The sequence below is a fragment of the Mesorhizobium huakuii genome, assembly GCF_014189455.1.
Classification (GTDB): Bacteria; Pseudomonadota; Alphaproteobacteria; order Rhizobiales; family Rhizobiaceae; genus Mesorhizobium; species Mesorhizobium huakuii_A.
The window spans coordinates 6,072,492-6,185,138 of sequence record NZ_CP050296.1; the positions used below are offsets into that span (position 1 = coordinate 6,072,492).

The following is a 112,647-nucleotide window of genomic DNA, read 5'->3' on the forward strand; positions in this document are numbered from 1 at the left end:
TGGCGCTGCCGACCGAGGCGGCTGCAGCGCTGGTTGCCGACGAATTCGCCTCGCAGGGCGAGACGATCAATCCGGTGACGATGCCGGTGATGCGCCTGGTCAACACCGCCATCGACGGCGTTGCCAGCGATCCGCAGGCGGTGCTGGAGGACATACTGCGTTTTGCCTCGTCCGATCTGCTCTGCTACCGCACTGATGCGCCAGAAGGGCTGGTCGACCGGCAAAACGAGCAGTGGGATCCGGTCATCGATTGGGCGCGTGCCACACTCGGAGCCCGCTTCAACCTTGCCGAGGGGATTATCCATGTCGAGCAGCCGCGCGAGACGATCGCCATTCTTGGCAGTCATCTTGCTCAGCGCGCCGAGCCGCTGCGGCTGGCCGCCATCCACCTCATGACCTCGCTGACCGGTTCGGCGCTGCTGGCGCTGGCCGTCGATTTCGGCGAGCTCGACGTAGAGGCCGCCTGGGCGGCCGGCCATGTCGACGAGGACTGGCAGATCGAGCATTGGGGACAGGACGCCGAAGCGCTCGCGCGCCGCGCCGCCCGCAAACGCGACATGATGGCTGCCGTCGGCCTTCTCAAAGCGCTCAAGGCCTGATCTCAGGTCCTTACCGCAGCGCACCTAATACCAAAGTCATAATCCCATCGTCGCTCTGCCGTTGGCGGGCGCTTTCTGTCATTTTTTCCGCGATGGCTGTCGTGAGTCCGTGTTCGGAGGAGAACGCTGACACCGCCACGCGGCATCGAGGACAAGGGTCTCACGGGAGGACAACTCAATGGCAATGGCATCGACCGCCGGCGGAACGAGCCGCGGCATGACGCGGGAAGAGAAGAAGGTCATCTTCGCTTCCTCGCTCGGCACCGTTTTCGAATGGTATGATTTCTATCTCTACGGCTCACTGGCGGCCTTCATCGGTTCGACCTTTTTCAGCCCGGCCATTCCCGAGGCGACGCGCAACATCTTCGCGCTGCTGGCCTTCGCTGCCGGCTTCCTTGTCCGCCCGTTCGGGGCGCTGTTGTTCGGTCGCATTGGCGATCTTGTCGGCCGCAAATACACATTCCTCGTCACCATGACGATCATGGGCCTGTCGACCTTCCTGGTCGGTCTGCTGCCCGGCTATGCGACCTTGGGCATCGCCGCTCCGGTGATCTTGATCGGCCTGCGCATGCTGCAGGGCCTGGCGCTCGGCGGCGAATACGGTGGTGCGGCGACCTATGTTGCCGAGCACGCACCCGATGATCGCCGCGGCTTCTACACGTCCTGGATCCAGACGACGGCGACACTCGGCCTGTTCCTGTCGCTGATCGTCATCCTGATTGTCCAAGGGTCGTTGAGCAAGGAAACCTACGCCAATTGGGGCTGGCGCATTCCTTTCATCGTCTCTTTCCTGCTGCTCGCCGTTTCGATCTGGATCCGGTTGTCTCTCTCGGAGTCCCCGACCTTCCAGAAGATGAAGGACGAAGGGAAGGGCTCCAAGGCGCCGCTCTCGGAAGCCTTTGGCCAGTGGAAGAACGCCAAGATCGCCCTGCTGGCATTGCTCGGCCTCACCGCCGGTCAGGCCGTCGTCTGGTACAATGGCCAATTCTACGCACTGTTCTTCCTGCAGAACGTGCTGAAGGTCGACGCGCAGTCCGTCAACATCATGATCGCCGCCGCGCTGGCGCTTGGCTCGATCTTCTTCGTCGTGTTCGGCTGGCTGTCCGACAAGATCGGCCGCAAGCCGATCATCATGGCTGGCCTTGCGCTGGCCATCGTCTGCACCTTCCCGCTGTTCAAGGCATTGACCTGGGCCGCTAACCCGGCGCTCGCCAAGGCACAGCAGAGCACACGGGCAACGGTGACGGCAGCTCCTGGCGACTGCAAGTTCCAGTTCAATCCGGTCGGTACGGCGAAGTTCACGACGTCCTGCGACATCGCGACGTCATTCCTGACCAAGAACTCGGTCCCCTATGACGTGGTGTCGACCGCTGCGGCCGGAACGGCTGCGTCGGTCAAGATCGGTACGGAGACGGTGGCATCCTACGATGCGGTCGCCGCAGGCGATCAGGCCAAGGCCAAGGACGCCGCCTTCGTCAAGGCCGTCAACATGTCGCTGCAGGACGGCGGTTATCCGCTGAAGCGCGCGGCGATCAAGGTTGCGGACCAGAAGCTCGAGGCCTTCATCGCGGCCAATCCGGAACTGAAGCTCGATGCCGCCGCCATCCGCGGCGGCGAAAAGGCAGCCGTGCCAACCGACCAGGCGGTGAAGGACAAGCTTCTGACCGCCGATGAGGCAGCGGGCGCGCCTGAGGTCACCGTCTACAACATACCGGGCGGCGGCGCCTTTGCCATGTTCGCTGATCCAGCGGCGGTGAACTGGCCGATGACGATCGGTATCCTGTTCATCCTGGTTCTGTTCGTGACCATGGTTTATGGGCCGATCGCGGCGATCCTGGTCGAGATGTTCCCGACCCGCATCCGCTACACCGGCATGTCGTTGCCCTATCACATCGGCAATGGCTGGTTCGGCGGCCTGCTGCCGGCGACCGTGTTCGCGCTCAGTGCCTACAAGGGCGATATCTATTATGGCCTTTGGTATCCGGTGGTGATCGCGGCGATCACGCTGGTCATTGGCATGATCTTCGTCAAAGACACGCTCGGAACCGATCTGCACGCCAAGCAGTAGCCGATCGGATCAGCGTGGAAATGAAAAAGCCCGGCGTGAGCAATCACGCCGGGCTTTTTCGTGTGGAAACGATGCAGAAGGTTCAGCTCTTGCGCTGATTTTCTTCCTCGACGGCTGCTTCGTGATACCAGCCGTCAAAATCGGCGTGCGTGTAACGCAGCGAGGCGACCTCTGCCGCGAATTTCGCCTTCGCGCCTAAATTTGAGGCAGATTTGCGCGGTGCCAGAGGGAACATCAGAATTTTTGCCGACGGACGGGAGGGGACGACTTCCATGGGCGGTCTCCTTTCTTTTTCAGGAGCTTGTCGATTCAGCTTTCCTACAAGATAGGTCCTGCGATTCATTTAGGCAATATGCCTACGAAAAGATCAGTAATTGCCTAATATTTATGCATAATCCTGGTTTGACTGATATGGGCCCAGTGATGAGGCGGCTCAGCAAATTCGACGCGATATCGCGGCCATTTTGCCGCACCCACCGGAGCCGGAGTGGCACACGAATTGCATTTTAGGGATCGGCAGCGCCGGCTGCCGACGGCAGACGCATGTCGACGCCGTTTGGTGTTCGGTGAACAAGCAACGAGAGGCTAGAATGACGAAATATAAGCTCGAGTACATTTGGCTCGATGGATACACCCCAGTCCCCAACCTTCGCGGCAAGACGCAGGTCAAGGAATTCGCCGAATTCCCGACGCTCGAAGAGCTGCCGCTGTGGGGCTTCGACGGTTCCTCCACGATGCAGGCCGAGGGCCACAGCTCCGATTGCGTGCTTAAGCCGGTCGCGGTTTATCCGGACCCGACCCGCACGAACGGCGTGCTGGTCATGTGCGAAGTCATGATGCCTGATGGTGTCACGCCGCACGCATCCAACAAGCGCGCCACTATCCTCGATGACGAGGGTGCGTGGTTCGGCTTCGAGCAGGAATATTTCTTCTACAAGGACGGCCGCCCGCTCGGCTTCCCGGAGAGCGGCTATCCCGCGCCGCAGGGCCCTTACTACACCGGCGTCGGCTACAAGAACGTTGGCGATGTCGCGCGCCAGATCGTCGAGGACCATCTCGACCTTTGCCTCGCCGCCGGCATCAACCATGAAGGCATCAACGCCGAAGTGGCCAAGGGCCAGTGGGAATTCCAGATTTTCGGCAAGGGCTCCAAGAAGGCCGCCGACCAGATGTGGATCGCCCGCTATCTGCTTCTGCGCCTCACGGAAAAGTACCGCATCGACATCGAGTTCCACTGCAAGCCGCTCGGCGATACCGACTGGAACGGCTCGGGCATGCATGCCAACTTCTCGACCGCCTATATGCGCGAAGTCGGCGGCAAGGCGTATTTCGAATCGCTGATGGCGCAGTTCGACAAGAACCTGATGGACCACATCGCCGTCTACGGCCCGGACAACGACAAGCGTCTGACCGGCAAGCATGAGACCGCACCGTGGAACAAGTTCAGCTACGGCATCGCCGACCGTGGTGCGTCGATCCGTGTGCCGCACTCCTTCATCAAGAATGACTACAAGGGTTATCTGGAAGACCGCCGCCCGAACTCGCAAGGCGACCCCTACCAGATCGCTTCGCAGATCCTGAAGACCATCTCGGAGGTTGCGACCGACGCGAAGGTCTCGGCCGCTGCCTGATTGTTTTCACGGCGGGCCACGAGACGGCTCGCTATTGAAGAAAGCAAAAAGCCCCGGCGGGAAAAACGCCGGGGCTTTTTGCATATGCTCGCGGGATCCGAAATGCGCTGGCCGCTCTCAGCCGGAGACAACTCCACGAGCCTTCAGCGTTGCTAAAACCTTGGCATGCGGCAAAGCAGGGCTGCGGTTGCCGTCACGGCCGATCATGTCGCTGTTGGCGAGGAGCGCGTTGAGCACAGCCTCCTCGGTCGCCTGCACGACGGCCGTGTAGAAATCGTCCGTCCGTCCCCATGGGATGAAGTCCATGCGGCTGTAGCTCTCTTCGCTGGCCGGGCCTTTGGGAAAGCGGCCGTTGAGCGCATCGCGGTTTGCGGTCGAAAAGGCGAGAAAAATATCGCCGGAAAAATGCGAGCCGGTGGTGCCCGTCCGCGCCAGGCCGAGCGGCACACGCCGGGCCAGCGCCTTGCACTGGCCGGGCAGAAGTGGCGCGTCGGTGGCGACGATGCCGATGCAGGAGCCGGCGCCCGTCGGGCCGCCGCGGAAATACGACTCCATCGGGTTGTCGTCCGCCAGCTGATCGCCGAGCGGTACGCCGGCGATGGTGAGTTCATGGCGCGAGCCGAAATTGGCCTGCAGAAAGACGCCGACCGTGTAGGAGCGATGGCCGTAGTCAGATCCGCGAGGCGGTGCCGGAACCGCCCTTGAAGGCGTAGCAGTTCATGCCCGTGCCGCCGCCGACCGAGCCTTCCTCGATGTGCCCGCTTGCCGCATTGTCGATCGCGGCGATGGCGTGATCGACCGTGACATGCGAGCCATTGATGTCGTTGAGATAGCCATCCCAGGTTTCGGCCACCACCGGCAGCAGCCACTGGTTGGCGACATCGGGCTTGTGGCGCGCCACCCAGTCGATGATGCCGCGATGGCAAGGGCCGATCGCATGGGTGTTGGTGATCAGGATCGGCAGGCTGATACTGCCGGCCTCCTCGATCCACGATGCGCCGGTCATCTCGCCATTGCCGTTGAAGGAGTGGTAGCCGGCCGCACAGGCGACACCGACGCCGTCATGGCCGAACGGCAGGATGGCCGTCACGCCGGTGCGCGCCGGCCCCTGTCCGAGGTTGAGCTTGCCTTCGCCTTGGATGATTGTGGAATATCCGACCAGGACGCCGTCGACATCGGTGATGGCATTGGCGCGGCCGGGCGTGCCTTGCAGGGGAATGGCGAGCGCCCGGGCTCGTGCTTTGCCGGCTGGCGTGGTGGTCTGCGTCGGCAGTTGGTCCATGCTTGGGGTTCGCTCCGTTGATGTAAGCCGGCTCAGCGAAGGCTGCAGCCGGTGGCAAGCTCGGCATAGCTGGTCAGGATTGCCATCGCCGAAGCTTGATCGACCGCTGGCACGACGTTGACGAGATGCAGCCCCAGCCCGTCCTCGAGCACCACCAGGCTGCGTGCGATCGTCTCGCTGGCAGCCCGCAGTTTGAAGACGCCGGTGGCCGCACCCGCTTCCAGAATGCCGACATAGATCGATACCTGCCGCTCGAACAGCGTGATGTGGCGGGCGGCGTAGCTCGCATCCGAGCGCGAATAGGCGCCGAGCTCGAGCAGCAGCCGGCAGAGCTGGTCGTCCGCGTCGGTCGGCAGCCCGCTTTCGATCATCGTCTTCAGCCGCAGCCGCGGATCGGCGGTCTCGGCGACCGACGCCGCGCGCAGTGTGCAGAACCGCTCGACGGCCTTGCGCTGCACATCGTCCAGCAGGTCCTTCAGGCCGGGATAGTAGTAGAGCAGGGCGCTCGAACTCATCCCTGCCTCATTGGCGACGTCGCGCAGCGTGACGCCGGCAAGGCCGCGCCTGGCGATCATCGTTTCTGCCGCCGCGACCAGGGTGAGGCGGCGATCGGTCTGGGTTTTGGGTCGTCCCATTTCTGTTTCCTGAATTTGATTCAGTTTAAAACTGGCGTGCGAAATTTTGCAAGCACCAATGCGCCATATTTGTTGACGATATCTGACTCGATCGATAGGTTCCGCAGCGGAGGATAATTTTTATCTGATTAAAAAAGGGGAGGACGATGTCTACAAACGAAGCAACAACAGGGGCGGTCGACAAGGCCGCGCCAACCGCCAAGGGACTGGACCGGGCACTCAATGCGCTGGGCACGCTGATGATCGTGCTCTCGGCGGTGACGCCGGCATCCTCGGTGTTCATCATCGTGCCGGGTGTCATCGCGCTGGCCGGCACGGGCTCATTCCTGAGTTTCGTTATCGCTGCGGTCATCGGCCTGTTCATGGCCTTCGTCTATGCCGAACTGTCGTCGGCCTATCCGATGGCCGGCGGCGAATACACCATGATCGGTCGCACGCTTGGCCGCTTCTGGGGCTTTGTCACGCTGGTGCTGGTGTTCGTCTCGATCGTGCTGATCGTCGCTGTCATCGCGCTCGGCGTCGGCACCTATCTCGGCGTGCTCATTCCCAACCTCAGCCCGCAATGGGTCGGCGTGGTGACGATCGCGCTGGCCGGTACGGTCGCGGCCATGCGCATCAAGCTCAACGCCTTTGTCACCGGCATCTTTCTCGGCATCGAGATGCTGGCGCTGCTGATCCTGACCGGTCTCGGCTTTGCTCATGTCGAGCGGCCGCTCTCCAGCCTGTTCACATCGCCGCAATTGCTCGATGGTACCAACACGCTGGTCCCGGCCTCGGCCGGCATCATCCTTGCGGCCACCGCCGTTTCGCTCTTTGCCTATAATGGCTATGGCGCCGCCGCCTATTTCGGCGAGGAGACGCAGGACGCCAAACGCAACATCGGCAAGGTCGTGGTCTGGGCGCTGTTGATCACGGTCGCCGCCGAGCTCATTCCGCTGACCGCAGTGCTGCTCGGCTCCCCGGATCTGGTGGGCCTGCTCGCAGCGCCGCAGAAGATCGAGTACTTCCTCGAGGCACGCGGCGGCCATGCGCTGACGGTGCTGATCAGCCTTGCCATCGCCGTCGCCATCTTCAACGCGGTCATCGCCATCATCCTGCAGGCGGCGCGGCTGCTGTTCAGCTCCGGCCGCGACAAGACCTGGTTCGGTCCGATCAACGCCGCGGTCGCCTCCGTCCATGGCAGCTACGCGTCACCCTGGATCGCCACCATCGTCGTATCGGTGCTGGCGGCGGTCGCCTGCTTCATCGACATCAACCTGTTGCTGGTGGTCAGCGGCACGTCGCTGGTGGTGATCTACGCGCTTCTGTGCGTGGCGGTGTTTGCCGGGCGCCGCAACGGCAGCACGGCTGGCGGGCACTACCGCATGCCACTGTTTCCTGTGCCGGCCATTCTGGCCTTCGTGGCGCTGGTCTATGTCGCCTATCAGAACCTGCTCGACGCCGCCTTCGGCCGCCCGAGCCTGATCGCCACGCTGCTGATCATGGTCGTCGCGGCGATCTATTATGTGCTGGTGCTCGCCAGGCGAACGGACTGGAATCTGCACGGCCCCGACGAGCTTGCCGGATAGGCGTCACCCTCCGACTCTTGTCCCTGCAAGAACCCCGGCTTCGGTCGGGGTTCTCTTTTTGCAGTGATGGCCTGGCGGGGCGAATACCCCCAAAAAAAGTCAGGTTGAAAAGGATTGAACAAATTCACCGGAAGGGGAGGCTTTTGGTTGGCGCCCGTCGGCACCACCGGCGCCGTGCGTTTCCGAGTTCGTTGAAAAAGCCCGGAAAACGGCCTGTTCCGGCTCATCCGTACACCAACGATCCTCTCTATAAGCCTCTGTTCATACATCGAAATCGGCGATTTATGCCTCCGGCCGGCGGCGTTGACAGATCACGCTGCGGCATGCGTATTCACGGGCCATGGGGTTACGCCAAAGCGATGCTGTTCGAACGGGGCGGGGTTTCTTGAACGACGGCATTGGCGGGGGCGCCGGACGAGCGGGCATTGCAGCCTGAGGCAGTGTGCCGCTCGCTCCTGGCGTTTTGTTGCGCTGGAAATGGCTGCGCGTTAGCCTTCCTTTGAAGCTTCTGCCGGGGCACTGGCCCGGGCAAGTCCGACCATCAAACAATCCTTAAGAACCAAAAGAGCTCGCCACGCTGTTGGGTGGCCACGCGATTCATCGCGAAGCGTCGAGACAGCAAAAAGCCCTTGAAGGCGGAAATCCTTCAAGGGCTTTCGACATTATCCGTACGGGGTTCTTACACCGAGTAGTACATGTCGTATTCGACCGGATGCGGGGTCATTTCGAAGCGCATCACTTCGGCCATCTTCAGCTCGATGTAGCTGTCGATCTGGTCGTCGTCGAAGACGCCGCCGGCCTTCAGGAAGCCGCGGTCCTTGTCGAGGCTCTGCAGCGCTTCACGCAGCGAACCGCAGACGGTCGGGATCTTCTTCAGCTCCTTCGGCGGCAGGTCGTAGAGATCCTTGTCCATCGGCTGGCCGGGATGGATCTTGTTCTTGATGCCGTCGAGGCCGGCCATCAGCATGGCGGCGAAGGCGAGGTAGGGGTTCGCGCCCGGATCGGGGAAGCGGACCTCGACGCGCTTGGCCTTCGGCGACGAGCCGAACGGGATGCGGCAGGAGGCCGAGCGGTTGCGTGCCGAATAGGCGAGCAGCACCGGCGCCTCATAGCCCGGCACCAGACGCTTGTAGGAGTTGGTCAGCGGGTTGGTGAACGCGTTGATCGCCTTGGCGTGCTTGATGATGCCGCCGATGTAGAACAGGCAGCTTTCCGACAGGCCGGCATATTCATTGCCGGCGAAGGTCGGCTTGCCACCCTTCCAGATCGACTGGTGGACGTGCATGCCCGAGCCATTGTCGCCGAAGATCGGCTTCGGCATGAAGGTGGCCGTCTTGCCGTAGGCGTTGGCGACCTGGTGCACGACATACTTGTAGATCAGCATCTTGTCGGCGTTGCGGACCAGCGTGTCGAACTTGATACCGAGCTCGTGCTGAGCGGCGGCGACCTCATGGTGATGCTTTTCGACGCGCACGCCCATTTCGGCGAGCACGGTCAGCATCTCGGAGCGCATGTCCTGCGCGCTGTCGATCGGCGGCACCGGGAAATAGCCGCCCTTGACGCGCGGGCGGTGGCCAAGGTTGCCGGTCTCGTAGTCGGTGTCGTCATTGGACGGCAGTTCGGTGGAATCGAGCTTGAAGCCGGTGTTGTAGGGGTCGGCCTTGTACTTGACGTCATCGAACACGAAGAACTCGGCCTCTGGGCCGACGAAGATCTGGTCGCCGATGCCTTCGGCCTTCATGTAGGCCTCGGCCTTCTTGGCGGTGCCGCGCGGGTCGCGGTTGTAGGATTCGCCCGAAACCGGATCGAGGATGTCGCATAGGATGACCATGGTCGACTGGGCGAAGAACGGGTCCATATGGACCGTGTCCGGATCGGGCATCAGCACCATATCGGACTCGTTGATGGCCTTCCAGCCGGCAATCGACGAGCCATCGAACATGACGCCATCGGCAAACATGTCTTCCTCGACCTCGACGACATCCATCGTTACGTGCTGCAGCTTGCCCTTCGGGTCGGTGAAGCGCAGGTCGACGAATTTCACGTCGTTGTCCTTGATCTGCTTCATGATGTCTTTGGCTGTCGTCATGTCATGTATCCCTGTTTGATGACGTTTTTTGATGGATGACGTTTCTTAGAGGATGGTCGCGTCAGACGGCGTCCATTCCGGTCTCGCCGGTGCGGATGCGCACGACTTCCTCGATATTGGAGACGAAGATCTTGCCGTCACCGATACGGCCGGTCTGGGCCGCCTTGCGGATGGCTTCGATCGCGCCTTCGACCGCATCGTCGCCGAGCACGACCTCGATCTTCACCTTGGGCAGGAAATCGACGACATATTCGGCGCCACGGTAGAGTTCGGTATGGCCCTTCTGGCGTCCGAAGCCCTTGGCCTCGGTCACGGTGATGCCTTGCAGTCCGGCCTCCTGAAGCGCTTCCTTCACTTCGTCCAGCTTGAATGGCTTGATGATCGCTTCGATCTTTTTCATGTAAAAAGTGGCCTCCACTGCCAAAAAAACGGGTTGTGAGCCCCCGCTTGCGCCTCCATCAAGCACGAACTGTGCCAGATAGCTGGATTCGAAGCGGTTTCATACGATTTCCAAGTCACGTCGCGCCGAGGTGCAAATTCGCGTCATCCGATGCATCGGATGCGGCATGAACTGCTGAAGCCTACACAGTGCCAGCACTTGCATCCGCATAATAATTAGGCAGATCGCCCATTGAATGTGCATCTTCTCGCCTTGATACCCTCCTGGCGACTGATGATGAACTCCTCTTCGTTTGCTTCGGCCCGAAAACTGGACAATGCTTGATCGAATGCGGATCGGCAATCCATGAGCGATGAAGTTCTTTCTCCGGCCGAGATGGGCGAGGCGGACCGGCTAGCAATCGCTGCCGGTCCGCTCGACGGCTATGGCCTGATGCGGCGAGCCGGCGAGGCGGTCGCTGCCGTCGTCCTGGCACGCTATCCCGCCGCTAGCCGTGTGCATGTGCTGTGCGGCCCTGGCAACAATGGCGGCGACGGTTATGTCGTGGCGCGCCTGCTGGCCGAGGCTGGCGTCAATGTCGCCGTCTGGGCGGAGGGCAAACAGAAGCCTGGAAGCGACGCGGCGCTGGCTTCCGAGGCCTGCAATCTGCCGGTCAACCATCTGAATGATTTTCATCCTACGGCAGGCGAGGTTGTCGTCGACGCGCTTTATGGCGCCGGACTTTCGAAGAACCTTTCTCCTTACGCTCAGGCGGCTTCGGGGATCAGCGGAGCGGAGAAAGTGCCAGTCGTGTCGATCGATCTGCCGTCGGGCGTGTCCGGTGACACCGGATTGACCAAGGCCTATTTCGAAGCCGCCGTGACGGTGACTTTTGTGCGGAAAAAGCATGGCCATCTGTTGATGCCCGGGCGCAGCCTGTGCGGCGAGATTATCGTTGCCGACATTGGCATACCGGATACGATCGTTGACCAGCTCAAGATCACGACGTTTGAGAACACGCCGGACCTCTGGCTGCGATGGCATTTCCCGAGAACGGCACTCGACACGCATAAATATAAACGTGGCCATGTCGGCGTCTTTTCCGGCGGACCATCGGCGACCGGTGCGGCGCGGCTGTCAGCGATGGCTGCGGCCAGAACAGGGGCAGGGGCAGTGACCGTGCTATCGCCCGCCAATGCCATGCAGGTCAACGCTACGCACCTGACCTCAATCATGCTGCGCGCGGTAGATACGGTGGCTGACGCAGGCGAATTCATCGACGACAAGCGGCATACGGCGTTCGTTCTTGGCCCCGGATTCGGAGTCGGCGAGAAAGCCCGCAATTTTGCCTTGCGATTGCTCAAACAGGATAAAGCCTATGATTTCGAACGCATGGGCTTGTTTGGAGGCATTGTGCTCGACGCCGACGGTCTGACTTCGTTCCGCGACGCTCCAGATGCTCTCTTCGACGCGGCGCGCCGTGTCGGGGCGCCGTCATTGGTGCTGACACCCCATGAGGGCGAATTCGCTAGGCTTTTTCCCGACATTGCCGATGAGAAGAAGCAGTCAAAACTTGCCAAGGCGCGTGCGGCGGCGGCGCGCGCCAATGCCGTTGTTGTCTACAAGGGCGCCGACACAGTGATCGCGGCGCCGGACGGCCGAGCAGCGATTAACGCCAATGGAGCACCCTGGCTTGCTACAGCCGGCTCCGGCGACGTGCTGGCAGGCGTTCTTGCCGGATTGCTGGCACAAGGCATGCCGCCTTTCCAAGCCGCCAGCGCCGCGGTCTGGATCCACGCTGAAGCTGGCCGCCGGTTCGGACCAGGCTTGATTGCCGAAGATCTGCCGATGGCTCTGATGCCTGTGCTGCGCGAATTGATCGAAAGCCAGCCGGACCTTCGATGAGACGCCTTGCTGTCCTTTTCACCGCGCTTGTCATAGCCGCATTGGTGGCAAGGTCGGCGAATGCCGCCGAGCAGCCGGTGACCGTCGTCGACGATCCGGCGGTGCTCGCCGCGCTCGATGCCAGGGGCTTCGGCTTCGCCGGCATTTTCGGCGTCGATGGCGCGGACGATTTGAAAACGCTTTATGACAAGGCGCCGGCCTATCATGCGATCGTCGATACGGTGGCATCAGACATCGCCACGCTGCGGGCCGAGATAAAGGCTGGCGGGCGCACGCTTTACGAGGTGACCGACGGCAATGTCGGCCGCATCATGGATATGCGCTGGCTGAAGAGCGAGGCGGCGCGCTTCCGGCTGGTCGGCGTCGTCAACCGGCTCGACCGGCGTGATTTCGCTGCCTTGGAAGGCGACAAGAGCTGCGGCGAGGTGCGTTTCATCTATCGCCTGGCCTACAGTTTCAAGAAGGACGGCAAGGTTCTGGCCTCGCGGCTGCCGTTCAACTTCAACGCCGTCTACAGTGCGACAGCTGATGCCGATGGCGGCTGTGTCGGCGTTGCCGGGCGCTGGACGCCGCAACTCGATGAGAGCGTCGATGCCGGCTGGCTGAGCGGCGGGCCGCTGGAGCGGGCCGGGCTGACCTTCAAGCAGCTCGAACTCAATGCGCAGGTGGTGCGCTTTCCCTCGGGCCAGGAGACCGAATTCGGAGGGCAGGCCGCGTATCTGATGCGGATCTTCGGCATCGAAGGTGCTGCGGTCAGCGAGAAGCCGCTGGAAAACACACCTGATACCGCGCGGCTCTCGGACGATGCGGCGCTGAAGAAAAAGCTTGCCGACTATGTCAGCACCAATGTCGCGGCGGTCGATCTCGGCGTCTACGAAATCCCGGACGAATTCCTGGCGAAGAAGGTCATCTCGTGGTCGACCTTCGGCAGCGCAAGACAGGCCAATCATCCGTTTACGCAAATATTCCAACCCAAGGAATTCGTATCGCTCGATTATTCCTCGATGAAGCTGGTTCGCACGCCGGAGGCGCTGGTCGAGCGGCTGGACAATGGCGCCTGCCAGGGCTGTCACCAGGCGGGGTCCACCGCCGGCTTCCACTTCATCGGCCTCGACGACAAGACGACGTCGCCGCTCAACCGCATCGAGGTCGGCATCTCGGCGCATCTCCATGCCGAGATTCCCCGGCGCCAGGCCTGGTTGCGCGCAACGCAAGACGGCAAGCAGCCGAACCGCTACCGGCCGCTGTCCTTCGCACCGCCCGCCACCTGGACCGAGACCGGCGATGTCAACTACGCGCCGGCGGAAATGGCGATGCCGTGCCTGATGCCGGACGATGCCAAGCGCTTCGGCGCGAGTTGGGCATGTGGCGGTGGCACGGTTTGCACGCCACTGGCGACCGCGTCTGGCGTGCGCACCACCCTGGCGCAGTGTCTGCTGCCCAAGGACAGCCAAGACAGCCCAAAAATGTTCTCCGGCCATCCTTGCCTGACCGGGTCGATCGCCAGCAACCAGTCGCAGCCTTTCAACGACCGCTACACGATATCAGGCCAGTTCGCCGCCTTCGCGCCGGGGATTTCGCGGACCGCCTATACCTGCCGGCCGCCGAAGATCGGCGTGCCGGCCGGCATCGCCTACCGCGCCTGCGACGACAAGGATCGCAACTTCGCCGCCTTCAAGAAGGGTAGGCCAATGCCGAACGAAATCTGCGGGCTGGTTGGCGGCAAGAAATTCGACACTTGCGTGGCGACCAACAATTTCGACCAGTGCCTCGGCGGCGCGGTCAATCGCGGCAACCGGCCGGCCTGCGATGCCGAGCATTTCTGCCGCGAGGATTATATGTGCCAGTCAATGCCGCCCGACATGCCGGGCATTTCAAAAGTGAAAGGCGTCGGCTTCTGCTCGCCGACCTATTTCATCTTCCAGATGCGCATCGACAACCACGCAACACCTTGGGCGAGCCCAACCAGCGCCACCATGGACGCGGGGTTCGGTGCGGCCGACGAAGAGTGAGGGCCCCCATCGGCCACCTCACAGCGGTATGTTGTCGTGCTTCTTCCAGGGGTTCTGCATGTCCTTGTTGCGCAGCATGCGCAGCGCGCGCGCAATACGGCGGCGGGTCGAGTGCGGCATGATCACCTCGTCGACATAGCCGCGTTCAGCGGCGACGAAGGGCGACAGGAAGCGATCCTCGTAAGTCTTTGTATGGGCTGCGATCTTTTCGGCGTCGCCAATGTCCTTGCGGTAGATGATCTCGACCGCGCCTCTCGCCCCCATCACCGCGATCTGCGCCGTCGGCCAGGCATAGTTCATGTCGCCGCGCAGATGTTTTGAGGCCATGACATCATAGGCGCCACCATAGGCTTTTCGGGTGATGACGGTGATCTTCGGCACGGTCGCTTCGGCATAGGCGAACAAGAGCTTGGCGCCGTGCTTGATCAGCCCGCCATATTCCTGTGCGGTGCCCGGCAGGAAGCCCGGCACATCGACGAAGGTGACGATCGGGATCGAAAAACAGTCGCAGAAGCGCACGAAGCGCGCTGCCTTGCGGCTGGCGTCGGAATCGAGCACGCCGGCCAGCACCATCGGCTGGTTGGCGACGAAGCCGACCGTGCGGCCTTCGACACGGCCAAAGCCGGTGACGATGTTCTTGGCAAAGCTCTGCTGGATTTCGAAGAAGTCGCCTTCATCGGCGACCTTCAGGATCAACTCCTTGATGTCGTAGGGCTTGTTGGCGTTGTCGGGGATCAGCCGGTCGAGCGACAAATCATGGTCGGTCACCGACTGGTAGCATTCGATCTCGGGGAGCTCCGACGTGTTTGACGCGGGCAAAAGGTCGACCAGCCGGCGCATCTGTAAGAGCGCCTCGACATCATTGTCATAGGCGCCGTCGGCGATCGAGGATTTCGTCGTGTGCACCGAGGCGCCGCCGAGGCTTTCGGCCGTCACCGTCTCATTGGTGACGGTCTTCACCACGTCCGGCCCGGTGACGAACATGTAGGAGGTGTCGCGCACCATGAAGATGAAGTCGGTCATGGCGGGCGAATAGACGTCGCCGCCGGCGCACGGGCCCATGATCACGGAAATCTGCGGAATGACGCCGGAGGCCAGCACATTGCGCTGGAAAATCTCGGCATAGCCGCCAAGGGCTGCCACGCCTTCCTGAATGCGCGCGCCGCCGGCATCGTAGAGCCCGATAATCGGCGCGCGGTTGCGCAGCGCCATCTCCTGCACCTTGATGACCTTTTCGGCATGGGCCTCCGACAGCGAGCCGCCGAACACGGTGAAATCCTTGGCGAAGAGATAAACCGGGCGGCCATTGACCGTGCCCCAGCCGGTGACGACGCCATCGCCGGCGATCTTGGTCTTCTCCATGCCGAAATCGGTCGAGCGATGCTCGACATACATGTCGAATTCTTCGAACGAGCCTTCGTCGAGAAACACCTCGATGCGCTCTCGCGCGGTCAGCTTGCCCTTCTTGTGCTGGGCATCGATGCGCGCCTGGCCGCCGCCCATGCGGGCGATCTCGCGCCGGCGCTCGAGTTCCTTCAGCACGTCCTTCATCGCTCGGTCCCCAAAATAGAAGCTGCATTTGTGGTAATGATGCCCGCCGGGGAGCGCAAGCGTCGGCTTTTGGCTGGTTTTTGTTGCGCTGCAACATGCCGCCCCTTGCATTCCGGGGCGAAGTCAGCCATATGCAGCCCATAGGCGCTTGGGCCGGGAGATTCCGGCCTTCTCGACAAATGAGACTGGTTGCGTCTGTTTTCCCTCTTCCCGACAAATCGGTAAGGCGGCGAAAAAGCCCCGTGGCATGATGCCTGCGGGCACGACAGCGCAGCCGAGTGGGCGATACCGTCCGCCCGCCTTGTCGTTTCATATCAAATTTTTCGACGGCAGGTTGCGCCCTGCCGCCATTGATGTTTGCGGCCAAGAGGCCGCTTGAAAGAAGATTATTTTGACCAACGAAAACACTTTGCCCGGCAACAACACCGCGGAACTCACCGGTTTCGCAGCGCTGGGAATTACGGGTGCGCTGCTCAAGGCCACCCACAATGCCGGCTTCACAGAACCGAAGCCGATCCAGATGCAGGCCATCCCGCCGCAGCTGGAAGGCCGTGACATTTTCGGCATCGCGCAGACGGGCTCCGGCAAGACCGCGGCCTTTGCGCTGCCGATCCTTTCGAAGATCATCGCGCTCGGCACAAAGCGGCGCGCCAAGACGGCCCGTGCGCTGATCCTGGCGCCGACGCGTGAACTTGCCGTGCAGATCGAGGACACCATCAAGATCCTCGCAAAAGGCCAGCATGTCTCCACCGCACTCGTGCTGGGCGGCGTCTCGCGCTTCAGCCAGGTGAAGAAGGTTGCGCCCGGCGTCGACATCCTCATTGCCACACCGGGCCGCTTGACCGACCTGGTGCGCGAGGGCGACCTCATCCTGTCCGACACCAAATGGCTGGTGCTGGACGAGGGCGACCGTATGCTCGACATGGGCTTCATCAACGACGTCAAGCGTATCGCCAAGGCGACCGCGTCTGACCGCCAGACGGCGCTGTTTTCGGCCACCATGCCGGACGAGATCGCCGAACTGGCCAAGGGTCTCTTGAAGAACCCCGTCCGCATCGAAGTCTCGCCGCAAAGCACCGCGGCGGTCGAAATCTCCCAGGGCGTCGTCTTCGCCCGCACCAAGCAGAAGCGCCAGGTTCTGTCGACGATGCTCGCCGACGAGGCGATGAAGTCCGTCATCATCTTCTCGCGCACCAAGCATGGCGCCGACCGGGTGACCAAGGACCTCGAGCGCGACGGCTTCAAGGCCGCCGTCATTCACGGCAACAAGTCGCAGAACGCCCGTCAGAAGGCGCTCAACGATTTCCGTGAGGGCTCGGTGCGCATTCTCGTCGCGACCGATATCGCGGCGCGCGGCATCGACGTTCCCGGCATCAGCCATGTCGTGAATTTCGACCTGCCGGACGAAGCCGAGAGCTACGTCCACCGCATCGGCCGCACCGGCCGCAACGGCATGGACGGCATCGCGATCACGCTTTGCGATCCTTCGGAAAACAGCAAGCTGCGCCAGGTCGAGCGCATCATCCGCACCAAGCTGCCAATCGTTGCCGACCATCTCGGCAGCCCCGATCCGCAGCGCAATCCGGCTGAAAAGAACGAGCGCTTCGAGCCCGCCAATGATCGCAACGACCGCAATGGCCGTCGCGACGGCAGGCGGCCGGGCGGCGAGAACAAGGGCAACGGCTTCGGCAAGAAGCGGTTCGGCGACAAGCCGGCCTTTGCCGGTGAACGCAAGCCGGAAGGCGGCAAGCCAGCCTTCAAGGGCAACAACAAGCGCCGCTTCGGCGGCAAGCGTCCGGCGGCGCGCGCTGCGTAACGAAGCCTCGTGACGGTCGGCCAAGCCTTGGCGCTTGGCTGATTGCATGACTGAATGAGAAAGGGCGGCTGAAGCGATGCTTCAGCCGCCCTTTTTTTGTCTCCGAAACCTTACTTCGCAACCGCCTCGACCCAGACAGCAATCCGTTGCGCCAGGAAAGCCGTGGTCGACGGCGACAGCGCGTCGCCGGCGATGACGTGATTGTCGGGATCGCCAGTGCTTTCGATGGGGACCAGTTCATGCGCACCACCCCAGCGCCCGGCGATCTCACGCGTGCGGTCCGGTCGCACAACTTTGTCCATATCCGAGAAGATGAACAGGGCAGGGATATCAGCCTTCTCCACCGGCGCGCCATAGGCGAGTTCTGTCAGCGCCTGCATCGGCAGCGTCGCGGCAACCGGATATTTGGTGGTCCAGAATTTTTGGTGCAGCGCGTTGCGCGGCGCGAAGCTGCGCTCCTTGCCGATGACCAGTTCGGCGATCTGCTTGCCCCATGGCATGGTCAGGAGCTCGGCACCGGACGCCCTCACGCCAAAATTGGGGGAGATGAACGCAATGGCCGCCACCCCGTCCGATGCGCCTGGCTGCGTTGCCGCCCATGCCGCCAGCGAGCCACCGGTCGAGGTCGAGATGACGATCACCTTGTCGCCGATCGCCCGCCCGATGGCGAGCGCCTCCTCATAATCGTTGATCCAGGCGTTGATGCTGCCTTGCGCCATCGCCGCGCCGTCCTGCCCGTGACCGGTGAGGCGGGTGTAGAAGAGGTTGGCGTCGAGCTGGTCGGCGACCTCGTCGGGCAGGGGGCGGACCTCGCCCTTTGAAGCCGAGAAGCCATGGATGTAGACGATCGACAGCGGCGTCTTGGCATGCACCATCGGGTTGGCCCAGACGATCTCCTTATCCAGCCCGTCGCGGATACCGGGCACGGCGGCTTCCACCTTTGCCACATAGGCCTGCGGATCGTCACCGATGACGGAAGGATCGAAGCGGATCGTGGTGTCGACGGGAACGCGTGGGCCAAGGACGAAGACTAGAGCAAGGACGGCGATCAGGCCCAGCACAGCAAGCACGATCCGTCGCCCCATCGCAGACTCCACGCAACAACAACAAACCTATGGTGGTGGCCATGAACAGGCAACGGCCGTCCAGGCAACCACACCACCAATCCTGTGGGCATCCTATTTGTTGGGCGGCTTGCGCTCGTAATGCAGCGGCCTTGCCTTCCAGCTGGTCATCAAGATGATCACCCACCGGGTGATCGGCCTGGGCAACAAAGCGAGAAATTTCAGAGGCCAGCTCGTACGGTAGGGAAAGGTGACCTCGAAGCCACCGGATTTGATTGCCTTCACCATGCGGCGCGTCGCCCGGCTGACCGGCATCAGGCCCGGCATTGGCAGCATGTTCTTTTCGGTCAGCGGCGTGTCGACAAAACCGGGGTTTATCACCTGGACGCGGATGTTCATCTTGTCGAAGTCATATTTCAGCGACTCGGCCAGGATGTTGATCGCCGCCTTGGTGCCGCCATAGGCGGCCGTCGTCGGCCAGCCGAAATAGGCGGTGACCGATCCGACGAGCACGACATGGCCGCGCGATCGCACGCGCATATGCTCCACGACCGGCACCAGCCCGTTGATGATGCCGAAATAGTTGACCTCGAAGGACTTGCGAAAGTCGCTGACGACGAGAGCCTCTCCAGGCGTCGAGATGTAGTTCCCGGCATTGAAGACGGCGAGCACGATCGGGCCGAGCTCTTTCTCGATCGCGGCGACCGTTCTTGCCATGCGCGGCTCGTCAGTGACATCGCAGGGAAAGGCGGTGACGCTGCCCGGCATCTGCGCAGTCTCGACGATAAGCGTGTCGATCGGATCGTCGTCCAGTGCGGTTACCGCCACCGCGTAACCCCGGGATGCCAAATCCCTGGCCAGCGAGCGGCCAATGCCGCTGCTGCCGCCCGTGACCCAGGCGACGCCGTGTTTCGGATCGGCCCGATAGAGTGTCATGCTGCGCCCTGCCGAGTTTGTTGGTGCCTTGCTCTAGCGGTCAGGAAATCGAATGAAAAGAGTGCTTTTCGACGTCGGGTGCAAATGAACTGTGCGACATCGAGTCCGGCCTGGAGGGTGCATATACACCGCAGAGCCGGAAATGCGACTGGACCAGGCAAATTCTTGCCTTGAAACCGAAGCTTCGGGTTTCTAGGGTTTCGGCGCACGCACACAAGGAATCCTGAATGCCCCGTTCTGTGATCGACGCGATCGGCAACACGCCTCTGATCCGCCTCAACAAAGCTTCCGAAGAAACCGGCTGCGAGATCCTGGGCAAGGCCGAATTCATGAATCCGGGGCAATCGGTCAAGGATCGCGCCGGCCTGTTCATCATCCGTGACGCCGAACAGCGCGGCCTGTTGAAGCCGGGCGGTGTCATCGTCGAGGGAACAGCCGGCAACACCGGCATCGGGCTGACGCTGGTCGCCAAGGCGCTGGGCTATCGCACTGTCATCGTCATTCCCGATACGCAGAGCCAGGAAAAGAAGGACACCATCCGGTTGCTCGGCGCCGAGCTGATCGAGGTGCCGGCCGTGCCCTACAAGAACCCCAACAATTACGTGAAACTGTCGGGACGGCTGGCCGAGCAGATGGCCAGGAGCGAGCCGAACGGTGCCATCTGGGCCAACCAGTTCGACAATGTCGCCAACCGCGATGGACATATCCGCACCACCGCGGAGGAAATCTGGGACCAGACCGGCGGCAAGGTCGACGGTTTCGTCTCGGCGGTCGGTTCCGGCGGCACGCTGGCTGGCGTTGCCTTCGGGCTGAAGGCCAAGAGCAAGGATGTGAAGATCGCGCTCGCCGATCCGCTCGGGGCCGCGCTCTACAGTTTCTACACCAGCGGCGAATTGAAGTCCGAGGGCAGTTCGATCACCGAAGGCATCGGGCAGGGGCGCATCACTGCCAATCTCGAAGGATTCACACCGGACTTCTCGTTCCAGATCAAGGACGAGGACGCACTGCCGATCGTCTTCGACCTGATCCAGGAAGAAGGCCTGTGCGTCGGCGGCTCGACCGGCATAAACATTGCCGGCGCCATCCGTCTGGCCAGGGAATTGGGTCCCGGCCACACCATCGTGACCATTCTTTGCGACTACGGCACGCGCTATCAGTCGAAGCTGTTCAACCCGGAATTCCTGCGCGAGAAGAACCTGCCTGTACCGGGCTGGATGGAACTGCAGAGCAAGATTTCGGTGCCTTTCGAAAAGGTCGCGTGATGGCGCACAAGACGGAAGCGCTGTTTCGCGACGATGCCTATCTCAGCACGGCGGACGCGACGGTCGTTGCCGTCAACGAGCGCGGCGGCATCATTCTCGACCGGACCATATTCTACGCCACCTCGGGCGGCCAGCCGGGCGATACCGGCTATCTCGAACGCGCCGATGGCAGCCGCATCGCCATTGCCGCCACCATCACGGGTGAGACCAAGGACGAGATCATCCATGTGCCGGCGCCGGAGCAGGCGGCCTTAGCGGTTGGCGAGAAGGTCAAACTCGCCATTGACTGGGAGCGCCGGCACCTGTTGATGCGCATGCACGCGGCTTGCCACCTGCTTACAGTCGTTTGCCCATTTCCGATCACCGGTGCGGCGGTTTCCGAGGACGACAGCCGTGTCGATTTCGACATTCCGGACGCCAGCTTCTCGAAGGAAGAGGTGACCGCGCGCCTGATGGATCTGGTGCGGGCCAATCATCCGATTTTCACCAGGATGATCAGCGACGAGGAACTCGCCGCGAATCCCAGCCTGGTAAAGTCGAAGAACGTCCGGCCGCCGGTTGGCACCGGCAGGATCCGCCTTGTCTGCATCGGTGACAACGCCTCGGTGGACAGCCAGCCCTGCGGTGGCACGCATGTCAAAAGCACCGGTGAAATCGGCGAAATCCACATCGGCAAGATCGAGAAGAAGGGCCGTGAGAACAGGCGCTTCCGCATCCGCTTCGGCCCGATGCCGGCGAACTGAGGTCGGACAGCACTTGGCTTTCTATAACTGGTCAGGCGATCCTGAGATACCTTACGCTAGGTGACGGAAACTGGAAGGTGGTCGCTCCACCCACGCCTCGATCTGCTCGGTGACGAACTTGGCTGCCTGATGGTGGATGAAGTGACCGGCGCCGGGCAAGGCCACCAGTGCGGTCACGTTGTCGACCTCGCGGAACGTGCCGTCAAAAGCGCTGGCCGGGACATAAGGATCGTCGGTGCCGAACAGCACCAGGGTCGGTGCCTTGACGAGAGGCAACGGCCCTAAGTCAGGCACTCTGCCAAGCGGTATGTTGGCCCTGTAGTAGCCCAGCATCGCCTCCGGATCGGATCGCCTGAGGGAGTCCACCAGGGCTTGCCTGTCCGCCGGATCAGTGACCCATGCGCAGAGTTCGTTGATGTCCAGCATCTGGGCTGCGCCCGGTACCTGGAAGCGGCGTATATAGCCGGTGATCTCGGCATTGGCCGGATCGGCAATCGCACGCAGATGATTGCGCGGGTGCGGAGTCGACAACAGGACGAGATGGCGCACGACCTGCGGCACTCGTGTGGCCAGCCACCATGCGATGATACCGCCCCAATCGTGGCCGACAATCGCGGCCTGGGTCAGCTTTTCAGCGGCGAGAACGGCCAGCACGTCGTTGACCAGGTTTGCCAGCAGATAGTTGCCGTAACCCTGCGGCGCATCGCTTTGTCCGAAGCCACGCAGGTCCGGCGCGATCACGCGATAGCGGCCGCAAAGCGCCTGCATCTGCCGGCGCCAGCCCATTCCATGATCCGGAAAGCCGTGCAGAAAGACGATCGGCGGGCCAGAGCCCGCCGCCGTGTAGTGCAATTTGACGTTGCCGTTGACCGCGATCCTGGATTCGAACATCGCGCCCAAGCTCACCGCGCGCCGGTTACTGCGGTCACATTTTGACTTCGAGACGAAGGAACGGTCCGTGGAAGGTCTGGGTGGTACTGTCCGCATTGATAAGCAGATTGTGCCACTGCTCGATCTTGTAGCCCGCCGTAAAGGTGGCGCCGGCAAGAGGGGTCCAACTCAGGCCGGCCGAGGCGTCGAGATTGGTCACGGTCTGATTGGCGGACTGGCTTGCCACCGTGATTGAGCCCTTTTGACCCGTTGTGAAGTCGTAGTTGAATCCGGCGCGGTTTTCACGGCGGCCCCACATGACGGAGCCGGAAACCGCGCCTGTCAGTCCCCAGGTTTCACTCAGCGGATAGTATGCCTCGGCGCCAACACGCGGGCCAATGCCCCAATATTCCGACGATCCTACCTTGTCGACGGTACCGCCCTTGTCGGCAGCATTGTCCGGGGAGAATCTTTCAAAGACATCGGCTCTTTCATCCGAATGCACCAGACGCAGACCGCCAAAGAACCGAATATCGGCGGCCTGAACCTTGACGTGCTTGCCGACATCGAAATCGAACGCCTGGAAGTTGTAGTCGTCGCCGTAGCCTATGGTCAAAAAGCCTGGGTCGCTGCCCGTTATCTGGCCACTCTCTTGCCAAGAACGGTTCTTGCCTAAATGAAACGCGCCTGCAAGGCGCCAGTCCATGTCTGAAGAAATCTGCTTGGTCAGCGCGACCGAACCTGAGAAGTCACCATTGCTGTTTCCAAGCTTGTCGGTGACTCCGGTCTTGTCGTCCTGGTGGACGTTGTTTTGATAAAACGCGCCCTCGAAAGCGATCTTGACGCGGGAATCGATCACCGACTGGTCTGTGACCTTCGCATCCTCCGCATGCGCGGCAACCACGCCTGCGGAAGTCACCGAAGCAGCGGACGCCGCTACAGTCGCCAACAATTTACCAGGTGCCCGAGCCCGCATACTAACCCCCGTTTAGAATCTTGCCCCAAAACCAACATTACACACATAACCTAACGGCACATTGCAGCAAGTCCGGCCAGCAACTTTGCGGGGTAGTGTTGCTGCTTTGCCACGATGCCTCGGTAGCGCCGTTGGACAGATGTGGTAAGCGTCGCGCTGGGGCTGACCGAGCCGCGACCGACAGGGGGTTTGGTGGACAATCCAGCGCAAATCGAAAGCGTGCTCAACAACCTGGTCTATGTGCTTTTCGCCCAGAGCGGGCAGGTGGGGCCGAACGGGAAAGCCCGAGATCTCGGCAATCTCCCGGTCTTCGACAATCCCGAGGCCGTCGACGTCATCGTCAAGGCGCCAGAGCTCTTCCGAAAAAACTTCTCCCTGATCTCGGCCCTAGGTTTCAGCCGCTTCAACACCAATGATGAGGACTGGTCTGGCCGGCGCGCCATCACCCAGGATATTTATCTGTCGGCCGCCAGGCCGGCGCAGCAGCATCCCGTGGCGGAAATCTTCGCCGCCTGTCTGTCCAGTAGCGAGGCTACGCTGCCCGCAATTCAGCAAGCTTTGTTCGCCGCATCGATGACGATATTTTACCGGGCTTTCGGCCTTGTTCCCGACAGGGCGGCGACGCTATTGCTGCTCGACAGGGTCCGCGATGTGCTGAGGCGTCTCCAATATTATTCCTGGGTGACGCCGACGACCGCCGAACGTGCGAACGCCATCCAGGATGCTCGCGCGGTGGTTGCCGATTTCGCATCGCTGCTGATGGCGGATCCCAGGGCCGCTGCGGAGATGGACCGCTTTAAAAGCGAAGCCACTGATGTCGAAGGCTTTTCGCCGGTGGAAGAGTTCGTCATGAATTTCTTCGCCGGCGTCGAGACAACGGTCACGACTGCACTTTGGGTCATCGATCGGCTGGGGGCCAACCAGCAGGTGCAGGAGCGCATCCATGCCGAGGTTCTCTCGGGCGAGGCGCAGACGCCGTACACCGATTGCATGATCAATGAGACGATGCGCTATTTCCCTCCGATACCGTTCCTGACCCGGGAAGTCGGCGCCGATACGGTTCTCGACGGACGGAACCTCTCCGCCGGGCAACTGATCATGGTATCGATCGTCGGTGTGCACCAGAATCCGGCCTTCTGGTCAAACCCGCACGTCTTCGATGCCAGCCGCAAGGAATTCATGGAGAACAGCTTCGACCGACGGGCCTTTATTCCCTTCCTTACCGGACCACGCATGTGCGGTGGCGCTCGTCTCGGTCGGCTGGAAGTTAAGGAGGCGATTCTGGCCGTTGTGCGGCAGTTCGCATTCAGTCGTGCCGACGATATAATCCGGTTCGACTATGCGCTGGCGTTGCGGCCCGCGCAGGGGTCTTCGGTTAGTGTTTCGCGTCGATGACAGGTTAGATCAGGCATGGTCCCGCCAAAACCGTCGGATCAAGGCGCCGAATTGCCTTCCGATCATGTCCTTGAAGTCGACACCTTGCGCATAGCGTCTGCTTGTCGACGTGGCATTTGACTTCAGCTCGAAGCCCGGGAGCCAGTTGCTTATTGTGGCGGATACGTTCTCCTGTTGGTTCGCGATAAAGTCCTCATAGAAGACGTGTGCCACCCTGTTCCGATCAACGGTGTTCAGATAATTCTTCCACCTGATCTCGCCATTCAAAATGTGTTGCGCGGCATCTCGGACCACCCTCTCGTTCAAAACTGCGACCGTTGGAATTCCAGGCAATGTCTCCTGGCTGTCGAATGGCTGGCCCGTCTGAAGCACCGAGAGCAAGCTTATGGTCTGATCGATCTTGTTTCTCCTGGAGAGGAAAACGTAGAACGAGTTGTCGTCGTCGACGCCGATTGAACTGCGTGCGAATGGCAGGTTCTCATAAAATATCTTTGCGCTGAACACGCCGTTCTCGGTTCTTTTCTCCATGAGATGGCGACCGTATGCCGGCCCCTGCTCATTGAGTGTCTCGAGGTCCATCGTGTTGTCAGCCGACCAGCGTCTCATCAACGGCAAGGCGTACAGCCACTGAAAATACTCGGTCGGTAGTCCCAGACCAAACTGTTGCAACACCTGACAATAGGAATGCCCCGCCGTTCGCGGGGTCGTACAGATCAGGATCTTGGCGGGATTTTCGATTGAGCTTTGGCGATCATAGGTCGCGGCGACATATTCGCTGTACAAATCGTCGAAATGCATTTTTGGAACCAACTCCGCCACGACCAGAATCCAAATTTCAGACTGCGGACAGGAACCCCAGGATGAGCAGAGCCTGGTCCAGTGTCATCAGCGACGGCGGATCGCCGGCATCGATGTTGTCGACAAGCCACAGATCAGGCCGTGCCAGCCGCGTGCGCTCGATAGCCTGCCGGTCAATGACCTGGCTGCCGCGACCGTACATCAGCAGGATGCGAGCGTCGATCTTGGCGGCGATCGGGAAAAGATCGTATTCGCGGCCGGTCAGGGCGCCGAAATTTCCCGTCGTGGCCGGGTCATAGGCGAGCCGGAAGCCATCGGGACCGGCGGCGATCCGGTTCTCGACATAGCGGTTGAACACTGTATCCTCGACCGGGCTCATGACGGCTCTGGTGGCGCTTAGATAGTTCCTGGCCGCCGCGCGGGTTTCGAACGCAAGTGTACTTTCCCTGAGGACTTCGTTTCTCATCGCGTCAACCTTCGGCCCGCCGACCATGGGGACGTCGTTGAGAATGATTCTCGCGGCCTTGGAGCGGGTCATCTGCAGAAACAGCAGCAAAATCGTACCGCCCCACGACGTGCCGATGAAGTGGTTCTCCGTACCGGCGAACTCGCCGAGCGCGCGCAGGCATTTGGAGTAGACGTTGATGTCGTATCCCGACCCCAGATAGGCGCTGCGCCCGCGCCCCAGCAAGTCGGGACAGATAACCAGGAAGCCATTGCGGCACAGGAAGGTGGCGAGATAGTCGAAGTCGGCACCATTGCCGGCAAAGCCGTGCAGGCAGAACACCGTTGCGCGCGGCGTGCCGACCGGCCGCCAGATGCGCACGAACATTGCGGCATAGCGGTCATCCAGCCGGATGAGGATTTCTTGCGTCAGCGCCTCGGCGGAACCGGCCGGATCCATCAGAGGTCGCGCTTGCGGACGGCCCGCTTGACCGAGCCGCGGCTGTCGATGAAGTCACGCTTCCAGAATACCGATTTGTCCAGGTTGATGCGCTTGGCTTCCTTGATCATCGGCAGGATGTGGGACGACGATCGCGTCGCCAGCACCGTCACTGCGGTGGCGTCGCCGCCGGGAAACGGATTGAGCGGCCCGCCATTCGTCGCCCACGCCTCGGCTATCTCGCGGCTGGTCTGGATCCAGCCGACATAAGCGACGATGGCGTCGTCGATCGAGCCGATCATATGTGTCTGCTGATCCAGCTGGTAGCGCAGCGTCTTCACCATCAGGCCGAATTCGTAGCCATCAAAAGGCGGATAATGCGCGATGAAGTTGCAAACAAGTCCGAGCGAAAGCGGATTGCTGGGAATACGGGTAAATAGAAGATTGCGCATGCCTAGATTGTTGACCCCGCCCACCCCAGATCATAACGATCAATCCGTACTCGCCACGAAACACGAAGACAATCGGAATCAGCGAACCGCTCGGCTTGGCTATGTTGCATATCCAAAGCGAATGTCGCGCGCTCGGAACGCCTCCGAACTGCCAAGCTAAACAACGTTTTGCCGAGGACGAAGCAGGAGAACAAGAATGGCCCAGGACAGTCCTTTCACAGTTGACGCGGACTGGCTGCAGACGCGCCTGGGCGAGCCGGGCCTGACGATCATTGACGCGTCCTGGTATCTGCCGGCGCAAAAGCGCGACGCCCGTGCGGAATATCAGGCCGCGCACATTCCAGGCGCCCGCTTCCTGGACCAGGATGCGGTTTCGGATCCTGACGCTGCTTTGCCGCACACGCTGCCGTCGCCGCAGCACTTCGCGCAATATGTCGGCGCGATGGGCGTCTCGGCCGACGACACCATCGTCATCTATGACGGTCCGGGATTCTTCTCGGCACCCCGGGCCTGGTGGATGTTCCGCATCATGGGCGTTTTCCAGACCTATATTCTGGATGGTGGGTTCGACGCCTGGAAAGCGGCCGGCCGGCCGGTGACGGCCGAGCTGACGAAGATCGCGCCAAGTGTGTTCCATGCCGATTTCGACGCCGGTCGTGTCGCCAGCCTCGCCGACATGCGCCGGATCGTCGAGACCAGCGCCAGCCAGATCGCCGATGCCCGTGGACCCGGCCGCTTCACCGGTGCCGAGCCCGAGCCGCGCCCGGGTGTCCGCTCCGGCCATATGCCGGGCGCGCGCAATGTGCCGTACTCCGCACTGTCGGAAAACGGCGAACTGCTGTCGAAGGACCGTTTGCGCAAGGTGATCGAGGAGGCCGGCATTGATCTGTCGAAGCCCGTCGTCACATCTTGCGGCTCCGGTGTCACCGCCGCGGTCATCACTCTGGCGCTGGAGACGCTTGGCCACACCGACAACAGGCTTTATGACGGCTCGTGGACCGAGTGGGGCGGGCTCTCCGACACGCCTGTCGCGATCGGCCCGGCTACCGGCAAGGAATGAAGACGATGGAAAACGGTGTGCTGCAGGACATTGAAGTCACGGTGACTTTTCTTGAAATGCATGCCCCTCCTGCCGTCTCGCCGCCGGTGCCCTACAACCGCCAGGTCGCGCTGCTGAAGACCAAGGACATTCCCCTGCATTTCTACCGCTATTTGATGGATAGGGTGGGCCGCAAATGGCATTGGGTGAATGTTCTGAGGCTGGATGACGACGAGCTTTCGGCGGGCATCCACCGTGAGGATCGCGACATCAGGGTGCTTTATCTCGACGGTGCGCCGGCCGGCTTCTTTGACCTCAAGCCGCATCTGCCTGAAGAAGTCGAGCTCGCCTATTTCGGCATGATGGAACATGCCACCGGGCAAGGCATTGGTCGCTGGTTCCTGGGCTCGGCGATTTCAGCCGCCTGGTCGCATGGGCCGAAACGGGTGACGGTGCAGACCTGCACGCTTGACCATCCGGCGGCTCTGCCGCTCTACCAGAAGCTCGGTTTCAAGCCGGTCGCGCAGAAGAAAGAGGTCGTGCATCCGCTGCCTTTCGCCGAGCGCTCGGCCAGCGTCATGCGGCCCTGATTTCAGCCGGAATCCGACACCAACCGGAACCTGAACCGATCGTTCATCGCCGCTTCAGCCTGCCTTTGGCATCTTGCCCACATCATCAATGCGGCAGAGGCTGAAGGAGAAAAGACATGCTGACACGCCGTACCCTTGCCGCCGCGCTGATCGCCGCGATTGCCATGCCGAGCCTTGCCGCCGCCTAGGCGACGACGCCTTCGGCCGCGACGATCGAGCGGAAGCTCGAAGCGGCGCCCCGAGTGAAGCTGCGGCCGAACGAGCGCGTTACCATCCGCGAATTCAAGCGCAGGCCGGATTTGCGCCGCATGGCGCGCTCGATCGACATCCAGTCGATCAATTTCGCCTTCGGCTCGGCCGCCATCTCCAATTCGCAATACGACAAGATCGAGACCATCGAGCTATGCTGCAATTTGGGTGACGAGGCTGATCAAGCGGCGCTCTGCGGCTTCAGTTCAATGACCTCGATTCCATCCTGGAACGTTGCACCTGCGATGAGTTTAGGCAACTGATTTTGTCCTTTCAGTCGTCGCCACGTCCTGGCCGCGGCCATGACCAGCTTGAAGACCATCAGCCTGGCGGTTTTCGAGGAGAGTGAGCCCTTGGTACGCACCGTGCGATGGCGAACGGTCGCAAAGACGCTCTCGATGGGATTGGACGTTCGCAGATGATCCCAATGTTCGGCGGGGAAATCGTAGAACGCCAGCAAGGCATTCTGATCTTTGGTCAGGCAGTCGACCGCCTTGCCGTATTTCGCATCATATTTCTCGACAAAGACGGCAATCGCCGTCTCGGCTGAGGCTCGGTTCGGGGCGGAAAAGATTTCGCGCAAGTCCGTCTTCATGGCGGCCTGCACCGATTTCGGCACCTTGTTGAGCACGTTGGCTGTCTTGTGCACCCAGCATCGCTGGTGCTTGGTGCCGGGAAGGAGCTCATCGAGCGCTTTCCAGAAGCCAAGCGCGCCGTCGCCGACGGCAAGATCGGGCGCGATCTGCAGGCCACGACGCTTGACGTCGACCAGCAGCTCGCGCCAGCTCTGTGCGCTCTCACGAATGCCGGTCTGGAAGCCGAGCAGCTCTTTCTTGCCCTCGGGCGTGGCGCCGATCAGGACCAGCATGCATTCGGCATGATCTTCCATCCGGGCCTGCAGGTAGACCCCGTCCGCCCACACATACACATAGCGGCGCGCCGAAAGATCGCGCTTTTGCCAACGATCGTATTCGATGCCCCACTCCGCCGTCAGTCGCGTGATCACCGAGGGTGAGAGGTTCGGCGCCTCCTTGCCCAACAGAGCTGCCAGAGCTTCCTGAAAGTCGCCCGTCGAAATGCCGCGCAGATAGAGAACGGGAAGAAGCGCATCCAGACTTCGTGTCCGACGCGCCCATTTCGGCAGGATCGATGAGGAAAAACGGATGCGCTCCGCTTCACCGTTCGCGCCGCGATCCCGGACCTTCACCCGGCTGACGGGCACCGCCCCGATCCCCGTCTGGATGCTCCGCTCCGGCCCGTGACCGTGCCGGACCAGCCGGTCACGTCCGTCCGGAAGCTTGAGATCCCGCATCTCGGCAAGAAACGCTTCGGCCTCCATCTCGATCGCCTGCGCCAGCAATTTGCGCGCGCCGGTGCGAAGCACATCCGTCAGGGGATCATCGATTTCGTCGGGCTGACGAAGGCGAACAATGTTGATAGTCTCGTTCATGGCGTATCGCTCTCCTTGAGAGGTTCTGGCAGGCTTCATCACCCGCCTCGATACGCCGCCCTTCTCAAACCGTCATCACCCAGTTTCAGCCATAGCTCGAGACCATCGCCGACGCACTGCAACGCATCCTGCGCCGCGATCCCGGTGCGCGCGTGCTGATCGAAGGGCACACCGATGCGGTGGGCTCCTTCCAGTCGAACCAGATCCTGTCCGAACAGCGCGCGGCTTCGCTGAAACGCACGCTGGTGCGCGAATTCGGCGTGCCCGGCTATGCCCTGGAAACCGTGGGTTACGGCGAGGAGTTCCTGCTCGTGCCGACGCAGAACGAAAACTGGCAGAATCGCAGGGTGACATTGCGGCGCTTCGACGACTTCATTCGGTGATCCGGAGCCCTGCCAATTTTAGTTAGCCGGTGTAGATTATCGGCATGGCGCTATCACTGGGGCTTTTGATCTATGCGAGGGACTGATCACCAACATCGGATCTGTCCCTCGATCCCTTGGCAAGAATCGGGTGGGAAGCATCGGCCCGAGCGCATAATTTCCGGTCGACAACACCGGAGATTTCACCATGACCATTCAGTTCAAGGCGCTACCCACCGACCATGTCAGGGCACTGCAGCGAGGTGGTCCCGATGCATACGGCCAGACGCCCGAGCGCAGGATTTCAGACGGTGACGGCATGCCTTGCCGGCATTGCCTGAAGAACATCGCCGCCGGCGATGCCTATCTCATCCTTGCCTATCGCCCTTTTCCGGAGCTTCAGCCCTATGCTGAAACCGGCCCGATCTTCCTGCACGCCGAAGAATGCGAACGTGCCGACGGAAGCGAAGAACTTCCCGAGATTCTCGAAAGCCCGGACTATATCGTGCGCGGCTATGGCAGGGATGATCGCATCGTCTATGGCAGCGGCGGGGTCATCCCGACAGGGGCAGTCGTTGCGCGGGCCAAGGCCTTGTTCGAACGAGCCGACATTGCCTATGTGCATGTCCGCTCGGCGCGCAACAACTGCTATCAGTGCCGGATTGAACGGGCCTGAACCACAAGGATTGCGGTCAAGAAGCCTGTCGTACTCCCGTCGCATAGATGCGATAGAAGGCGAGTGTCAATCGATTGGCCGACCGCGGATGAACCGGCGGCAATCTCGATATCGAGGAAGCGGGGCTTTGGCTCCGCTTTTTTGTTGCCTGCACTTGGCAGGCAGAAAAAACCCGCCGGCACGGGCCGGCGGGCTGACAGGAGGAAACTCTTGTAATTCAGGTTACGCGGCCAGGACAGCTTTTGGCTCGACCAGTTCGTAGCCGAGCGCTTCGGCCACCGCACGATTCGTGATCTTGCCCTTGTGGACATTGAGGCCGTTGCGCAAATGATGGTCGTCGACCAGCGCCTTCAGGCCCTTGTCGGCGAGTTGCAGGCCGTAATGCAGCGTCGCATTGTTCAGCGCATGGGCCGAGGTGACCGGCACGGCGCCCGGCATGTTGGCGACGCAATAGTGGATGACGCCGTCGACCTCGTAGGTGGGCTCGGCGTGGGTCGTCGCATGCGAGGTCTCGAAGCAGCCGCCCTGGTCGATGGCGACGTCGACCAGCACCGAGCCCTTCTTCATGCCCGACAGCATTTCGCGGGTGACGAGCTTGGGTGCAGCAGCGCCCGGGATCAGCACGGCGCCGACGACGATGTCGGCCGAGAAGCATTCTTCCTCGAGCGCCTCGACGGTCGAGTAGCGGGTGTGCACACGGCCGGCGAAGAGGTCGTCGAGCTGCCGCAGGCGCGGGATCGAACGGTCGATGATGGTGACGTCGGCGCCAAGGCCGGCGGCCATGCGGGCCGCGTGCAGGCCGACGACGCCGCCGCCGAGCACGGTGACTTTGCCGGGCAGCACGCCGGGCACGCCGCCGAGCAGAACGCCGCGGCCGCCATTGGCCTTCTGCAGCGCCGTGGCGCCGGCCTGGATCGACAGGCGGCCGGCGACTTCCGACATCGGCGCGAGCAGCGGCAGGCCGCCACGGTCGTCGGTCACGGTCTCGTAAGCGATCGCGGTGACGCCCGAAGCGAGCAGGCCCTTGGTCTGCTCCGGATCCGGAGCCAGGTGCAGATAGGTGTACAGGATCTGGCCGTCGCGCAACTGCACCCACTCATTGGGCTGCGGCTCCTTGACCTTGACGATCATGTCCGACTTGGCGAACACGTCGGCGGCGGTCTTGGCGATGGTGGCGCCGGCGGCGCGATAGGCATTGTCATCGGCGCCGATGCCGGCACCGGCACCGGCCTCGACCAGCACTTCGTGGCCGTGCGCCACATATTCGCGGACCGAGCCTGGCGTGAGGCCGACGCGATATTCGTGGTTCTTGATTTCCTTCGGGCAACCGACGCGCATTGTCTTCTCCTGATCCGGGCCCTTTTGGGCTCACTCCCTGTATTGTCGGAGTGAACCACGAATTGGCGCACAAGTGTTTGCGAATGCGCTTGCGCGGACAGGCAGGTTTCGATAATCCTTGCGCGAAATAGCAGGATATTCGCAGGATTCACGAAAAATGCCGCTCGACAGGATCGATATCGCCATTCTCGAGACGTTGCAGAAGGATGGCCGGATACCCAATGCGGCACTCGCCGAGAAGGTTGGCCTGTCGCAGTCGGCCTGTTCGCGTCGGCTCGATAATCTGGAAAAATCCGGAACCATTCGCGGCTATCACGCCCGACTGTCCAACGCAGCGCTCGGTCATCAGATGACGGCGATCGTGCATATATCGCTGTCGGGCCAGTTCGAGAAAACGCTGTCGGATTTCGAGGCGGCGATCAAGCGTTGCCCCAACGTACTGTCCTGCCATCTGATGTCGGGCGAGTACGACTACATCCTGCGCATCGCGGCAAAAGACCTGGTCGACTATGAGCGCATCCACAAGGAATGGCTGTCGGCCATGCCGCACGTGACCAAGATCAACTCGTCCTTTGCCTTGCGCGAAATCGTCGACCGCACGGCGATGGGCATGAAGCCGGAGATGGCTTAGCTGGCCTCCGTCACCACCCGATCCATCGCAATGTCATGCGGCTGCGGATAGATGGTGGCGATGCGTTGCAGTTCGTAGCCGACGCCGATGACCAGCGGCTTGAACGGCATGGCGGCCAGCGTGCGGTCGAAGAAGCCGCCGCCATAGCCCAGGCGATAGTTTACCGGATCGATGCCGACGATCGGCGAGATGACGATATCAGGCAGCACCGGATCGCCCTCGGCCGGGATCGGGATGTTCCAGACGCCTTTTTCCAGCCGGTCACCGGATTTGTAGGCACGGAAGATCAGCGGGCGCCCTTTCTCGACGACGATGGGCAGCGCGGTGCGGCCGCCGCGCGCATTGACGGATGCCATCCAAGGCCGCAGGTCCGGCTCGCCGCGAAACGGCCAGTAAAGACTGACCATGCGGCCACTGATCGCGCCGATGATCGCGTCGAGCCCCTCGGCAATGCGCTGGGACATTGCTGCCCTCGCATCGGCCGAAACAGCAAGGCGGGCGGCGATCAGCCGTTCGCGCTCGGCCTTGCGCCAACGCCTCACATCGGTCCAGTCGGATAGCGGTGCCTGAAATTCCCGATCGAGTTCATGCATGAAACAGGGCGGCGAGGCATACTGTGCCGGACCCTGGTCGTCATGATCGTTGGCCATGCGGACACCTCATAGCGTGTTCTATGAGGCTATACCTCGCGACACGATATAACTTGTGCATTCACGACATGGAACGGCGAGTCCCGGGCACCGTCCCTCTGTTGCTGCAATGCACAAAAATACCTACATCTGGGACAGGCAATCTTGCCGTCAGGATGAATGAGATGAACGAAGCCAGCCATCATGTCGTCGTTGTCGGCGCGGGGTTCGGCGGCCTCGAACTCACCCACGCGCTGGCTGGACAGCCGGTGCGCATCACCATGATCGACAAGCGCAACCATCATCTTTTCCAGCCGCTGCTCTACCAGGTGGCGACGACCGCACTGGCGACCTCCGAGGTTGCCTGGCCGATCCGCCACCTGCTGCGCAAGCGCAAGGACGTGACGCCGCTGCTGGCCAACGTCATCGGTGTCGACCGCGCCGGCAAACGCGTGCTGCTCGATGACGGCAGTGCCGTCGCCTACGACACGCTGGTGCTCGCCACCGGCGCCCGTCATGCCTATTTCGGGCACGACGAATGGGAACCTTTTGCGCCGGGGCTGAAGACACTGGAGGATGCCACCACCATCCGGCGCCGCATTCTGCTCGCCTTCGAGCAGGCCGAGCGGGAAACCGATCCCGCCAAACGCCAGGCGCTGCTGACCATTGCGATCGTCGGCGGCGGGCCGACCGGGGTGGAACTGGCCGGCACCATTGTCGAGCTGGCGCACGACACGCTGCGCGGCGAATTCCGCAACATCGATACGCGACAGACGCGCGTGGTGCTGATCGAGGCCGGCGAGCGCATCCTGGCCAATTTCGCGCCAAAACTCTCCGATTACGCCAGCAAGGCGCTCGAGCGGCTCGGCGTGACGGTCGAGCTCGGACGTGCCGTGACACGCTGCGATGCCGACGGTGTTGTGTTTGGCGACAAGCAATTGGCGGCGAAGACGATCCTGTGGGCAGCTGGCGTTGCCGCTTCACCCGCTGCCGAATGGCTGGGTGCGAAGGCCGACCGCGCGGGCAGGGTGCTCGTCGAGCCCGACCTCAGCGTGCCCGGCAGCCCGGAGATTTTTGTCATCGGCGACGCTGCCCTTGTGCTGCGGCCCGATGGACGGCCGGTACCCGGCGTGGCGCCTTCCGCCAAGCAGGAGGGCCGCCATGTCGCCGCGACGATCAAGGCCAGGCTCGGCGGTGACACCACCGCACGTCCCTTCCACTACAAGCACGCCGGCGATCTGGCGACGATCGGCAAACGCGCCGCTGCGATCGACTTCGGCTGGATCAAGATCACGGGCTGGCTCGCCTGGTGGCTGTGGGGCATTGCGCACATCTATTTTCTGATCGGTTTCCGCAACCGGCTTGCGGTTTCCCTGAGCTGGCTATGGATCTACGTCACCGGCCAGCGCAGGGCGCGCCTGATCACCCAGGGCGACGACGACAGGACCTGACTTTTCTCCACGGTCCAATTCATCCGCGCGTCATCTGGTGCTGATCGACTGATGTCTGGATGCGCGCGACTTGTTGAGTGGACTTGAGCCGATTTCAGCGCCAAGTTCGCTTCGGGGCAGGGCGTGTCACGTTGTCAACGAGGAGAAAACATGTCGCAACTGCTCCATCCCGTCTCCCGCCGCGGTTTCCTCGCCGGCGCCGCAGCCACAGGGGCGCTGATCGTGCTTCATCCCTTCTCCGCCCGCGCTCAAGCCAACCAGGCGCATCTTCGGATCATGGAAACCACCGACATCCATGTGAATGTCCTGCCTTATGATTACTACGCCGACAAAGCCAACGACACGATGGGCCTGTCGCGCACGGCATCCCTGATCGACGCGGTGCGCAAGGAAGCCGTCAATTCGATGCTCATCGACAATGGCGACCTTTTGCAGGGCAACCCGATGGGCGACTACATCGCCTACGAGAAAGGCCTCAAGGACGGCGATCTGCACCCGATCATGAAAGGCATGAACCTGCTCGGTTACGAGTGCTCGACGCTCGGCAACCACGAGTTCAACTACGGCCTGTCCTTTCTGGACAAGGCGCTGGCCGGCGCCAATTTCCCGTTCGTCTGCGCCAATCTGATCCGCGGCACCGAGCTCGCCGCCAATCCGCGCGACGACAAGCTCTATCTCAAGCCCTATGTGATCCTCGACAAGAAGATCAAGAACGGTTCGGGCGCCGAGCAGCCGATCCGGATCGGCATCATCGGCTTCGTGCCGCCGCAGATCATGGTCTGGGACCTCAAGAATCTCGAAGGCAACGTCAAGACGCGCGACATTGTCGAGGCGGCCAAGGCCTGGGTGCCGCAGATGAAGGAAGAGGGCGCCGACATCGTCATCGCGCTCTCGCATTCCGGCATCGATGTGAAGCAGGGCGACATGATGGAGAACGCCTCGTTCTTCGTCGCCGGCGTCGATGGCATCGATGCCGTGTTCACCGGCCACCAGCATCTGGTGTTCCCCGGCAAGAAGGATTTCCAGTCGCTCGAAGGCGTCGACACGCAAAAGGGCACGCTGCAGGGCAAGCCCGCCGTGATGGGTGGTTTCTGGGGCTCGCATATGGGCCTGATCGACCTGATGCTGGAGCGCGACGGATCGAAATGGAAGGTCGTGTCCGCCACCTCCGAGGCGCGGCCGATCTTCGAGCGCGTCGACAACAAGAACAAGCCGACGGTTCTCGACGACAAGCGCATCATCGCTGCCCTCGAACAGGACCACCAGGCGACCCTGGCCTATGTGCGCCGTCCGGTCGGCAAGACCTCCGCGCCGCTCTATTCCTATTTCTCGCTGGTCGCCGATGATCCGTCGGTCCAGGTCGTCAGCCAGGCGCAGACCTGGTACTTGAAGGACATTCTCAAGAACACGCAGTGGAAGGACGTGCCGCTGCTGTCGGCCGCCGCTCCCTTCAAGGCCGGCGGGCGCAACGGCGCCGACTACTATACCGACGTGCCGGCCGGTGACATCGCCATCAAAAACGTCGCCGACCTCTATCTCTACCCGAACACCGTGCGCGCCGTCGAAATCACCGGTGCGCAGGTCAAGGAATGGCTGGAAATGTCGGCCGGCATCTTCAACAGGATCGAGGCGGGGAAGGCTGACCAGGCGCTCATCAACACCGATTTCCCATCCTACAATTTCGACGTCATCGACGGCGTCACCTACAAGATAGACCTGTCGCAGCCGCCGAAATACGATGCCAAGGGCGGCGTGGCGAATGCCGGCGCCAATCGCATCGTCGACCTGATGTTCGACGGCAAGCCGATTGATCCCAAACAGAAATTCGTCGTTGCGACCAACAATTACCGGGCCGGCGGCGGCGGCAATTTCCCTGATATCAATGCCTCGAAGATCATCTACGAGGCGCCGGACACCAACCGCGACGTCATCGTTCGCTACATCGTAAGCCAGGGCACGATCAACCCGTCGGCGGACGGCAACTGGTCGTTCGCGCCGCTGCCGGGAACCAGCGTCGTGTTCGAGACAGGCGTCAAGGCAAAGGATTTCATCGCCGATGTGAAGTCGCTGAAGATCGAACCGGCAGGCGAGGGCGAAGCCGGTTTTGCGAAATATCGCATCACTCTTTGAAGATTGGTGCGCAATCCGCGGGAGGCGAGTTCACGCCAGCCAGGCGTGAGTTCATCCTTGCGTTACGCAGCTTCAATTGGTTGCAGGCACCGGCGTCAATGGCAAGGCTGTCGCGGGCGCTTGCGGGCTGACTGGCTGTGTCGGCTCAAGGGACGTGCCAGTCGGGTCGCTGGGTACGGTCAACGGCGACATCCCGGCCGGGGCATGGACTTCGTGGATGGTCGAGGTTGGTGTGTTGTCGATGAGATCGCTCGCACCAGGCGTCAAGGTTGGGCTGATGCTGAGACCCAGCGGATCGTTCATGACGGTCGGTGGAACGACGCGCCGTGCGTCGGCTGCGGATATGGCGGCAAGCAGGATGGCAATGGCGGCAACAGTTCGCTTCATGGAAGCCTCCTATGGTCAGAGGCGCTCGGCGTAAGGGTATTGGGCGCGGGCGTCGGATGCGGCAGAACGCTCGCCACGCGATCGCGGTTTCATCACGTCGCATCAAGACACCGCGATCCGCGCTGGCGTAACCCCGCAATCTCAACGCTGCGGGGACATGCTCCCCGAAAGGCGGCCACTGGCGATGATATCGATCGGTGCGCCGGCTTACGCCTTGTAGACCACCTGGCGCACATCGATGTAGCTGGCGCGGAAGCCGGCTTCGCAATAGTGCAGGTAGAACTCCCAGAGCTTCTTGAAGCGATCGTCGAAGCCGAGCGGCACGATCTTCTCCCACGACGCCCAGAAGCGACGCCGCCATTCGGCGAGCGTGCGCGCATAGTCGTCGGGGAACACGCGCTCACGCAGATGCGCAAGGCCATGGTCCGCGCCGAGCGTCTTCAGGATCGACGGTGTCGGCAGCATGCCGCCCGGAAAGACATAGCGCTGGATGAAATCCGGCCTGGCGCGGTAGGTGTCGTAGGCGGCCTCGTTGATGGTGATGATCTGCAGGCCCGCGGTGCCGCCGGGTTTCAGGCAGGCCTTCATCTTCGAGAAGAACACCGGCCAGTATTTCTCGCCGACCGCTTCGAACATCTCGATCGAGGCGATGCGATCGTAAGTCCCCGTTTCGTCGCGGTAGTCCTGCAGCTTGATGTCGACCTTGTCGGCAAGGCCAGCCTTGGCGATGCGTGCCTTGGCGAAGTCGTGCTGTTCGCGGCTGATCGTCAGTCCGGTAACGCGGCAGCCGATTTCGCGTGCCGCGAATTCGGCAAAGCCGCCCCAGCCGCAGCCGATTTCCAGCACATGATCCTTTCTGCCGATACCCGTATCCCTGGCCAGCGCCCGGTATTTGGCGGCCTGGGCGCTTTCGAGGTCATTGGCGCCATTGGCGTAAAGCGCCGAGGAATAGGTCATGCTCGGGTCGAGCCACTCTTTGTAGAAGGCGTTGCCGAGATCGTAGTGCGCCGAGATATTGCGCTTCGAACCGGTGCGTGTGTTCTCGTTGAACCAGTGGCGGATGCGCTGGACGGTGTTGATGAGCCAGCTGGCGCCGCCGGCGACGCGTTCGCCGATCGCCGAATTGACGACGAACAGTTCCAGGAAGCTGGTGACGTCAGGGCTTTCCCAATCGCCGTCCATGTAGGATTCGGCAACACCGATCGTGCCGCCGGAAAAGGCGCGGCCTGGCAGGCGCCAGTTCTTCAGCACCAGTTCGGCGTCGGGGCCAGGTCCCTTGCCGCCAACCAGAACGGCGCGACCATCCGGCATCCTGACCTTGAGCGAGCCGCGCGGCAGGTTCATTGCCGCCGACAGCACCATGCGTGCCTTGGCCGGCAGGCCCTTGACGATCTCGGCGAAATTAAACTCATCGAGCCTGACCGCTTCGCCCGGCGCTACGTTATAATGTTCCCCGTGTGCCATTTCATGCCCCTGGACTTCCGTGGTGCCGGCGCAAATTGCCGAGCCACGGTTCTCTTGGATCATTCGCCAGGTTCGAACGCCTCGCCTGGTCCCGGCAGCTCACGGGTTCAGCGACAGGCGGGCTCGAACGAAAGCGCGCGCCCGTTTGTCAGAGCTTCAGCGCTTCCCAGTGAATGCCTGCCACAATCTTCCACGTCATGAGGGGAAACTTCAAGAGGCAGGTCGTTGGCTGGGCTGTGCCACGTGGCGCCTGGCATCTGCCCCCTTTTTGCGTCGGATGGCTGCTGCCCAAAATCAAAAAACGTCTATGGCCGCCGCTGCGCTTGTGCGATAGCTTTAGCCATGCGTTATGTAATCGTCATTGCGGCAATCGCGTTCTTCCTGATCTGGGACGGTCTCTACAATCAGGGCCGGTATCTCGACATCTCGGTCAGGGAACTCTCCCATGTCGTGCGTTACGTCACCGGCAAGGCCTAAATATCCCATCCTAAAGGAGCAGCCCGGCGCGCCATTCGAGGTGTTCGTCGCCGCGAAATGAGGCCTAGCGCCGTTGGGGCGCGTCGCAAGGACGCGTGGCGCCATGGACGGTTGACGCGAGGCGACCGCCGTCACTAAACACCCCGTCATTCAGATCGAGGAGGCGGGATTGATCCGGCATATCGTTTTCTTCAGCGCGCGGCGCAAGGAGGATGTCGAGTCCGTGCGCACCGGGCTTTTGGCGCTCGGCAGCATTCCTCATTCCAGTCTCTTCGAGGTCACCTTGAACACCAAGGTCGACCCGCTGTCGGACGAAGTCGATGTCGTCGTCTACGCCGAGTTCGCCGACGACGCAGCGCTGGCCGCCTACAAGGCACATCCGCTCTATGCGCAGACCACAGCCAAGGTCAAACCATTGCGCGAACTGCGCTATTCCGCCGACGTCGTGGCCGGCAGCTGATCCCGAGCGCGGTTCTGGATCTCGACAAGTCCCCGGCGGTCGCCGACCGGAAACGGCCTTGAACCGCGCTTCGGAATGATGCAAACCGCGCCCGATGACCGACAGACCAACCACCGGCACGCATCCGCTTGACCATCTCGTTCTGCCGACCGGTAGCCTCGAGGTCGCGCGAGCCCGGCTCACTTCGCTGGGCTTCGTCGTTGCGCCGACCGGTATCCATCCCTTTGGTACGGAAAACTGCTGCGTGTTCCTCGCCGACGGCACCTATCTGGAGCCGCTCGCGATCGGCAGCGAGCAGGCGGCGATCGAGGCCGCCGCCGCAGGCAACGTCTTTGTCGCGCGCGACCGTGCCTATCGCGAAAGCCGCGGCGATGAGGGATTTTCCGCGGTGGTTCTAGGGACCGGCAATGCCGATGCCGATCATGTGCGCTACGTCGAAGCCGGCCTGTCGGGGGGAGACACGCTGAGCTTTTCACGCGCTTTCACCGATACATCGGGCAAAAGCGACGTGGCGTCATTCAAACTGGCCTTTGCCGCGGCCAGTGGCACAACCGATGCGTTCCTGTTTGCCTGCCAGCGGATCAATGCGCCCAAGGTGGACCGCGCGGCCCTGCAGGCCCACGCCAACGGCGCCAGCGGGATCCTCGAGGTGGTGGCGGTCAGCGACCAGCCTGCCGAACAGATCAGCCTCATCTCCGTTGCGGTGAACGATCCTGCCGCCGACGGCGATGGCGGTGCGTTTCTCCTGCCCAATGCAACCTTGAGCGTGCTTGACCCCAAATTCTTCACCGCCCGCTTTGGCATTCCGGCCGGGTCATCGACGAAACTTCGCTTCGCGGCGATCGTCTTTGCCGTCCGAAGCACTGATGTTACGTCGCGGCTGCTTGCAGCCAATTCCATCCAGCACGATATAGCCGGCAGTGGTATTGTCGTGCGGCCGGCAACCGGACAGGGCGCGGCTTTCATCTTCCGGGAGATCCAATGAGCAAGCCCCAAGCGTCCAATTCGATGACGCCCAATTCGTCGGTGACCGTCGGCAATGTCGTCTTCGACAACAACGCGGCTTTGGCGCTGATCGCCGGCCCGTGCCAGTTCGAATCGCGCCAGCATGCCTTCGACATGGCCGGCGCGCTGAAGGAACTGACAGCCAAGCTCGGCATCGGCCTCGTCTACAAGACCAGCTACGACAAGGCCAACCGCACCTCGCTGTCGGCAACGCGCGGCGCCGGCATGGACGCCGCACTTCCGGTCTTCGACGAACTGCGCAAGGAATTTTCGCTTCCCGTGCTGACCGATGTCCACACCGAGGAGCAGTGCGCGATCGTCGCGCCGCATGTCGATGTCCTGCAGATTCCAGCCTTCCTGTCGCGTCAGACCGACATGCTGGTTGCCGCCGCGAAAACGGGCAAAGTGATCAACGTGAAGAAAGGGCAGTTCCTCGCCCCTTGGGATATGAAGAACGTGGTCGCCAAGATCACCGGTTCCGGCAACGCCAACGTCTTGACCACCGAGCGCGGCGCGTCCTTCGGCTACAACACGCTGGTGTCGGATATGCGCGCACTGCCTGTCATGGCCGAGATCGGCGCTCCAGTGATCTTCGACGCCACGCATTCGGTCCAGCAGCCCGGCGGGCAGGGCGGCTCGTCTGGCGGCGAGCGCCGCTTTGTCGAAACGCTGGCTCGCGCGGCCGTCGCCGTCGGCGTCGCCGGCGTCTTCATCGAGACCCACCAGGATCCCGACAATTCGACCTCCTCCGACGGCCCGAACATGCTGCCGCTGAAGGACATGCCGGCGCTTCTCGAAAGGCTAATGGCCTTCGACCGGATAGCGAAGGGCCGCTGAGCCGACGCGTCCTGCCGGTGCTTGTGGTCAGGAGGGGCCGGTTGTACGCTTGGCCGGCAAATGAGCGTCCTGGCAGGAGGAAAGCCATGTCCGTCGCCCGCGTCACCGAAATCACCTCATCGTCGAAGAAGAGTTTTCAAGACGCCATCGAGAAGGGAATCGCCCGCGCATCGGAAACCCTGAAGAACGTCGAAGGCGCCTGGATCCAGGATCAGAAGATCGTCGTCGAGGACGGCAAGATCGCTGCCTATCGCGTCAACATGAAGGTGACTTTCATCCTCGCGGAGTGATCGGCCGCCGCCGAAAAAGTCGGGAACTTTCGCCCGCGCCCCTCATTGTCAAAGCAGAGTTCAACGACAACGAGGAGCAGATCATGACAACCCAGACAGGTCACACCGAAGCCATTGCCGCTTCGCGCGTCATCGGCACGTCGGTCTACAACACCGAAGGCAAGAGCATCGGCAGCATCGAGGACATCATGCTCGACAAGACGTCGAATGGCATCATGTTCGCGGTGATCGGCTTTGGCGGCTTTCTCGGCATCGGCGAGAAGTACCACGCCGTTCCCTGGGCCAGCCTCGACTATGATGAGGACAAGGGCGGCTATGTCGTGCCGTTCTCCAAGGATCAGTTGAAGGCGGCGCCTGCTTATTCGATCAACGAACTGGCCGGAGCGGATGGCGAGACGGCGCGCGACGCGTCCTATGAGTATTACAAGGTCACGCCCTACTGGCATTGACGCAACCGCAGTTAAAAGGGCCTCGTTTCGACGAGGCCCTTTTGATTCAACGCCAACGCTTACTCGCTGGTGCTCAACGCCGGCAAAGGCGCGAAAGCCCTCGGTGGCGATTGCTTGGTGTCGCACGACGTCAGAAATGCCGCCGCGATCAGGAACAAACTCACGATACCGCTCCACTCGGACATGGCGAAACTCCTCCTGTTTCGCCCCGCGCGACAACAGCCATAACCCGGAATTGATGTCCGGGCGCATGACTTATGATGACAGAAATTTGCGCTTCGTGAATCGGGCGGGCGGCACTATTCGGCCATGGCCGGATTGCCTTTGCGTCGCTTTGGCTAAGACGGGCGCGACCTTTCGTCAGATCAATCGGGGACATCGCAATGACCGCCATCATCGACATTGTCGGACGTGAAATCCTGGACAGCCGTGGAAACCCGACCGTCGAGGTCGATGTCGTACTCGAAGACGGCTCGATGGGCCGCGCCGCGGTGCCCTCGGGCGCCTCGACCGGCGCCCACGAAGCCGTCGAGCTTCGCGATGGCGGCGCCCGCTATCTCGGCAAGGGTGTGCTGAAGGCCGTCGAGGCGGTCAATGGCGAGCTGTTCGAGGCGATCGGCGGCATGGAAGCCGAAAATCAGATCCATATCGACCAGACCATGATCGAGCTCGACGCCACGCCCAACAAGAGCCGGCTCGGCGCCAATGCCATTCTCGGCGTTTCGCTGGCGGTGGCCAAGGCCGCTGCCGACGCTGCCGGCCTGCCGCTCTATCGCTATGTCGGCGGCACCAAGGCGCACATCCTGCCGGTGCCGATGATGAACATCATCAATGGCGGCGCCCATGCCGACAATCCGATCGACTTCCAGGAATTCATGATCCTGCCGGTCGGCGCGCCGACGCTGCGCGAAGCCGTGCGCTGGGGTTCGGAAATCTTCCACACGCTGCGCAAGAAGCTGAAGGATGCCGGCCACAACACCAATGTCGGCGACGAAGGCGGCTTCGCCCCGAACTTGAAGAGCGCGCCGGTGGCGCTCGATTTCATCATGGAATCGATCGAGAAGGCCGGCTTCAAGCCGGGCGAGGAGATCGCGCTCGGCCTCGATTGCGCCGCGACCGAGTTCTTCAAGGACGGGAATTACGTTTATGAGGGCGAGAAGAAGACGCGCGATCCCAAGGCCCAGGCCAAGTATCTCGCCAAGCTCGCCGCCGATTATCCGATCATCTCGATCGAGGACGGCCTAGCCGAGGACGACTGGGAAGGCTGGAAATACCTGACCGACCTGATCGGCAAGAAGACGCAGCTGGTCGGCGACGATCTGTTCGTCACCAACACAGCGCGCCTGCGCGACGGCATCCGCATGGGTGTCGCCAACTCTATCCTGGTCAAGGTCAACCAGATCGGCTCGCTGACGGAAACGCTCGACGCCGTCGAGACCGCGCACAAAGCCGGCTACACTGCCGTCATGTCGCACCGCTCGGGAGAGACCGAGGATTCGACCATCGCCGATCTCGCCGTCGCCACCAATTGCGGACAGATCAAGACCGGTTCGCTGTCGCGCTCCGACCGCATGGCCAAGTACAATCAGCTGATCCGCATCGAGGAAGAGCTCGGCAAGCAGGCGCGTTACGCCGGCAAGTCGGTGATCAAGGGCTGATCGGGAAACACTGAACTTAGATACTGTGGAGGGCGGGATCATTCCCGCCCTTTTTCATTTCGCTGATCGCCGGGCGGATCTCCGTAACCGTCCGTTAAGCACAATCAGGCGAAAAAGGTTCCGGGTCGTTTGAGTTTGCGGCCATGGGGAATCGGTTATGTGGACGCGTCAGCACAAGCAGAGAAACACCGGTCGGCTGATCATCCCTTCGCTTTGCGTGGTGTTCCTGGCCTATTTCGGCTTCCATGCCTATCACGGCGAATTCGGCATCAATTCCAAATATCAGCTGGAAGCTCAGACGGTTGCGCTGCAGGCCCAGCTCGATGCCATCAAGGCGCGCCGGATGGAGCTCGAACGCCGCGTTCGGCTCATGCATGACGGCACGCTGGAGAAGGACATGCTCGACGAGCAGGCGCGCCGGGCGCTCAATCTCTCCCAGGCTGACGAAATCACCATCATGTTGCCGGCCTCGTCGAAATAACTGAATCCCAGTTAATCGACAATATTTTCAATGATTTTAATCGCTTAGGCGCATGCCAGCTATGCAAATTCGTCATGGCGCAACGCCCTGACGCGTGTTAGCCTTGCATAAATCGGTGGGGAGAGCTGATCTTCCCAGGGCAGGTTTCATCCTGCCCTAATGTCCGCAAAGAGACGCCAACAGGGAGTGATGCATGGCCACCGCAGCCAGAAAAGCGCCTGCCAAATCGAAATCCGACGGCAAATCAGGGCTTTCGACCCCCAAGCCCACTGAATTCACCAAGGATGAAGAGCTTGCCGCCTACCGGCACATGCTGCTCATCCGCCGCTTCGAGGAAAAGGCCGGCCAGCTCTACGGCATGGGTTTCATCGGCGGCTTCTGCCATCTCTATATAGGCCAGGAAGCTGTCGTCACCGGCATGAAGATGGCGCTGATCGACGGCGACCAGATGATCACCGCCTATCGAGACCACGGCCACATGCTGGCGATGGAGCTTTCGCCGCGCGGCGTCATGGCCGAGCTGACCGGGCGCCGTGGCGGCCTGTCCAGGGGCAAGGGCGGCTCCATGCACATGTTCTCCAAGGAGAAACATTTTTACGGCGGCCACGGCATTGTCGGCGCGCAGGTGTCGCTCGGCACCGGTCTCGCCTTCGCCAACCGCTACCGCGACAACAACAATGTCTCGCTGACCTATTTCGGCGACGGCGCCGCCAACCAGGGCCAGGTCTATGAAAGCTTCAACATGGCCTCGCTGTGGAAGCTGCCGGTGATCTACATCATCGAGAACAACCGCTACGCCATGGGCACCTCGGTCTCGCGCTCTTCCGCCGAGACCGACTTCTCGCACCGTGGCGCCTCCTTCAAGATCCCCGGCATCCAGGTCGACGGCATGGACGTGCGCGCCGTCAAGGCGGCCGGCGATCTTGCGACCGAATGGTGCCGCGCCGGCAACGGGCCGCTGATCCTCGAAATGCAGACCTATCGCTATCGCGGTCACTCCATGTCCGACCCGGCGAAATACCGCTCGAAGGAAGAAGTACAGAAGATGCGCTCGGAGCATGATCCGATCGAGCAGGTCAAGGCGCGGTTGATCGAGAAGAAGTGGGCGACCGAGGACGAGCTGAAGACCGTCGACAAGGAGGTTCGCGACATTGTCGCCGACGCCGCCGAATTCGCCCAGAACGATGCAGAGCCGGATCCGTCCGAGCTCTGGACCGATATCGTATTGTAAGGGGAGGGCCAGGACATGCCGATCGAAATTCTCATGCCCGCTCTCTCGCCGACCATGGAAGAAGGCAATCTTTCCAAGTGGTTGAAGAACGAGGGCGACAAGGTCGTCGCCGGTGACGTCATCGCCGAGATCGAAACCGACAAGGCGACGATGGAAGTCGAAGCCGTCGACGAAGGCACGCTTGCCAAGATCGTGGTTCCCGCCGGCACCGAAGGCGTCAAGGTCAACGCGGTGATCGCCGTGCTCGCGGTTGAAGGCGAAGACACCGACAAGGCCGGCGAAGGTATCGGCGAAGAGCCTGCCAGGCCTGAAACGGCTGCACCGGCACCAGTTGCGGCCAAGAGCGAGGCCGCGGCACCGGTCGCGGCGGCACCGAAGACCGAGATCGCCGCTGATCCGGATATCCCTGCCGGTACGGAAATGGTCTCGACCACGGTGCGCGAAGCGTTGCGCGATGCCATGGCCGAGGAAATGCGCCGCGACGGCGATGTCTTCGTCATGGGCGAGGAGGTCGCCGAATATCAGGGCGCCTACAAGATCACCCAAGGCCTGCTGCAGGAATTCGGACCGCGGCGCGTCGTCGACACGCCGATCACCGAGCATGGCTTTGCCGGCGTCGGCGTCGGTGCGGCCATGGCCGGACTGAAGCCGATCGTCGAATTCATGACCTTCAACTTCGCCATGCAGGCTATCGACCAGATCATCAACTCGGCCGCCAAGACGCTTTATATGTCCGGCGGCCAGATGGGCGCGCCGATCGTGTTCCGCGGGCCGAACGGTGCCGCGGCCCGTGTCGCCGCCCAGCATTCGCAATGCTATGCCGCCTGGTACAGCCACATTCCGGGCCTGAAGGTGGTGATGCCGTATACGGCCGCCGACGCCAAGGGCTTGCTGAAGGCCGCCATCCGTGATCCGAACCCGATCATCTTCCTCGAGAACGAAATCCTCTACGGCCAGTCCTTCGACGTGCCGAAGCTGGATGATTTCGTGCTGCCGATCGGCAAGGCGCGCATCCACAAGCAAGGCAAGGACGTCACCATCGTTTCGTTCGGCATCGGCATGACCTATGCGGTCAAGGCGGAAGCGGAACTGCGCGGCCTGGGCATCGATGCCGAGATCATCGATTTGCGCACCATCCGCCCGCTCGATCTCGACACCATCATTGCCTCGGTCAAGAAGACCAACCGGCTGGTCGTGGTCGAAGAAGGCTTCCCGCAGAGTTCGGTCGGCGACCATATCGCCAACCAGGTCTCGCAGCGCGCTTTCGATTTCCTCGACGCGCCGGTCATCACCATTGCCGGCAAGGACGTGCCGATGCCTTATGCGGCAAACCTCGAAAAGCTGGCATTGCCGAATGTCGGCGAGGTCATCGAGGCGGTTAAGGCAGTCACATATCGCTAACAGGCTTTTTGTGGGGGAGCAGAAATGGCCACGATGGCAGATGTCAGAGGAATCGCTTGGTCGCTGTATTGGCGGAGCTTTCTGTCCAGCATCGCGTGTGGGTTTTTGGCTGGGGCGGTTTTTGGGTTCGCCGTTGGATTGACTGGCGCGATTTTCGGAGTTCGCCTCGAAGTGATTCGATCAATGAGCACCGTTGGTGGAGCGTGCCTCGGTCTCGCGGCCTCATTCCTCTGTCTGAATTTTTCTTGGCAAGGTCGATTGGCAAGGAATTCGGAGGCAAACGTCTGGAACTTGCCGTGGTTAGGCCGGCTGGCCTGTAGGGAGAGTAACTATGCCAATCAACATCACCATGCCGGCGCTCTCGCCCACGATGGAAGAGGGCAATCTGTCAAAGTGGCTGGTCAAGGAAGGCGATAAGGTTTCGCCGGGCGATGTCATCGCCGAGATCGAGACCGATAAGGCGACGATGGAAGTCGAAGCCGTCGACGAGGGCACGGTCGCCAAGCTCGTCGTTCCGGCCGGCACCGAAGGCGTCAAGGTCAATGCGCTGATTGCCGTGCTTGCTGCTGAAGGCGAGGACGCAGGCGCCGCCGCGAAAAGCGGTGGCGGTGCTGCACCAGCGAAGGCCGAAGCGCCGAAGGCGGATGCCAAGGCCGAAGCACCAAAGGCCGAGGCGCCAAAGGTCGAACCTGCCGCCCCCGCGCCCAAGGCTGAGGCGGTGCCGGCTGCCAATGGCCACGCTGCTGGCGAGCGCACCTTCGCATCGCCGCTCGCACGCCGCATCGCCAAGGAGGCCGGCGTCGATGTGTCGGCCGTGACCGGCACCGGCCCGCATGGCCGCGTGGTGAAGGCCGACGTCGATGCGGCGATTGCCGGTGGCGGTGCCAAGGCGGCGCCCGCGCCAAGGCTCCGGCCGGCGCGCCGGCTGCTGCTTCCGCCTCTGCGGTGAAAGCGATGTCGGACGATCAGGTGCTGAAGCTGTTCGAGCAAGGTTCCTACGACCTCGTTCCGCACGACAATATGCGCAAGACCATTGCGCGGCGCTTGGTCGAAGCAAAATCCACCATCCCGCATTTCTACCTAACGCTCGACTGCGAACTCGATGCGCTTTTGGCACTGCGCACGCAGATCAATGCCGCCGCCCCGATGAAGAAGACCGACAAGGGCGAGGCTCCCGCCTACAAGCTGTCGGTCAACGATATGGTCATCAAGGCGATGGCCATGGCGCTGAAGGCGGTGCCGGATGCCAATGCTTCGTGGACCGAAAGCGCCATGGTCAAGCACAAGCATGCCGATGTCGGCGTTGCCGTGTCGATCCCCGGCGGTCTCATCACGCCGATCATTCGGCATGCGGATGAAAAGACGCTGTCCACCATCTCCAACGAGATGAAGGATCTGGCCAGCCGCGCCCGCAGCCGCAAGCTGAAGCCGGAAGAGTATCAAGGCGGCACGACAGCCGTCTCCAATCTCGGCATGTTCGGCATCAAAGACTTCGCCGCGGTCATCAACCCGCCGCATGCGACGATCCTGGCGGTCGGCGCGGGCGAGGAGCGGGCGGTGGTCAAGAATGGCGAGATCAAGATCGCCACCGTGATGTCGGTGACGCTGTCGACCGACCATCGCGCTGTCGACGGCGCGCTCGGCGCCGAGCTGCTGGTCGCCTTCAAGCGGCTGATCGAAAACCCGATGGGCATGCTGGTCTAGGAAAGGAAAAGGCGGTGCGGAAATTCTTCACCAGCCTTTTTGCCTTCATCCTTTCCGGTTTTGTCGGCGGCCTGGTCGCGCAGCAACTGGCCGTCGCTACCGGTGCCGAGGAAGAATACATCATCGTCTTCATGTTCTCGGTGCTGGTGACGTGTGTCGTCACCTTCGTCTTCTTCGTGGCGCAGTTGATGAATGATCCGGTCGCGGCCGTGGCCAGGACGGGCAAGTGGACGCTGATTGTGTTTGTGGTGTTGCTCGTCCTGTTGATCGCGCTGATCCTCTACAGCGATAGCAGCGCCGCGGTGGTGAAGAACGACATTCCAATGGTAACCGGCCTTGGTCTGCCGGGCCTGGTGACCATCATTTTGCAATGGTTGTTCGTGCGCTGGCGCGTGAGACGCGGTTTGATCAAGGCACAAATGGGTGTGGGTGCATGAAGACAGTTCTTTGCTACGGCGACTCGCTGACCTGGGGCCACAACCCGGAGACTTTGGGTCGACATGACTATGAAGACCAGTGGCCAACCGCGCTGGCGACAGCGCTCGGACCGGGCTTCCGCGTCATTGCCGAGGGACTGGGTGGTCGCACCACGGCCTATGACGACTTCCTGTCGGCCGCGGACCGAAACGGCGCGCGGGTATTGCCGACGATCCTGAGCACGCATTCGCCGATCGATCTGATCGTCATCATGCTTGGCTCGAACGACATGAAGCCGTCGATTCACGGCAGCGCGGTGATTGCGTCCTATGGCATGCGGCGCCTCGTCGAGATCGTGCGGGGGCACGCCTATCCGTTCGGCGGCACCACCCCCGGGATTATTCTGGTTGCGCCGCCGCATATCGTGGAGACCCGCAAGGCGGACTACGCAGAAATGTTGGGGACCGGCGCAATCGAGTCGCCCAAGCTCGCCGGCTTCTATCAAACCGCCGCCGACGAGATGGGCTGCGGCTTTTGATGCCGCGAGCGCCGCCAAATGTACACCGCTCGACGGCGTTCATCTCGACGCCGAAAACACGCGCAGCATCGGCACCGCATTGGCGCCTGTCGTGCGCGGCATGCTGGAACAGTGAATAAGGAGAAAATCCGTGGCTGAGAACTACGACGTCATCATCATCGGCTCCGGCCCCGGCGGCTACGTCACGGCGGTGCGTTCCGCCCAGCTCGGCTTCAAGACGGCGATCGTCGAGCGCGAGCATCTCGGCGGCATCTGCCTCAACTGGGGCTGCATCCCGACCAAGGCGCTGCTGCGTTCGGCCGAGATCATGCACTATTCCGATCACTTGAAGGATTACGGGCTGAAGCTCGAAGGTGGCAAGATCAGTGCCGACACAGCGGCCGTGGTCGACCGTTCGCGCAAAGTTTCGCTGCGGCTCAATGGCGGCGTTGCCTTCCTGATGAAGAAGAACAAGGTAGACGTCATCTGGGGCGAAGCCAAGCTCTCCAAGCCCGGTGAAATCGTCGTGTCCAAGACGGCCAAGAAGCCGATGGAGCCGCAGCCGCCGGTGCCGAAGGGCGTCAAAGGCGAGGGCACCTACACCGCCAAGCACATCATCCTGGCGACCGGCGCCCGCCCGCGCGCGCTGCTCGGCATCGAGCCGGACGGCAAGCTGATCTGGACCTATTTCGAGGCCATGGTGCCTAAGGAGATGCCGAAGTCGCTGCTGGTGATGGGCTCAGGCGCCATCGGCATCGAATTCGCCTCCTTCTACCGCACCATGGGCGCCGACGTGACGGTTGTCGAACTGCTGCCGGCGGTGATGCCGGTCGAGGATGCCGAGGTCTCGAAATTCGCGCAAAAGCAGTTCGAGAAGCAAGGCATGAAGATCATTCTCGAAGCCAAGGTGACCAAGGTCGAGAAGGGTGTCAACTCGGTCACCGCGCATGTCGAGATGAAGGACGGCAAGGTCGAGAAGATCACCGCCGACCGCATGATCTCGGCTGTCGGCGTGCAGGGCAATATCGAGGGCCTCGGGCTTGAAGCGCTCGGCGTGAAGACCGACCGTGGCTGCGTCGTCGTCGACGGTTACGGCAAGACCAATGTGCCGGGCATCTACGCCATCGGCGATGTCGCCGGCCCGCCCATGCTTGCCCACAAGGCCGAGCATGAGGGCGTCGTATGCGTGGAGAAGATCGCGAATTTCCCCGGCGTGCACGCCATCGACAAGCTCAAGATACCCGGCTGCACCTACTGCAATCCGCAGGTCGCTTCCGTCGGCCTGACGGAAGCCAAGGCCAAGGCCGAAGGCAAGGATATCCGTGTCGGCCGCTTCCAGTTCGCCGCCAACGGCAAGGCGATCGCGCTTGGCGAGGACCAGGGTTTCATCAAGACCATCTTCGACAAGAAGACCGGTCAGCTGTTGGGCGCCCATATGGTTGGTGCCGAGGTGACCGAACTGATCCAGGGCTTTGTCGTGGCGATGAACCTCGAGACGACCGAGGAAGAGCTGATGCACACCATCTTCCCGCATCCGACGCTGTCGGAGATGATGAAGGAAAGCGTGCTCGACGCCTATGGCCGCGCCTTGAACGCATGATAGATTCGCCGCGAGAGACTCAGCCGCGAAAGCCGCAGGAGTTCGACGGCAAGGCAGTTCGTTTCCGGATGCATTTTTACGCGCGCAAGGAGAAGGCATATGCACTTGAACGGCGTGGGCTGGATCGCAGCCATCATCATCGGCGGCCTGGCAGGCTGGTTCGCCGAAATGGTCATGAAGAGCAACACCGGCATTTTCATGAACATTATCATGGGCATCGTTGGTGCGGTCGTGTTGAACGCCATCCTGCAGGCGCTCAATTTCGGCCCATTCGGCGTCGGCTGGACCGCCTATCTGATCACCGGTTTCATCGGTGCCTGCCTGCTTATCTGGGTCGGTCGTCTGGTGCGCCGCTAGTCGATATCGTTGCCGGCTATGCGAAAACGGTTGTAGCGGCATGCGCCGCTGCAGCCTTTTTCTTTGTGATGAAAAGTCCTAGATGACGTAAACGTGACGATCGCCGACGGGCGGTCGCAGGAAAAGCCAGGGTTCAGATGGTCACCGTCCTCGACACGATCGCCAACGCACCGCGGCTGCGGCACCCCGAGAAGGCGCACAAGCCCGACCAGGAGGTGCTGCGCAAACCGGATTGGATCCGCGTCAAGGCGCCTGTCTCCAAGGGCTATGCCGAGACACGCGAGATCGTGAAATCGCACAAGCTGGTGACCGTCTGCGAAGAGGCCGGCTGCCCTAACATCGGCGAATGCTGGGAAAAGAAGCACGCCACCTTCATGATCATGGGCGAGATCTGCACGCGCGCCTGCGCCTTCTGCAATGTCGCCACCGGCATTCCGACCGCGCTCGATGCCGATGAGCCGGCGCGCGTCGCCCATGCCGTCAAGCAGATGGGACTCAGCCACGTCGTCATCACCTCGGTCGACCGCGACGATCTCGCCGATGGCGGCGCGCAGCACTTCGCCGATGTCATCCGCGCCATCAGGGCGGCGACGCCTTCAACGACGATCGAGATCCTGACGCCCGATTTCTTGCGCAAGGACGGCGCACTCGAGATCGTCGTGGCGGCCAAGCCCGACGTCTTCAACCACAATCTCGAAACCGTGCCGTCGAACTATCTGACGGTTCGGCCTGGCGCCCGCTACTTCCACTCGATCCGGCTGTTGCAGCGGGTCAAGGAACTCGATCCGTCGATCTTCACCAAGTCCGGCATCATGGTCGGCCTGGGCGAGGAGCGGAATGAAATCCTGCAGCTGATGGACGATTTGCGTTCGGCCAATGTCGACTTCATGACCATCGGCCAATATCTGCAGCCGTCGAAGAAGCACCATCCGGTGATCCGCTTCGTCACTCCCGAAGAGTTCAAGTCCTTCGAGACGATCGGCCGGACCAAGGGTTTCCTGCTGGTGGCATCGAGCCCGCTGACGCGCTCATCGCACCATGCCGGCGACGATTTCGCCCGGCTGCGCGCGGCGCGGGAAGCGCAGCTTAGAAAAACCATCTGACAACCCGTCTTCATGCCGAAATTCGAAGCCACCCGTCGCGTCGCCCATACGCCGGAAGAAATGTTCAGGCTGGTCGCCGATGTCGAGGCTTACCCGCAATTCCTGCCGCTGTGCGAGGCGCTGGCCGTGCGCTCTCGCAAAGAGCGCGACGGCCGCACCATTCTCCTCGCCGACATGAGCATCGGCTACAAAGCGATCCGCGAGACCTTCACTACGCAGGTGCTGCTGAAGCCCGATGAGAAGACCATCGACGTCAAATATATCGACGGCCCGTTCAAATACCTCAGCAACATCTGGCGCTTCGACCCGGCCGACAGCGGTTGCGAGGTCCACTTCTTCATCGACTACGAGTTCAAGAGCCGTATTCTCGGCGTGCTGATGGGAACAATGTTCGACCGCGGCTTCCGCATGTTTTCCGAGGCCTTCGAGAAGCGTGCCGACATCATCTACGGCGTTTAGAGCAATTCCAGGAAAAGTGTGAGCGGTTTTCCGCCTGGAATTGCGTCAAAACAAAGAGTTAGAGCGTTTCGCCGTTTCCATGAAACGGTGAAACACTCTAGCCGGCATGACGCTATCGCGGTGAATCCATGCTTTATCCAAGCGCGCGCAGGCCGAGCTGCAGCGCGTGTCTCACCGTCTCGTGGCGGATGAATTCGCGGCCCTTATGGCCAAACAGCTGGCGCTCGGCGACAACCGGCTGGCCGGCCAGGGCAAGGCCGAACCAGACGAGGCCGACCGGCTTGTCAGCCGAACCGCCGCTTGGACCGGCAATGCCGGTAACGGCAAGAGAAAGGCTCGCGCGCGAATGCGTCAGCGCGCCGGCCGCCATCTCCAGCACTGTTTCGCGCGACACAGCTCCATGCGCGTCGAGCGTTTCGGCGGAAACGCCGAGCATCTCCATCTTGGCTTCGTTGGAATAGGTGATGAAGCCGCGGTCGACCACGGCGGAGGAGCCGGCAATGTCGGTGAGCGCGGCGATGATCAGGCCGCCGGTGCAGCTTTCGGCTGTCGCCAGCATGATGCCACGTTGCTGGCAGGCCAGCAGCAGGGCGTTTGCGAGTTCGGCGTTGCTCATTCCGGCACCTCGCCGGGGAACACCACGCTGGCGGTGGCGATCGCCGCGATGCCTTCCTCGCGGCCGACGAAGCCGAGCTTCTCATTGGTTGTCGCCTTGATCGAGATGCGATCGGCGGAAATCCCCAGCATCTGCGACAGGGCTGCCGTCATCGCCTCGCGGTGCGGCCCGACGCGCGGCGCCTCGCAGATCAGTGTGATGTCGGCATTGGCGATGCGTCCGCCGCGTTCGCGCACCACTTTGGCCGCATGCTGGACGAAGATCCGCGACGCAGCACCCTTCCACTGCGGATCCGACGGCGGAAAATGCGTGCCGATGTCGCCGGCGCCGCAGGTCGCCAACAGCGCGTCGGTCAAAGCGTGCAGGCCGACATCGGCATCGGAATGGCCGGACAGTTTCTTGCCGTGCGGAATAGCGACGCCGCACAGGGTGACATGGTCGCCGGGCTCGAAGGCGTGGACGTCGTAGCCGTTGCCGGTACGGATGTCGGGGAAGTGTGTGCGTTCGCTGGAAAGCCGCTGGTGCGCCATGGCGATGTCCCGTGCCCAGGTGAGTTTGACATTGTCCGGCGAGCCGGGAACGAGCTTGACCGGAATATGTGCCCATTCTGCGATGGCCGCGTCGTCGGTGAAGTCCAGCCTGCCCAGCTGATGGGCCTTGTCGTGTGCGGCAAGGATTGGGCCGTAGGGAAAACCTTGCGGCGTTTGCGCCGCATGCAGCCCGCTGCGGGAAACGGTTTCCGCGACGACGCCGGCAGCCGACTCGCGCTTCAGCGTGTCGGCGACGGGCAGGGCGGGCAACGCCCCCTCGTTCTCGCCGATGGCGGCGATGGTGCGGTCGATCAACTCCGCGTCGACGAACGGTCGGACGGCATCGTGAATCAGAACCTGATCCGGCGCGTGGTCTTTGAGCGCAAGCAGCCCCAGCCGGACGGACTCCTGCCTGGTCGGTCCGCCAATGACGGCGGTGACACGCTCAGCCTGGGTGCCCGCCGCTTGCCGGAACAGTTCGTGGTCGTCGGCGTGGATGGCGACGACAATCCGGCCGGTTCGCGGATGGGCCAGAAACATCTCCAGCGTATGTGCAATGACGGCGCGGCCACCGATGTTCTGGTACTGCTTGGGCCCGTTGGCCTGTCCGGCACGAGCGCCGCGGCCGGCGGCGACGATCACCACCGCAACCCCACCTGTCGCGCTCGCGTTTTCACTTCCGTCAGTCATGGCGATTGGCTTAGCGCACGATCCCCAAAAGTGTAATTGGTTTTCCAAAAAGATCGTGCGTCAAATTTGAACTCCAAAGCGTCTTGAAGGACGCGCGGCGCCCTGGTTGCGGCAAAAATCGAAGGCCGGGATTTTCCCAATTGCGCCTTAATGTGGCGTCATTCCGCGTTGCACATTGCGGCCGATATGGCTAGAGAATGTGCAACGAATGGACATGCTTGGTTTTTGTGCATGGTTAACCTGACCAAATTGGCCGCGCCTCTCGGCGTCGGCGGCGTGGAAATCCGCAATCGCGTATTCCTCGCACCGATGTCGGGCATCACCGACGAGCCTTTCCGGCGACGCGCCCATGCGCATGGCGCGGGCCTGGTCGTGTCCGAAATGGTGGCAAGCGGCGAACTCGCCAAGGGCAGGGCCGGCTTCGACCTGCGCATACGTCATTCCGGCCTGCCCGTCCATATGGTGCAGCTGGCTGGCCGCGAAGCGGTACACATGGCCGAAGGCGCGCGCATCGCCGCCGGCGAGGGCGCCGACATCATCGACATCAATATGGGCTGTCCGGCCAAGAAGGTCACCGGCGGTTATGCCGGTTCGGCGTTGATGCTGGATCTCGACCATGCGCTGTCGCTGATCGAGGCCGTGGTTGGCGCGGTCAAAGTGCCGGTGACGGTCAAGATGCGGCTCGGCTGGGACGAGGGCGCGCTCAATGCGCCCGTCCTGGCGCGCCGTGCCGAGCAGGCGGGCGTCAAGATGGTGACGGTGCACGGCCGCACGCGCTGCCAGTTCTATCAGGGCAAGGCCGACTGGCGTGCCATCGCCCGCGTCAAGGAAGCGGTGTCGATTCCCGTCGTTGCCAATGGCGATGTCTGCTCCCCGGCCGAAGCAGCCGCCATTCTCGACCAATCCGGCGCCGATGCCGTGATGGTCGGCCGTGCCCACTATGGCGCGCCTTGGATCGCCGGTGGCATCGCAGCCGTAGCCGCAGGCAAAACGGTGACCGACCTGCCTCAGACTCCGCGGCTCTGGCCGACTATATCGTCGCCCACTACGAGGACATGCTGGCGCTTTATGGCGTCGAGAGCGGCCTGCGCCAGGCGCGCAAGCATCTGGGCTGGTATCTCGATCGCCATGCCGTCGGCGTCGCCGATGACGACCGAAAAGCGATCATGACCGCGTTCGAGCCGGCCCGTGTCATTGCCTTGCTGCGAAATGTGTTCTCGCGTGATCCGCAATCCTTGAACCTGCGGAGCGCCGCATGAACGCCACCGCTGGCCAAGGCATCGAGACGCCGAATGCCGCCCAGATCGTCCTCAACACGATCCGGCGCCCGGTGATCATGATCAGCGAGGAAGGGTTCATCACCTTCGCCAATGCCGATGCCGAGGATTTCTTTCGCTCCAGCGCAACCATGCTGGCGCGCAACACCCTGTCCAAGCTGATCCCCTTCGGCAGCCCGCTGCTGACGCTGGTCGATCAGGTGCGCGAGCGCCGGGCTCCGGTCAACGAGTACCGCGTCGACGTGTCGTCGCCACGCCTTGGCATCGAAAAGGTCGTCGATCTCTATGTCGCGCCGGTGCCTGAATTCCCGGGCTCCGTCGTGGTCATGTTCCAGGAACGGTCGATGGCCGACAAGATCGACCGCCAGATGACGCATCGCGGTGCGGCGCGCTCGGTGACCGGCCTGGCGGCGATGCTCGCCCATGAGATCAAGAACCCGCTCTCCGGCATCCGTGGTGCCGCGCAACTGCTCGAACTATCCGCCTCCGACGAAGACCGTGCGCTGACCCGGCTGATCACCGACGAGACGGACCGAATCGTCTCGCTGGTCGATCGCATGGAGGTGTTTTCCGACGAGCGGCCGATCGATCGCTATCCCGTCAACATCCATGTCGTGCTCGACCATGTGAAGGCGATCGCAAAGAACGGCTTTGCCAAGAGAATCAAGATATTGGAGGACTATGATCCATCATTGCCTCCGGTATTCGCCAATCGCGACCAGCTGATCCAGGTGTTCCTGAATCTGGTCAAGAACGCCGCCGAAGCGATCGGCAGCGACCCGCAGGGCGAGATTGTGCTGTCGACCGCCTTCCGGCCGGGCATTCGCGTTTCGGTTCCAGGCACACAGGACCGCGTCTCGTTGCCGCTGGAGTTCTGCGTGCGCGACAATGGCTCCGGCGTCTCGGAGGATATTCTGCCGATCCTGTTCGATCCCTTCATCACCACCAAGCCGAACGGCTCGGGGCTGGGGTTGGCGCTGGTCGCCAAGATCGTCGGCGAGCATGGCGGCATCATCGAATGCGATTCGACCCCACGCGGAACCACTTTCCGCATCCTGATGCCGGCCTGGAAGGAAACGCAGTTCGGTGCCGATGAAGATGGCGAAGGAGACCGCAAATGACGGTTCGCGGCAATATTCTCGTCGCCGATGACGATGCGGCGATCCGCACCGTGCTCAACCAGGCGCTGTCGCGCGTCGGCCACGAGGTGCGCGTCACCTCCAACGCCTCGACCTTGTGGCGCTGGGTAGCAGCGGGCGAGGGCGACCTTGTTATTACCGACGTGGTCATGCCGGACGAGAACGCCTTCGACATGCTGCCGCGCATCAAGAAGGCGCGGCCGGAACTGCCGGTCATCGTCATGAGCGCCCAGAATACGTTCATGACGGCGATCCGGGCATCCGAGACCGGCGCCTATGAATACCTGCCAAAACCGTTCGACCTGACCGAGCTGCTCAACATCGTCAACCGGGCGCTGTCGGAGCCAAGGCGGCCGAAGATCGATGCGCGGCCGGACGAGCAGCCCGAAACGATGCCGCTGGTCGGCCGTTCGGCGGCCATGCAGGACATCTACCGCATGCTGGCGCGCATGATGCAGACCGACCTGACGGTGATGATCTCGGGCGAATCCGGCACCGGCAAGGAACTGGTGGCGCGCGCGCTGCACGAATATGGCCGCCGTCGCGGCGGGCCGTTCGTCGCCATCAACATGGCGGCAATCCCACGCGATCTCATCGAATCGGAACTGTTCGGCCACGAGAAGGGCGCTTTCACCGGTGCCCAGAACCGCTCCACCGGCCGTTTCGAGCAGGCCGAGGGCGGCACGCTGTTCCTCGACGAGATCGGCGACATGCCGATGGAAGCTCAGACGCGCCTGCTGCGTGTCCTGCAGCAGGGCGAATACACCACGGTCGGCGGCCGCACGCCGATCAAGACCGATGTGCGCATCGTCGCCGCCACCAACAAGGATCTGCGCACGCTGATCAACCAGGGACTGTTCCGCGAGGATCTGTTCTATCGTCTCAATGTCGTGCCGCTCAGGCTGCCGGCGTTGCGCGAGCGCTCCGAGGACGTGCCCGATCTCGTGCGCCACTTCTTCAAGCTTGGCGAGATGGAAGGGCTGCAGACCAAGCGTATCTCATCCGGCGGCATCGAACTGATGAAGCGCTACCCCTGGCCGGGCAACGTGCGCGAACTGGAAAACCTCGTTCGCCGGCTGGCCGCGCTCTATTCGCAGGACGAAATATCAGCCGAGATCATCGAGGCGGAACTCAAGACCGGCGAGCGCCCCGTGGTGCCCGGCGGCGGCAACCTCATTCCCGACGACCTCTCCATCGGCCAGGCGGTCGAGCATTTCCTGCAGCGTTATTTCGCCTCGTTTGCCGGCGAATTGCCGCCCGCCGGGCTCTACCAGCGCATCCTGTCCGAAGTCGAATATCCGCTGGTCCTGGCCTCGATGACGGCAACCCGCGGCAACCAGATCAAGGCTGCGGAACTGCTGGGGCTGAACCGCAACACGCTGCGCAAGAAGATCCGCGAACTGGGCGTCAACGTCTATAAATCGTCGCGGCCCGGCTGAGCGCTGATCTGACGCACTCTTTTCAGGGGACTGAGCGGCGAAACATTTCCGCCATTGTCACACTTGTTGCATAATCGCCACAATGCGTTGCATAGATCGGACGCAATCATTGGCTCCCAGACGGCGACATGGCTCCGCAGGCACCTGTACTCAACCAACCGCTTTTCAGCGAACCCGGCGCACGCGACGGACGCCGGCTGCTGGCGCTGCCCGGCGTCGTGGCGGTCGTCGGCGCGCTGGTCATGGCGGCCATTTCGTTCACCATCCTGGTCGGCGCGACGCCGATCGCGCCTGACGCCAGGACGACCTGGGCGCTGATCGCGCTCAACGCCGCCTTCGTGCTTTTCCTCAGCGCGCTGGTCGGACGCGAGGTGCATCGCATCGTCATGGCGCGCCGGCATGGCAAGGCGGCCTCGCGGCTGCATGTGCGCATCGTCGCCATGTTCGCGCTGGTTGCCGCCATTCCCGCCATCATGGTGGCGATCATCGCCTCGATCACGCTCGACATCGGCCTCGACCGCTGGTTCGAGATCCGCACCAAGACGATCGTCAATTCCTCGCTGTCGATCGCCGATGCCTATGTCCAGGAAAATGCCCGCAATTTGCAGGGCACGACGCTGTCGATGGCCTATGACCTCGATGCGTCGCGCACGCTCTACGGCCTTGATCGCACAGGCTTTCTCGACCTCCTGAACAAGGAGGCGGTGGGCCGGTCGCTGGCCCATGCGGCGCTGATCAAGCCCGACGGCTCGTTCGTCATGAGCGCCAAGACGGATGCCGACTTCGCCATGCCGGAACCGCCGGAAGGCTCAGTCAGCAGCGCCACCGAAGGAAAACCGGTGTTGATCGAGCCGCGCACCCGCAACATCATGGGCGCCATCGTCAAGCTGCGTGAGATCGAGGGCCTCTACCTCTACACCATCCGCCTTGTCGATCCCGAGGTCATCAAGGCGCGGCAGATCGTCAGGTCCAACACCGACGAATACCGCAATCTCGAAGACAACAGGCGCACCTCGCAAGTGGCCTTCGCGCTGCCCTACCTATCGCTGACCCTGATCATCATCCTGTCGGCAATCTGGACCGGCATTGCCGTCGCCGACCGTCTCGTGCGGCCGATTCGCCAGCTTATCGGTGCCGCCGATGAGGTGGCGACCGGCAATCTCGACGTCGCGGTTCCCGTCAGGCCTTCGGACGGCGATGTCGCCTCGCTCGGCGATACCTTCAACAAGATGTTGCTGGAGCTCAAATCGCAACGCAACGAGATCCTGTCGGCAAAAGACCTGATCGACGAGCGACGGCGCTTTTCGGAGGCCGTGCTCGCGGGCGTCACCGCCGGCGTCATCGGCGTCGATCCCTACGGCATCGTCACCATCGTCAACCGCTCGGCCGAATCGATGCTGGCGATCTCCGCCAGCGCCGCGCTCGGGCAGAACCTTTCCGCCATTCTGCCGCATGTCGGCCGCGTCTTCGAGATTGGCCGCCAGTCGGGCAAACCCGTCTACCGCGAGCAGGTGACATTCTTCCGCGCCGGCACCGAGCGCACTTTCAACGTGCAGATCACCATCGAGGCGGGCGACGACGGTTCGGAGGAAAAATCCTACGTCGTGACGGTCGACGACATCACCGATCTGGTTCAGGCGCAGCGTTCTTCTGCCTGGGCGGATGTGGCGCGCCGCATCGCCCACGAGATCAAGAACCCGCTGACGCCGATCCAGCTTTCGGCCGAGCGCATCAAGCGCCGCTATGGCAAGGTCATCACCGAGGACCGCGAGGTTTTCGACCAGTGCACCGACACCATCATCCGGCAGGTGGAGGACATCGGCCGCATGGTCGACGAATTCTCCGCCTTCGCGCGCATGCCCAAGCCCGAGATGAAGGCCATCGATCTGCGCGAAATCGCTGCGCGAGGCGTCGTTCCTGGTCGAAGTCAGCCGCGCCGACATCACCTTCGAGCGGGTCTTCGGCAACGAGCCGCTGAAGGGCACCTTCGACAGCCGCCTTTTGGCGCAGGGCCTTCGGCAATGTGATCAAGAATGCCGCCGAGGCGATCGACGGGCTGGAACAGAAGGACGGTTCGCACGGCATAATCCGGATTCAAGCCGGCCGTCACAATGGCGCGATTCTGAATCGACGTCATCGACAATGGCAAAGGCCTGCCGCGCGAGAATCGCCAACGGCTGCTCGAGCCCTATATGACCACACGCGAGAAGGGCACCGGACTTGGTCTCGCTATCGTCAAGAAGATCGTGGAGGACCATGGTGGCAGGCTGGAACTTCATGATGCACCTGCGGATTTCCATGGTGGGCGCGGTGCGATGATCAGCATCATTCTGCCGCTCGCGGCTGCCATGCCGTTGCGCGGTGAAGCCAAGACGGAACACGAAAGAGAAACTGAAAAGGTCGGTAATGGCGTCTGATATTCTCATCGTCGATGACGAGGAAGACATCCGCGAGCTCGTCGCAGGCATCCTGAGCGACGAAGGTCACGAAACCCGTACGGCATTCGATGCCGACAGCGCGCTAGCTGCTATAGCTGATCGCGCGCCGAGGTTGATTTTCCTCGACATCTGGCTGCAGGGTTCGCGTCTGGACGGCCTGGCGCTGCTCGACGAGATCAAGACCATGCATCCCACGCTGCCGGTGGTGATGATCTCCGGCCACGGCAACATCGAGACGGCGGTCTCGGCCATCCGCCGCGGTGCCTATGATTTCATCGAGAAGCCGTTCAAGGCTGACAGGCTGATCCTCATTGCCGAGCGCGCGCTGGAAACCTCGAAGTTGCGGCGCGAGGTTTCCGACCTCAAGCAGCGCAGCGGCGAGACCTTCGACCTGATCGGCATGTCGTCGGCGATGAGCCAGTTGCGCCAGACCATCGAGCGCGTCGCGCCGACCAACAGCCGCGTGATGATCATTGGCCCTTCGGGCTCGGGCAAGGAACTGGCGGCGCGCGCCATCCACACGCTGTCGGCGCGCAAGGGCGCGCCATTCGTGACGCTGAGCGCCGCCAACATCACGCCCGAACGCATGGAGATCGAGCTGTTCGGCACCGAATCGAATGGCGTCGAGCGCAAGGTCGGCGCGCTGGAAGAGGCCCACCGCGGCATTCTCTACATCGACGAAGTGGCCGACATGCCGCGCGAGACGCAGAATAAGATCCTGCGTGTGCTGGTCGAGCAGCAGTTCGAGCGGGTAGGGGGCACAAAGCGGGTCAAGGTCGATGTCCGCATCATCTCCTCGACCTCGCAGAACCTGGAAGCCATGATCGCCGACGGACGTTTCCGTGAGGATCTCTACCATCGCCTGGCGGTGGTTCCGGTCATGGTGCCGGGGCTGGCCGAGCGGCGCGAGGATATTCCCTATCTCGTCGACAATTTCATGAAACAGATCGCCCGCCAGGCCGGCATCAAGCCGCGCCGCATCGGCGACGACGCGCTGGCCGTGCTGCAGGCACACAACTGGCCGGGCAACGTCCGCCAGCTGCGCAACAATGTCGAGCGGCTGATGATCCTGGCGCGCGGCGACGACGTCGATGCGCCGATCACCGCGGACCTTCTGCCGTCCGAGATCGGCGATGTCATGCCGCGCACGCCGAATCAATCCGACCAGCACATCATGGCGCTGCCGTTGCGCGAAGCGCGTGAACAGTTCGAGAAGGACTATCTGATCGCCCAGATCAACCGCTTTGGCGGCAACATCTCGAAGACAGCCGAGTTCATCGGCATGGAACGTTCCGCCCTGCACCGCAAACTGAAGTCGCTGGGCGTCTGACGCGCGCGATGTCCATTCAGTCGCGTGTGGGCCAACCATTTGCCGGTTACGGCAGCGACGGAATCGCATAAGACAGCCCGAGAATTTCCCAGGGGTCGCCAATGCCGCGCATTACCTATGTCAACGGGCGCTACGTCGCTCACGCCGACGCTTCCGTGCATATCGAGGACCGCGGCTATCAGTTCGCCGACGGCGTCTATGAGGTCTGCGAGGTCGCGAGGGGCTTCATCGTCGACATGCCGCGCCATCTGGCCCGGCTGAACCGCTCGCTGACCGAACTGTCGATCGCCTGGCCGGTCGCGCGCAACGTGCTGCCGCTCATCCTGCGCGAAGTGGTCAACCGCAACCACGTCGTCAATGGCCTTGTCTATGTCCAGGTGACGCGCGGTGTCGCCAGCCGCGACTTTGTCTTCCCCTCGACGGACACCAAGCCAGCTTTGGTGGTGACCGCCAGGAAGGCCGACCCCGCCGCCGCTACAAAGCGAGCCGAAACCGGCATCGCCGTCATCACCGTATCCGAGAACCGATGGGACCGGGTCGACATCAAGACTGTTGGACTGCTTCCCAATGTATTGGCCAAGCAGAAAGCCAAGGAAGCCGGCGCTCAGGAGGCGTGGTTCGTAGATACCGATGGCAACGTCAAGGAAGGCGGTTCGTCGAACGCATGGATCGTCACGCGGGACGGCGTCCTGGTCACCAGGCCGGCCGATCATGGCATCCTGCGCGGCATCACCCGCACGACCATGTTCGAAGTGGCGGCAAAGCTCGGCCTGAAGATCGAAGAGCGCGGTTTTTCCGTCGCCGAGGCCAAGGCGGCGCGCGAGGCTTTCATCAGTTCGGCGACGACAATTGCCATGCCTGTCGTGGCCATCGACGGCGATCCGGTGGCCAACGGGCACCCCGGCTCTGTGACACTTTCGTTGCGGCAGGCCTTTTTTGACATTGCGGAAAAAAGTCCAGCCTGATAACCGCACAGGTGGAATGAACATCAATATATCTCGTTCTGCTTGTCGTTACTGACGACAAGACGGTGTTTGCGCGCTTGACATGTGCCCGACAATTTGGCGCATTGGCTTGCAAACCGAAGGGGATCGGCGAAAGACAAGAACAATGGCGGAACGATCGCAAAACCTTCAGGACCTGTTCCTGAATTCAGTTCGCAAGAGCAAGAACCCGCTCACCATCTTCCTCATCAACGGCGTGAAGTTGACCGGCGTGGTCACTTCGTTCGACAATTTCTGTGTGCTGCTGCGCCGCGACGGTCACTCCCAGCTCGTCTACAAGCACGCCATTTCCACGATCATGCCGAGCCAGCCGGTTCAGATGTTCGATGGCGAGGAAAGCCAGGGCGCCTGATTGGCACGTGAGAAGGACGCGGACGCGACCGTTCGCGGAAAACCAGCGCATCATCCCGGGACGCAAGCCAAGGGGCCGACCCGGGCTGTCGTCATCGTGCCTGTGCTTACCCGCCAGCCGCGTGGCGACGACGAGACGAACCGCCCAAGACTGACGCGTTCGGCCGAGGCTCGCCATGACGAGGCGGTCGGCCTTGCCCGCGCCATCGATCTTGACCCGGTCCATACGGCCGTCGTGACCGTCAACGATCCGCGCCCGGCGACCTTGCTCGGCAGCGGCAAGGTCGAAGAGTTCGCCGAGATCGTCAAGGAGAAGGACGCGGAACTGGTCATTGTCGACCATCCGCTGACCCCGGTGCAGCAGCGCAATCTCGAGAAGGAATTGCATGCCAAGGTTCTGGACCGCACCGGGCTGATCCTCGAGATCTTCGGCGAACGCGCCCGCACCAAGGAAGGCACGCTGCAGGTCGAGCTTGCCCATCTCAACTACCAGAAGGGCCGCCTGGTCCGCAGCTGGACCCACCTCGAGCGCCAGCGCGGCGGTGCCGGCTTCCTCGGCGGTCCCGGCGAAACCCAGATCGAATCCGACCGGCGGCAGTTGCAGGAAAAGATCATCAAGCTGAAGCACGAGCTGGAAACGGTTCGCCGCACCCGCGACCTGCATCGCGCCAAGCGCAAGAAGGTGCCGTTCCCGGTGGTGGCAATCGTCGGCTACACCAATGCCGGCAAGTCGACGCTGTTCAACCGGCTGACCGGAGCGGACGTGCTGGCGCAGGACATGCTGTTTGCCACGCTCGACCCGACGCTGCGCCGCGTGCGCCTGCCGCATGGCACGCCGATCATCCTGTCGGACACGGTCGGCTTCATCTCCGACCTGCCGACGCATCTGATCGCAGCTTTTCGCGCGACGCTGGAAGAGGTGGTGGAAGCCGATCTCGTCATCCATCTGCGCGACATTTCCGATCCCGACACGGCGGCCCAAGCCGAGGATGTCGAGCGTATCCTGGCGGATCTGGGTGTCGACGCCGGCGATACCAAGCGGGTGATCGAAGTCTGGAACAAGATCGATCTGCTCGACGAAGGCAACAGGAACCGCCTGCTTGCCGACGCCGCCGACGGCAACAAGGGGCCGCCGATCGCCATATCGGCGGTGACCGGCGAGGGCATCGATGCGCTGAAGGCAATCATCGAGACACGCATGGCAGGCGAGCTGGAAGACCTGACGGTGACGATCGAGCCGGCGCAGTTCGGTCTTGTCGACTGGCTTTATCGCAATGGCGATATTGTTTCGCGCACCGACAATGAAAACGGCAGCGCCACCATCTCGCTCAAGGCCACGCAAAGCGCCCGTGAAGAGATCGAAAGCCGATTGCGCCGTAAAAACAACGGCTAACTCGAGGCAATTCCAGCAAAAGTGTACAGCGGTTTTCCATCCGGAATTGCCGGTCTATAGGCCTATTTCGCGCTCTTTGCTTCCTGCCAGAGCGTTTCCATCTCGTCCAGGGTGGCCTTGTCCAGCGTGTTGCCGGACTTTTCCAGGGCCTGCTCGACATAGTGGAAGCGCGACCGGAATTTCTCGTTGGTGCCGCTCAACGCCGCTTCAGAGTCGAGCTTGAGGTGACGGCCAAGGTTGACGACGGCGAACAGCATGTCGCCGAACTCGTCCTTGATCGACGCCGTATCGCCCTTGGCCAGTGCTTCGCGCAATTCGCCGATCTCTTCCTCGATCTTGTCGAGGATCGGGGCAGCCTCGCTCCAGTCGAAGCCGACACGGGCAGCCTTCTCCTGAAGTTTGAGCGCCCGTGTCAGCGCGGGCAGGGCGACTGGAACACTGTCCAGAAACCCCTTGCCATTGTCCTCGGGGTCGAGGCCGCGGGCGAGGCGGGCTTGCCGCTTCTCCCTCTTCTCCTCAGCCTTGATCTTTTCCCACATGCCCTTGGCCATGCCGGCACTGCGGGCTTCTTCGTCGCCGAAGACATGCGGATGACGGCGGATCATTTTGGTGGTGATGGCCTGGACCACATCCGGGAAGGCAAATTCACCCGCTTCCTCGGCCATCTGTGCGTGGTAGACGACCTGCAGCAGCAGGTCGCCGAGTTCGTCGCGCAGATCGTCGAGGTCGCCGCGCGCGATGGCGTCCGCCACCTCGTAGGCCTCTTCGATCGTGTAGGGCGCGATGGTCGAGAAATCCTGCTCGATATCCCACGGACAACCGGTCTTCGGCGCACGCAGCGCCGCCATGATCTCGATCAGGCGCGAAATGTCTTTGGATGGCGTCATGTGGCGGATGCTATCCCGCTGCCCGACGCGCGGCCAATGCTGTCAGCCGGCGAGGGCGCCTTGTCCACAGGTGAGCCGCTTTAGTCGAGTACGGAGACGATCGCCTTGGCGAGGTCGTCCATGCCGTCCTCGGGCAGTCCGGCGACGTTGATGCGGCTGTCGCCGACCATGTAGACGCCGTGCTCGTCACGCAGCCTCTCGACCTGCGCTTCCGTCAGGCCAAGCCGCGAGAACATGCCGCGATGGCTGGCGACGAAGTCGAAGCGGTCGGAGTTGGACTGCCGGCGCAGCGCCTCGGCGAAAGCCACACGAAGCCGCAGCATGCGCAGGCGCATCTCTTCCAGCTCGGCTTCCCAGTCGGCACGCAGGCTGGCGTCTTCCAGCACGATGCGCACCGCCGCGGCACCATGGTCCGGCGGCATCGAATACATGGCGCGCGCCGCCGACAGCATCTGGCTCATCGCCACATCGGCCTGCGCGCCGTCCTTGGCCAGGACCATCGCCGCACCGACACGATCGCGGTAGACGGCGAAATTCTTCGAGCAGCTCGACGCAACGACCATTTCCGGAACTTTTGCCGCCAGCAGGCGCAGGCCGAGGGCGTCGGCTTCAAGGCCGTCGCCAAAGCCCTGATAGGCGATGTCGACGAATGGCAGCAGGCCGCGCTCGACGATGAGATCGGTTACCGCCTGCCATTGGGCCGCATCGAGGTTGGCGCCGGTCGGGTTGTGGCAGCAGCCATGCAGCAGCACCACATCGCCGCTCTTGGCCGTGCGCAGTGCCGCCAGCATGTCGTCGAAGCGAACGGCACCGGAGGCCGCATCGAAATAGGGGTATTCGCGGATCTGCAAGCCGGCGGAACGCATCACCGGCATATGGTTTGGCCAGGTCGGATCCGACAGCCAGACGGTTGCGTCCGAACGTGTCCGCTTGAGCAATTCCGCCACCAGGCGCAGCGCACCGGAGCCGCCAGGCGCTTGTGCTGCGCGGATGCGCGTCATGTCCGCGCCCGGGCCGAAGGCGAGCTTGGCCATCACCGCGTTGAAGCCGGTATCGCCGGCGAGCCCAAGATAGGTCTTGGTGTCCTGGCTGTTCAGCAGCCGCTTTTCCGCCTCGCGCACGGCGCGCATGACCGGCGTCTTGCCGTCGCGATCCTTGTAGACGCCGACGCCGAGGTCGACCTTGTTGGGGCGCGGATCGGCGCGATAGAGGCCGATCAAGGCCAGGATCTTGTCGGCGGGGGCTGGCTGCAGGTCTTCGAACATCGTTATGGTTCCGTTGGCGCGGCGGAGTGATACGCAAATCGAACGCGCTTCGCCAGCGGTTTTGGTTGCCTGAACGCGAAAGGCGGCAGCCACGGGCGCCGCCTTTCGATCGAAACGATAGCCGTTATTCTAATCCCGGCGTATGCGTCGCTAGGAAAGCAGTTCAAGGAATGACAGCTTCATGCTCGTACGGCTGACGATGATCTGCAATGGCGCCACGGCCGCGACCCGGAAGGGGGCGTTCCCGTCGGACGAGCCGTTGGAGCCGCGATCGCTGACGCTGGCGAAGGCGATGCGCGGGACGTTGCGCCGTGCCGACCGCGTGTGGACGGCGCCTTCGCTTCGCGCCAGGCAGACCGCCGAGGCGCTGGCGCTGGACGCATCGGTCGAGCCGCTTCTGGTGGACCAGGATCATGGAAGCTGGGCCGGCATGCGTTTTGAGGACGTGCAGACGAAACAGCCCGAGGACATCGCTGTCTGGCTGACAGACCCCAATGCAGCGCCGCATGGCGGCGAGTCGTTGGCCGATGTTGCCCACCGGGCTTCCGAATTGATGGATCGGTTGATGGCCGAGCGTGGCCACACGATCGCGATAACCCATGCCAGCGTCATTCGCACCGCGATCTTGCATGTTCTGGGTGCCCCGCTTGCTGCTAGTGGGAAGATCGACATCGAGCCGCTGAGCATCACCGATTTTCGCAGCGACGGCCACAGGTGGGTGCTGCGCGCCTGCGGTGTACCCGCTCCGAAACCGGTAAAGCCACTTCGCACCTGAGAGTGAGGCAGGGCGAGGGGACTGCGAACGCGATCGTCCGGCGGAGCCCGGCAAGAAAAATGGCACAGTCGGGATTAAAATCTCCACATGCTCCGTAAACAGGGCATGAAACGGTCGATGCCACGCTTTGACATCATAGGACAGCTCGGGTCTCTGCGGCGCTACGCACAGTCGCTGACGCGCGACAGTGCGGATGCCGAGGATCTCGTGCATGACGCGCTGGTGCGCGCCTATGAGCGGCGCGGCACCTTCCGCTCGGGTGGAAACCTGCGGGCCTGGCTGCTGTCGATCGTCCATAACGCGTTTGTCGACCGCGTCCGCTCGCGCCGCTCGGAAGCGGCGCGCATCGAACAGGCCGGATACCTCGCCGATGCCGCCACGCCGGCGCCGCAGGAACATTCGGTGCGCCTGGCGCAGGTGCGGGAGGCCTTTTTCAACCTGCCGGAAGAGCAGCGTTCGGCACTGCATCTGGTCGCCATCGAAGGGCTTTCCTATCAGCAGGCGGCCAATGCGACAGGCGTGCCGCTGGGTACGCTGATGTCGCGCATCGGCAGGGCGCGCGCCGCCTTGCGCCAGATGGAAGAAGCCGCCCCGGCGCGCGGCAAAAACCATCTCAGGATCGTGGGAGGTGAGCAATGACCGCTCTTGTCGACCCCGTTACGGACACCGACCTCGACGCCTATGTCGACGACCAGCTGGATGTCACTCGCCGCATCGAGGTCGAGGCGTTCCTGTCGATCCGGCCGGAGGCCGCGGCACGCGTGATGTCGGATCTGCGGACCCGCGACGAACTGCGCGTGGCGCTTGCCGGTTCCAAGGGCATGGCACGGCCGGCGACTGCTGACGCGGCGCGGCGGCTGGAGAGGGGGCTTGTCCGTGGCCGTGTCTTCGGTGTTTTGCAGCGCGCCGCGGCCGTTGCCGCCTTCATCGCCGCCGGCTGGCTGGCGAACGGCATCATCGGGCCGATGTCCGTGACCAAGGTCGTCGCGTCGCCGCAGCCGCCCGCCTATGTCGACGAGGCCGTGCGCGCGCACCGGACGACGCTGGTGCGCGAAACCATGCCCTCGCAGCCGGAGGCGCCCAATTACAACGCCGGCGAGATCCGCGCCGCGACCGCGATCATCATGCCGACGCTGCCCAAGGACTGGAAGGTGCGCGACGTGCAGATCTATCCGTCGCGCTTCGGCCCAAGCGTCGAGATGGCGGTCGACACCAAGGATATGGGCCTGGTGTCGCTGTTTGCGATCCGGCCGGGAACCTTCGACGTGGTCAAGCCGACCGTCGCGCCCTCGGGCGACATTTCCTCGGCCTATTTCCAGATCGGCGAGGTCGCCTATGCGGTGGTCGCCAAGAGCGGGGTTCATGACCTCGACCGCGCCGCCGAGGCGCTCGCCAAAACGCTTTACTGACCGATCCACAAAGGAGACTGCAAATGAATACGCCCAATCTGGGATATCGCGTCGGCACCGGCGCCCACGCCGGAGCCGTCTTCGACGAGGGCCTGCGCCAGCACATGCTGCGCGTCTACAACTATATGGGCCTTGGCCTCGTGGTCACCGGCCTGGTTGCCTTCCTGGTGTCGTCGACGCCTGCGCTCTATGTCCCGATCTTCTCCAGCCCGCTGAAGTATGTGGTGATGCTGGCGCCGCTCGCCTTCGTCCTGCTGTTTTCGTTCAAGATGCAGACCATGTCGGCGGCCGGCGCCCAGGCGATGTTCTGGGCCTTCTGCGCGGTGATGGGCCTGTCGCTCGCCTCCGTGTTCCTGGTCTTTACCGGAACCAGCATCGCGCGCACCTTCTTCATCGCCGCCACCATGTTCGGCGCCACCAGCCTCTACGGCTACACGACCAGGCGCGACCTGACGCAGTTCTCGTCCTTCCTGATCATGGGCCTGATCGGCGTGGTGATCGCCAGCATCGTCAACATCTTCCTCGGCTCGACCGCGCTGCAGTTCGCCATCTCGGTGATCGGCATCGCCGTCTTCATCGGCCTGACCGCCTGGGACACGCAGACGATCAAGGAACAGTACGCCGAGAATTTCGACGCGGAATCGCGCCAGAAGCTGGCCGTCTTCGGCGCCTTCTCGCTCTATCTGAACTTCATCAACATCTTCCAGCTGCTGCTGAACTTCACCGGCGAGCGGGAGTAACGACTGTCCGCTGTGGGCAAGGGCGGGGTTCTCGCCCTTGATGCGGAGAGGTGGCCGGAGGAGAGATCCTCCGGCCACAATTCGTTCCGGCAAGATCCGACTACGTCTTGAGTCCCCAAGAGCTTTTGCTAGTCTGCCGCGCGGCAGCCTTTAATACCGCGCGAGGACATGTGGCACAGGACAGCCAAACGCTTCAGGGCGACGGCATTTCGGCTGTTATAGTCGGGCAGGGCGCCGAACTGGTTTCGCTGCAGGATGCGAACGGATTTGAGTTCCTGTGGCAGGCCGGACCACAGTGGCGGCGCCATTCTCCGGTGCTGTTTCCGATCGTCGGCCGGCTGAAGGGCGACCAACTGCGCCATCGCGGCCAGACCTATCCGATGACACAGCACGGCTTCGCCCGCGACAAGCCGTTCACCTGGGTGGAGAGGGGGCCTCGGTCCTGCACGCTTGTCCTCACCGACGATGCTGACACGCGTGCGTACTACCCATTCGCCTTTCGCCTTGCCGTCACCTACACGCTCGACCGCCAGCGGCTTGGCGTGACCTTGGAGGTCACCAATACAGGCGATGAGCTGTTGCCGGCCTCGATCGGTGCGCATCCGGCATTCAACTGGCCGTTGCTGCCGGAATTGCCCAAGGAAGCCTATCGGTTGACCTTTGCCGAGGCCGAGCGGGCACCGATCCGCCGCCTGAAGGACGGGCTTTTACTCCCCGACCTGCGGCCAACGCTGATCGACGGCAGGACGCTTGCACTGTCCGAACGATTGTTCGACGACGACGCCGTCATCCTGGACCGGCCCGCCAGCACCAGCGTGCGTTACGCCGCCGACCACGGTCCGGCGATCGAAATGTCATGGCAGGGAGCAAAGGAACTCGGCATCTGGTCCAAACCGGGCGGCGCGCCGTTTCTGTGCATCGAACCTTGGCATGGTGTTGCAAGTCCGGTCGATTTTGACGGTGAGGTCAGCGACAAGCCTGGCGTGATGCTGATCGAACCGGGGGCGAAGCGTTCGCTGAGCTACCGGATCAGCCTGGACGAGGGGCGGCAGTGATCGGCGGACGGCCAGCCGGAATCCGACGCCATGGGACCATGCATCCTTCATAACGGATGCTCGGAGACCTGACTGTTCGAAAGAGAAGCCGGATTTCAAACCTGTCGGGAGATGGTGCCGATCACATTGACGAGAAGGCGCGCGGCGGTCAGCGCCGACAGGCCGTCAATATCGGCGGGCGGGTAGAGTTCGACAAGGTCGAATCCCACGATCCTGGCCCGCTTGCCGAGGCCCGCGATCAGGTCGATCGCCTGCGTATAGGTGAGGCCGCCCGGCGTACGCGCCGCCACGCCCGGCATGATGCCGGGGTCGAGGCTGTCGCAGTCGAAGGTGACGACGACGCGTGCGCCTTCCGGAATATGCCTGAGCGCCGCTTCCACGCCTTGGGCATGAACTTCGCGCGCGGTCACGAAACGGCTGCCATAGTGCTGCGCTGCCTCGATTTCAGCGAGGCGGGCGCTGCCGACGCTGCGCAGGCCAACCTGCACCATGCCGGCGACATGCGGCATCTCGCTCGCCCGCCGCATCGGGCTCGAATAGCCATAGCGTTCGCCATGCACCTCGTCGCGCCAGTCGATATGGGCATCGATCTGCAGGATCCAGATCGGTCCGTGATCCGCAAAGCCGACAAGGAACGGAATGACGACGGAATCGTCACCGCCAAGCAGGATCGGCACGGCCGGCAGGGCCAGGACCTCACGCGTCTTCGCCTCGATCCGGACCCGGTTTTCGGCATTGTCGTGCAGGATGGTCGAGATGTCACCGGCGTCGACGCAGCAGGCCGGCTTGCCGTCGAACAACGGGCCGCCGAGATCGAAGTCCCAGTGCTCGACGAGCGGGGCATCACCCTGGCTGGCTGCACGGATGGCGTCGGCGGCCAACGCATAGCCGCTGCTGTCCTTGCCGGGATAGGTGCTGCCGTGACCGGCTCCGAAGATCACCGCGCGGAGCGGGCGGCCATCGGCGAGGCGATCGGGAAGGCCGAGAAAGGAAGGTGAGGCGGTCATTTTTGACGGTCCTGACTATGAGTCCAGCGCGACGGCAGGCTAGTTGTTCGTCGGTTCGATGCCATCACCGAAATCGCGGCGGGCCGGTACGAGTTGCCGAGTTCGAATGGGGCAGGGAGCGATCGCATCGCGGACCTTGTTGCAAAGGCCGCATTCTGCAAATCTGAAAGCAAAGTAGGGATCTGCGCGATGAAAAGCCTTCTGCTGCTGGCGGCTTGTGGCTTGCTGCTTGCCGCCTTGGCGCCAGCCATGGCCAAGGATCAAGCACGTGCCTCGGACAAGGCGGCACTTGCCGAATGCCTAAAATATGTCAGCGATTTTCCTGGCGACGTTCCCGGTGTGAATGAAGCGCCAAAGCCGGCATCCCATATCGACAACGCAATCAAGCTCGCCGGCCACGAACCTGCCTCGTGCATAAACTATGTAACCGATCTGTGCTCTTTCGAGATCGACGATGGCCAGTCACAGTTGGGCTTGATCGATTGCGCCGACCGCGAGGTCAGTGTGTGGGAGGATCGTCTCAACACGACCTACGATGCGCTCATGGCCAAGGCCGGCACACCCAAATTGCGGGAAGGCTATCGCAAGATGCAGCGCGCATGGATCGCTTATCTAAATGCGCGCTGTGCGGCAGAAGGGTCCGCCGAAACCGTCAACACCGATCGCCAGAGCAATATTATTGTCAGCTGCATGCTTGATGCGACGGCCCGGCAGGCACTGATCCTTGATGATGAGCTGTCGGATCTGAAGTGATCCAGCGACGAGAGATGGCGAAGGCAAATCACAGAAAGACCTGGCAATGAAGCAGAGGATTATCGTCTGTCCGCTGATCGAGAACGATGGCGCATATCTGCTTTGCAAAATGCCAAGCGACCGAGGCGTGTTTCCAGGCCAATGGGCTTTGTCCGGTGGCGGGATGGAAGCCGGAGAGAACATCGAAGAGGCACTTCGCCGGGAGATCCGGGAAGAGCTTGGTGACAAGTTGGAGATCGTGCAAGCGACCCCTTGGACATTTCGCGATGATGTTCGGGTCAAGACGTATGCGGACGGGTCGACCGAGGAAATCTACATGATTTACCTCATCTTCGATTGCCGCGCCGCCAACCGGACGGTGGAACTCAACGATGAGTTTGAGGATCACGCATGGGTTCGTGCGGGCGCGTTCGATTCCTATGACCTGAATGCAGCCACACTGATAACTTTGGCTGCGAAGGGCCTGATTCAGGGCTGACCTCTGGGGGCTGTGAAAGGACTGCAACGTCCGGCATCCACGACATCATAAAGTCGCATAAGATAGATTATGGAACTGAAGCATTGACCAGCAGCTGGAAATTGCTGCTGATTTTCATAGGCTTGGCACGATCGATGCGTATTGCCCTGAGCTGATGGCCAACGCTACGCTGCGTGAATGACGACAGCAAAGCCTGAGATCGAAGTGGCGATTGAAGTGTTCGTGCATGGCTACAGCATGGGCAGAAGCCGCACCTTTCCGGTGCCACCTGGTGCGAGGCCATGTTTGTCGAGCCTTCTCATCGGCGCCGCGGCATCGGCCAGGCGCTGATGGCTAAAATGCTGCACGACGACCAGGCCCATGGATCGCGCTGCTCGGTGCTGATGGCGACACATGCCGGAGCGCTGCTTTATCCCCGCATGGGCTATGAGCGGATTGGAACGCTGCTGATATTCGGCCCAAAGAGCCGAACGCTCTCATAAGAGGTCGTTCATATCACGCTGATTCATAAGGAATTTCGATCACCATGCCGTCATAGGCCGGCACCACGTGATCAGGCGTCTCGGCCATCACTGTGGCATAGTCGAGCGGCACGTGCATGTGGGTCAGCACGGCATTCCTCGGCGCCAGCCTCTCGATCCATTCCAGCGCCTGGCCGAGCGAGAGATGGCTTGGATGGGTGTTGTACTGCAGCGCGTCGATGACCAGCATTTCCAGGCCTCGCAGCCGCTCGGCGGTGGCGTCGGGAAAGCCGCTAATATCAGGGCAATAGGCCAGGCCGCCAATGCGGAAGCCGAGCGAGATGATGTCGCCATGGAATTGCGGCAGCGGCTCGAGGGTGAGGGCACCCCCCTCGCCTTCGATCACCACGGGCTTTGCGTGGTCGATGATATGGGCCCGCACGATCGGCGGATAGGAGCTGCCCGCCGGTGTCTCGAAGCAATAGCCGAACGCCTGTCGCAGACGCAGCATCGTCGGCTGGTCGGCATGGATGTCAATCAGGTGGCGCTGCTCCTGCACATAGCCGCGCAGATCGTCGATGCCGTGGATATGGTCGGCGTGCGGGTGCGTGTAGACGACCGCATCGATGCGTTTGACCGAAGCGAGCAGCATCTGCTCGCGGAAATCCGGCCCGGTGTCGATGACCACGGTGGTGCGGCCGCCATTGGCCGCAATCCGCTCGACCAGTGCCGCCGTGCGCATGCGCCGGTTCCTCGGATTGGTCGGGTCGCAATTGCCCCAGTCGCCGGTGATGCGCGGCGTACCTGGCGACGAGCCGCAGCCGAGAATGGTGAGGCGCAGCCGGTCAGTCATCGTTCAGGCACTCTGCTCGGCAGGTCGCGGCATCTTGCCGAAAAGCCGGAAGAAATTGTTCGTCGTCAGATCAGCGACTTCAGCCTCGCTGACGCCAATCGTTTCCGCCAGCACTTTGGCAGTGTGCGCGACATAGGCCGGCTCGTTGCGCTTGCCGCGAAACGGTATCGGCGCCAGATAGGGTGCGTCTGTTTCGACCAGCAGCCGGTCACGCGGCACGTCGGCTGCGATGGCGCGCAATTCAACTGAGTTCTTGAAGGTCAGGATGCCCGAGAACGACACATAGCCGCCGAGCGCGACGCCCACCTCGGCCAGCCGGCGCCCTGAGGAGAAACAGTGCAGGATGAAGGGGAAGGCGCCCTTCCCTGTTTCATCCTCGAGAATGGCTGCCATGTCGTCATCGGCGTCGCGCGAATGGATGACGAGAGGCAGGCCGGTCTCGCGAGCGGCGGCGATGTGATTGCGAAAGCCCTGCGCCTGCGCATCGCGCGGCGCCTTGTCGTAGAAATAATCGAGCCCCGCCTCGCCGATCGCCACCACCTTCGGATGAGCCGACAGACGGACGAGCTCGGCAGTCGTGACGTCGAGTTCCTCGGCGGCATTGTGCGGGTGGGTGCCAACGGAACAAAAGACCTCGTCGAAACTCTCCGCGATTTCAAGTATTTGCTGAAACCGCTTCACACGGGTCGAGATCGTCACCATGCGGCCGATGCCGGCCGCTTTGGCGCGGGCGACAATGGCCGCCCGCTCCTCGGTGAAATCCGGAAAGTCCAGATGGCAGTGGCTGTCGACGAGCATCAGGCGTTCGCACCCTGCTGTTCGACATAACGCGGAAACACGCCTTCCGGCACCGGCAATGCCGTGCCGGAAACCAGTGCATAGTCGGCGTGGACATACTCGAAGTTACGCTTGTCCGCCGGCACCGCCAGCAGGTCGAGCAGCTTGGCGGCCGACCCCGGAATGTAAGGCTGGCTCAGAAGTGCGACGCGACGGACGATTTCGGCGGTCGTCCACAGCACCGTTTCCATTCGCGCCGGGTCGGTCTTCTTCAGCGCCCAGGGCTCCTGAGACGTGAAATAGCGATCGGCCTCGGCGGCGACGCCGAAGATTGCCGCCAGCGCCAGATGGATACCCTGCTCCGTCATCGCCTTGCGCGCTGTGCCAAGCGCTTCCACTGCCTGGTCGAGGATCGCACTGTCGGCTTCGGTCAGCTCGCCACGCTGCGGCACCACGCCGCCACAATTCGCGGCGATCATCTTCAGCGAGCGTTGCGTCAGATTGCCGAGGCCGTTGGCGAGGTCGGCATTGGTGCGGTTGACGATCGCTTCATGGCTGTAGCTCCCGTCCTGGCCGAACGGCACCTCGCGCAGGAAGAAATAGCGCACCTGGTCGACGCCGTAGTGGTCGACCATGGTGAACGGGTCGATGACGTTGCCGACCGATTTCGACATCTTCTCGCCGCGGTTGAACAGGAAGCCGTGACCGAAGACGCGCTTCGGCAGCGGGATGCCTGCCGACATCAGGAAGGCCGGCCAATAGACTGCGTGGAAGCGCACAATGTCCTTGCCGATAATATGCGCATCGGCCGGCCAGAAGCGCCATTTCTCATCATTTTCATCGGGATAGCCGACGCCAGTAATGTAATTGGTCAACGCGTCGACCCAGACATACATGACGTGCTTCTCGTCGCCCGGCACCGGCACGCCCCAGTCAAAGGTGGTGCGCGAGATCGACAAATCCCTGAGCCCGGATTTGACGAAGCTCATCACTTCGTTGCGGCGCTCGGCCGGGCCGATGAAGTCGGGCTGGTTTTCGTAGAGCGCAATGAGCTTGTCCTGGTAGGCCGAGAGCCGGAAGAAATAGCTCTCTTCCTCGACCCATTCGACCGGCGTTCCCTGTGGCCCGTAGCGGACATTGTCCGGGCGGACCTCCGTCTCCTCCTCGCCGTAATAGGCTTCGTCGCGCACCGAGTACCAGCCGGCATAGCCGCCCTTGTAGATGTCGCCATTGGCGTCCATCGCCTTCCAGATCGCCTGCGAGGACGCGTAGTGCCGCTCTTCGGTGGTGCGGATGAAATCGTCATTGGAGGCGTTGAGCGCGGTCGCCATGCGCTTGAAATCGGCCGAATTGCGGTCGGCCAGTTCGCGCGCCGAAATGCCGTCGCGCTTCGCCGTCTGCAGCATCTTGATGCCGTGCTCATCCGTACCGGTAAGGAAGAACACGTCCTTGCCGTCGAGCCGCTGGAAGCGCGCAAGCGCGTCGGTGGCGATCAACTCGTAGGCATGGCCGATATGCGGCTTGCCGTTCGGATAGGAAATCGCGGTCGTGATGTAGAATGTGTCGCGTGACATGAATGAACCATCATGAATGTCTGAATGGAAGCCGTGGCGGTGGATATCGCATCGGAATGGCGATTGCCATCCCGGTGGGGGCCGTCACATTCGCATCGCAGAATTCAGGCGGTCGATCATGGTCAAGGCGTGCTGCTTCTTGTCGAGATTGTAGGTGTCGGTCTCAGATATCGCGTCCAGCGCCTCATGCCAAGTGTCCGACAGGATTTTGGCCCGCGCGAGATCGCCCGACAGCGCTGCCTGGCTCGCGGCGTCCGACAACAAGTCGAGCGCCCGGCGGTTGAAGATATCGAACTGGATCGCCTGGTCGCGGCCGGCGACGGCTTCCGCTAGCCGATAGGCTCCGCCGATGTCGTTCTTTCCCTTCGCCACCAGCGCATCGAGCGTCTCGGCGATCTCAAGCCCACCATATTGCGTCAACAGGATCGCGTTGCGGGCGCTGCCCCCTGCCCGTTCGACCAGTGCCGCCCGCGCAGCCGGATCGTCCGGTGGCGGCGGTTCGGCGGTCTGCAGCACCGCCAGCAAATCGTCGGCGTCGAGCGGCGTCAGGCGTATCACCTGGCAGCGCGAGCGGATCGTCGGCAGCAGGCTGCCCGGCGCATGGACGATAAGAATGAACAGCGTTCGCGCCGGCGGCTCCTCAAGATTCTTCAGCAAGGCATTGGCGGCATTGGCATTCATGTCGTCGGCCGGATCGACGATGACGACCCGGTAGCTGCCATCATGCGAGGTCATCGACAGGAAGCGGCTGACCCTGCGGATCTCGTCGACGGTGACGACTGTCTTGAAGCTCTTGGTCTTGTCGTTCATCGGCCGGGTCAGATGCAGCACGCCCGGATGCGCCCCGGTGGCGATCTGGCGAAACAGCGGCGAGGCAGGATCGGGACTGGCCAGGCTTTCCGGCGCCTGCGCGAAGGCTGGGTGCTTCAAGAGGTGATGGGCCAGATGGAAGGCCAGCGTCGCCTTGCCGATGCCGACCGGTCCGGCAAAGATCAGCGCATGCGGCAGCTTTCCCGATCGATAGGCGGCGGCGAGCATCTCGGCGGCCTGCCTGTGCCCGACCAGACGGGGCGTTTCGGACGGTTCGGGCACGCCGTCCAGCGTATCATGCTGTTCCGGTGCGATGCGTTCGAAGATCATACCGGTGCGGCCTGCCTGTTGCGTGCGGGCGCCCTCGCCTCCAGAGCCGCGAATACGGCCGCTGTGACGACGTGCTCCACCGTATCGGGATCGGCGGACGCGTCGACGACGATGCAGCGTTCCGGCTCAGCCGCGGCGATCGCCAGAAAGGCATCGCGCCGGGCCTGATGGATATCAAGCGTCTCCTTTTCGAAGCGGTCGGCGCCGGCATCGCTGCCGCGCCGCAGCGTCGCGCGCTTGAGGCCTTCGGTCGGATCGATATCGAAGATCAGCGTCATGTCGGGCATCATGCCGTTGATGGCGACCTGTTCGAGCGCAGCCATGAACGCCGGGTCGATCCCGCCGGTAACGCCCTGGTAGACGCGCGAGGAATCCAGGAAACGGTCGCAAAGCACGATCGAACCGCGCTCGACCGCCGGCCGGATGACCTGCTCGACATGGTCGGAACGCGCGGCGGCGAAGAGCAGCGCTTCCATCTTCGGTCCGAACGGCTCCGCGGCACCCGAAAGCAGCACATGCCTGATCGCTTCGGCGCCCGGCGAGCCGCCCGGTTCGCGCGTCAGCAGGACATCATATTTCTTGGCGCGCATCTTCCTCGCCAGCCGTTCGATCTGCGTCGACTTGCCTGCGCCCTCGCCGCCTTCGAAGGTGATGAAAAATCCGCGCGCCAATCGAAAGGGCCTTTGTCCAGGTGGATTGTTGCGCTCTAGATAGTCCGCGTTCGGGAAAACGTCCATGCCGTCGGTGCTATCGCAGCCAGCCGATGGCCAGTTCCTTGACGGCATCGAGCGCGCGCTGCGGCAACGTGCCGACGCCGATCGATTCTGCGGCGAAAAGCGGCGTCTCCTGGCTCAGCGTGTCGCCGATCCAGACGCGCAGCGCACCCACCGGCTGGCCTTCCTCAACGGGCGCCGCAACCGGGCCGGTATAGACGATCCTGGCCGTCAGCTTGTCGCGGTTGGTGATCGGCAGGAAGATGTCGATCGGCCCTTTTGCCTTCAGCGTCACGCCGGATTTCGCCCCGCCAAAAACCTGGGCCTCGCCGACCACCTCGTCCTTGGCGAAGATCTCGGTCTTCTCGAACGAGCGCGCGCCCCAGTCGAGCAGCTTGCGCGCCTCCTCGGCACGCTCCTTGTCGTTGGCCAACCCGCTCATCGCCATGATCACCCGCGTGCCGTTGTGGGTGACCGAAGCGACGATGCCGAAGCCCGACACCTCGCTCGCACCGACAGCCAGGCCATCGGCGCCGATGTCCATGACCAGCAACGGGTTGCGGTTTTTCTGCGAGATCTTGTTCCAGGTGAAATCCTTCAGGCCGTAGTAGCGATAGAAATCCGGGTAATCGCGCCATAGATGCAGGGCCAATAGCGCCAGTTCGCGCACCGTCGTCTGCTGACCGTCGGCCGGCAGGCCGGTCGAATTGACGAAGGTCGATGTTTTCAGGCCGATCTGGCGGGCGCGCTCGGTCATTTGCGCGGCAAAATTGTCCTCGGATCCGGCCATGCCTTCGGCGATGACGATGCAGCCGTCATTGGCCGCCTGCACGGTCACACCCTGGATCAGGTCCTCGAGCCGGATCGCCGATTTCAGCTTGGCAAACATCGTTGATGTTCCCGACGGCGCGCCGCCCTTGCGCCAGGCGTTTTCGCTGACCACGAACGTGTCGTCGAGTTTGAGGCGCCCGGATTTTATGGCGTTGAAAACCACTTCCATGGTCATCAGCTTGGCCATCGAGGCCGGCGGGATCGGCTTGTCGGCATCTTTCGCGAACAGCACCGTGCCGGTGTCGGCATCGATCATGAAGGCCTGGGTGGCTTTGGTCTCAAAAAGCTGCGCGTGGGCTGGAGCGAGGCAAAGCAGCAGTAAAGCCAGTCCCAGAAAGCCGGCAAATGGCGGAAAGGCGCGCAACTGCATGAAATCTTGACCCGTTTGCCGGTTTTGGCACAGCCAAGCTATCAGGGTTTTTTCCGCCGGATCAACCGCGCGGGCAAAATAGATCAGTTGCGCACAGCCAGAGCGTCCGGCGCGCCGTGCGACCATGCCGCCTGCAGCAGCTCGTCCAGGCCGCCATGGCCATTCGGATAGAGATTGACCGCATACCAGTCATTGCCGTCGAGATCGGAACGCTGGATCTCCGTTCTGCCGAAGGGCTGAAGTGCCGTGGCCACGCGCCTGGCTTCGGCGGCGTCATCGAACGTGCCGGCCGCGACATAGTCGGCATTGGACGGCGACGCTTGCGGATTGGACTTTTCCAGGACCGCAGGATGTCGGCGGGCGACATGCCGCTGTCGTCCAGCGCGGCAAAGACATCGGCGCGCTGCACGCGTTCATCCGCATAGGACAGCGAGGCCACCGCGAACGGCGACTGCGGCGGCAGGCCGAGCTCCGGGCGCTCCGGCACGATCGGTCCGAAATCGGGCAGCACCAGGTCGCCGAAAGCCGGTGCCTGCGCCGACAAGGACGGTTGCGAGGCCTGGCCGGAATCCGTCAACTGTCTGGGGAACGGCACAGCGGCTGCGCCTACCGGCAGGCTGGGCGACGGCCCGTTCATCGCCACCATGACACCGGTCGGCAAGCCATCCGACGGATCCGGAATCCGGTTGCCCGGATGGTAGGATGCCATGAGATACTGGTCGTCGTTGCCGTCGAGCGGTGCGCGACCGACATATTCGACCTTGACCTTCGCGGTGCCGACCTTGTCGTAGTCGAGCATCTGCGCCGCGCGCTCCGAGACGTCGATAATGCGGCCCTCATGATACGGACCCCGGTCGTTGACGCGCACGATGACCGAACTGCCGGTTTCGAGGTTGGTGACACGGGCGTAACTCGGCAGCGGCATGGTCGGATGCGCGGCGGTCAGTTGCGCCGTGTCATACACTTCGCCATTGGCGGTCAGCCGGCCATGGAAGGCGTCGCCATACCAGGAGGCCAGGCCAACCTTGGCGTAGTGCCGATCTTCCTTGGGATAGTACCACTTGCCGCGAACCTGGTAGGGTTTGCCAAGCTGGTCGCGACCGCCTCCGCGCCGCATGAAGTTGACGCGCGGGCTCGCCTTCACGCCATATTCGGTCTCGGCGAAATATTCCTTGGAGCGATGCTTGGGATTCACCATCGCCTTCGGCTCAGGCTGCGACGCGCAAGCCGCCAGCAATGCAGCCGACGCAGCCAGCAGCGTAAGCGTGGAAGCGCGACGAAGACGCGGGCGCGTCGTAGCCTGCATTATCCTGAAATCCCCTACAGTCTCAATCAAGACGCCGTCGTTTGAACAGCAGAGGAGCCAAAGCACTCACTCGACGATATCAACGACGCCCTGAACCCCGATCCTTTGTGCGCAGGAATTGTTTATCACGGTATTAATCGACTATGTTCGGAACCCGGCAACATTGTGGCGCGAATGTGCATGCAGGATCGAGGTGACGGGACAGATAGCGCCCCTAGCGTCCCTTTTAGACTCGCCGAGATAACCCCAACGAAATCTCAGCGAGCCAGCCGCCCCGGTACAAGGGACAATAGAGCGACCAACTCCTCTACGAGTCCGTTACCCACAAAGTTGCCGGAAATCGTCAAACACGCCATTGCGGGGGTGAAGCTTGCGCGCAAAGCTGCATCATGAGGGCAGCGGTCTATCTCGTAGTTGTCGCGGCAATATCTATCCGCACTGCAACAGCCGAAACGCGTGATCTCCTCGACCCGCACCTTGTCGCCGACCCCCTTGGCCGCGCCTTCTGCTTGTCCTTGGTAGTCGGCACGGTCCGCCAGTGCGTCTGTCGAAGACGCTGACGATGTAGGTTGTGGCCGGCTCGTCGTTCATCGCCAGGGCCTTTGCTTTTTCCTTCATTCACACGCTGCGATCATATTAGCATTAGTACATATATTCGCCAGCCGGCGCGCTGTTGCTCACAAAACTGCCTGTCGGCTAGGCCCGGCGTCCTATTCACATCCCAATCTATAGGTGCCGGGCCGCATTGCTTGTGAAAGCATTAGCTAAAACCGCACGGCCATTGCGGTGGAACCTCGGGCGCCTGCTTCGCTGAAGGTCAGGGTCCGGCTATGGCTCGATGGCGTGACCCGAATCTTAAGCGAAATGACGCGGCCTTATCTCTGCCGAACAGCTTCCGATCTTAACCATAAGACAGGCAAGACTAAGGTCTTGCGCCCTGCCAGCGAAGGTCTGACGTTACCGCTTTAGTTCCGCGAATGTCCGTTGGACGTTCCATTACTTTAGCTAAACGTGATATTGGTCATTTGGTACCGTTCACACCTTGGCGCTATCCGGCGGTAGGGGAATGGCTAGGGGACTTGTATCGCCCCCGTTCGCGTTATGAGTAACCTGATTGGGATTGGGGCTTATGTCGCGAGATACTGTAATCTCACTATTCCCGACAGTAGCAATGGGCGTTGCTACTGTCGTGTGCATATTCTTGCAAAAGTGGTACGCGATCTCGCGGGGGCGTCTCGTCCGCATATTTTTGTTGGTGACGCTGGCGACGGCTTTTCTTGAGATGCAGATAGTGACGGCTGTTACGGGGAGAGAGGATCACCACCCTATCTCGACCCACCCCCAAACCAGCGGATGAACTCCACTTCTTTCCCGGTGGCATCGGCGGTCGCCAGGCAGCTTTCCCTGTGGCGAACCAGCTTTTGCACAAAAAAGTCCCATCCTATGAAACCATCGGCTCCTCCGTTCGTTTTGAGCACCGGTTTGCGAGTGGAAGAGAAGCAGTGCCATGCCCTTGTCCGACGAGTTGCGCGATGTACCGGTCGAGTTTCATTGTCCTGTCTGTTCCTATCCGACGGTGAGAAAGGGCTCCTGGCTGAAGACGATCGGCAGCTTCAAATGCGATGGCTGCGAGACGAAGGTGCGGATTGGCTACGAAGAGAAGCTCACGATTTTCGAACATCACCTGAGAAAACGTTAGCCGAACAGCCCGGCCATCCTGATGCATCGAACCCGTGATTATGCCCGAGCCGGTCGATCGACGCCTGAATATCGAGCTTGGTCGACGGTCAGCGCGCGCTAATGCCTTGCATTTTAGCCTAATTGAATGTGAGGTGGTCATGAAATTCCGAGCGGGGGCTCATGACCACAGACCTATTTCTGACCGCTGTCGCGGCATTCTCGATTCTCGTCCCGCTGTACTTCATCCTTAAGTGAGGCATTAGGCCCGTTCCTCGGCCTCGCCAGCGCGTGTTTCCCGCGGGCCGCGACCTACACCGCGCCGACGCTTCCCGCGCGTCCTGGCGCCCGCCTGTGGCCAGTCGCAGTGTCTGGTTGCCCTGCAATCTGCCTGAACGCAGAAACCTCGCCGCTCCATTTGCGAAGCGGCGAGGTCCGCCCCACGGCCCCAACAGCCGGCATTGCTGACAGTGCAATTGTTGGGCCAGCGGCAATTGATCCATTATGGGACAGAAGGACCGGTCGCCGCATGTTTACGCGGCCGCATCGTCCGGACCTCAGTTGCCGCCGCAGTGGTTGACGCGGCCCTCAATGCCGCATTACAGGAATGAACAGCGAACCGGTCGGGAACGCCTTCGGTGCCAATCCGGTGCCAACCGCTCAAAAACGGCCGATAGCGAAAGTCCTAAGTGATTGAATAATCACAACGGAGGGATGGCCGAGCGGTTTAAGGCACCGGTCTTGAAAACCGGCGTGGGCGCAAGTTCACCGTGGGTTCGAATCCCACTCCCTCCGCCATAGGTGTCTGATTTACTTGATTTTATTCACTTTTCTAACTCTTACGCACAAATCTACGCATAATCTTTTCTTGGCGCTGATTCCACCGGCGGAGCAAGGCGCTGAATGGTGAGTCGTTCTGGACGATCGGGATGCAAATATCTTCCATCTCCCGTATCGCGGCGTGTAACAGCGGTCCAATTTTGTCCTGCGCTGACGGAAGACCCCAAACGGCGGCGTCAATCTCTTTGCGAAAGGCTGGGTCATCACCCAGTTCAACCCGCTCGCCCCTAATGCTTTCGTAGCGTGTGTAAGCCAAGGCGGTGAACGACCGGAGCGCTTCGTCAACCTTCTCAAAGGGCCGGCTAGCGTTCGGACCGAACAGCGCTCTCATTCGAAATTTGTAGGAGAAGAAGTCTTTCCAAAAATTACTCTGCGATTTCCACCTGGCAATGGGGACATAGTGCGTGTCGCGCACGCGGACTTCGCCCTCAGATTCATGATCACGCCTGGGTCGATCCGCGGATCTCTACCGCCGGATATGACATAGGGCTGCGGAGTTCTCTTACTTTCTCTTCGGCCTCATAAAACTGCGCAATGACATGTTGGCAGAGTTCGATATCGCGACGCCCTTTCATTTCACGTTTCCAGGCGTGCAGGCCAGCAAATGCTATGTAGGTCCCTCCTCCGGTCGCGACGATCGTCGCTATGGTCTGAAGCTTAACTAATAGATCGGCCATCAGCGTCCCCCGCGACATTTTGCTGGCAAGCAATACCTGCGGTTCTTCCTACTGCCAATTGCGACCCCAATTTTTTCCTGCGACTATCTGCAAGTCCACGCGACATGGACGCGACATGTGGGGGCCTAAGAACAACGATGCCAAATCGTCTATTGCGCAAATTGGGTCGCGCCAGGGTGTCTGATGCTTTCGGCTTCCTTGGAATTATCGCCGCTCTGGGGGCATTGACGATCTCAGGCCAAGCTTCTGGGGCCGACCTGTGTTCAATATCGCAAGATGAGGCAAACGCCTCATCCAAATGCATCCGATGGTATTTCGCCTGTCGAGGGAGAGTTCTTGGCAAGCCCGATAAGCGATTTGAGACAATGCCCTACACAACTCGCCTCAGATACGTAGCTCAAGCCCTTTACAAGGTGGCAGAGCAAAACTGCGAGCAATTCGATTATGTGCAGGCAAAGGCCGCACTCGACGCGAGGCTTGAGGAAATTGGAGGCCAGTGAGACAAAGCAAAAGCCCGCCGCTGTGAAGGCAGTCTGGAGCCATCGCCGCGGGGTTACGTTCTCGCAACACCCTCAAAAACATCGCCTTCGCTGCCGTACTCAACTGCAAGTCGTGGGAATAGTTTTGCCAGGCGTCGAGTTCATTCGCCCCAGAATGGCGCCGGGGTGAGGCTCAGAAAGGCGGCACCTAGGAATGGCTACGACCTCCGCACCAGCTTTGAATTTTGCGATCCTCGCTCTGGCGGCGATCGTTTGGCTTGCCGGCGCCGCATGCGCTTTCATAGAGCGCAGCCCCAAGTTAGACCGTGCCGCCGGCGTTGCCCTTTACGGTTTCGGCGCCATAATGTTGGTGGGCGGGATATATGGCATGCTGTCGGCGATCGTCTGGACACTGCGCGCCATCTTCTGATCAGCGCCTTTTCGGCTTCGGCGTGACCGCCTCGACCCGCACCTTGTCGCCGATCTCCTTGGCCATCGCCAGCGTCCTTGGCGGTCAGGACAGTGCGCCAATGCGGTTTCTCGAACACGCTCACGATGTAGGTGGTTCTTGCGGACTTAGGTCCGGCTGGCATACTTCACCTTGCCCCACTGGCTGCATTGAGGACACAAAGGGTGCAGATAGGCCAACTTGTCGCCTGGAATATTTCCGGAACTGGTGATCGTCAGGCTACCGCCATTGAAACCCTCCAAGCTGTAGGATTCCCAGGTGCCACTGAGGGGCTGATCGTCTTCTCGTAGTTTCAAAATCCGGTGCGACCGCATTCGCAAACCAGCTTCTCCCTTAAAACAGTTGAGAGCACTTAAGGACTGACCTTCCGATGCGGCAAACAAGCCCGATGCTACATGGGCATTTTACGCTTGCCGCCATTCATTGTGATGATTGCAGACAACGCTATCGAACGTCGGTTTCCAGTCGCGATTGCGCTCTCGCTGCAGGCCCTCGTAGTCAGGAATGCAGGTGAAGAACACCGGGCGCCGATCACGGCCGGCGGCCTTGCAATTCAGACGAACAGACGGTTTCGCAGGCCGGCCAGGAGTGCGGTTGCGTACTTAAGATCACTCTAATAAAGAGGCTGACCAGACAACAAGGGAATCAACAAATGACCGAAGCCGATACCCGCGCAGCCCAACTAGCCGGGTTAACCGCAGATGTCGTATCCGCATATGTGAGCAATAACCCATTGCCAGCCGCCGCTCTGCCGGAGCTAATCGCGTCGGTGCATCTCTCACTATCAGGGCTTAGCCAGCCGTCAGCGCCGCTAGCCGAAGAGCTTGTGCCCGCGATCAACCCGAAGAAGTCGGTAATGCCCGATTTTATCATCTGCCTCGAAGACGGCAAACGGTTCAAATCTCTGAAGCGCCATCTACGCGTCGACTTCGGCTTAACGCCGGAAGCCTACCGCGCCAAATGGAACCTGCCGAGGGATTATCCAATGGTCGCGCCGAACTACTCCGACCGCAGGTCTGCTATGGCAAAGTCCATGGGCCTGGGCCGCAAGTCAGTGCCTGAGATGGGAGCAAAGTAGGTGCCTGCGAAGCTGAAAGCAAAGGCTTAGTGGCCGATCGACATGACGTCACGGAAAGACTCAGCTATGTCTGGAGTGCGGCGGGCCTGAAGAGGACCATCTGGCTGGCGCCATTCGGGCAACCTCCCCTCTGGCGCCGGCCTTTTCAAGCCCAGCGCTTTAGCGCGCCTTCCGCGATCACACCATATCCCCTGCCCTGACCTTTGATAATTTGCGCCGGCGGCGGACCCGTTTCCGCCTGGCCGGCGCCTTTTACCCCAACGCCCCCGTCCAACGAGGTGCCGGCCAACGCGCATCGGCCGAGGGCTAGAAGTCGAACAGATCGTCCTTCACCTCATCGAGCAAATCAGGCGTCTTGTTTCGCGGATTGCTGCACGCCCTGTCTCTTCATCACAATGAACGGCGACACGCGTGAGCCTCCGTGGGACACCTTCTCGCATGGACAGAGCAGTTGGCCTTTACCGATGCCCGGGAAGTCCGCCCTTTGCCTGCATGCTGGAGAGCGGCAAATGCAGCTATATCGGCCACAGGGCCACAAAACAAAAGGCCTAAGGGGGAAACCCGCCGGGCGAAGACCCCAACCACCTCAAGCCCGGCGGGCCTACTACCTGATCAGCTACGCGATCAGGGCCGGGATTACCCGGTACGAAGTCCGAAGCAAGAGCAATGCCAGCACCGACGTCCCGAAATGGGACAATACCGGGGGAAAACGTCCGTACAGGGTTCTGTTGCGGAGTTGCTAATATTAGGGTCGAATCAGCCGGCGTGCCCTCGCCGGTTAGGCCCGGCGGTCGGTAAAAGTCACACCCCAACGGGCTGTCGGGCCGCCTTCGTCAAATCCGTAGTCGACGAAATATCGCCTTTGCGCTAAATCGGTCGCAACCAGGGGTGGGGTTCATGTCCAAAAAGCAGCCGAAGCGCGAAGTCGTTGAGGTTCATGAGGACGGGGTTTTTGCCGTGGAAAACGGCATCACTCTCGACCAGTTGAGGTTTCTGATCAGGACACTTGGTAATGATCGAGAGACGTTAGTCGAAGCGGTTCGGGCGTTGCGAAACGTGGGGTGAAGCTAGCTACGCATCCGTATGCCGAAGAAGGCGGACGACCAGCGGACAGTATGCCTATTGGGCCAATTGGCCAATGAATTTCGTCGCGCCTCCTATAGAGCCCGCCAGCGCGCGCTCTCGCCGGCCGCTCTCCTACACCGCCGAAGCTTCCCTTTAATTGTGGTTGTCCAACAAAAGGGCAAGCTTTCTGGTTGCGGCGCTTTCTACAATCAGTTCCTCCAAACCGCTGTCGCCGACGCGCGATTTGTTGACGCGACGCCTGATTACACGGAGTGCTTCAGATATCGAAACCGCGGTGGTCTTCGCGTGATTATCCAGATATCGGCCGATTTCAATCACGGCATCAGCATCGATGTCGAATGGTAATTCTCGCATGGCACCCTCCCGCGCGTCACCCGAACCCTGCGAATATACAACTGCCAGCCAAAGGCAGCATCATCAATAAGGAGGAAGCCTGCGCCTCAATTCCACAATGACGATTGCAGGCTGGGATTCAGCCATAACGATGGTGACGCTATGCGGCCGCCCAGACCATAGATCCTACCGGAACTCTTAGAGCCGTCTAACGTTCGGCCCAGCAAGAGATCAGCGCAGATCCCGCATGATAAATTCATAGATCGTGCCAATTTCCTCGTCGATCTCTCGGCCGGGAATGCCTTCGGTTTCCGCCGCTCGTTTTGCGTCCGTAGCCATATCGATCACCATGAGGACGGGGTCGATAATCGGACTGTCCGCTAGATGGTCCGATATCCAGTGGTAGAGAAAATCACTCCCGCGCTTGCTCATTCTTCCCGGAAATCCTGCAGTGAGGCGTGCCTCAAATCCTCCTCGCCCCGCAGATGCTTTACACGGCCGATCAGCCCTGGCTTGACCCACTGCGTCGCCGGCCGCCTCATGCCCTTTGGCGCCGCTCCTGCGTGGTCCTTGACGCGTTTCCAGAGCCGTTCGCGCATTTCCCGGTTCAAGGTGATGAAGGCGCTGCCGACATAGCGCCCGGTGCCACGCTCCGCCATCAGCGCGAAGGCCGGTTTGCCTGGCTCGCGCTCGACGCCGAGAAGTTCGTATTCGTCGATGGTATATGCCTTGATCTTCAGCCAGGCCGTCGATTTGCCGCTCCGGTACTTACTGTCTTTGCGCTTCGAGACCATGCCCTCCAGCCCGGCCTTGTCGACCAGTTCGAAGATCGCCTTGGCATCGCCGGGCAGCGCCTCGCTGAATTGGATGCGGAGCCCGGGCGGAACTATCGCGTATAGCCCAGCCCGGCGGTCTTTGAGTGGCATATCGCGAAGATCGTATCCGTTCAGGTGCAACAGATCGAAGGCCACGAAATAGAGGTCGTGCTGCCGGCTGGTGATTGCTTTGCGGAGTGCACGGAAGTCGGACAGGCCAGCCTCATTCGTGACGATCACCTCGCCGTCGAGGATGGCGCTTTTGACGTCGAGATCGCCGGCCGCTTTGGCGAGATCCCGGTACTTCGACGTCCAGTCGAGGCCGCGGCGGGTAAAGATCCGCACGCCTTCGGCGTCGACGATGACTTGAGTGCGGTAGCCGTCGAACTTGACCTCGTGAATCCATCCGTCGCCCTCGGGAGGCTTCTCGACCAGGGTAGGAATCAAAGGGTCGATGAACTTCAAACGCATGCACTGGAACTCGCAAAATGCCGCGACTCAATTAGCATGCGCTGAAATAGTTCCTGAAACTTATCTAGGCTGGTGGTCTAAAGGCAAAGCCCGCCGCTCGGAGGGGTACGGGGAGCGACGGGCCTTGTCGGTTGCCTGTAACTGCGGTGCTTGAGCCGCTCAATGAGGGTGATCCCGAATGGTTAACGGAACGTTAATAGGTCGATGCTCCGCAGGAGCCTCGTCGCCAGCGCGCGTTTCGGCTGCCCGCCGTCCTACACTGCCGACGCGCCCTGCACGTCCTGGCGCCTGCCTGTGGCCAGCAGCATAGCAGACCACTGCTTTGTTAAAAACGTACAATCGAATCCCCTTGAAGCCACGATGGAAGCAATTATGATTCCATCGTGTATTTTGGTTGCGTGAGGGCTGCCATTATGGACGCGAACGGGACGGACAGACACATTTCGGCCTTCGACTTCGACATTGTGCGTGAGGCTTTCAGGAAATCGGTAAGAGAGTTGAACATGGCTGAAGAGCATTGGGCGGCGCATGCCAAATCGCTCTTTCAGGACTTCACCGGCACTGAGCCCGACGAGGCCATGGTCAACCATATCATCGGGCGCTAGGTCAGTTACCGGCCCTTAATCATCCGCGCCTCTCGCAACAGCGATGACCAACTGTACGCGCCAAGAATGGCGACAAGATCACGAGCTTGCGCTTCGGTAATGCCTGCCTCAGCCACCAGCCGCCTAACGATAAAATCGATCTGTTTGGTGCGTGCTTCGTCCTGTTCATCGGCCATCAGCACAATCTCCTGAACGGCCAAACGCACTCATCAGGCGCTTGTTCCGCGAGAATTGTAAGGCTCGTACAGAGGATCTAAGCCCTACCTAGGTGCGGTACCGGTCCTGTCGAGCTGCCGGCCTGCGAAGCGTCGTGGCGCCAGCCTGTGGCCAGCCGCATGCATTGTGAGGCCATGCTCCGGGAAAGCCCTTCCTGCTTGTCGAGCCAAGGCCCGAAATGACCGTGCGGAAGCGACGCCTTGTTGTGCAGCAGCCAGCGGCCGATGGCGAGCTTCTGTCCGTCGGACAGGTGCCCGCGCGGGGAATCGCTCGAGTGTCGGGCGGCGCCGGATCCGCCAGCGGCACGACATTGGAAGGCGACATCAGCGCGAGATAGTCCTTGTGCACGTCATGCTGCTTGTAGGGAGCTTGGCGAACTAGCGCACCGTCATCCAGCAACCTATCGCCAGGACATCGGTATGGCGCTCATCGCCACGAAGGCGCCGCAGCCGCTTGACGCTGCCAACCCCGGGTGTCAGAAGGCGGGCACGCTGCCCGCCTTCGACTTTCAGGCTAAATTCAGCCACCCATCATCTTTGCCATCGCACAGAAATCCGCGTGCGACTTGTTAATCGTGGTATCGCCGCAGTCTTTCAACACCGCCTTCTGCTCGTCGGGTTTCATGGCCGTCCATGCGGTCTTGAAATCCTTTTCCGACCTCAACGTTTTCATACCGGCATCGGTGAAGAACGGCGACATCTTTGCCGGATCGTCGAGTGCGGATGTGTTGCCAGCGGCGAGCGCCGAGCCGGTCATCATTGCAAGCGCCATCGCGCCCATCGTGAGCATCTTGAAGTTCATGGAAAATTCCTCCTGTTAGCAGCGAGGAGGCTGCCAGCGTTGAAACCAGCCGCTTAATATGAAAAAGCCCGCCCGGAATGGGATCACGGGCGGGCCAGGGTCCGGGTGCTGGGATCAACCAGCGCAGGTCAACGAGCGGCGGAGGGGTTGGTTGCGGCGGCAGTTCGATATCAATCGCTGTAAGCAATCCGCCCCTGCGCGAAGTAGGTAGCCGCATCATTCAGGCGACGGTAGAAAGACAAGACGACCTTTGCAGCCACTAGCGCATTCTGGTCAGTTAGATCCCACACTGCTTCGAAGTTTGGTGCCAGCATCTCATTTGCGAGTTCGCCCGCCCTGCTCTTCATAAACTTCTCAGTGGGGTCGCCTTTTGGGTAAAGCTGCCCTTCAATTTTAAAGTAATGGTTCTCTGAGAGGTACTGGTGGAAAGATCGATACTTTGCGCCTAGAAGCGCCCGTTTATGGAGAAAATTTGGTATAATGTTGTGGAGGTGGTCGAAAACATCCTCGTTACCGAAAATTTCGACATGTCCCGGCGATTCATATTTTATTTTGCTGAGATTTAGCTGCTCGCTTCGAGGAACGTTCTCGCTCAGGTCCCGAAAAAGGTGCACATAGCTAAAGCCACCTCGGAAGGGTCGGTCCAAGAATGCCTCTTTCACCCTGCGTTTTGACGCGAGCGTCGCACTCGCCGAACTCCAGGTATTCGTGGCAATGATGAAGGCATAAACATCGGCATACTTCTGTTGAAACTGGCCGAAATCCTGCAATTCCCATTCGCCATCGATGACGAGTTTTTCAGTGTCGCTCGCGCGGTCGTCAGCCTTGTATTCTTCCGTATGATTTGTCGAGAAGAACCGTGGCAGCGGCAGATACCGCTCGTCTATCTCGCCTTCCCAGGGGGTCATCATGACCTTGCCATCTTTCAGATGGTTCAAGTCGAAATGATACTGCACCCGCACTGTCGGGAATGTGAACAGGTAACGCAGATCGACCGTCCCATCCAGATACTTGGTCCAGTCTCGATCATTCGCAGTCGTAGCGAGGAACATCGAGCTATCCGGATTGCCATACGGTATCGCGATAGCGACCACGCGCGTCTTCTGGGAAACTAGGGTAATCACCTGAGGTTCATCCACGTAAACCAAGGTGGCGTCGTATATGGCAGATCTACGATGGATCGGCATCAGACCGGCTCGACTTGAATGGTAGCCGAGCACGGATCAAAGCTATCATACATCCAAAAATCGATATGCTTGCCTTTGGTTCTGGACATGCCGGCGCCGGTCGGTACCGCTAGCTTCGCCACGAAGGGCGATCCTGCGTCTCGAATTTTCGGAAGGCTATGCATATTTTTGACATGCGAAAGTGACGTAAAAAGTGAACATGAAGCCCACGAGCATGCATCAACTGTCGGTGGTCTCGTCTTGCCCTTTTTCGCGTGTGAGGCGAAGTGCTCCTTCGCTGGGGGATTTGCTCCCACTAGGCGGTATGCTTCGGCTATTTCTATATCGGCAGCGTCCGCCGGAGGGCATTGCTGCGGCAACATCTCCCAGTACCCCATAGTCCCCCACCTGCTCTCAACTTGAGCGGCGTAGTCCAACGTCGGACGGAAATCAATCATTGGCTGCGTATTGAGCGGCCTAGACTCTGCCTTTTCTGTGTCTAAGTGCATAAAAAGCCCTCATGCGTGCGCAATCGGATCCACATCATCATTTGATCACCCGCCCCGCAGCACGCGCCAGATATCGGACCAGTAGGCCGTTATCAGGGACGCCAGGGCCGCTGCCGCCATGCCGGTGACTAGCTCCGGCGGCCAATCATTCAGTCGCTCCGGCGGCCGTAGCGCCGCATGAGGTCGGTGTCGCCGGACATCGGACGGAGTTCCCGTACTTCCGCGTGTTGGCGATGAAGCGCGATCTTTTCGAGACCAAGGGCATGCCGCTTGATGGCGGCAAGGGCTTTTTCGCCGACCGCCCGGAGTGGATCCGATTGCTCGCGCGCCGTCACGAGAGCGCTATGGGCGTTGGCAAGCCGGAGCTGGTAGGCCTCGTCACTCTCGCCTTTGCGATCGACGTTAAGCCGCCTCGCCAGCGCGTAGCGCAACCGTTCGCGGTGGTCGGCCTCGGTTTCGCCGTTGGTTAGTTGCAAACGCAGGGCGCCGGCCACTGCGGCCCAACGACGAGCACTGTAGGCATCGTCACCCTCGTTCGCGCGCCGCTCGACATGCATGGCGCGGCATTCGGCGAGCACAGCTGCGCTCACGGTCGTGCCACGCTCTTTCTTGCCGTTCGGTGCGACCCCGGCATTCGAGGCAACCACGGACCATAGCCTGGCTTCGAACGCCTCGTCGGTTTCGCCCGTGCGGACAGGAACCACGATGCTGGCATGCCGGGTGCCGATCGTGTCGAGTACGGCCCTGCGCAGGATGTCCATGTCGATCACCAGGTCACGGCGGTCGTTTCCAAGCGCCTGCTGGTTCATCCCCTCGATGGCAAGCGCGTGCTGCTCAAGCACCAGTGCGCTGTGACAGACGCCGGCCAGCAGCTTGTACATGGTCTGCAAAGCCTCTGCCGCGGGGCCGTAGTGCTCAGCCCTGGCCGCCGCGGCTTGCCTCTCCAGCGCCGCCTTGCCGGCGGCTGCCTGGGCTTTCGCAAGCACGGCCCGCGCCGGCGCTAGAGCACGTCCCGCGATCGATGAATCGATTGTGATGTGACGTCGGGCTGCATGGGTGATTCAACATCCCCTTTGATGAGGTGGATGATGGCAAGAGCACTGAGCGGCGACCTTCGATCCCGGGTCTTGAAGGCTTCGGACGCGGGCATGTCGGCACGGCAGGCGGCGGCGCGGTTCGGCGTCGGCATATCGAGTGCGATCCGGTGGATCGCACGGGCGAAGATCGGCGAGCGGATGCCTCGCCCGCAAGGCCGCCGACGCGCGTCCAGCCTTGATGCCCACGAAGCCTTCATCGTCGGGCTGATCGATGAGCGCAAGGACATCACGCTGAACGAAATGGTGGAACGGCTGGGGGACGAGCGGTCGGTACGGATCAGCCGCAGCGCCTTGAGCGCATGGCTTCGCGGCCACGGGTGGACGTTCAAAAAAAGTCCGCACACGCACTGGAGCAGGACCGCCCCGACATCCTGAAGCGCCGTCGCGCCTGGTTCGACGGCCAGCTCGATCTCGATCCAGCGAAGCTCGTCTTCATTGATGAGACCGGGCTATCGACCAAGATGGCCCGTCTGCGGGGACGTGCGCCGCGCGGTGAGCGCTGCCGGGCCGGCGTGCCGCACGGCCATTGGAAGACCACCACCTTCACCGGCGCGTTACGGCTGACAGGAATGACCGCTCCGTTCGTCTACGACGGCGCCATGAACGGCAACGTGTTCCTGGCTTATGTTGAGCAGGTTCTGGTTCCGACCCTGTCGGAGGGCGACGTCGTCATCATGGACAATTTGCCGGCGCACAAGGCGGCCGGCGTGCGCGAGGCGATCGAGACGACCGGCTCGAGGCTCATGTTCCTGCCGCCCTACAGCCCCGACTTCAATCCGATCGAAAACGCCTTCTCAAAACTCAAGGCTCTTATGCGCGCCAAAGCCGAGAGAACAATCACAGCCCTGTGGAACGCCGTCGGATCGCTCGTTGACCTCTTCACCCCAGCCGAATGCCAGAACTACTTCAAGGCCGCAGGCTATGACCCGGATTAAACCGGACGTGCTCTAGCCCCGCTTCAAGGGTCTTGACCAGCTGCTCGGCGTCTCGCAGACCGCTGTGCAGCGCGTCGAGATCGCCGCCGTTCAGAACGACATCTGCCCGGCTGCCGTCCAGCTCTGCGAGGCGCTGTCTTGTTTTCGCGACGTCGGTTTCGAGCCGGTCGACCACGGCCTGCCGCCGCGCCACCTCATCACCCAACGCCGTGGCGTCCACGGCCGGCGTGGTCTCGGCCGGCCGCAGCAGCTCGTCCAGCGGGGTCACCTCGCCCGGGCCATAGGTCTTGAATTCGGTCGCGGGCTGCTCGATAGGCCCCGATATGCCGCGCTGATCGCCATCGGCCGGCTGCGCAGGCGCTCCCGCGCCGGCGGTGGCTGAATTGTCGGCAACGCGCCCGCTTTTGCTTTCCTGAAGACGAGCGAAAACGGCTCGCTCTTCTGCGTCGGCCCCGGCTTCGGTGGTCCTGGCATTCATGGGGTCACTCTTCGTCTGGTTGCGAGGTAAGCGGCAATGCGGGCAAGGTCCTGAGTAAACCACCGCGGGGCATGTTCGGCCAAGGCGTCGGCGGGCTTGCCGCCGGGGGAACGTGCGTCGTCGAGCGCCTTGTCAGCAACGCCCGGCTGCGGGGCGACCTGTGCGACGCTTTTTACGATGACAGCCATTCAGGTTCTGCCGTGGTCGTTTTGTGGGGCTGCCAGGGCGCTGGTTGCGGGCATGATTTAAGCTCCAAATTGCCTTCGAATTGTACGCTAATTTGTACGTAAATGGCAAGGATCGTTGCTTGTAGCCCAAGTACCATACGGTCTTGGCGGACATACCCTCCGTATAACGATTCCTTGAGGCCAAGAGGCGGGCAGAAAGGTCACCAGTTATCCCGGGGATCATCCAACGGTAGAGGGTCGCCGGCACTTTCATCTTGCCAACCTTGCGGCTCTTCGGCAGCGGGCTCTGGCAGCTGGCGCCTGGCTGCTATGCGATCGGAGAGGCGTACAGCAGGGTCGGCAGGCGCCGGGCCTTGCGCCGCGGCATCGGGCTTGGCGAAGTCCTTCAGCATCTCATTCAGCGCCAGTGCGGCCTCGCGAACGGTTGCTTCGCCGGCGGCTTTGGCCTCGACCTGCTGGCGCTGTGCTTCCGCAACCTTGGCCCGGTCGGCGGCGGCCAGCTCGGCCGCGCGTCGCTCGCGGCCCCGATCGAGCGCCTCACGGAAGTCTGCATAGGCCAACCGCCACCGAGAGACCGTGCGGATAGTGCATCCCAGCTCGGCAGCGATCTCGGCCAATGTAGCGCCGCGCTCGGCGAGGTTCGCGGCCTCTGGGCGGTAGGTCGGCTGCCGGCCTTGGTTACCGGGGGCGAAATAACCTTTACCAGTGTTGTTGATGGGCTTCGCGCGCGTGGGCGCGCGAGCGCGCCCGCCTTTTGGGTGTGCTTTAATCCTATAGACTTTACGGTCCGCTGGCTGGCCTCGCGGTGCCGCTGTCGGTGGCTTGTCGCGCGTGGCCATTTTCACCGGCCGGTGGGCTTGGCCGGGGTAGCCGGCGCGCCCTGGAGCCGCCGTTCCACGTCCTTGAGTAACAGCCGAAGCTTCAGATCCATCTCCGCCATGTGCGCACTTTCGTCGGGCTTGGCCGGGGCCGCCGTTGCGTTCCGAAGCTGCTGCTCTAAATCGCGAAGCAGCAACTCCAGCGGGCTGGCATCGTCGTCGCCAGGAGGGGACGTAGCCATCCTTTCACTCTGCCCGCGGCTGTGGACCGACCGTGTCGGCGCGATACGGCTCAGGGCGACGTGGCTCAGCATGACCCAGCGCTCGGAGCCGCTTCGGCACCTTTGGCGCGGGCTCTGGCTTGCGAACCTTGGCGTTTAGGAGGGCTAGCATATGTTTCAGGTAGGTGACGCAATCCATATCGTTCAGTCCTGTTTTCGAGCTGTCATCGGCCGTTCGGTTTCGCCGGGGGACTGCCTTGTTTTTCGCAACCGTCAGGTTGTATTGCCGTGGTGTAGCCATCGACGGCGTGCGATTGGTGCGCTATGGAAAAAATGGCAATGCGCGCCTGCTGCGCCATTGCTTTTTACTAGCGCCAATCGGTCAATAGAGCAGACGACTTTGCGCTATTGATGCGCGATTGAAAAATTCAATAGCGCAACACCTTGGGTTGCAATCACGCATTTTCAGGCTCCGCCAAAACACGGCTGACAAACAGCCCTTTCAAGGTCTTTCGCGTCACGGGGCTCTTGTAATCCTCGACGCGCACGACGCCATCCTTTATCCACTTGCCGACGATCTGGCGCGCGTCGGAAGCCGATTTGTTCTGCACATGCATTCCGAACGCGACCGATACGCAGCGATCGGTAGCCCGCGATGCGTCGGTGTAGCGCTCGCCGTTCTCGAGGCCGTCGCGTATTTCCATCAAAATGCGGTGGCAGGTGACGCCATCCATGCCGGCCATTAGGTCCGGCGGCGTCCACGGCACTATAGCCTGCACATCGTCGCCGTTGGGGTATTCGTGCGTTCCGTTGCCGATGTTCTGGCTGATCAGCTTGAACCACTGCGCACTCCGCCCTTGCCTGGCGATGTTGACCTTCGCCGGGTCGACACGGACATACTGCTTGCGATCATCTTCGGGGATGTGGAACGCTTTCGCTTCCTCTGCTGACATATGCGTCATCGTGTAGCCAAGTCGGATCGCATCCTTAAGCGCTGAAGCGCCCCGCCCCCGGTTGGCGTTGCCGGGGTCTGGCGTCCCCTTGGCCATATGATGAGGCAAGTCGATCGCGATATTGAGACGCGAGGCCATGTCGGTCAGAGTCTGAACGACGGCGTCCATGTGGTCGTTGCTGTTCTCTTCGACGCCGTGGATTTTCTTCAGCGGGTCGAGGATGACCAGATCGATTCTGTATTTGGTGACCAACTGCTCCACCGTCGGGGCCAGGTTCGAAAGCGCCGGCTGCCTCGTACCGGGGTCGATGACCATAAGCTTGCCTGCGGACAGACCAGGCGTCGCCAGATGCAGGCGGTCCCCAATCTCTTCGTCCGTTATCTTGTGGTGCATCCTGGCTGCCGCGACGCGTCGCTTCAGCTCGTCCGCGTCATCTTCGAAACACATCAGCAGCACGTTGCAGCGCTTGTGGACACGCTCTTCGGTCAATCGCCGCCCGCTCGCCAGTGCAAGCGCCTGCGCGATCCGGAGCGTTGTCTTGCCGGTGGCGCCGTCGGCGAACAAAGAGCTGACGAAAGTGCGCGCGAAGACGTTGCCGAGGAGAAACTCGCGCGGCGGTATCTTGGTCGCGTCGATGCCAGCAGCGCTCCACACCTCGATATCCAGAGCCTTCGGCGGCTCGGGCGGCGCCGCCTGCTGCTTCTGACCGCCGTCAAGCTTGTTTGACATCAACTGCCTAAGCAGTTCCATCGCGGCGCCCTTGACCTCTTGGTCTGGCTGCACCGCTCCCTTAGCGATTATCATCACGCCCAACTCTCTTTCTGGCTACTTCCGTGACCAGCTCCACCAAAGTGCCAGCCAAGAGATCGACAACATCGATTTGCCGGGCTCCGATCAGCTTCTGCAGTTTCTCCGCGAGGGCGCTGGCATCGCCCGGCTGCAGGCTCGCCGGTAGATGCAGCGTGTTTTCCTGCCAGTCGACAATGGCCGGCGCACCGTTGGACGCCACGGTAAGGCAGCAGGATGCCCCGCTGCGGCTGCTTTTGCGTAACCACGGCACCGGGCTGATCGGCGTGCGGATGCCGCCGCCTATCTCGCCGCTCTCGGCCATCTCGTATAGACGCGCCAGCGTGTGGCCATCGATGTCCATGTCGTGCGTCAGGTCGTAGACCCGGACCATCTGTCCGGACAGGCTGCCACCACCAGCACCACCAGGTGCCTCGCGCCAGCCGAGATCCTTGAATGCGGCTTCCGACACGTCTTGCGCCTTGAACAGGTCGGCTTTCGACAGTAGCGGCAGTTCGGCGCGGGGTGCCGTCAGCGGCGAGTAGTCCTCAACCCAGCGGTAGGACTTCAGGACTTTACCCGTCGCCGTCTCGACCGTGTGTGCACCGAAAGCGCCGAAGTACCTTTTCGGCTGCCTGTACGTGCCGTCTTCGCGCCATCTGTACTCGCCGCCGCCGCCAAATATTTCAACCTGGTGCGTGTCGACGCCAGGGTCATCCGGATCATCGCCAGGGGCTATCCACCGCCTGTTCGGCAGTCGGTAGATATCATCTGCGTCTTCGCCGACGCGGAAGAACCACGCTTCCTTAAGCCCGGATCCAAGGCGCACCGGAGCATCGTATAAAGCCGGTACCGCTTCCAGCACCGGCCGCGCTACGTTCTCGATGTCGGGATGGTCGGTATCAAAGTCGAGCACACCAATGCCGTCCAGCCGCAGCGCGACCGACCGGGGCGGCATCCACCAACCTTGCTCATAGCGCTCGGTCTTTCTGTTCCAGCGCTTCGCCGGCCCACCCTTGTCGACGATGAATTGCGGCTTGCGAAGCATACCCCGCAGCGTTCTGTCGGTTGGGGTCTTGGCCGGCCAGCCGGGCGTCGAACACACTTTGTCGACCCCGAAAAACGGCGTGAAGTCGTTGCGCAGACACTGGCCCGCTGTCTCAAGGAGTTCTTCGTCGGTCATTGGATGCCCCCTTGCGGCTTCTCGCAGATCAGGAGGACCTGACGCCCCGGCGCTAGCGCTTTGATTGTTTCGACCCACTGGGCTTCCTGCTTCGGTCCGGTGTCGACCAGAAACACATGTTCGCCTCTGGCCGCGGCGATTGCGGCGACAACATAAAGTTCGGGAGCTTGGGAAGATTGAACGACAATATTAGCGGCCATTTTCAAGGCCCGCCGCAGCGATGCTCGGTGGAAGGCACCGGGGCCAGATGCTCCAGAGGCGAGGTCTTCAGCCAGCGCGATGACAGGCCTGCCTGTGGGCAGCCTGAACGGCTGTCCCCATGGCGGCAGCATTGCCAACACGACACCGTGGTCGCGCACGGCGGTCAGGATCGCACCGAAGCGGGTGTCGGCGCCTTGCGTGGCGATGCCTGCGGTCAGCCCTTGGTGAAAGGCGGCAGTGCCGTCATGAGCGAAGATGAATACGCCGCGCGGCGCCTTGTTATTTTTTGCGGGATTTGATCGGACGTTCAACATTGGTCGGACTGCCTCTGATGCAGGCCGGACGCGGAGATTGACAAAGCGGGTCTAGGCTTTTATTCCTAGGACGTTCTTCAGTGCCCTCGGTGCTCCCTAAGTCCCCGCCGGTCGTCCTCTCAGCGATCGGCGTTTTTCTTTGTCATGCCGCGAAAGCGTCGCGCGCTTCGATGCGCGCTTGCTGCCAAGCCGCTATATCCCGCTCCAGCCACCCGACTGATTTGGCCGACAGTTTGACCTGTTTCGGGAACGTTCCTTCTTTGATGCGCGCGTAGATCGTAGAGCGTGGCAGCCCCGTAACCCGTTCAACTTCATGTCGCCTGAGAATTGTCTGCATGGCCTCATCTCTTTCGTGGTTTGCCTTGGCCTTGACTAGACACGTAACGCAGGGTAATTGCACGGCTGTTATCGTTAAAATTGCCGTTAAAACGAAGCTTCGATATGACAGCGAAACAGGCAACAGTCCGCACCGTCCAGCTCTGGCGTGACACGGCCGGGTACGAGATCAAGGATTACGGCCATCCGCCATCCGACATGGCCTCTCTAGGCCCTTCCGGCAGGTGCATCGAAGGCAGGTCAGCGAAGGTGGTTCCAGTCGTCTATGGCATCGCGCCTGGTAAGACCGGAGAAGCGTGGAGAAGGGCGTCGCGCAAGCTTCGCCGCGTTAAATCCCTTGATGATCTATGCCGCTTCATGACGGAGTTCGGGCCGATCGACCAAGCGGCAGGTATGTTGCCAATTGGCGCTTTCTTCAATCCCTCCTGTGGCAGCGACCACGCAGGCCACGTCGAGCTACCCCACGCGCAATCACTCCCCCAGGTCTTTGCAGATGGCTACATTCGTGACATCGCTGCGCTCGTGGACTACAGCGCGAGCGACGACAGCGAGGGGTTTTTGTCGGCGATAAGCGGCACGCTGGCAACTCGCGCTGTCTTGCGGCCAATGTCGGGAGCGCTTTGGGTCACCGAACTGCCGTCCATCCTCGCTCTTCTAAAGTATGACATGTGGTGCAGTTTCGGCGAAGGCCGGTCTGTACCTTCTGCACGGCGCTTATGCGCTAATTGTGGGACAACAATGCATGTCGGTGACGCGCGAAAGCGCGGCGGGAAGCCCGTTACCGCCCGCTTCTGCAGCAACAAGTGTCGCGTCGGATCCCACCTACGCCAGAAGCGCATCGAGGCGCGCCGTCTCGCCGGATTCTGACCTTCTGCCGTCTCTCAAGCCCGCGCCTTGATAGGCGTAACGTTGCCCGACGCCGCCGACTTCACCGTGCTGCAGAAAGCGGCCCAGTCGGCCATAAGCCGGCGGCGCTTCTCCATCATGTCGCCGCGGCGATAGGCAGCTTCGGTCTTGTCGCTGACAGTGTGCGCCAGCGCCATTTCAAGCAGTTCGTTCGGGTATGCCGTCTGCTCGGCGGCCCAGTCGCGGAACGTGCTGCGGAAGCCGTGCGCGGTCAGGTCAGCGCGTTCCATCCGGCGGAGCGTCATCAGCAACGCCATGTTCGAAAGCGGCTTGCCGCCCTTCTCGCCGATGAACACGGAATCGTTCCCCTTCTCGCGAGGCAGGCTCTCGAGGATTTCGAGAGCGCGATCGGACAGCGGAACGCGGTGTTCCTTGCCGGCCTTCATGCGGTCGCCGGGGATGGTCCACAGCGCGTTCTCGGTGTCGATCTCACTCCAGCGAGCGCCGACGACTTCGCCGGTTCGAGTGGCCGTCAAGATGGCGAACTCAAGCGCCTTGGGGCTGACGCCTTCCATCGGCCGCAATGTGTTCACGAACTCGCCGATCTCTGGATAGGGCAGCGCGGCGTGATGCTTCACCTTGGCAACCTTGCTGCGGGCCGGCAGCAACTTGTCGAGATGGCCCCGCCACCGGGCCGGGTTCTCGCCCTGGCGGTAGCCGCGCGCCGTCGCCCAATCGAGAATGCTCTCGATGCGTCCCCTCACCCGCGTTGCGGTCTCAGGCTTTGTGGTCCAGATGGCCTCCAGCGCCTTCAACACCAGCGCCGTGTCGACGCGCGAGACTGCGAAACTCCCGAACTGAGGATAAGCGTAGGCCTCCAGCGTGGCCTTCCACTGAGCAGCATGCTTGATGTTTTTCCACCCCGAGCGATGCGCCTTGATATAGGCCTCGGCCGATTCCTTAAAGGTCAGCACGGTTGCCGACGCCGCCAGCTTCTCCAGTCGCTCAGCCTTGCGCTGCTCGATCGGGTCGTCGGCATCGAGGAGCTTTAGCCGCGCCTCCCCTGCCCGTTCCCGCGCCAGCTTCAACGTCACGGTGTTGACAGAGCCCAGGCCCATCTTGCGCGGCCGGCCGGCGAGCATATAGCGGAAGATCCAGCTCTTGGCGCCGCCGGAGGAAACCTGGAGGTAAAGGCCCATGCCGTCGGCATAAAGGCCGGGCTTGGTCTTTGCGTTTACGGCGGCGACGGACAGGCGGTTGATTTGCATTCGAACTCTCCCTGCGAACAAGTCTACGTACAACTTGATCCGGGACTTTGCAAGACACCCTTAGACGCTATGAGCGCTCAAATGCATACTTTGCAAGGGTTTTGGCCGGGGTATGGGAAGCTCTCGGAACGCCTTGGATTAGGCGGAGACGGACACTCCCTCCGCCAGATATTTGGCTATGACTTGAATACGCTAATCAATTTGCGTGACGTTCATCGAGAAGCCCTCCCGAACCGGCATCATGTGCGATCCCGTCTGGTGGACAGTGGTGGCAAGGGCATAGGCCAGGGTCTTGGCTCGTCCATCCCCATGGGTCAGGAAACCGTCAAGAATGCCCTTGATGCCGGCGACTTGGGCCGGTGAAAGGCTGGTGCCGAACACGCCCGAGTGCGAGAGCGAAGAGCGGCATAAAGGCGCTGCGGTCCATGGCTGATCCTTGCGGGGTTTACGAACCGGAGCAGGATGGGACCACGAAAAGCGAAAACAGTAGCCGTTTGATTTTTGGAACCGAACAAAGGTTGCGGGAACATCTTGGCTGCGGTTATAGATCCCCACTGGGAGCATATATGCCGCTGAAGCGGCGCCAATATTGCTTATAATTCAGTTGTAGGTTGCGGGGGGCGACGATGAAATGTTTGGTGATTAATCTTGACCGGTCAGTTGATCGGCTTGCTGCCGTCAAATCTGAATTTTCTCGTATTGGGGTAGCCTTCGAGCGCGTAGCTGGGGTTGACGTGAAAGAAGGGCTCCCGTTTGAAGCGCCCCCGCTCACCGCGACTGAGGTTTGTTGTTTTCTCAGTCATCGGCTCTGCTGGAAAATAATAGCAGACGGCCCTGATGAATTCGGCGCCGTATTCGAGGACGATGTTGTTTTTAGCCAGGACGCCGGGTCGATGCTTGCTGACAGTAGTTGGATCCCGCCGAATGCCGACATCATTAAACTCGAAACATTCTTCAATCGAGTGAGGCTGGGCAGCCAGCACTTTGCCGTTGCGGGAGCATACTCAGCCCGGCTGCTTCTGGGGCAGCACTTAGGGGCATGCGGTTACGTCGTTTCCAAAAAAGCGGCGCAGAAGCTATTCAACAGCACTGAACGCCCCAAGGTCGCGGTCGACGTTGCCCTCTTTAGCCCAAATCAGATGACAGCTGCTCGAAACACAATTTACCAGCTAACCCCGGCTCTGTGCATGCAGGCTCATTTTTTGGGTGGCAAAATGCCCCAAAGCCTGGTCCAAGTTGCCCCGAGAGTCCACGTCAACAAGCGGATGATCGATAGGTGCAGAGCAGAGGTTGCGCGCGTTTTCTGGTACTTCCACAACAGGCCATTTTTTCAAGCAGCAGAGAAAGTTGACGCTGTGCGCCTAGGCGGCAGCAACGTCTAACGGATGGCGCTGACCAATTAATTCTCTCCCGCCTGCCTCTCCCTCTAAGGACTAGGGCTGGCGCTGGCCGGAATGTGAACGGCGGAATCTTGCGGGCGCGTGGGTGATCTCCGAGTTAGCTTCCGACCGAGCCAAATGCCTCCTTGCTCGAAGATGCGCTCGGAGAATGCCGCGAACGGAATGGTAATTAGCAGCACAACACTCCCGACGATCAATCCGGTCAAAAGCGGATGCGTTGGGTATACGTCTAGAGGGGCTGCGATCGACCACGCAACAAACAAACCAAGGACGTTGAGCAGATAAAGGCTATAGCTGATACGCCCCAAAAAACAGGACCGGGTGCCAGTTTAGAAAGCGAATCACTGCCAGCTTCGGCGACGCGTAATAGACAGCACCGACAAGGCCTCCGCAGATCACGGTCTGCCCTATCGCGCTCTGGACGCTGCCCATATTGGTGGCAGCCCTCAGGACAAAGTACGCGACGCAGAGCAGAGTAAGCGCCGCCCCCGTCGCGTCTGAGAAGAACGGTTTCAAACGCTTATCGGCGACCAGCATCCCGACCATGAACGCGGATAGCCAACTGTGCATGTTTGGAGCCCAGAGGACCATTTCCGGATCGCCAAAAGCAAAGATCGAATAAACCACGCAAGTGAGCAATGCAAATGAACCAAGTATGCGACCTACAAAGAACGCGGCAAGGATGAACGGCACTGCCAGAAACTCTGCCTGGATAGTGCCTGACGGACCGTGCCAGCTGATCTTGAAAAGCAAAGCGTTGAGCAGCGGGTCTGTTAGGTTGGGGGCTGGAAATCCTGACCAACCCATCTTCTGATAGAGAATCGCCAGAGCCAGAAAACACGCCATGCAGAAGAACATCGCAGGATACAGCCTACAAAGTCGCCGCAGGATAAAATTCACAATGACGACGCCTGGACTGCCGTCATGCCGCTCGAGCGACAGCCGGAGCACAAAGCCGCTGAGAACAAAAAAGAGCAGGACTGCATTGCTCCCGTTGAAAAGTGCGAGCACGACCTTAGTCGCGATGTCCCCAAACGTATTCAGTTGCTGTATTGGCGGCATCAGCACCTTGTTTATCAGAGCCTGGTGATAGAGTATTGCGTGATAGAAAATAACCGACGCCGATGCTATGCCCCGAAGACCGTCAAGAGAATTGTTCCTATATTTATCAGTTGATTCGGACATTTCCTACCCGTATCAGCACAAGCCGAAATAAGTCCAGAATATCAGCTCATCTCATGAGCCGAGCGGGTGTCCCGACATAGGTACCAGCCACATCGATATTGTCGGTCACCGTTGCGCCCGCCCCGATGATGACATTATCACAGATGGTTACTCCATCGATCACTGTTGCACCTGCGCCGACAAATACGTTCGAGCCTATCCGAGCACGACCGGCGACGGTTGCATTGACCGATACGTGGGAAAAGTCCCTCACCTCGCATTCATGCTCGATGATTGCACCAGTGTTTACAATGACACCGCGACCCACGCGCGCTGCGGGGCCTACATGCGCGTGGTGGGCGACAAGCGTCCCTTCGCCTATTTCGGCCAATGTGCCAATCGTAGCCGCCTGCGAGATCAGGGTGGCGATCGGCAAGATCGGATCATTCCATATCCCCTTGCGGCGCAGATTGTCGCCCATGGCTGGGAACAACAACCAGCCGTTGACCAGATCGGGGGCAAGGCGCTGATTACTGGAAAACCGGCGAAAGCCTCATTCGGACGGGCGTTGCTATCGACAAATAGCAGTTCCTTGACCCCAACGCTGAGCGCCACGTCAGCCACACAGCGGGAATGACCTCCAAAGCCCAGAATGCAAATGCTGCTGTCAGCGGGGTCCCTCACGCGGGCACCGGTGGCCGAGCGCGCATCGAGATTTCGTCAAGAATAGCAATGTGCTCATCAACCACGTCGTGCCAAGACCGCTTGGACAGAACATCGTCGTAGTACCTACGCTGCTGTGTATAGAGGTCGTCCGTATGTTTCAGCGCCCATTCGATTTTATCGGCGAGGGCTCGCCAGTCATAAGGGTCAAACAGCGACGATTCGCACAGCGCCGGATCTGTCAATATCTCACGGGTTACTTCGATATCACCCATAATCACCGGCGTTCCGACCGATAGCGCCTCTGTGAACGTAAAAGGCATTCCGCCCTCGGAAAGACTGGGGTTCACCGCCAGGTCCGCCAAGCTGTAGCAAGCGGCGAGTTCAGGTTCGGTAAGAGCATGAAGGCAGAGCACGTCTGCACCCAATTTTCGCTCGTCCAGGAATGCCTTGACGCTTCCGTAGTCTCCACGGCCAGTAAGGAGTAGCTTGTGGCCAATACGTCGTTTGCGCAACAGCCATTCGTACGCACGCAGCAATGTCATCACATTCTTTGAAGGACGGAATTGGCTCGCGTAAAACAGGAACTTAACCTCAGGATTTCCAAAGGTGCTGCCATAACTAACGTTACTCGCCTTTCGAATTGCTCCGAGCAATAAGGACTTTGCATACGTTCGGCTGGTTGCCTCATTGTCGGGGAAACCCGTGATCTTTATTGGTCCGCTCAAATCGTTTGGCGCATGATGGACAATTCGGACGGCCATCGGATCGATCCCAAACCTCTGAACGAGAGTATCGCGCTTGATGTGCTCGCTATAGGTGACGAAATTTTTGCTCGCACGAATGGTGCTGGCGACCGTTTGGTACGAATGAAACATGGGCTCGCCCCCTATTTCAGAAAACCCCGCCGGAAACTCGGTCATAACAACGTCAGGTACGCACGTAAGAACAGGTACTTTCAGTTTGTTCACATTTGGCCAAAAGGCTGCTGGCGTGTACCAAGCAGCTATATCCCCTTCGGCATTTCCAGCCTCGATCATCAAAGCCGTTTCCCGGGCCAGCATACCCTCGTACAACCGGAAAGGAATATTAGAGGGCAGCGCAATTGGGAGCCTTTTCAAAACCCGCCAGATCCGCCTGGGAGCCTGCTTGATCCCTCGAAATGTAATACGCGCGGTTTTGCGAATAAGGCGGAGTGCGAGAAGTCCCACCGCTGCGGGCAACGCCAGCAACGCGCTATAAGCAAGCCAACCGAAAAGCGCGGGAAAACTCCGAGCGCTTGCAATGCGTTCCTTGAGCCATTCGGCATGCGCGATCGCCGCAGGGTACATGCGACTAACGAACCACCCGGATCGTCTCTGCTTTTTCTCAGGCGGTCTCGGTCGCCGCAGGAATTTATGCAATCGGTAAAGTGCCGGGGTCCGAGAGGGCCCCAAAAGGCTGTACGAATGATCCTGGATGCCGGCGTCCATGCACAAGTCGATTAGAGCGGGTCGCGACCAGCTAGGGCACAACACCGAAAAATGGCAATCGCCTTTCGCCGTTGCTGCCTTTAGAAACGCCGCCAAATAACGGCCGAGGCCTTCGGTCCGAAGATCCATATTCGGGGGTAGGCAATGAAAATTCCGTATTTCTTCATATGAACTCACGCACAACTTTCCAGTACTCGGGAGCGAGGCAGTCGATGGATTGGCTGGCGAGTTGTTCGGCGGCGACAACTGCTCGCTCCCTTTCGACCAAATTGATCTCCATCGCGTGCAGTTGAGCAGCCATATGGTCGGGGTCTCCCTGATCCATAAAATTCAAACCGAGCTTGAACTGCTCTTCAATCTCGCGCATGGCAGGGTAATCGCTCGAAAGTGAAGGTACACCATAGTGGGCAGCCTCAATGACACTGAATGTTCCATTGTCTAATTCAGCCGGATGCCAAAGAAACGCTGCGGTAGAAAGTTTTTGTCGGTAAGAGGCCTCCGAGAGTTCGCCAACAAATTTGACCATCTGCTTTAGAACTCGGCTGCCGGCGATGGTGCGAGCAAGGCCCTGGAGATGCGGCAATTGACTCTTGAGGATTCTATCGGTGCCGACCCCCGTCACGTGGCATTCAAGCCGCCCCCCATAAATCTCATAGTAGAGCTGCAAGGCGGCGAGAGCACGCATATGGTTTTTGTGCTCTCCCAAGTTGGTGGTCCACAAAAAATGGCTCTTCTCGATACCCTGGATACGAGCAGCATTTCCCCGTTCTGGCGCCAACATCGGCACTTTGGTTATTCGGCTCGCTTCGACCCCAGCGTACTGAAGAGCGTCCTGACGAGCAAACTCTGTGGTCACTAGAATGTGGTCCGCGCCGCGGTTGGTAACGAGGATTTGCTCTTCCAAATCTGTTATTCGATAATGGCGCTGCAAATAATCGAATATCATCAATATCTTAGGACGCAGAGGCAAAAGCGGCAGGGAAAGCCGATCCGAGACGACCACCCACAAATCGCAATCTCCAAGTTCCTGGATTCCGTCCTCCATTACGAGGTATTTTGCAAACTCCGGCTCCCACTCAGAGTGCCCCGCATATCGCATTGTTCGTAGCGCTTCGGCCGCTTCAATGGCGCGCCACCTAAATGAACGGATGTCAATTGAGGTGGGCAAATCCGCCCAGTCGTGCGAAGAGTAGACGGATGGATCGTCGAGGTGAACTAGCACCACCTCCGCCGGTTCCCCGGCTTGTACGCCTCCTAAGGAAATCGCCATCGCCAACAGTTTTGCGGCACGTAAAGTCCCGCCGCGGTAGCCCACAGGGATGATGACCGCTATGCGCCGTTTGCGTGGGGAAGCATTATTCGGACGCGTTTTGCCCACCTGCAACTGGCCGACGAGCTGTGAAAGGTTGTCACGCCAGACTTGCTCCAGACGATCGGTTTTCATTGCGTCAAGCAGTTTGGTTTGACTTTGCCTGATCTCGTCGGCCAAGCGCGTGTCTCCTTGCAACAGCTTCAGCAATTTTGCCCTGGCCTCGGCTACTGATCGAGCTCGACCTGGAAGATCCTCGCCGCCGAGCTTGTCGAGCATTCCGTCAGCCATGAAAATGAGCGGCATCCCCGCGCGCACAGCTTCGAAGGGGTGAAAGTGGACATGACGCGGCTCGCGCGAATGGTAGAACATCGCTCGCAGGTCCCGCATGTTGCGTTCATGCACCTCGTTCGAGACAAACCCGAGCACGTTTGGATCTTTCACCGCAATCGGCTGGCTCCCACCAATTACATAGGGCAAGCCGGAGAAGTCACGTTTGAAATCTTCATAGATTTTTCTGTAGTACGGATTGAAGCCAAGGTCCGGACACACAAAGAATACGCGCTTGTCGCCTCCATTCCATTGATCGTCGATCTTCAGAGATGGAAGTCCCAAAGGAAGGTAAACGGCCCGCTTGCGAATAAATTCTTCCTCAACTTCACTTAGGTCTTTGTAAGCCTCGCCGAACCAAAAACGATCTCCCATATTTTCGAGATTTCTTAGCCCCCCAGTGAAATGTTTGCGGACTTTCGAGTAGGTCAGTGTGCGATCGAGGCCGTAGGCACGCCAGACAGCTGTTCCCTTAAAGTGGCGAGATACGCCTTCAAGAGTCTCTCGTGACTGAACGATAAAGAAAATAAGGGAAAAGTGGCGATTAGCGATGGACCACACTTCTCTCCCTGGATCACCATACCAGTCGGCCTCATTGAGGATGGCCAAATCCCGGGACGGAATTGTCAGGTGTTGGTCTTCAGAAAAATCAACGGAAGCGCTTCGAAAGCTCGGATCAGCAGGATAGTTCTTCGGGAGAAATATCTCATTGAAGCCACAGGCCTTGAGCATTGGTATTTCAAATCGACGGGCCGCTCCGTGATTCAACAGCCACATGACGCGGGGCATTTTTCCCGCCATCGGATGAGTCCGCATCGTTCCAGCAATCGTCACCGTCGGGAGGCTCCTCGAATTCGCTTGTCGAACAGCCTGCAGCCAAACTCGTACAGTTCAAAATCATTCGAATTCAGGCTGCGCAGACGTGCCATCGCGCTGGGCGACAATTCGGAAGTTGCCTTGTTCGACCTATTTTCGCTTCCGGTAGAAACCGTGTAGGGCAATGTGCTCGCAAAGCTCGATCTGAACAATTGGATCGATTCTTCAAAACGTTCAACTATGCCAAAATAGCTAAAAGCATCTTCGAGATTGCGCTTCGCACTATTGAGCATGCCCGGTCTGTCGGGTTGATCTGCCAAATACCGAGTTTGCACGTCCCTGATATGCCCCTCGATATAGAGGTTCTCCGACATAATGAACTCTTCAAGGGTTGCCGTTTGCGAAAAGCGTACAGCTTCTATTTGGTAGGGTTGCATCGCTTTCAGCCACTCGTCGGTCAGATTGCTAGGAGTTGACCACGATTTCCATTGTGAAACTGCTCGGGCCAATGGGTGCCGAAGGAAGGTCAGGTAAGTGAATTTTCTCCCGGTCCCTTTGAGCAGAAAATAGTCGTAGTGCCCCCAGTAGAGTCTGAATGGGCTGCTAGAATCCTGCGTAGCCGCCATATCCCCCATAAAGGGTGGAGCGATCTTCGAGGGATCGCCGATATTCGTCATTAGGTATTCCACGAATGCAGTCCCTGCCGTCTTCGGGATATGAACGAACGCTAACGGGTCCTTGGGATCGCGGATGTCTATCCGCGCTGGTTTGTACAGACGTTGCAAAATGCCCTGCATCATGGATTAGTTATCTTCACGGCACAGGATCGCCTGCGTGACTAGCGGCTCCGACATTGGCCGTCCGTCGCCGAACACCAGCTTCCGCTGAGGAGTTCGCCGCAGAGTCCTTCGTTCATGTTTCGCCAGGGTCACGATTCCGGGTGCACCTCTAGGTAGTCCACAGCTGGTTCCAATAGCCCGAGGCCGGGCCGCGTCGTTACGAAACTCCTCAGATTACCCAAAAAGGAACGCACGTCGGCGCAAATCCTACCGACCTGCCCGGAGGTCAAGCCAGGGTAGCTTGGGAGATTGATCCCGCGAGCACTAAGGCTCTCACCAACCGGGAAGTCCCCTTGGGCGGAACAATGAGGCATTCGATGGGCCTGGCGGAAAAATGGACGGGTTTCTATTCCTCGTTCTGACAGATGTACCCGAAGCGGGTCCCTGTCTTTCGGATCATCGACAATTACTGAACACATCCAATGAGAATGGACAACGTCCCCGATAGGATCATGCGTGCGTAGAGGCAGGCCTGACAAGTCAGAACGATAGGCTTCCGCCAGTCGGCGCTTCATCTCCAGAATGCTCGAAGCGATCTCCATCTGCGCCACACCGATGGCCGCCTCAATATTTGTCATGCGATAGTTATATGCCAACATATCGTGCCAATATTCGCGACTGGTCGAAACTCCCTGGTTCTTAAGCCTACGGCATCGCTCCAGAATTTCTGGATCACGCGCTAGCACCATGCCGCCCTCCCCCGTAGTGATCGTTTTGTTGCCGAAAAAACTGAATGTCGCTGCGTCCCCGAAGGTTCCGACGTGCTGCCCACTCCACCGGGACCCGAAGGCTTCCGCGCAGTCTTCTATCAGAAGAATTCCGAACTCTTGGCAAAGGGCGACGATCGAGTCCATCTCGCACGGGTGGCCGTAGAGATGAACAGCCATGACCGCTTTGGTTCGCTGTGTAATAGCTTTTCGAATCGCAGAAGGATCGATCTGAAGCGTCGATTCGAGTGAATCGACAAAGACTGGCGTCGCGCCGGTTTGCAGGATGGTGTTCACTGACGCGATATACGTGAAACTTGGCACAACGATCTCGTCGCCGGGCCCTATCCCCAGTGCCACTAGCGCCAGGTGGATGGCTACAGTGCCGTTGGCGACACTTACTGCGTCATCCGCGCCGACAAACTCCGCAAATGCGGTCTCGAACCTCGATATGAATCCGCCGCGGGACGAAATCCAACCCGTGGAGAGGCATTCGTTCACATAGTGAGGTACATTCCCGGCCAAAAAAGGCTCATAGACGGGAATACGGCTTATGTCGGCACCCTTTAATACTTCTGGCGCAAGCGTGATGTCCATCGGTTATACTCACTACCGCGCCCGCCCGTTATTTCAGGGGTAACGCCACAATCGCAGACACACAAGTTGAAATGCCTGTCTTTGCACAACGAATGGACTAATCGATGACTTTTGTAGCAGACGGCACCCTTAAGATGCCTTCTAACG

Annotated in this window: 108 protein-coding genes, 1 tRNA gene and 7 pseudogenes (1 of these 116 cut by a window edge); 58 read left to right on the forward strand and 58 right to left on the reverse strand. The window is 61.1% G+C overall.

Going from position 1 to position 112,647, the window contains the following annotated elements; genetic code table 11:
- Positions 1–599, forward strand: the 3' portion of a protein-coding gene (locus HB778_RS29495) for an ATP12 family chaperone protein (RefSeq protein ID WP_183458998.1). Its footprint begins 193 nt before the window's first position; only the last 599 of its 792 coding nucleotides appear in the window; its start codon lies beyond the left edge, outside the window; its stop codon occupies positions 597–599.
- Positions 600–777: 178 nt separating this feature from the next.
- Positions 778–2,667 carry an MFS transporter gene (locus HB778_RS29500; protein ID WP_183459000.1) on the forward strand — a complete coding sequence of 630 codons (1,890 nt, stop codon included), beginning with the start codon at positions 778–780 and terminating at the stop codon, positions 2,665–2,667.
- An 82-nt stretch (positions 2,668–2,749) separates the two neighbouring features.
- Here HB778_RS29500 and HB778_RS29505 read toward each other — a convergent pair whose 3' ends face one another.
- Entirely contained in the window at positions 2,750–2,941 is a 192-nt protein-coding gene (locus HB778_RS29505; RefSeq protein WP_095203298.1) for a DUF2735 domain-containing protein, read from the reverse strand.
- 316 nt (positions 2,942–3,257) lie between these two features.
- Between HB778_RS29505 and HB778_RS29510 the strand changes: the two genes are divergently transcribed.
- Positions 3,258–4,298, forward strand: a complete 1,041-nt coding sequence (locus HB778_RS29510) for a glutamine synthetase beta-grasp domain-containing protein (RefSeq protein ID WP_095203299.1) — start codon at positions 3,258–3,260, stop codon at positions 4,296–4,298.
- Positions 4,299–4,415: 117 nt separating this feature from the next.
- Here the strand turns inward: HB778_RS29510 and HB778_RS43495 are convergent.
- Together HB778_RS43495 and HB778_RS29520 are read right to left on the reverse strand one after the other, a co-directional pair.
- A pseudogene (locus tag HB778_RS43495) lies at positions 4,416–5,580 on the reverse strand (P1 family peptidase).
- Between the two features lie 32 nt (positions 5,581–5,612).
- Positions 5,613–6,215 carry a TetR/AcrR family transcriptional regulator gene (locus HB778_RS29520; protein ID WP_183459002.1) on the reverse strand — a complete coding sequence of 201 codons (603 nt, stop codon included), beginning with the start codon at positions 6,213–6,215 and terminating at the stop codon, positions 5,613–5,615.
- Positions 6,216–6,361: 146 nt separating this feature from the next.
- Between HB778_RS29520 and HB778_RS29525 the strand changes: the two genes are divergently transcribed.
- Positions 6,362–7,783 carry an APC family permease gene (locus tag HB778_RS29525; RefSeq protein ID WP_183459004.1) on the forward strand — a complete coding sequence of 474 codons (1,422 nt, stop codon included), beginning with the start codon at positions 6,362–6,364 and terminating at the stop codon, positions 7,781–7,783.
- A gap of 679 nt (positions 7,784–8,462) precedes the next feature.
- Here the strand turns inward: HB778_RS29525 and glnA are convergent.
- Complete coding sequence (glnA, locus tag HB778_RS29530) at positions 8,463–9,872, reverse strand: type I glutamate--ammonia ligase (RefSeq protein ID WP_095203303.1); 1,410 nt, start codon at positions 9,870–9,872, stop codon at positions 8,463–8,465.
- A 61-nt stretch (positions 9,873–9,933) separates the two neighbouring features.
- Positions 9,934–10,272 (reverse strand): P-II family nitrogen regulator, encoded by a 339-nt coding sequence (locus HB778_RS29535; protein ID WP_006205430.1) that lies wholly within the window; start codon positions 10,270–10,272, stop codon positions 9,934–9,936.
- 345 nt (positions 10,273–10,617) lie between these two features.
- On the opposite strand from HB778_RS29535, the gene HB778_RS29540 reads away from it, so the two are divergent.
- Both HB778_RS29540 and HB778_RS29545 read left to right on the forward strand, forming a co-directional pair.
- Positions 10,618–12,156: an NAD(P)H-hydrate dehydratase gene (locus HB778_RS29540; protein WP_183459006.1), complete on the forward strand. Its 1,539-nt coding sequence runs from the start codon at positions 10,618–10,620 to the stop codon at positions 12,154–12,156.
- The gene (locus HB778_RS29545; protein ID WP_183459008.1) at positions 12,153–14,168 is read left to right on the forward strand and encodes a hypothetical protein; all 2,016 of its coding nucleotides are present in this window, start codon (positions 12,153–12,155) and stop codon (positions 14,166–14,168) included. The genes HB778_RS29540 and HB778_RS29545 overlap by 4 nt, the downstream gene beginning before the upstream one ends.
- Before the next feature lie 18 nt (positions 14,169–14,186).
- Here the strand turns inward: HB778_RS29545 and HB778_RS29550 are convergent, their stop codons facing one another.
- A complete protein-coding gene (locus HB778_RS29550) occupies positions 14,187–15,719 on the reverse strand; it encodes an acyl-CoA carboxylase subunit beta (protein WP_095203307.1) in 1,533 nt (510 codons plus the stop codon).
- Positions 15,720–16,110: 391 nt separating this feature from the next.
- Between HB778_RS29550 and HB778_RS29555 the strand changes: the two genes are divergently transcribed.
- Positions 16,111–17,535: a DEAD/DEAH box helicase gene (locus HB778_RS29555; RefSeq protein WP_183459010.1), complete on the forward strand. Its 1,425-nt coding sequence runs from the start codon at positions 16,111–16,113 to the stop codon at positions 17,533–17,535.
- Positions 17,536–17,645: 110 nt separating this feature from the next.
- Here HB778_RS29555 and HB778_RS29560 read toward each other — a convergent pair whose 3' ends face one another.
- Positions 17,646–18,620, reverse strand: a complete 975-nt coding sequence (locus tag HB778_RS29560; RefSeq protein ID WP_183459012.1) for an alpha/beta hydrolase — start codon at positions 18,618–18,620, stop codon at positions 17,646–17,648.
- A gap of 93 nt (positions 18,621–18,713) precedes the next feature.
- A complete protein-coding gene (locus HB778_RS29565) occupies positions 18,714–19,535 on the reverse strand; it encodes an SDR family oxidoreductase (protein ID WP_183459014.1) in 822 nt (273 codons plus the stop codon).
- A gap of 227 nt (positions 19,536–19,762) precedes the next feature.
- On the opposite strand from HB778_RS29565, the gene HB778_RS29570 reads away from it, so the two are divergent.
- Both HB778_RS29570 and HB778_RS29575 read left to right on the forward strand, forming a co-directional pair.
- Positions 19,763–20,797 (forward strand): cysteine synthase A, encoded by a 1,035-nt coding sequence (locus tag HB778_RS29570; RefSeq protein WP_095203311.1) that lies wholly within the window; start codon positions 19,763–19,765, stop codon positions 20,795–20,797.
- On the forward strand, positions 20,797–21,540 hold the full coding sequence (locus HB778_RS29575) for an alanyl-tRNA editing protein (RefSeq protein ID WP_183459016.1): 744 nt from the start codon (positions 20,797–20,799) through the stop codon (positions 21,538–21,540). The genes HB778_RS29570 and HB778_RS29575 overlap by 1 nt, the downstream gene beginning before the upstream one ends.
- A gap of 51 nt (positions 21,541–21,591) precedes the next feature.
- Here HB778_RS29575 and HB778_RS29580 read toward each other — a convergent pair whose 3' ends face one another.
- Positions 21,592–22,431, reverse strand: coding sequence for an alpha/beta fold hydrolase (locus HB778_RS29580; RefSeq protein ID WP_244662011.1), 840 nt, complete (start codon positions 22,429–22,431; stop codon positions 21,592–21,594).
- A 34-nt stretch (positions 22,432–22,465) separates the two neighbouring features.
- On the reverse strand, positions 22,466–23,329 hold the full coding sequence (locus HB778_RS29585) for an Lpg1974 family pore-forming outer membrane protein (protein WP_183459020.1): 864 nt from the start codon (positions 23,327–23,329) through the stop codon (positions 22,466–22,468).
- Between the two features lie 249 nt (positions 23,330–23,578).
- On the opposite strand from HB778_RS29585, the gene HB778_RS29590 reads away from it, so the two are divergent.
- A complete protein-coding gene (locus HB778_RS29590) occupies positions 23,579–24,781 on the forward strand; it encodes a cytochrome P450 (protein ID WP_183459022.1) in 1,203 nt (400 codons plus the stop codon).
- Positions 24,782–24,790: 9 nt separating this feature from the next.
- On the opposite strand, the gene HB778_RS29595 is transcribed toward HB778_RS29590, so the two are convergent.
- The 3 genes from HB778_RS29595 to HB778_RS29605 are packed head-to-tail and all read right to left on the reverse strand — an operon-like array spanning position 24,791 to position 26,914.
- Entirely contained in the window at positions 24,791–25,579 is a 789-nt protein-coding gene (locus tag HB778_RS29595) for a Stf0 family sulfotransferase (RefSeq protein ID WP_183459024.1), read from the reverse strand.
- Positions 25,580–25,616: 37 nt separating this feature from the next.
- Complete coding sequence (locus HB778_RS29600; RefSeq protein WP_183459026.1) at positions 25,617–26,483, reverse strand: alpha/beta fold hydrolase; 867 nt, start codon at positions 26,481–26,483, stop codon at positions 25,617–25,619.
- Positions 26,483–26,914: a hypothetical protein gene (locus HB778_RS29605; RefSeq protein WP_183459028.1), complete on the reverse strand. Its 432-nt coding sequence runs from the start codon at positions 26,912–26,914 to the stop codon at positions 26,483–26,485. The genes HB778_RS29600 and HB778_RS29605 overlap by 1 nt, the downstream gene beginning before the upstream one ends.
- A 196-nt stretch (positions 26,915–27,110) precedes the next feature.
- Between HB778_RS29605 and sseA the strand changes: the two genes are divergently transcribed.
- Both sseA and HB778_RS29615 read left to right on the forward strand, forming a co-directional pair.
- Complete coding sequence (gene sseA / locus HB778_RS29610) at positions 27,111–27,974, forward strand: 3-mercaptopyruvate sulfurtransferase (protein ID WP_183459030.1); 864 nt, start codon at positions 27,111–27,113, stop codon at positions 27,972–27,974.
- A gap of 5 nt (positions 27,975–27,979) precedes the next feature.
- On the forward strand, positions 27,980–28,543 hold the full coding sequence (locus tag HB778_RS29615; protein WP_183459033.1) for a GNAT family N-acetyltransferase: 564 nt from the start codon (positions 27,980–27,982) through the stop codon (positions 28,541–28,543).
- A 184-nt stretch (positions 28,544–28,727) separates the two neighbouring features.
- On the opposite strand, the gene HB778_RS29620 is transcribed toward HB778_RS29615, so the two are convergent.
- Positions 28,728–28,940 carry a hypothetical protein gene (locus HB778_RS29620; protein WP_183459035.1) on the reverse strand — a complete coding sequence of 71 codons (213 nt, stop codon included), beginning with the start codon at positions 28,938–28,940 and terminating at the stop codon, positions 28,728–28,730.
- A 33-nt stretch (positions 28,941–28,973) separates the two neighbouring features.
- On the reverse strand, positions 28,974–30,242 hold the full coding sequence (locus tag HB778_RS29625) for an IS256 family transposase (RefSeq protein ID WP_183457400.1): 1,269 nt from the start codon (positions 30,240–30,242) through the stop codon (positions 28,974–28,976).
- 95 nt (positions 30,243–30,337) lie between these two features.
- Between HB778_RS29625 and HB778_RS29630 the strand changes: the two are divergent.
- Positions 30,338–30,625 (forward strand): annotated as a pseudogene (locus HB778_RS29630) (OmpA family protein); the annotation flags it as partial.
- A gap of 187 nt (positions 30,626–30,812) precedes the next feature.
- On the forward strand, positions 30,813–31,280 hold the full coding sequence (locus HB778_RS29635; protein ID WP_183459037.1) for a DUF1203 domain-containing protein: 468 nt from the start codon (positions 30,813–30,815) through the stop codon (positions 31,278–31,280).
- Positions 31,281–31,502: 222 nt separating this feature from the next.
- Here the strand turns inward: HB778_RS29635 and ald are convergent, their stop codons facing one another.
- Positions 31,503–32,618: an alanine dehydrogenase gene (gene ald, locus HB778_RS29640; RefSeq protein WP_010909316.1), complete on the reverse strand. Its 1,116-nt coding sequence runs from the start codon at positions 32,616–32,618 to the stop codon at positions 31,503–31,505.
- Positions 32,619–32,775: 157 nt separating this feature from the next.
- Here ald and HB778_RS29645 point away from each other — a divergent pair, with 157 nt between their 5' ends.
- Positions 32,776–33,249 (forward strand): Lrp/AsnC family transcriptional regulator, encoded by a 474-nt coding sequence (locus HB778_RS29645; protein ID WP_010909317.1) that lies wholly within the window; start codon positions 32,776–32,778, stop codon positions 33,247–33,249.
- Here the strand turns inward: HB778_RS29645 and HB778_RS29650 are convergent.
- Positions 33,246–33,899, reverse strand: coding sequence for a 5-formyltetrahydrofolate cyclo-ligase (locus tag HB778_RS29650; RefSeq protein WP_183459039.1), 654 nt, complete (start codon positions 33,897–33,899; stop codon positions 33,246–33,248). The genes HB778_RS29645 and HB778_RS29650 overlap by 4 nt on opposite strands.
- 164 nt (positions 33,900–34,063) lie before the next feature.
- Here HB778_RS29650 and HB778_RS29655 point away from each other — a divergent pair, with 164 nt between their 5' ends.
- Positions 34,064–35,329 (forward strand): NAD(P)/FAD-dependent oxidoreductase, encoded by a 1,266-nt coding sequence (locus tag HB778_RS29655; protein WP_183459041.1) that lies wholly within the window; start codon positions 34,064–34,066, stop codon positions 35,327–35,329.
- 150 nt (positions 35,330–35,479) lie between these two features.
- Entirely contained in the window at positions 35,480–37,459 is a 1,980-nt protein-coding gene (locus tag HB778_RS29660; protein ID WP_183459043.1) for a bifunctional 2',3'-cyclic-nucleotide 2'-phosphodiesterase/3'-nucleotidase, read from the forward strand.
- Positions 37,460–37,531: 72 nt separating this feature from the next.
- Here HB778_RS29660 and HB778_RS29665 read toward each other — a convergent pair whose 3' ends face one another.
- Positions 37,532–37,846: a hypothetical protein gene (locus HB778_RS29665; RefSeq protein ID WP_183459045.1), complete on the reverse strand. Its 315-nt coding sequence runs from the start codon at positions 37,844–37,846 to the stop codon at positions 37,532–37,534.
- 207 nt (positions 37,847–38,053) lie between these two features.
- On the reverse strand, positions 38,054–39,310 hold the full coding sequence (locus tag HB778_RS29670) for an SAM-dependent methyltransferase (protein WP_183459046.1): 1,257 nt from the start codon (positions 39,308–39,310) through the stop codon (positions 38,054–38,056).
- A gap of 342 nt (positions 39,311–39,652) precedes the next feature.
- Here HB778_RS29670 and HB778_RS42875 point away from each other — a divergent pair, with 342 nt between their 5' ends.
- The 17 genes and pseudogenes from HB778_RS42875 to HB778_RS29750 all read left to right on the forward strand — a co-directional run bounded on the left by HB778_RS42875 (position 39,653) and on the right by HB778_RS29750 (position 53,756).
- On the forward strand, positions 39,653–39,787 hold the full coding sequence (locus HB778_RS42875) for a hypothetical protein (RefSeq protein WP_274608581.1): 135 nt from the start codon (positions 39,653–39,655) through the stop codon (positions 39,785–39,787).
- A gap of 169 nt (positions 39,788–39,956) precedes the next feature.
- Positions 39,957–40,247 (forward strand): Dabb family protein, encoded by a 291-nt coding sequence (locus tag HB778_RS29675; RefSeq protein ID WP_183459048.1) that lies wholly within the window; start codon positions 39,957–39,959, stop codon positions 40,245–40,247.
- A 94-nt stretch (positions 40,248–40,341) separates the two neighbouring features.
- The gene (locus HB778_RS29680; protein WP_183459050.1) at positions 40,342–41,232 is read left to right on the forward strand and encodes a VOC family protein; all 891 of its coding nucleotides are present in this window, start codon (positions 40,342–40,344) and stop codon (positions 41,230–41,232) included.
- Positions 41,229–42,089: a 3-deoxy-8-phosphooctulonate synthase gene (kdsA, locus tag HB778_RS29685; RefSeq protein WP_183459052.1), complete on the forward strand. Its 861-nt coding sequence runs from the start codon at positions 41,229–41,231 to the stop codon at positions 42,087–42,089. The genes HB778_RS29680 and kdsA overlap by 4 nt, the downstream gene beginning before the upstream one ends.
- A gap of 86 nt (positions 42,090–42,175) precedes the next feature.
- Positions 42,176–42,379, forward strand: coding sequence for a dodecin family protein (locus HB778_RS29690; RefSeq protein ID WP_183459054.1), 204 nt, complete (start codon positions 42,176–42,178; stop codon positions 42,377–42,379).
- A gap of 83 nt (positions 42,380–42,462) precedes the next feature.
- Positions 42,463–42,828 carry a PRC-barrel domain-containing protein gene (locus tag HB778_RS29695; protein WP_095203373.1) on the forward strand — a complete coding sequence of 122 codons (366 nt, stop codon included), beginning with the start codon at positions 42,463–42,465 and terminating at the stop codon, positions 42,826–42,828.
- Between the two features lie 383 nt (positions 42,829–43,211).
- A complete protein-coding gene (eno, locus tag HB778_RS29700; RefSeq protein ID WP_095203324.1) occupies positions 43,212–44,486 on the forward strand; it encodes a phosphopyruvate hydratase in 1,275 nt (424 codons plus the stop codon).
- A 157-nt stretch (positions 44,487–44,643) separates the two neighbouring features.
- Positions 44,644–44,967: an FtsB family cell division protein gene (locus tag HB778_RS29705; protein WP_044550389.1), complete on the forward strand. Its 324-nt coding sequence runs from the start codon at positions 44,644–44,646 to the stop codon at positions 44,965–44,967.
- A 193-nt stretch (positions 44,968–45,160) separates the two neighbouring features.
- Positions 45,161–46,198, forward strand: a complete 1,038-nt coding sequence (pdhA, locus tag HB778_RS29710; protein ID WP_183459055.1) for a pyruvate dehydrogenase (acetyl-transferring) E1 component subunit alpha — start codon at positions 45,161–45,163, stop codon at positions 46,196–46,198.
- 15 nt (positions 46,199–46,213) lie between these two features.
- Complete coding sequence (locus tag HB778_RS29715; RefSeq protein WP_183459057.1) at positions 46,214–47,599, forward strand: pyruvate dehydrogenase complex E1 component subunit beta; 1,386 nt, start codon at positions 46,214–46,216, stop codon at positions 47,597–47,599.
- A gap of 331 nt (positions 47,600–47,930) precedes the next feature.
- Positions 47,931–49,303, forward strand: a pseudogene (locus HB778_RS29720) (pyruvate dehydrogenase complex dihydrolipoamide acetyltransferase).
- 14 nt (positions 49,304–49,317) lie between these two features.
- The gene (locus HB778_RS29725; protein WP_095203330.1) at positions 49,318–49,740 is read left to right on the forward strand and encodes a hypothetical protein; all 423 of its coding nucleotides are present in this window, start codon (positions 49,318–49,320) and stop codon (positions 49,738–49,740) included.
- A pseudogene (locus tag HB778_RS29730) lies at positions 49,737–50,373 on the forward strand (SGNH/GDSL hydrolase family protein). The gene HB778_RS29725 and the pseudogene HB778_RS29730 overlap by 4 nt, the downstream one beginning before the upstream one ends.
- 15 nt (positions 50,374–50,388) lie before the next feature.
- Positions 50,389–51,837 carry a dihydrolipoyl dehydrogenase gene (gene lpdA, locus HB778_RS29735; protein ID WP_183459059.1) on the forward strand — a complete coding sequence of 483 codons (1,449 nt, stop codon included), beginning with the start codon at positions 50,389–50,391 and terminating at the stop codon, positions 51,835–51,837.
- Between the two features lie 99 nt (positions 51,838–51,936).
- The gene (locus tag HB778_RS29740) at positions 51,937–52,194 is read left to right on the forward strand and encodes a GlsB/YeaQ/YmgE family stress response membrane protein (protein WP_019858028.1); all 258 of its coding nucleotides are present in this window, start codon (positions 51,937–51,939) and stop codon (positions 52,192–52,194) included.
- Positions 52,195–52,331: 137 nt separating this feature from the next.
- Complete coding sequence (gene lipA / locus HB778_RS29745) at positions 52,332–53,297, forward strand: lipoyl synthase (protein WP_183459061.1); 966 nt, start codon at positions 52,332–52,334, stop codon at positions 53,295–53,297.
- A 12-nt stretch (positions 53,298–53,309) separates the two neighbouring features.
- Positions 53,310–53,756, forward strand: coding sequence for a type II toxin-antitoxin system RatA family toxin (locus HB778_RS29750; protein ID WP_183459063.1), 447 nt, complete (start codon positions 53,310–53,312; stop codon positions 53,754–53,756).
- A gap of 133 nt (positions 53,757–53,889) precedes the next feature.
- On the opposite strand, the gene HB778_RS29755 is transcribed toward HB778_RS29750, so the two are convergent.
- Together HB778_RS29755 and HB778_RS29760 are read right to left on the reverse strand one after the other, a co-directional pair.
- On the reverse strand, positions 53,890–54,372 hold the full coding sequence (locus tag HB778_RS29755; protein ID WP_183459065.1) for a CinA family protein: 483 nt from the start codon (positions 54,370–54,372) through the stop codon (positions 53,890–53,892).
- Positions 54,369–55,592: a bifunctional 2-C-methyl-D-erythritol 4-phosphate cytidylyltransferase/2-C-methyl-D-erythritol 2,4-cyclodiphosphate synthase gene (locus HB778_RS29760; protein ID WP_183459067.1), complete on the reverse strand. Its 1,224-nt coding sequence runs from the start codon at positions 55,590–55,592 to the stop codon at positions 54,369–54,371. The genes HB778_RS29755 and HB778_RS29760 overlap by 4 nt, the downstream gene beginning before the upstream one ends.
- Positions 55,593–55,823: 231 nt before the next feature.
- Here HB778_RS29760 and dusB point away from each other — a divergent pair.
- The 8 genes and pseudogenes from dusB to hflX all read left to right on the forward strand — a co-directional run bounded on the left by dusB (position 55,824) and on the right by hflX (position 65,963).
- Positions 55,824–56,851, forward strand: a pseudogene (gene dusB, locus HB778_RS29765) (tRNA dihydrouridine synthase DusB).
- Entirely contained in the window at positions 56,848–57,990 is a 1,143-nt protein-coding gene (locus tag HB778_RS29770) for a two-component system sensor histidine kinase NtrB (protein WP_183459069.1), read from the forward strand. The pseudogene dusB and the gene HB778_RS29770 overlap by 4 nt, the downstream one beginning before the upstream one ends.
- On the forward strand, positions 57,987–59,447 hold the full coding sequence (gene ntrC / locus HB778_RS29775; protein ID WP_019858034.1) for a nitrogen regulation protein NR(I): 1,461 nt from the start codon (positions 57,987–57,989) through the stop codon (positions 59,445–59,447). The genes HB778_RS29770 and ntrC overlap by 4 nt, the downstream gene beginning before the upstream one ends.
- 128 nt (positions 59,448–59,575) lie before the next feature.
- A pseudogene (locus tag HB778_RS29780) lies at positions 59,576–61,864 on the forward strand (ATP-binding protein).
- A complete protein-coding gene (locus tag HB778_RS29785) occupies positions 61,854–63,215 on the forward strand; it encodes a sigma-54-dependent transcriptional regulator (RefSeq protein ID WP_010909346.1) in 1,362 nt (453 codons plus the stop codon). The pseudogene HB778_RS29780 and the gene HB778_RS29785 overlap by 11 nt, the downstream one beginning before the upstream one ends.
- Positions 63,216–63,316: 101 nt before the next feature.
- Entirely contained in the window at positions 63,317–64,180 is an 864-nt protein-coding gene (locus HB778_RS29790; protein ID WP_183459071.1) for a D-amino-acid transaminase, read from the forward strand.
- Between the two features lie 145 nt (positions 64,181–64,325).
- Positions 64,326–64,571, forward strand: a complete 246-nt coding sequence (gene hfq, locus HB778_RS29795) for an RNA chaperone Hfq (RefSeq protein WP_006202172.1) — start codon at positions 64,326–64,328, stop codon at positions 64,569–64,571.
- Positions 64,572–65,963 (forward strand): GTPase HflX, encoded by a 1,392-nt coding sequence (hflX, locus tag HB778_RS29800; protein WP_183459072.1) that lies wholly within the window; start codon positions 64,572–64,574, stop codon positions 65,961–65,963.
- A 62-nt stretch (positions 65,964–66,025) separates the two neighbouring features.
- Here the strand turns inward: hflX and mazG are convergent, their stop codons facing one another.
- Both mazG and HB778_RS29810 read right to left on the reverse strand, forming a co-directional pair.
- Positions 66,026–66,850, reverse strand: coding sequence for a nucleoside triphosphate pyrophosphohydrolase (gene mazG / locus HB778_RS29805; RefSeq protein WP_183459074.1), 825 nt, complete (start codon positions 66,848–66,850; stop codon positions 66,026–66,028).
- An 80-nt stretch (positions 66,851–66,930) separates the two neighbouring features.
- Positions 66,931–68,115 (reverse strand): aromatic amino acid transaminase, encoded by a 1,185-nt coding sequence (locus tag HB778_RS29810; protein ID WP_183459076.1) that lies wholly within the window; start codon positions 68,113–68,115, stop codon positions 66,931–66,933.
- 181 nt (positions 68,116–68,296) lie between these two features.
- On the opposite strand from HB778_RS29810, the gene HB778_RS29815 reads away from it, so the two are divergent.
- The 5 genes from HB778_RS29815 (at position 68,297) to HB778_RS29835 (ending at position 72,094) form a co-directional block, all read left to right on the forward strand.
- Positions 68,297–68,890, forward strand: a complete 594-nt coding sequence (locus HB778_RS29815) for a histidine phosphatase family protein (protein WP_183459078.1) — start codon at positions 68,297–68,299, stop codon at positions 68,888–68,890.
- A gap of 87 nt (positions 68,891–68,977) precedes the next feature.
- Entirely contained in the window at positions 68,978–69,529 is a 552-nt protein-coding gene (locus HB778_RS29820; RefSeq protein ID WP_183459080.1) for a sigma-70 family RNA polymerase sigma factor, read from the forward strand.
- Entirely contained in the window at positions 69,526–70,299 is a 774-nt protein-coding gene (locus tag HB778_RS29825; RefSeq protein ID WP_183459082.1) for an anti-sigma factor family protein, read from the forward strand. Before HB778_RS29820 ends, HB778_RS29825 begins: the two co-directional genes overlap by 4 nt.
- 23 nt (positions 70,300–70,322) lie before the next feature.
- On the forward strand, positions 70,323–71,039 hold the full coding sequence (locus HB778_RS29830; protein WP_183459084.1) for a Bax inhibitor-1/YccA family protein: 717 nt from the start codon (positions 70,323–70,325) through the stop codon (positions 71,037–71,039).
- 170 nt (positions 71,040–71,209) lie between these two features.
- Complete coding sequence (locus tag HB778_RS29835) at positions 71,210–72,094, forward strand: aldose 1-epimerase family protein (RefSeq protein WP_183465265.1); 885 nt, start codon at positions 71,210–71,212, stop codon at positions 72,092–72,094.
- A gap of 95 nt (positions 72,095–72,189) precedes the next feature.
- Here the strand turns inward: HB778_RS29835 and HB778_RS29840 are convergent, their stop codons facing one another.
- A complete protein-coding gene (locus HB778_RS29840; protein ID WP_183459086.1) occupies positions 72,190–73,101 on the reverse strand; it encodes an agmatinase in 912 nt (303 codons plus the stop codon).
- 189 nt (positions 73,102–73,290) lie between these two features.
- Here HB778_RS29840 and HB778_RS29845 point away from each other — a divergent pair, with 189 nt between their 5' ends.
- From HB778_RS29845 to HB778_RS29855, 3 genes are all read left to right on the forward strand, one after another.
- Complete coding sequence (locus HB778_RS29845; protein WP_183459088.1) at positions 73,291–73,854, forward strand: lysozyme inhibitor LprI family protein; 564 nt, start codon at positions 73,291–73,293, stop codon at positions 73,852–73,854.
- A gap of 46 nt (positions 73,855–73,900) precedes the next feature.
- Entirely contained in the window at positions 73,901–74,332 is a 432-nt protein-coding gene (gene nudI, locus HB778_RS29850) for a nucleoside triphosphatase NudI (protein ID WP_183459090.1), read from the forward strand.
- Between the two features lie 281 nt (positions 74,333–74,613).
- On the forward strand, positions 74,614–74,814 hold the full coding sequence (locus HB778_RS29855; protein ID WP_244661666.1) for a GNAT family N-acetyltransferase: 201 nt from the start codon (positions 74,614–74,616) through the stop codon (positions 74,812–74,814).
- 13 nt (positions 74,815–74,827) lie between these two features.
- On the opposite strand, the gene HB778_RS29860 is transcribed toward HB778_RS29855, so the two are convergent.
- The 7 genes and pseudogenes from HB778_RS29860 to HB778_RS42880 form a co-directional block, all read right to left on the reverse strand.
- Positions 74,828–75,646 carry an MBL fold metallo-hydrolase gene (locus HB778_RS29860; protein WP_183459092.1) on the reverse strand — a complete coding sequence of 273 codons (819 nt, stop codon included), beginning with the start codon at positions 75,644–75,646 and terminating at the stop codon, positions 74,828–74,830.
- Positions 75,647–75,649: 3 nt separating this feature from the next.
- Positions 75,650–76,444, reverse strand: coding sequence for a TatD family hydrolase (locus tag HB778_RS29865; protein ID WP_183459094.1), 795 nt, complete (start codon positions 76,442–76,444; stop codon positions 75,650–75,652).
- Entirely contained in the window at positions 76,444–77,997 is a 1,554-nt protein-coding gene (gene metG / locus HB778_RS29870) for a methionine--tRNA ligase (RefSeq protein WP_183459096.1), read from the reverse strand. Before metG ends, HB778_RS29865 begins: the two co-directional genes overlap by 1 nt.
- A gap of 84 nt (positions 77,998–78,081) precedes the next feature.
- A complete protein-coding gene (locus tag HB778_RS29875; protein ID WP_183459098.1) occupies positions 78,082–79,137 on the reverse strand; it encodes a DNA polymerase III subunit delta' in 1,056 nt (351 codons plus the stop codon).
- On the reverse strand, positions 79,134–79,808 hold the full coding sequence (gene tmk, locus HB778_RS29880) for a dTMP kinase (protein WP_183459100.1): 675 nt from the start codon (positions 79,806–79,808) through the stop codon (positions 79,134–79,136). Before tmk ends, HB778_RS29875 begins: the two co-directional genes overlap by 4 nt.
- A 76-nt stretch (positions 79,809–79,884) precedes the next feature.
- A complete protein-coding gene (locus HB778_RS29885) occupies positions 79,885–81,051 on the reverse strand; it encodes a D-alanyl-D-alanine carboxypeptidase family protein (RefSeq protein ID WP_183459102.1) in 1,167 nt (388 codons plus the stop codon).
- Between the two features lie 83 nt (positions 81,052–81,134).
- Positions 81,135–82,357 (reverse strand): annotated as a pseudogene (locus HB778_RS42880) (septal ring lytic transglycosylase RlpA family protein).
- Positions 82,358–83,864: 1,507 nt separating this feature from the next.
- On the opposite strand from HB778_RS42880, the gene HB778_RS29895 reads away from it, so the two are divergent.
- Together HB778_RS29895 and HB778_RS29900 are read left to right on the forward strand one after the other, a co-directional pair.
- Complete coding sequence (locus HB778_RS29895; protein ID WP_183459104.1) at positions 83,865–84,056, forward strand: hypothetical protein; 192 nt, start codon at positions 83,865–83,867, stop codon at positions 84,054–84,056.
- A 686-nt stretch (positions 84,057–84,742) separates the two neighbouring features.
- Positions 84,743–84,832, forward strand: a tRNA-Ser gene (locus HB778_RS29900).
- Positions 84,833–84,866: 34 nt separating this feature from the next.
- Here the strand turns inward: HB778_RS29900 and HB778_RS29905 are convergent.
- On the reverse strand, positions 84,867–85,289 hold the full coding sequence (locus HB778_RS29905) for a hypothetical protein (protein WP_183459106.1): 423 nt from the start codon (positions 85,287–85,289) through the stop codon (positions 84,867–84,869).
- A 25-nt stretch (positions 85,290–85,314) separates the two neighbouring features.
- Complete coding sequence (locus HB778_RS29910) at positions 85,315–85,584, reverse strand: hypothetical protein (protein WP_183459108.1); 270 nt, start codon at positions 85,582–85,584, stop codon at positions 85,315–85,317.
- A gap of 660 nt (positions 85,585–86,244) precedes the next feature.
- Between HB778_RS29910 and HB778_RS29915 the strand changes: the two genes are divergently transcribed.
- The 3 genes from HB778_RS29915 to HB778_RS29925 all read left to right on the forward strand — a co-directional run bounded on the left by HB778_RS29915 (position 86,245) and on the right by HB778_RS29925 (position 88,642).
- On the forward strand, positions 86,245–86,460 hold the full coding sequence (locus HB778_RS29915; RefSeq protein ID WP_183459110.1) for a hypothetical protein: 216 nt from the start codon (positions 86,245–86,247) through the stop codon (positions 86,458–86,460).
- Positions 86,461–87,151: 691 nt separating this feature from the next.
- Complete coding sequence (locus HB778_RS29920; RefSeq protein ID WP_183459111.1) at positions 87,152–87,577, forward strand: MucR family transcriptional regulator; 426 nt, start codon at positions 87,152–87,154, stop codon at positions 87,575–87,577.
- An 897-nt stretch (positions 87,578–88,474) separates the two neighbouring features.
- Positions 88,475–88,642, forward strand: a complete 168-nt coding sequence (locus HB778_RS29925; protein WP_183459113.1) for a hypothetical protein — start codon at positions 88,475–88,477, stop codon at positions 88,640–88,642.
- Positions 88,643–88,795: 153 nt separating this feature from the next.
- Here HB778_RS29925 and HB778_RS29930 read toward each other — a convergent pair whose 3' ends face one another.
- The 8 genes from HB778_RS29930 to HB778_RS29965 all read right to left on the reverse strand — a co-directional run bounded on the left by HB778_RS29930 (position 88,796) and on the right by HB778_RS29965 (position 94,565).
- Positions 88,796–89,017, reverse strand: a complete 222-nt coding sequence (locus HB778_RS29930) for a hypothetical protein (protein ID WP_183459115.1) — start codon at positions 89,015–89,017, stop codon at positions 88,796–88,798.
- Positions 89,018–89,227: 210 nt separating this feature from the next.
- Complete coding sequence (locus tag HB778_RS29935) at positions 89,228–89,428, reverse strand: DUF768 domain-containing protein (RefSeq protein ID WP_183459117.1); 201 nt, start codon at positions 89,426–89,428, stop codon at positions 89,228–89,230.
- A complete protein-coding gene (locus HB778_RS29940) occupies positions 89,425–90,282 on the reverse strand; it encodes an RNA ligase family protein (protein ID WP_183459119.1) in 858 nt (285 codons plus the stop codon). Before HB778_RS29940 ends, HB778_RS29935 begins: the two co-directional genes overlap by 4 nt.
- A gap of 610 nt (positions 90,283–90,892) precedes the next feature.
- On the reverse strand, positions 90,893–91,063 hold the full coding sequence (locus HB778_RS29945) for a hypothetical protein (RefSeq protein ID WP_183459121.1): 171 nt from the start codon (positions 91,061–91,063) through the stop codon (positions 90,893–90,895).
- Between the two features lie 77 nt (positions 91,064–91,140).
- Positions 91,141–91,353 carry a DUF3102 domain-containing protein gene (locus HB778_RS43500; protein ID WP_183465266.1) on the reverse strand — a complete coding sequence of 71 codons (213 nt, stop codon included), beginning with the start codon at positions 91,351–91,353 and terminating at the stop codon, positions 91,141–91,143.
- 269 nt (positions 91,354–91,622) lie between these two features.
- Entirely contained in the window at positions 91,623–91,904 is a 282-nt protein-coding gene (locus tag HB778_RS29955; protein ID WP_183459124.1) for a hypothetical protein, read from the reverse strand.
- 170 nt (positions 91,905–92,074) lie between these two features.
- Positions 92,075–93,091 (reverse strand): hypothetical protein, encoded by a 1,017-nt coding sequence (locus HB778_RS29960; RefSeq protein ID WP_183459125.1) that lies wholly within the window; start codon positions 93,089–93,091, stop codon positions 92,075–92,077.
- A gap of 637 nt (positions 93,092–93,728) precedes the next feature.
- Positions 93,729–94,565, reverse strand: a complete 837-nt coding sequence (locus HB778_RS29965; protein ID WP_183459127.1) for a hypothetical protein — start codon at positions 94,563–94,565, stop codon at positions 93,729–93,731.
- Between the two features lie 102 nt (positions 94,566–94,667).
- Between HB778_RS29965 and HB778_RS29970 the strand changes: the two genes are divergently transcribed.
- Positions 94,668–95,611, forward strand: a protein-coding gene (locus HB778_RS29970) for an IS630 family transposase (RefSeq protein WP_183459129.1) whose coding sequence is annotated in 2 segments (ribosomal slippage) — positions 94,668–95,004 and positions 95,004–95,611 — 945 coding nt in all. Because the reading frame shifts where the segments join, the coding sequence is not laid out codon by codon here.
- Here the strand turns inward: HB778_RS29970 and HB778_RS29975 are convergent.
- The 8 genes from HB778_RS29975 to HB778_RS30010 form a co-directional block, all read right to left on the reverse strand.
- The gene (locus HB778_RS29975; protein WP_183459131.1) at positions 95,583–96,089 is read right to left on the reverse strand and encodes a hypothetical protein; all 507 of its coding nucleotides are present in this window, start codon (positions 96,087–96,089) and stop codon (positions 95,583–95,585) included. The two genes, HB778_RS29970 and HB778_RS29975, sit on opposite strands and share 29 nt — an antisense overlap.
- On the reverse strand, positions 96,086–96,277 hold the full coding sequence (locus tag HB778_RS29980) for a hypothetical protein (RefSeq protein ID WP_183459133.1): 192 nt from the start codon (positions 96,275–96,277) through the stop codon (positions 96,086–96,088). Before HB778_RS29980 ends, HB778_RS29975 begins: the two co-directional genes overlap by 4 nt.
- A 200-nt stretch (positions 96,278–96,477) precedes the next feature.
- Complete coding sequence (locus HB778_RS29985) at positions 96,478–97,116, reverse strand: helix-turn-helix domain-containing protein (protein WP_183459135.1); 639 nt, start codon at positions 97,114–97,116, stop codon at positions 96,478–96,480.
- A 2-nt stretch (positions 97,117–97,118) separates the two neighbouring features.
- Complete coding sequence (locus HB778_RS29990; protein WP_183459137.1) at positions 97,119–97,409, reverse strand: hypothetical protein; 291 nt, start codon at positions 97,407–97,409, stop codon at positions 97,119–97,121.
- Positions 97,410–97,771: 362 nt separating this feature from the next.
- The gene (locus tag HB778_RS29995) at positions 97,772–99,073 is read right to left on the reverse strand and encodes an AAA family ATPase (protein ID WP_244662012.1); all 1,302 of its coding nucleotides are present in this window, start codon (positions 99,071–99,073) and stop codon (positions 97,772–97,774) included.
- Positions 99,060–100,238, reverse strand: coding sequence for a hypothetical protein (locus HB778_RS30000; RefSeq protein ID WP_183459141.1), 1,179 nt, complete (start codon positions 100,236–100,238; stop codon positions 99,060–99,062). The genes HB778_RS29995 and HB778_RS30000 overlap by 14 nt, the downstream gene beginning before the upstream one ends.
- Positions 100,235–100,753, reverse strand: coding sequence for a hypothetical protein (locus HB778_RS30005; RefSeq protein WP_183459143.1), 519 nt, complete (start codon positions 100,751–100,753; stop codon positions 100,235–100,237). Before HB778_RS30005 ends, HB778_RS30000 begins: the two co-directional genes overlap by 4 nt.
- A gap of 142 nt (positions 100,754–100,895) precedes the next feature.
- Complete coding sequence (locus HB778_RS30010) at positions 100,896–101,090, reverse strand: helix-turn-helix transcriptional regulator (protein WP_183459145.1); 195 nt, start codon at positions 101,088–101,090, stop codon at positions 100,896–100,898.
- A 104-nt stretch (positions 101,091–101,194) separates the two neighbouring features.
- On the opposite strand from HB778_RS30010, the gene HB778_RS30015 reads away from it, so the two are divergent.
- A complete protein-coding gene (locus tag HB778_RS30015) occupies positions 101,195–101,956 on the forward strand; it encodes a zinc-finger domain-containing protein (RefSeq protein WP_183459146.1) in 762 nt (253 codons plus the stop codon).
- A gap of 14 nt (positions 101,957–101,970) precedes the next feature.
- Here HB778_RS30015 and HB778_RS30020 read toward each other — a convergent pair whose 3' ends face one another.
- Positions 101,971–103,203 carry a tyrosine-type recombinase/integrase gene (locus tag HB778_RS30020; RefSeq protein ID WP_183459148.1) on the reverse strand — a complete coding sequence of 411 codons (1,233 nt, stop codon included), beginning with the start codon at positions 103,201–103,203 and terminating at the stop codon, positions 101,971–101,973.
- Positions 103,204–103,395: 192 nt separating this feature from the next.
- Positions 103,396–103,584 (reverse strand): hypothetical protein, encoded by a 189-nt coding sequence (locus HB778_RS30025; RefSeq protein ID WP_183459150.1) that lies wholly within the window; start codon positions 103,582–103,584, stop codon positions 103,396–103,398.
- Between the two features lie 245 nt (positions 103,585–103,829).
- On the opposite strand from HB778_RS30025, the gene HB778_RS30030 reads away from it, so the two are divergent.
- The gene (locus HB778_RS30030; protein ID WP_183459152.1) at positions 103,830–104,585 is read left to right on the forward strand and encodes a glycosyltransferase family 25 protein; all 756 of its coding nucleotides are present in this window, start codon (positions 103,830–103,832) and stop codon (positions 104,583–104,585) included.
- A 306-nt stretch (positions 104,586–104,891) separates the two neighbouring features.
- Here HB778_RS30030 and HB778_RS30035 read toward each other — a convergent pair whose 3' ends face one another.
- The 7 genes from HB778_RS30035 to HB778_RS30060 form a co-directional block, all read right to left on the reverse strand.
- Complete coding sequence (locus HB778_RS30035; protein ID WP_183459154.1) at positions 104,892–105,788, reverse strand: acyltransferase family protein; 897 nt, start codon at positions 105,786–105,788, stop codon at positions 104,892–104,894.
- A 46-nt stretch (positions 105,789–105,834) separates the two neighbouring features.
- Positions 105,835–106,248, reverse strand: coding sequence for a DapH/DapD/GlmU-related protein (locus HB778_RS30040; RefSeq protein WP_244661667.1), 414 nt, complete (start codon positions 106,246–106,248; stop codon positions 105,835–105,837).
- On the reverse strand, positions 106,185–106,451 hold the full coding sequence (locus HB778_RS41785; protein ID WP_348524633.1) for a hypothetical protein: 267 nt from the start codon (positions 106,449–106,451) through the stop codon (positions 106,185–106,187). Before HB778_RS41785 ends, HB778_RS30040 begins: the two co-directional genes overlap by 64 nt.
- Positions 106,448–107,761: a glycosyltransferase gene (locus tag HB778_RS30045; protein WP_183459156.1), complete on the reverse strand. Its 1,314-nt coding sequence runs from the start codon at positions 107,759–107,761 to the stop codon at positions 106,448–106,450. The genes HB778_RS41785 and HB778_RS30045 overlap by 4 nt, the downstream gene beginning before the upstream one ends.
- Positions 107,762–108,065: 304 nt before the next feature.
- Positions 108,066–110,375, reverse strand: coding sequence for a glycosytransferase (locus HB778_RS30050; RefSeq protein ID WP_244661668.1), 2,310 nt, complete (start codon positions 110,373–110,375; stop codon positions 108,066–108,068).
- The gene (locus HB778_RS30055; protein WP_183459158.1) at positions 110,372–111,157 is read right to left on the reverse strand and encodes a sulfotransferase family 2 domain-containing protein; all 786 of its coding nucleotides are present in this window, start codon (positions 111,155–111,157) and stop codon (positions 110,372–110,374) included. Before HB778_RS30055 ends, HB778_RS30050 begins: the two co-directional genes overlap by 4 nt.
- Before the next feature lie 128 nt (positions 111,158–111,285).
- Complete coding sequence (locus HB778_RS30060; RefSeq protein WP_183459160.1) at positions 111,286–112,500, reverse strand: DegT/DnrJ/EryC1/StrS family aminotransferase; 1,215 nt, start codon at positions 112,498–112,500, stop codon at positions 111,286–111,288.
- Between the last annotated feature and the right edge of the window lie 147 nt (positions 112,501–112,647).

What these genes read in the sequence shown, in the direction of transcription:
- HB778_RS29500 (WP_183459000.1), top strand. Translation starts at nt 778, where the DNA reads ATGGCAATGGCATCGACCGCCGGCGGAACGAGCCGCGGCATGACGCGG.
- HB778_RS29505 (WP_095203298.1), bottom strand. Translation starts at nt 2,941, where the DNA reads ATGGAAGTCGTCCCCTCCCGTCCGTCGGCAAAAATTCTGATGTTCCCT.
- HB778_RS29510 (WP_095203299.1), top strand. Translation starts at nt 3,258, where the DNA reads ATGACGAAATATAAGCTCGAGTACATTTGGCTCGATGGATACACCCCA.
- HB778_RS29520 (WP_183459002.1), bottom strand. Translation starts at nt 6,215, where the DNA reads ATGGGACGACCCAAAACCCAGACCGATCGCCGCCTCACCCTGGTCGCG.
- HB778_RS29525 (WP_183459004.1), top strand. Translation starts at nt 6,362, where the DNA reads ATGTCTACAAACGAAGCAACAACAGGGGCGGTCGACAAGGCCGCGCCA.
- glnA (WP_095203303.1), bottom strand. Translation starts at nt 9,872, where the DNA reads ATGACGACAGCCAAAGACATCATGAAGCAGATCAAGGACAACGACGTG.
- HB778_RS29535 (WP_006205430.1), bottom strand. Translation starts at nt 10,272, where the DNA reads ATGAAAAAGATCGAAGCGATCATCAAGCCATTCAAGCTGGACGAAGTG.
- HB778_RS29540 (WP_183459006.1), top strand. Translation starts at nt 10,618, where the DNA reads ATGAGCGATGAAGTTCTTTCTCCGGCCGAGATGGGCGAGGCGGACCGG.
- HB778_RS29545 (WP_183459008.1), top strand. Translation starts at nt 12,153, where the DNA reads ATGAGACGCCTTGCTGTCCTTTTCACCGCGCTTGTCATAGCCGCATTG.
- HB778_RS29550 (WP_095203307.1), bottom strand. Translation starts at nt 15,719, where the DNA reads ATGAAGGACGTGCTGAAGGAACTCGAGCGCCGGCGCGAGATCGCCCGC.
- HB778_RS29560 (WP_183459012.1), bottom strand. Translation starts at nt 18,620, where the DNA reads ATGGGGCGACGGATCGTGCTTGCTGTGCTGGGCCTGATCGCCGTCCTT.
- HB778_RS29565 (WP_183459014.1), bottom strand. Translation starts at nt 19,535, where the DNA reads ATGACACTCTATCGGGCCGATCCGAAACACGGCGTCGCCTGGGTCACG.
- HB778_RS29570 (WP_095203311.1), top strand. Translation starts at nt 19,763, where the DNA reads ATGCCCCGTTCTGTGATCGACGCGATCGGCAACACGCCTCTGATCCGC.
- HB778_RS29575 (WP_183459016.1), top strand. Translation starts at nt 20,797, where the DNA reads ATGGCGCACAAGACGGAAGCGCTGTTTCGCGACGATGCCTATCTCAGC.
- HB778_RS29580 (WP_244662011.1), bottom strand. Translation starts at nt 22,431, where the DNA reads ATGTTCGAATCCAGGATCGCGGTCAACGGCAACGTCAAATTGCACTAC.
- HB778_RS29595 (WP_183459024.1), bottom strand. Translation starts at nt 25,579, where the DNA reads ATGCATTTCGACGATTTGTACAGCGAATATGTCGCCGCGACCTATGAT.
- HB778_RS29600 (WP_183459026.1), bottom strand. Translation starts at nt 26,483, where the DNA reads ATGGATCCGGCCGGTTCCGCCGAGGCGCTGACGCAAGAAATCCTCATC.
- HB778_RS29605 (WP_183459028.1), bottom strand. Translation starts at nt 26,914, where the DNA reads ATGCGCAATCTTCTATTTACCCGTATTCCCAGCAATCCGCTTTCGCTC.
- sseA (WP_183459030.1), top strand. Translation starts at nt 27,111, where the DNA reads ATGGCCCAGGACAGTCCTTTCACAGTTGACGCGGACTGGCTGCAGACG.
- HB778_RS29615 (WP_183459033.1), top strand. Translation starts at nt 27,980, where the DNA reads ATGGAAAACGGTGTGCTGCAGGACATTGAAGTCACGGTGACTTTTCTT.
- HB778_RS29620 (WP_183459035.1), bottom strand. Translation starts at nt 28,940, where the DNA reads ATGGTCTCGATCTTGTCGTATTGCGAATTGGAGATGGCGGCCGAGCCG.
- HB778_RS29625 (WP_183457400.1), bottom strand. Translation starts at nt 30,242, where the DNA reads ATGAACGAGACTATCAACATTGTTCGCCTTCGTCAGCCCGACGAAATC.
- HB778_RS29635 (WP_183459037.1), top strand. Translation starts at nt 30,813, where the DNA reads ATGACCATTCAGTTCAAGGCGCTACCCACCGACCATGTCAGGGCACTG.
- ald (WP_010909316.1), bottom strand. Translation starts at nt 32,618, where the DNA reads ATGCGCGTCGGTTGCCCGAAGGAAATCAAGAACCACGAATATCGCGTC.
- HB778_RS29645 (WP_010909317.1), top strand. Translation starts at nt 32,776, where the DNA reads ATGCCGCTCGACAGGATCGATATCGCCATTCTCGAGACGTTGCAGAAG.
- HB778_RS29650 (WP_183459039.1), bottom strand. Translation starts at nt 33,899, where the DNA reads ATGGCCAACGATCATGACGACCAGGGTCCGGCACAGTATGCCTCGCCG.
- HB778_RS29655 (WP_183459041.1), top strand. Translation starts at nt 34,064, where the DNA reads ATGAACGAAGCCAGCCATCATGTCGTCGTTGTCGGCGCGGGGTTCGGC.
- HB778_RS29660 (WP_183459043.1), top strand. Translation starts at nt 35,480, where the DNA reads ATGTCGCAACTGCTCCATCCCGTCTCCCGCCGCGGTTTCCTCGCCGGC.
- HB778_RS29665 (WP_183459045.1), bottom strand. Translation starts at nt 37,846, where the DNA reads ATGAAGCGAACTGTTGCCGCCATTGCCATCCTGCTTGCCGCCATATCC.
- HB778_RS29670 (WP_183459046.1), bottom strand. Translation starts at nt 39,310, where the DNA reads ATGGCACACGGGGAACATTATAACGTAGCGCCGGGCGAAGCGGTCAGG.
- HB778_RS42875 (WP_274608581.1), top strand. Translation starts at nt 39,653, where the DNA reads ATGCGTTATGTAATCGTCATTGCGGCAATCGCGTTCTTCCTGATCTGG.
- HB778_RS29680 (WP_183459050.1), top strand. Translation starts at nt 40,342, where the DNA reads ATGACCGACAGACCAACCACCGGCACGCATCCGCTTGACCATCTCGTT.
- kdsA (WP_183459052.1), top strand. Translation starts at nt 41,229, where the DNA reads ATGAGCAAGCCCCAAGCGTCCAATTCGATGACGCCCAATTCGTCGGTG.
- HB778_RS29690 (WP_183459054.1), top strand. Translation starts at nt 42,176, where the DNA reads ATGTCCGTCGCCCGCGTCACCGAAATCACCTCATCGTCGAAGAAGAGT.
- HB778_RS29695 (WP_095203373.1), top strand. Translation starts at nt 42,463, where the DNA reads ATGACAACCCAGACAGGTCACACCGAAGCCATTGCCGCTTCGCGCGTC.
- eno (WP_095203324.1), top strand. Translation starts at nt 43,212, where the DNA reads ATGACCGCCATCATCGACATTGTCGGACGTGAAATCCTGGACAGCCGT.
- HB778_RS29705 (WP_044550389.1), top strand. Translation starts at nt 44,644, where the DNA reads ATGTGGACGCGTCAGCACAAGCAGAGAAACACCGGTCGGCTGATCATC.
- pdhA (WP_183459055.1), top strand. Translation starts at nt 45,161, where the DNA reads ATGGCCACCGCAGCCAGAAAAGCGCCTGCCAAATCGAAATCCGACGGC.
- HB778_RS29715 (WP_183459057.1), top strand. Translation starts at nt 46,214, where the DNA reads ATGCCGATCGAAATTCTCATGCCCGCTCTCTCGCCGACCATGGAAGAA.
- HB778_RS29740 (WP_019858028.1), top strand. Translation starts at nt 51,937, where the DNA reads ATGCACTTGAACGGCGTGGGCTGGATCGCAGCCATCATCATCGGCGGC.
- lipA (WP_183459061.1), top strand. Translation starts at nt 52,332, where the DNA reads ATGGTCACCGTCCTCGACACGATCGCCAACGCACCGCGGCTGCGGCAC.
- HB778_RS29750 (WP_183459063.1), top strand. Translation starts at nt 53,310, where the DNA reads ATGCCGAAATTCGAAGCCACCCGTCGCGTCGCCCATACGCCGGAAGAA.
- HB778_RS29755 (WP_183459065.1), bottom strand. Translation starts at nt 54,372, where the DNA reads ATGAGCAACGCCGAACTCGCAAACGCCCTGCTGCTGGCCTGCCAGCAA.
- HB778_RS29760 (WP_183459067.1), bottom strand. Translation starts at nt 55,592, where the DNA reads ATGACTGACGGAAGTGAAAACGCGAGCGCGACAGGTGGGGTTGCGGTG.
- HB778_RS29770 (WP_183459069.1), top strand. Translation starts at nt 56,848, where the DNA reads ATGAACGCCACCGCTGGCCAAGGCATCGAGACGCCGAATGCCGCCCAG.
- ntrC (WP_019858034.1), top strand. Translation starts at nt 57,987, where the DNA reads ATGACGGTTCGCGGCAATATTCTCGTCGCCGATGACGATGCGGCGATC.
- HB778_RS29785 (WP_010909346.1), top strand. Translation starts at nt 61,854, where the DNA reads ATGGCGTCTGATATTCTCATCGTCGATGACGAGGAAGACATCCGCGAG.
- HB778_RS29790 (WP_183459071.1), top strand. Translation starts at nt 63,317, where the DNA reads ATGCCGCGCATTACCTATGTCAACGGGCGCTACGTCGCTCACGCCGAC.
- hfq (WP_006202172.1), top strand. Translation starts at nt 64,326, where the DNA reads ATGGCGGAACGATCGCAAAACCTTCAGGACCTGTTCCTGAATTCAGTT.
- mazG (WP_183459074.1), bottom strand. Translation starts at nt 66,850, where the DNA reads ATGACGCCATCCAAAGACATTTCGCGCCTGATCGAGATCATGGCGGCG.
- HB778_RS29810 (WP_183459076.1), bottom strand. Translation starts at nt 68,115, where the DNA reads ATGTTCGAAGACCTGCAGCCAGCCCCCGCCGACAAGATCCTGGCCTTG.
- HB778_RS29815 (WP_183459078.1), top strand. Translation starts at nt 68,297, where the DNA reads ATGCTCGTACGGCTGACGATGATCTGCAATGGCGCCACGGCCGCGACC.
- HB778_RS29820 (WP_183459080.1), top strand. Translation starts at nt 68,978, where the DNA reads ATGCTCCGTAAACAGGGCATGAAACGGTCGATGCCACGCTTTGACATC.
- HB778_RS29825 (WP_183459082.1), top strand. Translation starts at nt 69,526, where the DNA reads ATGACCGCTCTTGTCGACCCCGTTACGGACACCGACCTCGACGCCTAT.
- HB778_RS29830 (WP_183459084.1), top strand. Translation starts at nt 70,323, where the DNA reads ATGAATACGCCCAATCTGGGATATCGCGTCGGCACCGGCGCCCACGCC.
- HB778_RS29840 (WP_183459086.1), bottom strand. Translation starts at nt 73,101, where the DNA reads ATGACCGCCTCACCTTCCTTTCTCGGCCTTCCCGATCGCCTCGCCGAT.
- HB778_RS29845 (WP_183459088.1), top strand. Translation starts at nt 73,291, where the DNA reads ATGAAAAGCCTTCTGCTGCTGGCGGCTTGTGGCTTGCTGCTTGCCGCC.
- nudI (WP_183459090.1), top strand. Translation starts at nt 73,901, where the DNA reads ATGAAGCAGAGGATTATCGTCTGTCCGCTGATCGAGAACGATGGCGCA.
- HB778_RS29855 (WP_244661666.1), top strand. Translation starts at nt 74,614, where the DNA reads ATGTTTGTCGAGCCTTCTCATCGGCGCCGCGGCATCGGCCAGGCGCTG.
- HB778_RS29860 (WP_183459092.1), bottom strand. Translation starts at nt 75,646, where the DNA reads ATGACTGACCGGCTGCGCCTCACCATTCTCGGCTGCGGCTCGTCGCCA.
- HB778_RS29865 (WP_183459094.1), bottom strand. Translation starts at nt 76,444, where the DNA reads ATGCTCGTCGACAGCCACTGCCATCTGGACTTTCCGGATTTCACCGAG.
- metG (WP_183459096.1), bottom strand. Translation starts at nt 77,997, where the DNA reads ATGTCACGCGACACATTCTACATCACGACCGCGATTTCCTATCCGAAC.
- HB778_RS29875 (WP_183459098.1), bottom strand. Translation starts at nt 79,137, where the DNA reads ATGATCTTCGAACGCATCGCACCGGAACAGCATGATACGCTGGACGGC.
- HB778_RS29885 (WP_183459102.1), bottom strand. Translation starts at nt 81,051, where the DNA reads ATGCAGTTGCGCGCCTTTCCGCCATTTGCCGGCTTTCTGGGACTGGCT.
- HB778_RS29895 (WP_183459104.1), top strand. Translation starts at nt 83,865, where the DNA reads ATGCCCTTGTCCGACGAGTTGCGCGATGTACCGGTCGAGTTTCATTGT.
- HB778_RS29915 (WP_183459110.1), top strand. Translation starts at nt 86,245, where the DNA reads ATGGCTACGACCTCCGCACCAGCTTTGAATTTTGCGATCCTCGCTCTG.
- HB778_RS29920 (WP_183459111.1), top strand. Translation starts at nt 87,152, where the DNA reads ATGACCGAAGCCGATACCCGCGCAGCCCAACTAGCCGGGTTAACCGCA.
- HB778_RS29925 (WP_183459113.1), top strand. Translation starts at nt 88,475, where the DNA reads ATGTCCAAAAAGCAGCCGAAGCGCGAAGTCGTTGAGGTTCATGAGGAC.
- HB778_RS29930 (WP_183459115.1), bottom strand. Translation starts at nt 89,017, where the DNA reads ATGCGAGAATTACCATTCGACATCGATGCTGATGCCGTGATTGAAATC.
- HB778_RS29935 (WP_183459117.1), bottom strand. Translation starts at nt 89,428, where the DNA reads ATGAGCAAGCGCGGGAGTGATTTTCTCTACCACTGGATATCGGACCAT.
- HB778_RS29940 (WP_183459119.1), bottom strand. Translation starts at nt 90,282, where the DNA reads ATGCGTTTGAAGTTCATCGACCCTTTGATTCCTACCCTGGTCGAGAAG.
- HB778_RS29945 (WP_183459121.1), bottom strand. Translation starts at nt 91,063, where the DNA reads ATGGCCGATGAACAGGACGAAGCACGCACCAAACAGATCGATTTTATC.
- HB778_RS29955 (WP_183459124.1), bottom strand. Translation starts at nt 91,904, where the DNA reads ATGAACTTCAAGATGCTCACGATGGGCGCGATGGCGCTTGCAATGATG.
- HB778_RS29960 (WP_183459125.1), bottom strand. Translation starts at nt 93,091, where the DNA reads ATGCCGATCCATCGTAGATCTGCCATATACGACGCCACCTTGGTTTAC.
- HB778_RS29975 (WP_183459131.1), bottom strand. Translation starts at nt 96,089, where the DNA reads ATGAATGCCAGGACCACCGAAGCCGGGGCCGACGCAGAAGAGCGAGCC.
- HB778_RS29980 (WP_183459133.1), bottom strand. Translation starts at nt 96,277, where the DNA reads ATGGCTGTCATCGTAAAAAGCGTCGCACAGGTCGCCCCGCAGCCGGGC.
- HB778_RS29985 (WP_183459135.1), bottom strand. Translation starts at nt 97,116, where the DNA reads ATGGCCACGCGCGACAAGCCACCGACAGCGGCACCGCGAGGCCAGCCA.
- HB778_RS29990 (WP_183459137.1), bottom strand. Translation starts at nt 97,409, where the DNA reads ATGCTGAGCCACGTCGCCCTGAGCCGTATCGCGCCGACACGGTCGGTC.
- HB778_RS29995 (WP_244662012.1), bottom strand. Translation starts at nt 99,073, where the DNA reads ATGATAATCGCTAAGGGAGCGGTGCAGCCAGACCAAGAGGTCAAGGGC.
- HB778_RS30000 (WP_183459141.1), bottom strand. Translation starts at nt 100,238, where the DNA reads ATGACCGACGAAGAACTCCTTGAGACAGCGGGCCAGTGTCTGCGCAAC.
- HB778_RS30005 (WP_183459143.1), bottom strand. Translation starts at nt 100,753, where the DNA reads ATGTTGAACGTCCGATCAAATCCCGCAAAAAATAACAAGGCGCCGCGC.
- HB778_RS30010 (WP_183459145.1), bottom strand. Translation starts at nt 101,090, where the DNA reads ATGCAGACAATTCTCAGGCGACATGAAGTTGAACGGGTTACGGGGCTG.
- HB778_RS30015 (WP_183459146.1), top strand. Translation starts at nt 101,195, where the DNA reads ATGACAGCGAAACAGGCAACAGTCCGCACCGTCCAGCTCTGGCGTGAC.
- HB778_RS30020 (WP_183459148.1), bottom strand. Translation starts at nt 103,203, where the DNA reads ATGCAAATCAACCGCCTGTCCGTCGCCGCCGTAAACGCAAAGACCAAG.
- HB778_RS30030 (WP_183459152.1), top strand. Translation starts at nt 103,830, where the DNA reads ATGAAATGTTTGGTGATTAATCTTGACCGGTCAGTTGATCGGCTTGCT.
- HB778_RS30035 (WP_183459154.1), bottom strand. Translation starts at nt 105,788, where the DNA reads ATGTCCGAATCAACTGATAAATATAGGAACAATTCTCTTGACGGTCTT.
- HB778_RS30040 (WP_244661667.1), bottom strand. Translation starts at nt 106,248, where the DNA reads ATGGGCGACAATCTGCGCCGCAAGGGGATATGGAATGATCCGATCTTG.
- HB778_RS30045 (WP_183459156.1), bottom strand. Translation starts at nt 107,761, where the DNA reads ATGTACCCTGCGGCGATCGCGCATGCCGAATGGCTCAAGGAACGCATT.
- HB778_RS30055 (WP_183459158.1), bottom strand. Translation starts at nt 111,157, where the DNA reads ATGATGCAGGGCATTTTGCAACGTCTGTACAAACCAGCGCGGATAGAC.
- HB778_RS30060 (WP_183459160.1), bottom strand. Translation starts at nt 112,500, where the DNA reads ATGGACATCACGCTTGCGCCAGAAGTATTAAAGGGTGCCGACATAAGC.